Source organism: Brucella grignonensis (assembly GCF_002252505.1).
Lineage (GTDB): Bacteria > Pseudomonadota > Alphaproteobacteria > Rhizobiales > Rhizobiaceae > Brucella > Brucella grignonensis.
Map to the genome: position 1 here is coordinate 113,314 of NZ_NNRL01000161.1, position 111,674 is coordinate 224,987.

A 111,674-nucleotide genomic window follows, 5' to 3' on the forward strand; every position below is an offset into this window, starting at 1 on the left:
TCAGGGAGTTTTACTGGCAAGTATAAGCCAATCCCAGAATGCACATCCTGCCGTAACTTTTGTAATATGCCTGTCCGGCATGCTAATTTCTATTCTACAAACAGCGATGGCATCTGGAGCAAAATACTGGCAGGAACACTGGGAAGAAAACACTAGGCAATCCGAAGATAATATGCTTTCTGAGCTTTACAAGCAAACAAGAATATATAGAAAGATAAGGCGATCTGGCTTGGATGAAGAAATTCTCTCAAAGATAAAAAACAGAGGGACTATAATAAAATTATTTGGCGGAAAATCCAATCATGACAGAATTAAAAAAGCAGTTGTACAATCGAGGCCATTTGCACCATTCACAAATTGGCTGATACTTAAATGTTTCTCCGCAAGTAGAATTCAGATATATGTTGGAATCGTTCTCTCTTTTTCCTGGTTTATATTGCTATATCAGACATTAAATTTTTCATTTGTGAATATAATTGATATTCAAATCATTGGATTTAAAAAAATCAACTAGTCGAAAAATCGGCTTTATGGGAAATAGTATTCTTTAAGTATCTCACGTTCCATAAGGCCAGTTGGCCTGTGAAAACAGGCCGCCATCGACCCAAATCGTCTGGCCTGAAACAAACCGCGCAGCATCGGACGCCAGAAACAGCACCGGACCGGAAAGATCTTCCACGGTTCCGACCCGCCGCAATGGCGTAATCCGACCCCATGTTTCTGCATAATCCGGCTGTTCCTGTGCGGTACGTTCATTGTAAATCGCGCCGGGGGCCACGCAATTCACCCGGATGCCGTGCGGCCCAAGCTCCACTGCAGACACCTTGGTGAACTGCTCAATACCGCCCTTGGAGGCGGTGTAGGAAACAAGCTTCGGGAATGCGAGCTTATTGCAACCTGAGCCGATATTGATGATCGAACCACCCTTGCCGACATCGACCATCCGCTTAGCGGCAGCCTTCGTGTTGAGAAAACAGCCTTTCATATTGGTACGGATCACATCGTCCCAGCCCTCTTCGGAAAGCTCCAGCAAAGGCGCCCATGTCTGGATGCCTGCATTGTTGACCAGCACATCGGGTGCATCACCATACCAGCTGCAGACCTCATCGAAGAACTCTTCGACCTCGGCTCCGGAACCGACATCGCATTCAATGCCCAGTGCCTGACCACCCGCAGCTTCCACTTCCTCCATGAGTGTATTTGCGGCTTCGTCATCGCCTCTGAAACTGAAAGCGACCGCATATCCGGCTTCCGCAAATGCCGAAACCAGATGTCGGCCAATACCGGTGCTTCCGCCTGTGACAATCGCAAACCCACTCATAAATTCCCTCCCCAATATGTCGAATTGAATTTAATCGAGTTTGGGCAATGGTAAAGCTGTGAAAATGGAAATATCAGTTTTCCCGAAAGAGGAGGCCAGCATGAACCCCGATATTCAAGTCGCCAACGGCGCCTGCCACTGCAGAACGGTACGCTTTCGCGTCAAACTTTCCGATGGCCTTAACACGGCGCGGCGCTGCACCTGCTCTTATTGCCGGATGCGCGGAGCAGTCGCTGTTTCCGCCGATCTTGATGGGCTCGAAGTGCTTGAAGGGAAAGACGCGCTGACGCTCTACACATTCAATACTGGTGCAGCGAAGCACTATTTCTGCTCGAAATGCGGGATCTACACCTTCCATCAGCGCCGCTCCAATCCACGCCAGTTTGGCGTGAATGCCGCCTGCCTTGAAGATATTTCCCCCTTTGACTTCAAGGTTATTCCCGTCAATGACGGCGTGAACCACCCCTCCGACAATCCGAACTACAAAGGTTCGGGCATTGCGGGCTATCTGCGTTTTGAGCCCGTTGTGGAAGAGGATTAATTCCTCGCCCGCCGCTTATGTTCGTTCTTCTCCCATGAAAACAGAACCGGCGGCAGTGGATCGCGCCCGCGAATAATATCCGCACCCTTTTCGCCGATCATGATGGTCGGCGCATTGGTGTTACACGATGGAACGCGCGGCATAATCGAGCTGTCGCAAACCCGCAAGCCTTCGAGCCCCCGCACTTTCAGATCAAGATCGACAACGGCCCTCGCATCGGTTCCCATCTTGCAAGTGCCGACCGGATGATGATCGGTCTTGGCATTGGCACAGGCATAATCGAACAGATCGTCGTCACTGACGACCTTCGGTCCCGGCAGACGTTCCGCCATGACATAGGGTTTTAAGGCATTCTGCTGCATGATTTCGCGCGCGATCTTCAAACCCTCAAGAGACATTTTGCGATCATGCGGATCGCTCCAGTAATTGGGGTCGATCAGCGGTGCCGCAGCCGGGTCGCTGGATGCCAGCCGCACGGTTCCGCGCGAGCGCGGATGCAGATAGGCGGAGTTGAGCGTCACGCCTGCATTTTTGAGCTTCTCGACACCTGCCTCGATGCCCGAACCAAGCCCCAGATGGAACTGAATATCCGGCGAACGCGCATCCGGGTCAGCATACCAGAAACCGCCGGTTTCAAAGAGGCTCGATGCCACCGGACCGGAGCGCAGCAGAATATATTGCAGCCCCGCGCCCAGTGTCCGGTGCAGCTTTGCCACGCCATCATAGGTGTGATCGCCCGTGCATTCGGCAATGACAAAGAGATCAAGATGATCCTGCAAGTTCTCGCCCACACCCGGCAGATCATGTTTCACATTGACGCCGAGTTTTTTGAGATGATCGGCGGGGCCGATGCCCGATTGCAGCAGGAGTTTCGGCGAGCCGATGGCGCCGGAAGAGACAATCACCTCGCGGTTTGCGCGCAAGACCTCACCGCTCATCAGCGTTACCCCGGTTACGCGGGTCTTTTCCAGCTCGATGTTGCGTACCGGCGCATTCATGCGCACGCTCAGATTCTTGCGAGCCCTGATCGGCGCGAGATAAGCGAGCGATGCCGACGAGCGGCCGCGATTGCGCTGGGTGAGCTGATAAAAGCCAACGCCCGCCTGTTCGCGACCGTTGAAATCCGGATTGTATGGAATGCCGAGTTCTTGACCCGCGCGGATATAGGCGTCGCAGATCGGCAGTGGTGCGGATGGCATCGAAACGCCAAGCGGCCCGCCATAGGAATGAAAATCATCGTTGAAACGCTGGTTGTCTTCGGCGCGTTTGAAATAGGGCAGCACATGGCGATAGTCCCAGCCGGTGCAGCCGTCTTCGCCAGCCCAGAGATCATAATCGGCTGCATTGCCGCGCGTATAAATCTGGGCATTGATCGAGGAGCCGCCGCCAATGACTTTCGCCTGCGTATAGCGCAACACACGGTTTTTGAGATGCTTCTGCGGAACGGTTTCCCACCCCCAGCTCGCCACGCCCTTCGTCATTTTGGCAAAACCGGCAGGCATGTGAAACAGCGGGTTCCAGTCGCTGCCGCCTGCCTCCAGCAGCAGCACTTTTATCGAAGCATCTTCGCTCAGACGATTGGCAAGAACACAACCGGCAGGCCCGCCACCCACGATGATATAATCGTAATCCATCACGCCGTTCCTAAAGCTTTGCTATCGACAGGCCGCCATCGGCATTAATCGCCGAGCCTGTCGCAAAAATGAAATCGCCACCGGCAAGCCCGGCCACAATCGCGCCGACATCACCCGCCTCGCCCCAGCGTTTCATCGGCACCAGACCGGCTTCGATCAGCCCGTCGTAACGCTCAGTGACCTTTGCTGTCATATCGGTGCGGATGATGCCGGGACGCACCTCGAACACCCCGATCCGCGCTTCGGCCAGACGTAGCGCAAGCCCCTGCACGAAGGCAGTCAATCCGGCTTTGCTGATGCAGTAGTCAAGCCGCTCGGGCGAAGTCATCACCGACGAAACCGAACTAATCGTCACGATGCTGCGCGGGAAACGCACTTCGGTTGCGGCCAGCATGGCCTTCACCACGGCCTGGGTAAAAAACACCGTGCCGCGCAGATTTACATCCATGATCGTGTCGAAGTTTTCCGGCTTCAGACCCAGAAAATCCCCGCGCTCGACCGAACCCATGCCCGCATTATTGACCAGACAATCAATGCCGCCAAATTCCTTCAGCACAGCGGAGACGGTTGCCTCATGCATTCCAACGGCAGCCAGATCGCTTTCAAAGAAAACCACCTTTCCGCCAAGTGCGCGCAATTCATCGATAACGGCATCGTCATGCTCACGGTCGGTGATCGCCAGATCAAACCCTTTGGCGGCCAAAGCACGCGCTATGCCAAGCCCGATCCCGCGCCGCCCGCCGGTTACCACTGCAACAGGTCTTTGACGGTTCATGCCAGCACCTCCCGGTTCAAATGATCCGCCACGCGCAAGGCTTGCGCGGCAATGGTCAGCGCCGGATTGACCGCCGCCGATGTCGGCAGGAACGACGCATCGACCACGTAGAGATTGGGATGATCGTAAGCATGGCAATAAGGATCAAGCGGCGCCGTCGCCGGATCGTTGCCGATGCGCACCGTGCCGCATTGATGCGATGGCGTGCGCCGGTCGAAAGCACGCGACAGCACCACCGGAAAACCTGCCTGCCTGAGCGCTGATTTGAGCTTATCAACCAGCATCAGATGCGCCTTCCAGTTGGAACGCACCCAATGCAGAATGATGCGGTCGCCATCCACTGTCACGCGGCTTTCCGGGGATGGCAGGTCTTCGCTCATCGCGTAAAAATCGATCGTATGACGCGCAATGCGGTTCAGCAACCATTCCGGCACGCGGGGCATATTGGCTTTCAGGATTTCGCCCGACACACGGCCAAGCAGTTGCACATTGCCGAGCGGCGGTCCGCCTGCTCCATCCGACAGATAGTAATCATTGAAACCGAAGGTCTTCTGGTGGACGGAATCGTTGCGATAGCGTGGGTCGAAAGCGATCACCGCGCTGGAATTGTGGTTCATGAAATTGCGGCCCACCTGATCGGAACGATTGGCAAGGCCTGAGCGCAGCAAAAGCGCTGCCGACTGCACGGCACCGGCGGATAGAATGACCATCTTAGGGCGCAGAACCAGCGTTTCGCCATTCTTCTCATAATGAACCGCTGTGATGGTTGTGCCATCCGGCCCGGTTTCCAACCGCGTCACCCGCGCTTGAGTTTCAAGCTGCACATTCGGATATTCAAGCGCTTGAGCAAGCGGACAGGATTCAGCATCCATCTTGCCGTCATCGCTGTTGGGAAATGCATCCCATGGCGTCTTTGCCTTGGCCAACCAGCGGTCGATATCAACGCCAAGCGGCAGGGACGCGACATGCAGGCCATTCTTCTTCAGCCGCGCACGTACATCGGCCATGGGCCGCTCGTCACGGATGGCCGGATAGGGATAGGACTTTGAATGTTCCGGTTCGGTCGGATCATCGCCCAGTTCACCCCGCACCTGAAACAGCTGTTCGGCACGGCTATACCACGGCTCGAGCTCGTCATAGGCAAATGGCCATGCCGGAGACACACCTTCCAGATGCGTCATCTCGGCAAAATCCTCGCGGCGATAACGGATCAGCACCGCGCCAAAGAACTTGGAATTGCCGCCAACATTATAATAATTTCCGGGATTAAACGGCGTGCCATCCGTCTCGTACCAGAACTCTTTCGGGCGAAAGAATCCGCGCTGGAAAATAGCGCGCGGGTCGCGGTTTTCTGGTCTGTCCGGCAAGCGTTCCCCTGCCTCGAGAATAAGAATGTCAGCACCTGACGCGGCAAGACCGGCGGCTATGCTCGCGCCGCCGATACCCGATCCGATGATGACGATATCCGGCTGTCCTCCCAAAGCCGCCACTCCCTACTTAGCCTGCGGCATCCACCAGCCCGTACGCGCACCGATATGCATGTTGAGCGTCTTGGTTTCGGTGTAATCCTCCACCGCATGACGGCCCAGCTCGCGGCCCAGACCCGACTGTCGATAACCGCCGAAAGGCAGTTCCGGTGTGCCATCCATGAAAGTATTCATCCAGACCGTGCCAGCCCGCACCTTTCGGCCAACGCTCATGCAGGTGTCGAAATCACGGCTCCACACGCCTGCTGACAAGCCATAATCGACCGCATTGGCAATCGAAATTGCTTCATCAACCGTCTCAAAAGACAGCACCGACAGAACCGGCCCAAACACTTCCTCACGCGCCACGGCCATGTCGGGTTTCACGCCGGCAATGATGGTCGGCCCCATATATTGGCCAAGACCGAGATCCAGCACATCACCACCGTGGGCAATTGCAGCACCCGCCTTTTTGGCCTGATCGACATAGGTGCCAACCTTCGTCAAATGCTGCGGCGTGATGATCGCGCCAACCTGCGTACTCACATCCAGCGGATCACCAACGACCACCTTTTTCGACAAGTCGGCCACGCGCCCGACAATCTCATCGACAATCGAGCGATGCACAATGAGCCGCGAACCGGCATTGCAGCATTCGCCCGCATTGAACCATGCGCCGAACACCGCAGCGTCGATAAAGGCATCCATATCGGCATCCGGGAACAGGATTTGCGGGTTCTTGCCACCAAGCTCCAGCGATACTTTCTTGAGCGTTTGTGCTGCATTGGCCATGGTCAGTTTGCCCACACCTGTGGAACCGGTAAACGAAACCATATCAACATCCGGATGCGTGCTCATATGCTGGCCGACATCAGCGCCCGTTCCGGTGATGATGTTGACGACACCGTCCGGCACGCCTGCCTCAGTCAGAATTTCGCCGAGTAACAATGTCGATCCGGACGTCAGCTCCGAAGGTTTTACGACTGCCGTACAGCCCGCAGCCAATGCAAATGGCAGCTTCTGGCCCACGATCAGGAACGGGAAATTCCACGGCGTAATGATGGAAACAACGCCAATTGCCTCGCGCAGCACGACGCCCAGAGTGCCATCGCCCAGATTATTGTAGCTCTCGCCATGCAGATCGCGAGCAAGTGCTGCCGCATAGCGCCAGATATCGACCGACCCTGCTATCTCGCCACGCACCTGAGAAATTGGTTTGCCGGCTTCAATCGCATCGAGATAGGCGAGCTCTTCCGCCCGCGCTTCAATCAGATCGGCGGCTTTCAGCAGAACCAGCGAACGCTGCGATGCTGTCTTGGAAGACCAGCGCCCGTCGTCGAAAGCCTTGCGCGCGCGCGCTACGGCGCGCTCCACATCAGCCTTGTTGCCTGCCGGATAGCGGCTTACCGTGACGCCATGGCCGGGCGCTACACGCTCAACTATCTCGCCGCTTTGGCTTCCAACCCATTTTCCATCGATCAGCATGGAGAACTCGCGGACTTCAAGCCCGTTCAGCGGCTGCGGTTTTACGACTACGCTCATCACCATTTTCCTTCAAAATTCGCTTCGCGCTTTTCGGTAAACGAGCGCACGCCTTCTTTCAGATCACCAGTCTTGGCGACAAGAATGGAACCCAGCGCCTCGACTGCCGTGCCATTGTCCTCGCCATTAGCGACTGACAGCATCAGTTTGGAAATTTCCAGCGCAGCCGGTCCGCGTTTGGCCACCCGCGCTGCATAATCCTGCGCCGCCTGTAATGCTGCACCCGTCTCCACCACATGATCCACCAGCCCATGCGACAGCGCTTCTTCTGCGGTGAACATTTCACCGCCCAGCACCATACGGCGCACGATCTGCGCGCCGAAACGGCGCACAAGACGCTGTGTGCCGGACCAGCCGGGGATCATGCCGAGCGATGTTTCCGGCAGGCCGATTTTTGCCTGTCGCTCGACAATGCGGATATCGGCGGCACCTGCCAGTTCCAGACCACCACCCAAAGCATGTCCATTCATCGCTGCGATCAGCGGCACACGCAAAGTCGCAAGCCGCTCGAAAACACGATGACCGTAGCGCACCCAGGCATGGCCGAATTCTGCCGGTTCCATGCCCCCCCAAGCCTTGATGTCACCGCCCGCCGAAAAAGCCTTGCCTTCGCCGGTCAGGATCGCAACGCGCACGGTGCACTCCGCTTCCACCTGATCACAGGCCGCAGACAATTCCTGCAGAAGCTCGATATCAAATGCATTGAGCTTTTCGGGCCGCTTGATGGTCATGACCGCGATGTGGTTCTCAATCGAGATGTCTATCCGTTGAGTCATTTATGCCTCCAGCTTTCGCGCAGGCTTTTGCGGCAGTGTCAGACCAATCGGCTCGTCACGGAACAATGCCTCATCCATGATTTTAAGCTGATCCGAAACGATCAGCGGAAACTCAGCCTGATCAAGAATATGCATCTGCAAATCCACACCCGGCGCAATCTCGGTCAGCACAATCCCTTCTGGCGTGAGCTTCAAAACCGCGCGTTCAGTGACATAGGTAATATCCTGCCCCTGCTCGACACTGCGCGGACCGGAGAAGGTAACATGCTCAACCTCACTAACGAGCTTTTTGAGCTTGCCTTCCTTCTCGATCACCAGCCTGTCATCAGCGACGGACAATTTCGCCCCGGCATTGAACATGCCTGAAAAGACGATTTTTTTGGCCCGTGCAGTAATGTCGACAAAGCCGCCAGCGCCAGCAGTCACATGCGGACGGAATGAAAGCTTCGACACATTGACCGAGCCATCGCGTCCGATCTCAAGGAAGGACAGAAGCGAGGCGTCGAAGCCCGCGCCCTGAAAATAAGTGAACTGATAGGGCGACGGCATATAGGCATCAGCATTCGATGCGCAACCAAAGGCAAAGTCGAGAAGCGGCACGCCGCCGACCGCCCCCTGCTCAATCACCCAGGTGACTGCACCATGCAGGCCCTCTTCCAACAGAATGCGCGGCACATTAGCGGAAATGCCGAAGCCGAGATTGACCACGCTTCCTGCCTGCAATTCCTGCGCAACACGCCGCGCAATCGCTTTCTGAATATTGAATTCGGCCAAGCGGAATGTATCAAGCGGACGGAAAATCTCGCCGGAAATTGCCGGATCATAAAGCGTCTGCGTTGTCTGCTTCTGGTCGGGATCAACGACAATATAGTCAACCAAAACACCCGGCACGCGCACATCATGCGGTTTCAGCGTGCCTTCCTTGGCAATGCGCTTCACCTGCGCAATGACAATGCCGCCATTGTTGCGCGCAGCCAGCGCCTGATCAAGACCGCCAAGATAAGCACCCTCATGCTCATAGGTGAGATTGCCGCGTTCATCCGCAGTGGTGGCGCGGATGATAGTGACATGCGGCACGATATTGGGGAAATAGAGCCAGTCTTCGCCCTCAAAACTGACCTGCTTGACGACCGGCTCTTCACTGGCCTTTTCATTCATTGCCGATCCCTGTCGCTTGGGATCAACGAAGGTATCAAGCCCCACTTTGGTCAGCACGCCGGGGCGCTTGGCAGCCGCCTCTCGATGCATGTCGAACAGAATGCCCGACGGGATATTATAGGCCGGAATCTCATTATTGGTGATCATCTGCCAGATCAGCGGAGGCTCGGCACTCGACGGCCCTGACGGATAGGAACCGCCGATGATCTTCTTGAGAAGCCCCTTTTTGGCGATGTAATCGACACCCTTGATGCCACTCATATCGCCCGCAGCAATCGGGTGCAATGTGGTGATATTTTGGGGATGACCGGTTTCATCAAACCGTTCACCAATCGCTTTCAGCATCATATCCGGGCAGCCAAGACCGCTCGATGAAGAGACCGAAACGACAGCGTTGTCGGGAATAAGGGCAGCTGCTTCCACAAAGGAAATATGTTTGCTCATAATTCTCAAAGTCCTGAATGAACGGCGGTAGCCTTACCGGTCTTTGCAGCCTCAAGCACGGCAAGCCCGGTCGCAAGCGACCAGATGCCATCCTCCAATGTTGCCGATGGCTGGCCCTTACCGGCAACAGCATCATGAAAAGCCTGCAAGGCGGTTTCGTAGAGATTTTTCTGATCGAGCGGCAATTCGTGCTCGCCATCCTTGTTACGTAGAATGACGGTCCCGACCGGCTTTTGCGTCATGACATTGCGTGCAATAAGCGAGCCTTCGCTGCCATGTACCTCGAAGCCGGTTTCCGCATATTTGGTGGTGAAAGCATCATGAAACTGGGCAATTGCGCCGGAGGAGAAGCGCAAAACGCCCATCACGCCATCTTCCAGTCCTTCGCCGCTGAGGCCCCCTTGCTGGCTGAAAGCCAAGGCCTCGACTGGGTTTTCACCCAGCACAAAACGCAGCGTGTCGGCATCATGCACGGTGATATCCAGGATCACACCACCGCCCGCGTCAGGGCGTTCAATGCGCCAGCCTTGCAAATGCGGCGGCAGATAAACCGCATGAAAAACCCGCGCGCCCAGCACCTTGCCGATCTTGCCCTTGGCGATTGCATCACGCATGGCGCGATGGCTTGCAGCATTGCGCAGATGATGGTTGGTACCGGCCACAACGCCCGCTTCACGCACGGCTTTCAGCATTTGGTGCGCGTCATCAAGCGTCAGTGCCAGTGGCTTTTCGCAGAGAATATGCTTGCCTGCTTTGGTGGCAGCAATCGCCTGATCACGATGCAATTCATTGGTGGTGGAGATATAGACAGCGTCAATTTCCGGATCGGATAACAGCGCATCAAGGCTTGTCACAGAGCGGGCAATCCCGTTCTCGCGGGCATAAGTTTCGCCACGTGCAGCATTGGTGCTGTAAACGGAAACGACTTCGCCGCCGGTGGCGCGAATAGCTCCGATCACCCATTCTTTTGCAATGGTGCTTGCGCCTATAAGGCCCCACTTTGCCATGCGAATTTCTCCTCATTTTTGAACGGCGCACCACAACTTGCACGCACCGCAAGACGCACCGACAAGCGCTGCGCCTCCGCCTCCACCCGTTCTGAATTGATCTGTTTCAGCAAAAGCTGCGCCGCACGTTCTCCCAAACCTTGCGGATCGACAGCCACAGTTGTCAGTGCCGGAACAGCGGTCTTTGCTTCGATCACATCGTCAAAACCAACCACTCCGAAATCCCGGCCCGGCTCCAGATTTGCAGCGCGCAAACCATCGCAGACCCCAAAAGCCACAGCATCATTGAAACACACCGCTGCCGTTGGCTTCATGCCTTGCCGCAGCATGCGCTCAACTGCTTCAACACCGCCAGCACGCGAAGGCGCAGAGGTGAAGACCAGCGCATCATCAAACACGATGTCCGCCTGCTCAAGCCCCGCACGATAGCCCGCAACTCTCTCAGCAAAAACAGCGGTATCCGCATAGCCGCCCATGAAAGCGATTACGCGATGCCCTAGCGACACCAGATGCTCAATCGCCTTTGCCACGCCGCCGCGGTTATCCGAAACGATGGAAGAAACGCCCGATCCCGGCACATCACGCACCATCTGCACAACCGGCAGGCCACTTTTTGCCAGCGGTTTCAGATCATTAGCCTCGGTTCCACGCGCTGGCGAAACGATCAGCCCGGCAATGCCATGTTCACGCATCGAGGCAATCACCTCACGCTGACGGTCAATACTTTCCGCCGTGTTGGCTAGAAACTGCACATAACCTGCCGATTGCATGACGCGATCAACACCAACGGCAAGCTCGGCAAAGAAGCTGTTGGTCAGATCATTGACCACAAGGCCGATGATCTTTGATTTCGCCTGACGGAGATTGGCAGCCGAGCGATTATAAACATAACCGAGTTTCTCGATTGCCTCCTGCACCTTGGCCCGGGTTTCGGCATGAACAAGCGGACTGTCACGGAGCACAAGCGAGACGGTCGATTTCGACACGCCTGCTTCGCGTGCAATATCGATGACCGTAATGCTGCTCTTGTTCATGCCAATCTCCTGTTCGCGTCATTTAATTGGAACGTTCCAAATTTGTCAATAATTTTGAACAACATCAGAACAATCTCAAAACCACGCGAAAGTGCGGGCCGAAATTCATATTTCCGAGCGCCATTTTTCAAAATTTATATACATAAAGCGTCCATTTTCCATATTTCATAAGAATATTCTATTTTTATAGAGCATCGCCTTGTTCTGCCTCAGCTTGATAATTGGAACGATCTAAATTATGAATCCGTCGTGGAGTTGGAGGACTGACATGAGTGCATCATCGGAAAACGTGCTGACCCTGCCAATCGCAGACGGTAGCGTAAAATCCTACCGCTTGATTGGCGTACCGACACCGCGTCCGGCAAATCCGCCGCAGTTCAATCGCATTGCCTATGCGGCAGCGCATGTGGTTTCCGATCCGCTGAAAGATGCCCGTCCATGGAACGATCCGGCAATCGACTGGGATGCGACCATGGCTTTCCGGCATCATCTGTGGAGCCTCGGCTTCAAGATCGCGGAAGCGATGGATACGTCGCAGCGCGGTATGGGACTGAACTGGACAGGTGCGCAGGAACTGATCCGCCGTTCGCTGGCAGACAGCAAGACCGTAGCGGGCGCTGATCTCGCGAGCGGTGCAGGCACTGACCACCTTGATCCCGCCGATGCGAAAAGCCTTGATGACGTGATCAAAGCCTATGAAACACAGGCCGGCTTCATCGAAAAACACGGCGGGCGTTTCATCCTGATGGCAAGCCGTGCCCTGGCGCGCATCGCCAAGTCCCCCGACGATTACGCCAAGGTCTATGGCCGAATTCTCGGTCAAGCCCGCGACAAGGTCGTGCTGCACTGGCTGGGCGATATGTTCGATCCGCAGCTGAAAGGCTATTGGGGTTCGGAAAATTTCGACAATGCGCTTGATACGGTGATCGGCATCATTAGAGCCCATCGCGACAAGGTGGAAGGCATCAAAATCTCACTGCTGGAGGAGCGCTACGAAATCGCACTGCGCGACCGCCTGCCGGAAGGCGTGCTCTGTTTCACGGGCGATGATTTCAACTATGCGCCGCTGATCGAAGGCGACGGAAACAAACACAGTCATGCACTACTCGGCATTTTCGATGCGGTCGCCCCGCAGGCCTCAAGTGCGCTGACTGCACTCGCCGCAGGCGACAATGCCCGCTTCCGCGCCATCATCGAGCCGACCGTGCCGCTATCGCGGAAAATCTTTGAGGCACCGACACAATATTACAAGGCTGGCGTCGTGTTCCTGGCCTGGCTGAACGGTCACCAGAACCATTTCACCATGCCAGCCGGAATGCAGTCGGCGCGTGGCATTTCGCATTACGCCGACATATTCCGCCTCGCCGATCAGGCCAATGTGCTCGACCAGCCAGACCTCGCCATCAGCCGCATGAAACAGCTTCTGGCGATTTATGGCGTGGAATGAAAACAGGCGACGGTCTGTTTCTGCGCATGTCTCCCGAAACCGGTTTCCACTTTCGGGAGACATCCTTGCACCGCCCGTCTTCAACGCTGTTCAGCGCCAGCCAAGCGCTGGCGCAACATGCTTGAGGATCGACTCGATTACATGCGCGTTGTAGTCGACACCAAGCTGGTTCGGCACCGTGAGAAGCAGCGTATCGGCTTCAGCAATCGCCTCATCCTTTTCGAGTTGCTTGATGAGCTTATCCGGTTCAGCCGCATAGGAGCGGCCAAAGACGGCTCTCAAATCCTCTTCAATGTAGCCGATCGAATCCTGCTCGTTGCTACCGCCACCAAAATATGCGCGATCACGATCATCGACCAATGCGAAGATGCTGCGGCTCACCGAAACACGTGGCGTGCGGGTGTGGCCCGCTTCCTTCCAGGCTTCACGATAGGCGCGGATCTGCTTGGCCTGCTGGATATGCAAAGGCTCGCCTGACTCGTCCTTCTTCAGGGTCGAGCTTTGCAAATTCATGCCAAGCTTTGCAGCCCAGATGGCTGTCGCATCCGAGGCAGCACCCCACCAGATACGATCCCGAAGACCTTCCGAATGCGGCTCGATGCGCAGCAGACCGGGAGGGTTCGGAAACATTGGACGCGGATTTGGCTGCGCAAAACCTTCACCTTTAAGCATTTCGAAGAATACTTCACCATGCTTGCGGCCCAGATCGGCATCGGTCATGCCCTCTTCCGGCGCATAGCCGAAATAACGCCAGCCATCGATCACCTGTTCCGGCGAGCCACGGCTGATACCGAGCTGCAAACGGCCTTTGGAGATCAGGTCTGCTGCACTGGCGTCTTCGACCATATAGAACGGGTTTTCATAACGCATGTCGATGACGGCTGTGCCGATCTCGATCTTGCTCGTCTTGGCGCCGATGGCTGCGAGCAGCGGAAATGGCGAGGCGAGCTGGCGCGCAAAATGGTGCACGCGGAAATAAGCGCCGTCGGCCCCCAGCTCCTCGGCGGCAACGGCCAGATCAATGGACTGCAGAAGCGTATCGCTTGCCGAACGGGTTCCCGACTGCGGCGATGGCGACCAATGGCCGAACGAAAGAAAGCCGATTTTCTTCATGATGGAATCCTTGAGCGCAACTTGAGTGCAAGATATTGTTTCTCAATGAATATGGCGTGCCGGACTGTTATTGAAAGTGCATTGAACACTGTGTTCATGAATTGAAACTCTTGTTCAGTTGGCTCATCCCACCTGCGGCGCGCTAAACGCGAAGATCAGGATCAACGCAACAATGATAATACTCGTCATCAATGTCGCGATGACGAGGCCAAGCGCTGCGAGTGGTCCGATGGGTGAATTGTCCCGGAAATAAATATACTCGACGACAATCAGCCACACTGCCGCGCAAAATAGGATCAAGCCGGTGGTTCCCGACCCAACATAGGGATTGAGTGCCACAGCGCTCGTGAAGGCCAGGGTCGACGGTCCGCCAATATAACATTGCTGGTCAAAGGGAACATGAAGACTGTCCCGTGTTACCTTTTCCCCTCTCGACAGGGCGAGAAACAACGCGCCGATCAACGGCACAATGCAATAAATGATCATGCTGAAAGCCATGTTGCTGGCCCAGGAACCGAATATAACGCTTCCAAAACGGCTTTCGGACATAACCTTGATTTCATCCGCCGTGTCGGGCGCAATCACCGAACCCACCAGAATGGAAACAAAGAGAAACAGTGCCGGGCGCATGGCGTCGGAAAATGCCGTATCCAGCTTCTCATTGTCGGCCTGCAAGCGGACATAACGAAGCGTCTGCCGGGGACTCGCAATCATCCGAAACATCGTCAACGGAAAAAACAGGATCCACATCATCACGTCATAGACGCCCTGTTCAATGAGCTTGGGTATGTTGAAGAGATCCATGTTCAGCCCCCTCTATCGACGTTAGAGCATTTCCAGCAAAAGTGCGAAGCGGTTTTGCGTCGGATAATGCGAAAAAACAAAGAGATAGAGCATTTCCAATGTTTCAAGAAAAACGGGAAATGCTCTAGAACCGCATGAATCCGGCAATGACATTCCGAACCGGTTCCTGCTGTCTTTTGTTTCCCACCCACAATTAAGATTTAATCACCCGAAAAGTTCCATCTGGCGCTTATCATGATGAAACCCATGGAAGGCTCCCCGATAAGGCCAATCTGATCGGTTCCAGAACTGACAGCTCCTACAGCTTGACACGACGTTCGCGTGCGCATTGATTTCGGTCAGCAACTTGATTAAGCAATCAGGTAACGCACCAAAACAGGGGAGATTTTCATGCGTTCTATGCTTCTGGCCTTGCTGGCCGCAACGGCTATCGCCACTTCGGCCCAAGCCAAGGATGTAACGGTTGCCGTTACAGCTATCGTTGAACATCCCGCACTTGATGCTGCGCGCGACGGCGTGAAGGATGCACTGGCTGAAGCTGGCTTCAAGGAAGGCGAAAATCTCAAATTCGTCTATCAGTCCGCTCAGGGTAATCCGGCAACCGCCGCCCAGATTGCACGCCAGTTCGTTGGCGAAGCTCCTGACGTGATCGTTCCGATCTCCACGCCGTCGGCACAGGCTGTCGTTTCGGCAACCCGCGATATTCCGATCGTGTTCACCGCCGTTTCCGACCCGCTCGGCGCGCAGCTCGTCAAGGACATGACAAAGCCGGGCGGCAACGTGACCGGTCTTTCCGACATGTCGCCAGTGGCAGAGCACATCAAGCTCATCAAGGAAGTGATGCCGAACATCAAGAAGCTCGGCTATCTCTACAATTCCGGCGAAACCAATTCCGTGTCGCTTCTGACTGCGCTGAAGGAAGCCGCTTCCGCCGAAGGCATCGAAATCGTTGAATCGGCTGCCACCAAGTCGGCTGAAGTTCAGGGTGCAGCGCGCGCCCTCGTCGGCCGTGCGGACGCTATGTATGTGCCGACCGACAACACCATCGTTTCAGCGCTTGAAAGCGCCGTCGGTGTTGCTGAAGAAAGCAAACTGCCACTCTTCACCGCCGATACGGATTCCGTCAAGCGCGGTGCGCTCGCCGCTCTCGGCTTCAACTATTACGACGTTGGCAAGCAGACCGGCGCTGTCGTTGTGAAAATCCTCAACGGTGAAAAGCCGGGCGATATCGCTGTCGACATTGCCAAGGGCACCGACCTCGTCATCAATCTTGCTGCTGCAAAGAAGATGGGCGTCGAATTCCCGCAGGCTGTTATCGACCGCGCAACCAGCAAGGTCGAATGATCGGTCTCCAGATATAATTGCAAAGGGCGGGATGATCTCCCGCCCTTTTCTTTGAAATCTCTTTCCAACAGTTGAGCCTTTAAAATGCCTGCCATTCGTATCCTTCCTGCTGATGACAACACCAATGGCTGGAGCAGGATATTACCAGTTCGCACGCCAAATGCGGCGCTCAAAGGCGATATCAAGGCCGACTGGATCGTGCTGGGTGCCGGATATGCAGGTGTTGCCGCCGCAAGAAGGCTGGCCGAGAACCGCCCGAACGACCGGATTGCATTGATCGATGCGCAAGAAGTCGGAAAAGGGACATCGGGACGCGCTGCAGGCTTCGCCATTGATCTGCCGCACAATGTCAGCTCGTCGATGGAGGAGCTGGCCAAGTCGCACAGCTACCGTGCGCTGGCGCGCGCCGCCATCGACCATCTCAAACAGCAGATTGACCGGCATGGCATTGACTGTGACTGGCGGCAGGACGGAAAGTTTCACGCAGCCGTTTCCGATCAGGGGATGCGCGAGGTTCTCGAACCAACCGTCAAAGAGCTGGAGCGCCTTAAAGAACCCTTCGACTGGCTTGAAGGCGATGCTCTCACCAAGCGGCTCGGGACAAGCCATTTCAAAGCAGCGATTTTCACCTATGGCACCGCGCTTTTAAACCCGGCAGCTCTGGTGTGTGGCCTTGCCGACAGCCTGCCCGCAAATGTCACGCTTTATGAAAACTCTGCCGTGACCAAAATCGACTATGGCGACCGCATTCTCATCACCACGCCAAAAGGCAGCATTCAGGCACCTGCCATGATCCTGACGGTCAACGGCTTCGGTGAGCAGTTCGGCTTTTTCAGGCGAAAGCTTTTGAATTTCGCAGCCCATGCGAGCTTAAGCCGACAACTTACCAATGACGAATACAAGGCCATCGGCGAAGTCGCTCCTTGGGGGCTCACACCTGCCAATTCCTTTGCCGGTATCACCATGCGTTTGACATCGGATCGGCGCATACTGGTCCGGCAGAACGTGCATTTCTGCCCGTCGCTGCGCCAGTCGAATGTGCGGCGTGAAACAATCAAGCGTGAGCATAAACGGCTGTTCGACGAGCGTTTCCCGATGCTGTCAAACGTCGTTATGGAACACACATGGACGGGCTTCATCTGCCTGTCGCGCAATGGCGCTCCGGGTTTCGGCCAGATCGCCAAGAATGTTTACACCTCACTTTGCCAGAACGGCGTCGGCATCACCAAAGGCACGATAGGCGGCATTCTTGCAGCTGACATGGCCTGCGATATCGATAATCCGCTGATCGACGACATGCTGAAGCTTGGCAGCCCGACCGAACTGCCACCACGACCATTCCTCGACATTGGCGTCCGCGCACGATTTGCCTGGGAGTTGTGGCGCGCGCGCAATGAGGTGTGATGTAAAACTGCGAGCTGAATGTTGTAGCGGGCCCACAGAATGCGGCTTTTCGGCACTTTTTCAGCGATAATGCTTGCTTATTGGAGCTTTTGGGTTGTATCGGGAAAAAGACAGAGCCAGAACAATCGCAAGCAATAAAATTGCGCATGAAAAACCGGGGAATGGTTCCAAAGGCAAATGTGTTTGGAACAAACTCAAATCAAAACCGGTCGTGATTGAAACAGGTCTTTCGGACATGTAAGGGCAAATGCCTGAATATGCGAAAGCCAGTGAACCTATGTGCCTCGAATGGTGCGTTTTCATTTTCAATGACGGCAAAGAACAAGGAATCTCAATGTGAGTCAGATCGCCTTCTGGGGTGCGGTCGAATTGGGCCTCGTCTTCTCTTTCGTCGCCATCGGCGTCTATCTGGCTTTCCGCGTGCTCGATTTCCCCGATCTGACCGTGGATGGCTCATTCCCGCTTGGTGCAGCCGTAACCGGCGTTCTGATCCTTGCTGGCTGGAATCCATGGCTTTCCGCCGGTGTTGCAATGATTGCAGGCTCGATTGCCGGTCTGGTGACAGCGACGCTCAACGTGCGCTTCAAGATCCTCAACCTGCTGGCTTCCATTTTGACGATGATTGCGCTGTTCTCGGTCAATCTGCGCGTCATGGGTCGTCCAAATATCGCACTGATTAATCAGGATACGATGCTGTCTCCGTTCTTCGGTCACGGCATTCCTGAATATTATGTGCGTCCAGCCTTCCTGTTTGTGCTGGTTGCCATCACGGTATTCCTGGTCTGGCGCTTCCTTGAAAGCGACATGGGCCTTGCTATGCGGGCAACTGGCGCCAATCCGAAAATGGCCCGCGCACAGGGTGTACGCACTGATCGCCAGATTTACCTTGGTATGGCGCTCTCCAATGCGCTCGTGGCGCTTGGCGGCTCGCTTTTTGCCCAGACAAACGGCTTTGCAGACGTGACCTCCGGCGTTGGTACAATCGTTGTCGGCCTTGCCGCTGTGATCATCGGTGAAACATTGCTGCGCTCGCGTCTCATCCTCGTCATTCTCATTGGCTGTGTTGCCGGTTCGATTATCTACCGTATTGCCATCCAGCTCGCGCTTTCCAACGGCGATATCGTCGGGCTTCAGGCTTCCGATCTCAATATCGCAACAGCGCTTCTCGTCACCTTCGCACTGATCTTGCCGCGCCTGCGCCGTGGAGGAGCATCGTCATGATCGAAGTTTCCAATCTCGAAGTCATTTTCGGTCGTGGAACACCGCTTGAAAAGCAGGTGCTCAACAAGATCAATCTGACGATGGAGCAAGGCTCTTTTGTCACCGTGATCGGCTCCAACGGCGCTGGCAAATCGACAATGCTTGGCGTGCTTGCAGGCGATGTCATTCCGACCTCGGGCAAGGTCGTGATCAGCGGACAGGACGTGACCCGCAAATCCACTGCCGAGCGGGCCGGTCTTGTGGCACGCGTGTTTCAGGACCCGCTTGCGGGCAGCTGCGGCACGCTGACGATTGAAGAAAATCTGGCACTGGCTGCATCGCGTGGAACACGCCGTGGCCTGACCCATGCGCTCAATTCCAAGCGCCGCGAATGGTTCCGCGAACGCGTGGCAAGCCTCAATCTCGGCCTCGAAAACCGTATGCAGGATCGCATGGAGCTTCTCTCCGGCGGTCAGCGTCAGGCGCTCTCGCTGATCATGGCCACTCTCGCCGGTTCCGAAGTTCTGCTGCTTGATGAACATACCGCAGCCCTTGATCCGGGCATGGCTGAATTCGTCATGGAACTGACCCGCACATTGGTTGCCGAAAACAAGCTGACAGCACTGATGGTCACGCATTCCATGCGTCAGGCGCTCGACTATGGCGACCGCACCATCATGCTGCATGGTGGCAAGATCCTGCTCGACGTGACAGGCGACAAACGCAAGACGCTCGGCGTTGAAGACCTCATCGAAATGTTCCGCAAAGTGCGCGGACAAACACTCGATGACGATGCTTTGCTGATCGAATAAAACTTGCAAACAGCTTTGTTTCACAGCCGCTGCTCAGTTTGACCGGCGGCTGTTTCGTTTGAAAACGAATTGCGCTACTTAATCCTAATGGCGCAAAAGAAAGCACACGAAGTCGATCAGTTTATTGGAAAGCCGAGCAGCTCGTTTCCGGTTGTGCTGCTCTACGGCCCTGATAAGGGGCTGGTGAGCGAACGTGCACGTCGATACGCGCAGGCGACCAAGCTGCCGCTCGACGATCCCTTTGCCGTCATCCGCATGGAAGCCGATGAAATCGATGCCGATCCTGCAAAGCTCGCGGATGAGGCACGCACTATTTCAATGTTCGGTGGTGAGCGGCTGATCTGGATCAAGAATGCAGCCGGACAAAAGAAGCTTGCCGAAGCCGTGAAACTTTTGGCCACAGAGCCGCCGCGTGAAACATATATTCTGGTGGAAGCAGGCGACCTCAAGAAAGGTGCAGGCCTGCGCAGCGCTGTAGAGAACGGTTCTGCCGGCATGGCGTTGCCCTGCTATTCAGACGATGCGCGCGGCATAGACGGTGTGATTGACGACGTTCTGGCTGAATGGAAAATGCAAATCACCATGGATGGGCGCCAGCTGTTGCGGGCGAGCCTTGGCGGTGATCGTCTGGCCACGCGTGGCGAGCTGGAAAAGCTCTGCCTATATGCGCGCGGCAAGGAACGCATTGACATAGATGATGTGCGTGAAGCGGTCGGCGATGTGGCAGGTCTTTCAACGGATGAAGTTATCGATGCTGTGCTGACCGCCGACCTGCCGCGGTTTGAAATGTCTTTTGACCGGGTTGTGAAATCCGGCACGGCACCATTTCTCCTGCTTAATACTGCAATGAGGCAGTTCCAGCAAATACAGACCCTCCGCCATATCGCGGACACCGAGCGCAAAAGTGCTTCCGTTGTTGTCGCATCCGCGCGTCCACCGATCTTTTTCAATCGCAAAAAGCTGATCGAAAATGCTGTCAGCCGCTGGACTGCAGAAAGCCTCGTGCGCGTGATGGAACGCCTGCAACGCGCGGTGTTGGAAAGCCGCCAGAACGCGGCACTCTCCGTGCCGATCATCCGCCAGTGCCTGCTCGCCATTTCTGTTGAAGCAGCGAAGCTGTCACGTCGATAGGCAGATCTAACCAAGTTTAAGCTGCGGGCTTTCCTGATATTTGCGCCACAGTGAAATGAGCCAGCCACCGAAATAGCCCGCCGACGCACCCGATACGGCAGCCGTAGCCAGCACCAATGTTGGTTGCTCCTGCGGATAGAACGCATTGAGCACTGCCAGCACATATTGCGCACAGAAGAAGATCAGATTGCGGATCAGCGGCAAAATCGTTCCGGCGCTTTCGATACGCTTGTTCTCGTGATCGACCGCGATGATACGCGGCCCCGTGAAATATCCGGCAGGTGCCAGCACAAGCAGCCCCACAAACCATGCGATCAGAAAAGAACCGAACTGGTCCGAACCACGATCAAAATTCAGGAAGCCTGCAGCGATGAAGATCACCGGCACAAACAGCATTCTCCAAACTGTCACCGTTTGTGTTTCACGCCCCTTGATCCCAGCGATGATGAGATAAGCGAGCAGCCCCCAAACATAGACGGGTGTGTGAATGATAATTTGCGTCAGCATTTCCATAGATGCGGCATCTCCCCAGCCCGGCGATCCAAAAGCAATGTTTCAATAGTATAGGACTTATCGAAAGTCCGGTAGAAACCGCGTTTGGTGTTAAACAGCTGCTATAATTTAACAATCGATCAATAGCGCGTGACCATCCTCACCCAACCTTGAGCGGGTTGGCGCACCGAGCAATACTTCCTATGGTTCAATTTCAGAACTGAAATGACAACCACAACTTTGTCGTTAATCCAGTTTTCCATAAGTCATTGGAATAAAAGAATAATCGACTGCATTCCTCCAATTCTCTTGCTCATGCTTGACGCTTTTCTTGGTTGGCCGATCGGCGGCAATTACGGCGTCTTCTGGGGAAGCGCGGCTGGCGTTATCATCGGCGCCATCCTGATGATAATTATTGTCTTTTCGCTCATCAAAGCGCGTGGTCGATAAAACGAAAAAGCCGTGAAACAAATGTTCCACGGCCTCAAAGTCTGATTTCTAAACAGATGTCGTCAGCTCTGCAGGCGACGGCAGATTTCGTCGAGCTGCTCAAGAGAGCTGTAACGAACTTTAACCTCACCGCCACGCTCCCGGTGATTGATCTCCACCTTCATGCCGGTGACGTCGGAAAGCAGCTTTTCCAGCGCCTTTGTATCGGCATCTTTCTCAATCGGCGCGCTCTTGCCCGGCTTTGGTTCAGCCCCATTACGCGCTTGTGACAGCGCTTCGACCTGACGAACAGACAGACCTTCCTTAACCACGCGCTCCGCCAGAGCTGTCGGATCTTCCATGGTGATCAGGCTACGCGCATGACCAGCAGACAGCGCGCCATCGGAGATAAAATCCTGCACGCGCTGCGGTAGTTTCAAAAGACGCAGCGTGTTGGCAACATGGCTTCGGCTCTTGCCGATCACCTGTGCAAGATCGTTCTGCGTATAATCGTGATTATCGATAAGCTGTTGATATCCCATTGCTTCTTCGACCGCATTCAGGTCGGCACGCTGTACGTTTTCAACGATTGCGATCTCAAGTGCAATGCGATCATCGACATCGCGAATGATAACCGGGATCGTATCGATGCCCGCACGCTGCGATGCGCGCCAACGACGTTCACCGGCGATCAGCTCAAAACGATCCGGTTCGCCCGGCGCCGGACGAACCACGATTGGCTGAACGACACCATGTTCCTTGATCGACTGCGCCAGATCTTCGAGTTCGACTTCCGAGAACATGCGACGCGGGTTGCGTGGATTGCGCGTGACGAACTCAATTGGAACGTTACGCTCGCTGCTGATCGGCACCTTGCGTTCTTCCGCCGGGCGGTCGATTTCACCAATCAGTGCGGCCAAGCCGCGGCCAAGGCGCTTTTTTGAAGGATCGTCGTTCATCGTCGGCAGTTCCTGCAATTGTTACGTAGTCGAATCGATCAAGTGTTCCATTTGGGACACTCACTAATTATGCGGCTTTAAGCTGTCGTTCCCGCTGGATAACCTCCGATGCGAGCTGCAAATAAGCCTGACTGCCAGCACATTTCAAATCATAGAGAATAGCTGGCTTGCCATGGGATGGTGCTTCCGACACCCGCACATTGCGTGGGATAACGGTGCGATAGACCTTCTCGCCCATGAAGGCGCGAACATCATCGACAACCTGCGAAGCGAGATTGTTACGGCTGTCGAACATTGTCAGGACAATTCCCTGAATTGTCAGCTCTGAATTAATGCTCGAGCGTACCTGATCAACGGTCTGCAGAAGCTGGCTCAGACCTTCCAGTGCAAAAAATTCACACTGCAGAGGAACCATAACTGAATCCGCTGCAGCCATTGCATTCAGCGTCAACAAATTCAATGACGGCGGGCAATCAACCAGAATGTAAGAGAATTTATCAGCAACGGCGGAATCAAAGCGCAATGCATCGCGCAAGCGGCGTGTACGATCAGGTGCCTGTGCTATTTCCATCTCGATACCGAGAAGATCGAGCGTCGAAGGAACGATATAGAGGTTTGGAACATCGCTCTGCATGGCCGCATCATTTGCAGAGGCCGCCTGCGTCAGCACGTCATAAGACGAAAGCGGACGGTTAAGGCGATCAATTCCGAGGCCAGTACTGGCATTGCCCTGCGGGTCGAGGTCAACGATCAACACAGTTTCGCCAATAGCTGCAAGTGCTGTCGCAAGGTTAATGGCTGTCGTTGTCTTACCAACGCCACCCTTCTGATTTGCAATGGTTATGATCCTGGATCTTTTGCTCATTACCGTCGCCCTGCTGCTTTCTGTCATATCGATTCCGGAATAACTGGGCCGGATTAACCGGAGATGCGTCGCAAATTGCTGATCTCAAGTATCACCGAGCTATTATCGATAGCACTTTCATGTTGTACCAGATCGAAACTCCAGCCGACACGGCTTTCATCGATTTCTCTCTGGTAATCCCGACCTTTTTGAAAAAGTGCCTTTGAACCACTGGTCAGCCAAGGCTCAGCAAGCTTGAAAAGATCGTTCAACGAGGCCAGTGCACGGGCTGTTACGATATCCGGCACATCGATTTTATCCCACATAGCTTCAATACGGGCGGAATTTATGCGTGCAGGCACAGCCAAATGCCCCGCCGCGGTACGTAAGAATGCAGCTTTTTTACCCGCACTTTCGACCAGATCAATCGAAGCACCGGGAATTTCCTTGAGAAAGCAGGCCGTTACGATACCGGGGAAACCACCACCGGAACCGAGATCGAGCCATTGCTTTGCTTCTGATGCGAGCGGAAATAACTGTGCGCTGTCCAGAATATGGCGATTCCAGAGATCAGCAAGTGTCGAGGGAGATGCCAGATTGATGGCTGATGACCACTTGCGGAACAGCTCTTCAAAGGCAATCAGCCGGTCCGTTGTTTCACGTGAAACATCAGGAACAATCGATTTCAAGCTCGAATAACGTTTATCCACAATCATGCCACGCCCTTCTCGGCGTCTATTAGTTCAGCGGCTGCGCGTTCACGCGCGCCATGCTTCTTGATATGCGTGATAAGGAGTGCCAAGGCAGCCGGGGTAATACCTTCAACGCGTTGAGCTTCGGCAATCGTCTCCGGCTGACGCTGCTTGAGCTTGACTTTAAGCTCATTGGAAAGACCGGAGATCGCATCAAAATCCAATGTTGCCGGAATGAAAAGCCGCTCCTCGCGTTCCATCACAGCGATATCGCTTTGCTGGCGATCCATGTAAACTGAGTATTGTGCTTCGATTTCGAGCGCTTCTCGCGTGACTGAATCAATAGAGTTTAGGTCTGGCCAGATCGTCTGAAGCTTCTGCAGATCGATGTCCGGATAAGACAGCAGATCATAGGCCGAGCGACGCACACCATCCTGATTAAGATGAAGATCATAACGGCTGGCTTGATTTGGCGTGATGGTCAGTTCTTTTGTCATGTCACGCGCTGCAGACAATGCATCCTGCCGTGCCGCAAACTTTTCGCGGCGCTTGGAGCTGAGAATGCCTAGTTGGCCAGCAAGCGGTGTCAGTCGCTGATCTGCATTATCAGCACGCAACGACAGACGGAACTCCGCCCGTGATGTAAACATGCGATAAGGTTCGCTCACGCCGCGAGATGTCAGATCATCGACCATGACGCCTATATAAGCTTCGGTGCGTTGTATGATAATTGGATCGCTGCCCGCTGCCCGCTTGGCGGCATTGATGCCGGCGAGAAGTCCTTGCGCTCCGGCTTCTTCATAGCCGGTGGTGCCATTGATCTGTCCTGCAAGGAAAAGCCCGGCGACCCGGCGTGTTTCCAGGCTGCGCCTCAACTCACGCGGATCAATGAAATCATATTCGATGGCATATCCCGGCTGAAGCATAATCGCCTTCTCCAGACCCGGAATAGTCGCGAGGTAGGCGAGTTGGACTTCTTCAGGCAGCGACGTCGAGATTCCATTTGGATAAACCGTATGATCATCCAGTCCTTCCGGCTCCAGAAAGATCTGATGTCCATCCCGGTCGCCAAACTTTACGATCTTGTCTTCCACTGATGGACAATAGCGAGGCCCAATTCCCTCGATTGAACCCGAATACATCGCTGATCGATGAAGATTGGCGCGGATGATCGCATGCGTTTCCGGTGTCGTGCGGGTAATACCGCAATCAATCTGCGGTGTCGTGATCTTGTCCGTCATCAGCGAAAACGGAACCGGATCCTCGTCTGCAGACTGCATATCAAGGCTCTGCCAGTCGATTGTCCGTCCATCGAGACGCGGCGGCGTCCCTGTCTTAAGCCGACCAACTGCAAAGCCAAGACCACGCAAAGTATCAGAAAGGCCCAGCGCAGGCTTTTCGCCCATGCGTCCAGCCGGGATCTTCTTCTCGCCAATATGGATAAGGCCGTTCAGAAAAGTACCAGTTGTCAATACAACTGCGGCACAAGCGAGCTCACGTCCATCGCCAAGGACAACGCCGGAAATGCTTCCATCTGTGATGCGAATGTCAGAAGCGCCGCCCTCAACAACCGTGAGGTTCTCTTGCTCAGAAATGAGTTCCTGCATCGCCAGCCGATAAAGCTTACGATCAGCCTGCGTGCGTGGACCGCGTACCGCTGGGCCTTTACGACGATTGAGCAAACGAAACTGAATACCGGCCTTGTCAGCAACGCGGCCCATAAGGCCATCAAGCGCATCAATCTCGCGAACAAGATGTCCCTTCCCCAAACCACCAATGGCTGGGTTACAGGACATCACACCAATTGTATCAAAGCGATGCGTGACGAGAGCTGTGCGAGCGCCAGCGCGAGCCGAAGCTGCCGCCGCCTCGCAGCCCGCATGTCCACCACCAATAACAATGACATCAAAAGCTGTCATTTCGGTAGAACTCTTGGTGTTCATCCTGATGCATCCGAATCCAGTTTAGAAAGCAGTCTCTTTGACATGTTTATGCCCTCGGCGGAAGGGGTACCCGACCAGACTGCGATCAACTCTTTGATAAATTTGATACGGAACGCGACTCACGGATGTGAACGGGAGTCAATAAGCCGGAGCAGATTCCACAGATGTTTCACGTGAAACATCTGTGGAGTCATCAACGTGACTCTCCCTGTTTCACGTGAATCACTCACTTTCCAATGCAGAATTGGGAGAAAATAACATCCAATATCTCTTCGACATCGACGTCACCGGTAATCCGGCCAAGATATTGAGAGGCGCGACGCATATTCTCCGCGCGCAGTTCCAGCGGAAGATCGTCCCGTTCGGCGGCCGTGTCAATTTCGGAAATCGTCGATTGCAGCAGATTGATATGTCTTTGACGTGTCGGGACAGCATCATTGATCAGTCCGATGCGTTCCTCGGCAAATGCCTGCAAGGCTTCCAACAGATGGTTGAGACCATCCGCAGTCCTTGTTGAAATGAGATACTGCCAGGCCGCTCTGTCACCTGTACCAAGGTCAGCTTTGGTCCCGATGGTCCAGATATCTGCACCACCATTATCCAAAGAAACAGCAATTGGATTTTGCATATCTTCAAGCAGCAAAACCAGATCCGCTTCAGCAGCGCGTTCCCGCGCACGGTCAATGCCGATCTTCTCAACCTTGCTTGTAGTCTCTCGCAATCCAGCAGTATCCGTCACATAAACTGGAATACCGCCAAGATTCAGTTTCACTTCCAGAAGATCGCGTGTTGTCCCCGCCTCCTCTGAAATAATCGCAATCTCGCGACCCGCAAGGAAATTGAGCAAGCTCGACTTTCCGGCATTCGGCGCACCAGCAATAACCACATGTAGACCATCACGCAGCATCGCTGCCCGTTTACCGCTTTCTATATGACGCGCAATCTCACCCTGCAGGCCTTTGAGCTGTTCCCAAACCTGCCCCGAAACGGAACCGGGAACGTCACTCTCATCCGCAAAGTCCAGCTCGGCTTCAATCAAAGCCCGGGCACGGACCAGCCTTTGGCGCCATTCCGTATAAAGTTGACGTTGCGCACCGGACGCAACCTGCAATGCCAGACGGCGCTGTCCTTCCGTTTCCGCAGCAATGAGATCAGCCAAACCTTCGGCGATGGTCAAATCCATCTTGCCATTGGTGAAAGCCCGACGCGTAAACTCTCCAGCTTCTGCAATTCGACAATTCGGGAAACTACCGAGCTCCTCGAGCAGCTTTTCAACAACAGCGATACCGCCATGAAGATGGAATTCCGCGCAGTCCTCGCCGGTAAAACTGTTCGGACCGGGAAAGAAAAGCGCCAACCCACGATCGATCGCATCTCCATTCCGTGTACGGAACGTCTTGTAAGCAGCATAACGCGGCTCGATCATCTTTCCAATAATCGTTTCGATTACGAATCGAACTTGCGGACCTGATATTCGAACGACTGCAACGCCCGACGGAAGGCGCCCGCTCGACAAGGCAAAAATGGTGTCCTGAAGATGCTCGCGCTCGCTCATTTGATTTCCCGTTCTATATAGATAAGTACGTGATATTCATTCGTGTCAGGAAAGAAAAGGCTTATGACTGATATCAGCAGCAACCGGCTTAGCCGCGAGCCTAGTGCTTATCTTCGTCAGCATGCCAATAATCCGGTTCATTGGCAGCCTTGGGGCAAAGATGCATTGAATGCTGCACGCGAATTGAACCGTCCTATTCTGTTATCCGTTGGCTACGCTGCCTGCCATTGGTGTCACGTCATGGCGCATGAGTCTTTCGAAGACCCAGAAGTTGCTGGCGTTATGAATAGGCTATTCGTCAATGTGAAGGTGGATCGCGAGGAACGGCCTGATATCGATCAGATTTATATGGCTGCGTTAAGTGCCATGGGCCAGCAAGGCGGGTGGCCGCTCACCATGTTCCTGCGTCCTGACGGTAAACCGTTCTGGGGTGGAACCTACTTCCCTCCCAAAGCGCGTCATAACCTGCCCGGCTTCGTTGATGTGCTCAAAGCGGTTAATAATCTCTGGCAGGGAAATCAAGAAAAAATTAACCATAATGCCGAGGCTGTGTTCAGCCATCTGGAGGCACAACTGGCTGCACAAAGTGAAGCGCGCGCCAATGAAGTGACGCGATTTAACGAAGTTGCAGACCGTATCCATGCGATGTTCGATCCGGTGCGCGGTGGCATTGATAATGCGCCGAAGTTCCCCAACGCACCCTTCTTGGATGCCTTATGGCTGTCCTGGCTCTATAATCGCGAAGTTTCACATCGCGATATGTTCCTGCTGTCACTGAAAACGATGCTGCAAGGTGGAATCTATGACCATTTGGGTGGCGGCCTTTGTCGCTATAGTGTCGATGCTGACTGGCTCGTTCCGCATTTTGAGAAGATGCTTTATGACAATGCTCAAGCTATTCGCCATGCGACCTATGCCTATGCGGAAACGCAGGATGATTTGTTCCGTATCCGAATCGAAGAGATAATCGAGTGGCTGGTTCGGGAAATGCGGTTGTCCGACGGTAGCTTTGCATCCAGTCTGGATGCTGATAGCGAGGGTGAGGAGGGCAAGTTTTATATCTTCACCGATAGCGAGATTGATGCCGTCCTCGGTGATCAGGCTGAAAACTTCAAATCCTGGTATGGCGTGAAGCCCGCAGGCAATTTCGAAGGCAGCAACATTCTCAATCGCCTTCATGCTGTCGGCGAACCGGCAATGCTCCCGACTGATATCGAAGCTTCGAAACAGAAGCTGTTGGCTTATCGCAACCAACGCGTCCGCCCCGGACGTGATGAAAAGGCACTGACAGACTGGAACGCACTGGCAATTCGCGCACTGGCTGAAGCGGGGCGCAGTTTTCAAAGGCAGGACTGGATTGAATATGCCGTCACCGCTTATCGTTCGATAGGGTCATCTTTTCAGGATGGTCGCATGGCGCATTGCCGAATGGATGACGTGTTATTCTACCCTGCACTCTCCACCGATTACGCAGCGATGATCAATGCTGCCCTGTCCCTCTTTGAGGCGACAGGAGATCGAACATTCATCGTTGATGCTGTGGCACTTAAAGATGCACTTGATGCAAACAATCGCGATGCATCAGGCAATTATCGGCTCTCGGCTCTCGATGCCGAAGACGTCATTCTGCATAGCTATGGTGACTATGATGAAGCGATCCCAAGCGCGACAAGCCAGATCATCGAAGCATTCACACGACTGTTTCTCGTGACCGGTGATCTACATCTTTATAATCAGAATGAGCGTCTGGTGGAACAAGCCATGGGCCGCGCTCTTGTCCAGCAATATGGTCAGATTGGTATCTTGAACGCTGCCCGCTTTGCAGCCGAACCACTGTCTCTGGTGATTGCTGATGAAAGTGTCGACGGCGAACTCAGCTTATTGGCTCAACGAATTCCCGATCCGCGGCGGGTCGATAAGTTCGTTCCGCTTGAAGCCGGCAAAGCGATTGAACTTCCAACAGGGGGCACCGCACATGCAGATAAACCGTCAGCCTGGCTCTGCAAGGGGCAAGTCTGCCTCGCACCTGTCGAAACCCCGGCTGCACTCGAAATTCTCCTCAGAGGCCATTCTTGAGATATTATTGATTAAACAAAAACGCCGCGCTGATTTCTCAACGCGGCGTTTTTCATAGTCATGCAGTAGAGGAATTACGTGTTCATCGAGTCGAAGAACTCGCCATTGCTCTTTGTCTGCTTGAGCTTGTCGATGAGGAATTCGATCGCGTCCGTTGTTCCCATCGGTGCAAGGATACGGCGCAGAACGAAAATCTTCTGAAGATCGGCGCGTGGGACGAGCAGGTCTTCCTTACGCGTACCGGACTTGAGAATATCCATGGCCGGGAAGATGCGCTTGTCGGCAACCTTGCGGTCGAGAACGATTTCCGAGTTACCTGTGCCTTTGAATTCTTCAAAGATCACTTCGTCCATGCGCGAACCGGTATCGATCAGCGCGGTGGCGATGATGGTGAGCGAGCCACCCTCTTCAATGTTACGGGCGGCACCGAAGAAGCGCTTCGGACGCTGGAGTGCGTTTGCATCGACACCACCGGTCAGAACCTTACCTGATGACGGCACAACAGTGTTGTAAGCGCGTCCGAGACGCGTGATGGAGTCGAGAAGGATCACAACGTCACGGCCATGTTCGACAAGGCGCTTGGCCTTTTCGATAACCATTTCGGCGACCTGAACGTGGCGCGATGCCGGTTCATCGAAGGTCGAAGAAACAACTTCACCCTTCACCGAACGCTGCATGTCGGTCACTTCTTCCGGACGTTCGTCAATCAGAAGAACGATCAGATAGCATTCAGGATGGTTCGCAGTGATCGAATGCGCAATGTTCTGCAAGAGAACAGTCTTACCGGTACGCGGCGGAGCGACGATCAGACCGCGCTGGCCCTTACCGAGCGGCGCTACCAGATCGATAACGCGGGACGAAAGATCCTTCGAAGTCGGAACTTCAAGTTCCATCTTGAAGCGCTCATTCGGATAGAGCGGTGTCAGGTTATCGAAGTGAACCTTGTGACGGATCTTTTCCGGGTCTTCAAAATTGATCGTGTTGACCTTGAGAAGTGCGAAATAACGTTCGCCTTCCTTGGGACCACGGATCGGGCCTTCTACCGTATCGCCGGTCTTCAGCGAGAAGCGGCGAAGCTGGGAAGGAGAAATATAAATATCGTCAGGACCCGGCAGATAATTGGCGTCGGCAGAGCGCAGGAAGCCAAATCCGTCCTGCAGCACTTCAACAACGCCCTCGCCGATAATTTCGACGTCCTGAGCAGCGAGGCTCTTGAGGATCGCGAACATCAGTTCCTGCTTGCGCATGGCGCTCGCATTTTCGACCTCAAGCGTTTCGGCAAATGCCAGCAGCTCGACCGGGGTCTTATTTTTAAGTTCTTGTAGTTTCATTTCCTGCATGTGTGAGGAACTCTTTTGAAATTTAAGGAGAAAATGCAGTTGTTCGGAAAGGTGGTCACTTTGGTAATGTGACCGGCATCGAAGGCCTGCTGTCATGGTGGGAAGAGGACTCATTCATACTGGTTTGCAGCATGAAGAGCAAGTGTCACATAAGGTGTGTCGGTCTTTTGTTCAATAGGTAAAAGTTAATGCAACTCTCAAAAAAGGGAAAGCGGCTTTGTCAAAAATACCGGGAGGCAAATAAAAAGCCCGGATTAATACCGGGCTTTCTGGATGAAAATTGGAAATCAGAAAGGTTTCACGATCACGAGAATAACGATGAAGATCATCAGGATCGTCGGTACTTCATTGATGATTCGCCAATGTTTGGCCGATTTGGTGTTGCGATCTTCAGCAAAGAGCCGCGTCGCCTTTGACAGATAACCGTGCAGACCAGACATCAACACGACAAGCAAAAGCTTTGCATGCAACCAGCCACCCTTAAAGCCAAAAATCTCCCACGCCATCCATAGGCCGGCGATCCAGGTCACAACCATAGCGGGATTGATGATGAAACGAAGCAACCGCTTTTCCATCACCTTGAAGGTTTCAGAGGTTTCGGAACCGGGTGTTGCGGCACAATGATAGACGAAAAGACGCGGCAGATAGAGCATGCCCGCCATCCAGGCGATCACGGCGATGACGTGGATCGATTTGATCCAAAGATAAGCATCAGCTGGATTCACGTGAAACAATCCCCATAAACCGAATACCACTACCGCAAGACCAACGATGGTACGGATCAGAGCGGCCTTGCCGCTGTTTGCCTTATCGGAAGCACTCATCATCAGACTCCACGAACCCGATCAATCATGCGCTGCACATTTTCAATCGGTGCCTGTGGTGTGATCCCGTGGCCCAGATTGAAGATCAGCGGTCCCTGCCCAAGATTTTTCAGGATTGCATCGACCCCTTCATCCAGAGCTTCGCCACCAGCGACAACGCGCAGCGGATCGAGATTACCCTGAATAGCGCCTTCCTTCTGCAATTCCTGCGCAAAAGAAACCGGCACAGACCAATCGAGGCCAAGAACATCGACGCCGGTCTTTTCGCGGTAGCCCGCATAGAGCATCCCGGCTCCTTTCGGGAAGCCGATGATGCGCGCATCGGGATAAACCGCCCTCACCTTCTGAACAATCCGGGCAACCGGACGAACACAGAAACGCTCAAAGCAATCTTCATCAAGAACGCCAGACCAGGAATCGAAAATCTGCACGGCATCAGCGCCTGCATCAAGCTGTTCGATGAGATATTCGGCTGAAACATCCGCCAGATCATTCAAAAGCTTCTCAAACGCTTCCGGGAAGCGATAAGCGAACAAACGAGCAGGAGCCTGATCAGGCGTGCCGTGACCCGCGATCATATAGGTCGCAACGGTCCAGGGAGCGCCACAGAAGCCCAGCAGCGTTGTTTCGTCGGGGAGTTGCTCGCGGAGCAGCCGAACCGTCTCATAAACCGGCTCCAGCCTTTTGGCGACACCTTCAGTCTCAAGCCAGAATATTTCATCTGCATCAATCGGTGTCATCAATGGTCCCTTGCCTTCTTCAAAGCGAAGGTCTCGTCCAAGGGCGTGAGGGACAACCAAAATATCTGAAAACAGAATGGCGGCATCAAAGCCATAACGGCGGATTGGCTGAAGCGTCACTTCGACTGCCAGATCGGGTGAATAGCAGAGGTCGAGGAAGCTTCCGGCTTTTTTGCGCACTTCCCGATATTCGGGAAGATATCGTCCGGCCTGACGCATCATCCAGATTGGAGGTGGAAAGACTGTCTCACCGTCTATCACTTTCAGGACCTTGCGCTTCATTACATTCCACCCTGTCTGATCTGTTTTCTTGGGTCTGTGTGAAAGTTTTCCCGTCCGGCTCTCATAAAGAAAGGATGATTCAGGAATCTTTTGATTCTTAGAGTCTGTTGGAATCGGGGATTAAGGTTTGTCCGTCTTTTCCCCACAGTTCCGCTCTGGCCATCTCAGCCTGTGCGATAATTCACCGATCACCGGGATAAAAGCAATGAAAACTAAAATCTTTCATTGAATATAAGGGGTTACCAATTGACGCAGTTTCGGTCTCTTTGTGGACAAGCTGGGCATATTGCTATGATTTCCAAATGTTACGAGTCTTGTCCACAATGGCTTTCCAAAGCTTCTCACATGTTGGCTGGCTGTGGATGACTTGCCAAGTTTCCCACCGCCTGCCATGGCTTGTGGATGAAGCCCGCGTTTTACGCACACTCGTCAACAGGGACGGGAGAAAACTGTGACCAGACCGCTTTCTTACTTTCATCTTCATCTGATTTCTGATGCGACGGGAGAGACTCTCCTGGCGGCAGGCCGCGCTGCGGCCGCTCAATATGCCAATGCGCGGGCAATCGAGCACATCTATCCACTCATCCGCACCGAGAAGCAGTTGGGAAAAGTGCTTGAGAATATCGACGCTGAGCCCGGCATCGTTCTTTATACAATCGTCGATCAAAAGCTTGCTGCAATCATCGATGAATCCTGCGCGGAAATGGGGGTGCCGAGCGTTTCGGTGCTGGAGCCGGTGCTCAACACGTTTCAGTCTTATCTGGGCGCGCCTGCGCATCGCCGCGCCAGCGCCCAGCATGTGCTCAATGCCGATTATTTCCGTCGGATCGATGCGCTTAATTTCACCATGGAGCATGACGACGGACAATTGCCGCTCGATATAGAAGAAGCGGACGTCATTCTTGTGGGAATTTCCCGCACATCGAAGACGCCAACCAGCATCTATATGGCGAACCGCGGTATCAAGGCGACGAATATACCGATCGTATTGGGCATTCCGGTGCCAGAGGTTCTTTTTACGGCAAAGCGACCCTTGATTGTCGGTCTTGTGGCGACCGCAGAGCGTATTTCGCAGATCAGGCAGAACCGCCCGCTTGGCAATGCGCCGTCGCTTGATACAGGACTTTATACAGACCGCGTTTCAATTTCAGAAGAACTGGCTTATGCCCGCAACCTGTGCAACCGGCATGGCTGGCCGCTGATCGATGTGTCGCGCCGGTCGATCGAGGAAACCGCAGCTGCCATCATGGCCTTGCTGCGCGATGGCAAGAAGGAAGATCAGTCATGACCACGAAACTTATTCTCGCCTCCAAGAGCCCGTTCCGTTCGGCAATTTTGAAAAATGCCGGCATTGCGTTTTCGACCGAAAGCGCGGATATCGACGAACGTGCGGTCGAGGCCCCCCTTTATAAAAGCGGTGCGACGCCGCAAGAGGTGGCGCAGGTTCTGGCCGAAGCGAAGGCCTTATCTGTCAGTGAGAACCATCCCGATGCCGTGGTGATTGGTTGCGATCAGACGCTTTCGCTGGGCGACCAGATTTTCCACAAGCCTGTGGATATGGATGCAGCGCGCCGTCAGCTTTTACAGTTTTCGGGCAAGACGCATCAGCTCAACAGCGCTGTGGTGCTGGTCAAAAATGGCGAAACATTGTGGCGGCATGTTTCGGTCGCCCGCATGACCATGCGCGATCTCGATCCGGGTTTTGTCGGACGTTATCTTGGTCGCGTTGGCGATATTGCTCTTTCAAGTGTCGGCGCTTATCAGGTCGAAGGTCCAGGCATCCAGCTTTTCGAGGAAATCGAAGGCGATTATTTCACCATCGTCGGATTGCCCCTGTTGCCGTTGCTCCATGAATTGAGGAAGGAAAATCTGATCGATGGCTAAAAAGGCATTTGTCACAGGCTTTCCAATAAAGCATTCGCGCTCGCCACTCATTCACGGTTTCTGGCTCAAGGAACTGGGTCTCGAAGGCTCCTATGAAGCCATCGAAGTCGCGCCCGAAAATTTTGTAGAATTTGCCACCTCGCTTGAGCAAAGCGGTTTTGTCGGCGGTAATGTCACGATCCCGCATAAGGAAGTGGCTTTTGCGACTGTGGGAAGCCGCGATGAAGCGGCCGAGGCCATTGGCGCGGTCAATACGCTCTGGCTCGAAAACGGCAAGCTTTGCGGTGGCAATACCGATGCCTATGGTTTTGCTGCCAATCTGGATGCGCTGGCACCGGATTGGGACAATGCGGATACGGCTCTGGTTCTGGGCGCAGGCGGTGCCGGACGTGCCATTGTCCACGCTTTGCAGAAGCGGGGTTTCTTGCGCATTTCCATCGTCAACCGCACGTTGAGCCGCGCGGAAGAACTGGCAAGTCATTTCGGCAAAGGTGTTTCGGCGCATGGATGGGACGCAGCGCAGCGTCTTGTCAAAGAGGCGGGTCTGATCGTTAACACCACTTCACTTGGCATGAGCGGGCATGGTGAGGCAGAAGAATTTCCGCTTGATTTGAGCGAGGCGCAAAAATCAGCCGTTGCGACCGATATTGTCTATATTCCCTTGAAGACCCCATTTCTGGCCAAAGCGGAAGCGGCGGGTCTCAAAACCGTTGATGGGCTTGGCATGTTGCTGCATCAGGCGGTTCCCGGTTTTGAACGCTGGTTTGGCAAAAGACCGCAAGTGACAGAAGCTCTGCGTAGTTATATTTTGGATGATATGAAAAAGGCTGGCGCTTTATGATCATCCTCGGACTGACCGGCTCTATAGGCATGGGAAAAACCACTGCGGCAAACATGTTTGCTGAGTGCAGTGTGCCGGTCTATAGCGCCGATGATGCGGTGCATCAGCTTTATTCTGGCCGGGCAGCCCCGTTGATCGAAGCTGCCTTCCCCGGAACAGTTGTGGATGGCACGGTGGACCGGACAAAACTTTCAGCAGCCGTGCTTGGTAAACCAGAAGCGCTCAAAAAGCTTGAGTCCATCATTCATCCACTGGTGCATGAGGAAGAGAAAGCCTTTCTGGCGAGTGCGCGCGCGAATGGTGCCGAAATTGCGCTTCTCGATATTCCGCTGTTGTTTGAAACAGGCGGTGAGAAGCGCGTGGACAAGGTGGCTGTTGTCTCAGCCCCCGCCGACATTCAGCGTGAACGCGTTCTGTCCCGCCCCGGCATGAGCGAAGAAAAGTTTGAAACCATTCTTACCCGGCAGATGCCGGACGCAGAAAAACGTGCGCGTGCAGATTTTATCATCGATTCTTCGGGAGATTTTGAAGAAACGCGGTTGCAGATCAAAGCCATTGTCGCGGAATTGCGTGGAAAGCCTTCCAATCAATCCTGATTGCCAGTCCAACCATGCTATAAAGCACTAGAGCGCCGTGCGCCCTATTGGGCGCACAAAAGTCGCTCTAACACTTTAAAAGTGAAGCATCATTTGAAAGGTTTTTCCATGCGTGAGATCGTTTTCGATACGGAAACCACTGGCCTTGAACGGCTCGAGGATCGCGTCATCGAAATCGGCGGTGTGGAAATGATCAATCGCTTTCCCACAGGCCGTACCTTTCACAAATTCATCAATCCGCAGGGTCGCAAGGTTCATCCTGATGCCCTCGCGGTTCACGGCATTACGGACGAGCAATTGCTCACTGAACCGAGCTTTGCTGACATTGTCGATGAATTCATGGCATTTTTCGATGGCGCAAAGCTTGTTGCTCATAATGCGATGTTCGATCTCGGCTTCATCAACGCGGAATTGGGCCGTTTGGGAAAACCGGAAATAGCCGTTGATCGCATCGTCGACACACTGGCTTTGGCACGCCGCAGAAATCCGATGGGTCCGAATTCGCTTGATGCGCTTTGCAAGCGTTATGGCATTGATAATTCACACCGTACATTGCACGGCGCATTGCTCGATTCCGAAATTCTCGCCGAAGTCTATATCGAACTGATTGGCGGCAAGCAGACCGCACTCGGCTTAAGCTCATCAGGAAATTCAGATGGCGATGGTCGTTCGGATAACAATAGCGGTATTGCGCTTCGTCAACGCCCTACGCCATTGGCGCCACGCATCAGCGCTGAAGAACGCGCTGCGCACGATGCTCTTGTGGCAAAAATGGGCGACAAGGCGATCTGGAAAAAATACGTCAACTGATCTCTAGAGCATTTCCCGTTTTTCTTGAATCATTGGAAATGCCTTATCTCTTTGCTTTTTCGCATTATCCGACGCAAAACCGCTTCGCACTTTTGCTGGAAATGCTCTAATAAAAAAACCCCGCAAAAGCGGGGTTTTCTTTTGATAGTCGCCTGAGATCAGCTCTTTACAGCGTTTCTGGCTTCTTCTTCGGCCATACGGCTCTGGAACATCTGCGCAAAGTCGATCGGGTCGATCATCAGTGGTGGGTAGCCACCATTGCGTGTTGCATCAGCGATGATCTGACGAGCAAACGGGAACAGCAGACGTGGGCATTCGATGAACAGCAGCGGAAGCATGTGCTCCTGCGCGATGCCCTGAATGCGGAAAACGCCGCCATAAACCAGCTCGGTGTTGAACAGAACGTCCTTGCCGTCCACAGCCTTGGCTTCGAGCGTGAGAACAACGTCGAAATCTGTTTCGGACAGCGGATTGGCGTTTACGTTCACATTGATGTTGATCGAAGGAGCCTTTTCGCGTGGGCGCAGCGACAGAGGCGCGCCTGGGCTTTCAAAGGAAAGATCCTTGATGTACTGGGCCAGAATATTGAGGGACGGCTGGGCGGTTGCGCCATTGCCGTTCTTTACTTCGCCCGCAGCGGCCTTATCGCTCATTGTCGGTATGCCTTCTCTTTAATGATTTATCTTGTTGCCCAAAAAGCAGTGATGCTTGGCTAGCATGTGTGCGTAGATGAGGCAAGAAACCGTTTTTAGTTAGTATTTGTGCGATCAGCGATCCTTGCGGTCCGGATTCCACGGTGAGTTTTCATCAGGCTTTGCTGTATAATCTTCCGGTTCCAGATCGATCACATTGTTTTCCTTAGGCCTGTATGGGTTTTCTTTAGGCTCATACGGACGATAGGCTTCCGAATAGCGTGTCGAGGCGGTTGCCACGACCAGTCGGTTGCGCACAAACCGGTTCCAGACAAGATCACGAATAAACGGAACGAAAAGCAGAAGTCCGATGGCGCTTGTGACAAAGCCGGGCACGATCAGCATGATGGCGGCGACGACAATCATCGCTCCATGCATCATCTCGCGATCCGGCACGCGCCCTGCGGCACTTTCGGTACGGATACGCTGCAACAGTCCGAAGCCCTGTACGCGCAGCAGGAAAAAACCGAGCATGGCGCTGAGGATAATGAGACCAAGCGTTGCAAACACACCGATTTCGCTGCCGACGATCACAAAACTTGCAATCTCGATGAATGGCATTGCCAAAATGGCAAGGGGTGCAAGGGAAGAGGACACGTCTGTTACGACCTTATGTTGATTTGCGTTTGTAATGGAGCAAACTTCATTCGCTTGTTCTATTCATGTCATACATGCAAAAATGCTTCTCATTCTTACGAAATTGAAACTCTCTATCATACAATATCAGATAGGTATGCGTGATCGGGATTTGAATGATCAGTGAAGCCGATCTATATGTATATGTAACGAAATTGACGACGTGAGACGGGATTCGTATTCCCTATCCGTCCATTGGTGGCAGGCGGTATGGAATTTTTTGATTTTGGCACGATATTCTTCTTCATCGCAGCGGTGGTCATCTTTCTTCAGCTGAGGAATGTTCTTGGCCGCCGCACGGGAAATGAAAAACCGCCATTTGATCCCTACACTTCCGCCCGCAACACCGATGCACAGACTGCCAGCGGCGAAACAGACAATGTCGTTTCCCTGCCGCAGCGCTCCGGCGAAAAGGATTTCACCGCAATCGACAAGGTCGCGCCCGCCGGTACACCGGTTAATGACGGGCTCCGCGCCATTCAGGCAGCTGACCCTTCTTTTGATCCGGTAAGTTTCGTTGATGGCGTGAAGATCGCTTATGAAATGATCGTCATGTCTTTTGCCGATGGCGACCGCAAGGTTCTGAAAAACCTGCTGTCAAAGGACGTCTATGAGGGCTTCGTTTCAGCCATCGATGAACGCGAGGCACGCGGTGAAAGCACACGCTCGACCTTTGTCGGTATTGATAAGGCGGAAATCGCCAATGCCGAAATGAAGGGCTCGGAAGCGCATGTGACGCTCAATATCGTCAGTCAGATGATTTCTGCTACCTTCGATAAGGACGGCAATGCGGTCGAAGGCGATCAGGAAAACGTCGTCGAAATCCGCGATCTCTGGACCTTTGCGCGCGATACGCGTTCGCGCGATCCGAACTGGAAGCTTGTCGCGACCGAAGCGGAAGACTAAGAGAGTTTCTTAACAGGGCCGCGAAATTGGCGGCCCTTTCAATATCGCATTGTTACGGGTCCGGCTGTGAACCAATTGGCGAAATTTTTTCACCCGCTGGGCTATTCCGATTGCCCGGGCTGGGATCAGGACGATCAGGCACTGGCCTTTTCGGCCTTTCGTCGTTCAGCCGATTATGCACAAAGCAATCGCTATAATAGCGGCAGTCTCGGTATCACCTTTGAGATGCTTGAACCGGCTTTCGCTGCCGCCCGCTCTCTCGAAAATCCCGATACGGCTCAGGCGCGGGCTTTTTTCGAAGCGCATTTTATCCCATGCCGCATCGATGCTGAAGGCTTTGTGACGGCTTTTTATGAGCCGGAGATTGAGGCGTCACGAACGCCGGATTCGCATTTCACCGTGCCTTTTCTGAAAAAGCCCGATGATCTTGTGAAGATTACCGATGAAAACCGTCCTGCGGGGCTTGATCCCTCCTTCGCTTTTGCGCGTAAAACGCTGCAAGGCATTGTGGAATATGATGATCGCCGTACAATCGAACAGGGCAGTCTGAAAGACCATGGGCTCGAACTTGCCTATGTTGCCGATCGGGTCGATGCGTTTTTTGCCCATGTGCAGGGGGCTGCGCGGTTAAAACTCACTGATGGCAGTTTTATGCGGATCACTTATGCCGCCAAAACCGGCCATCCTTTTACAGGCATTGGGCGCATTCTGGTGGCGGAAGGCGAGATTTCGGCTGATGAAATCTCCATGCAAACGATCCGCCAATGGTTGAGAGATCACCCGGAAAAGGCCGATGACCTCATCTGGCAGAACCGTTCCTATATTTTCTTCCGAGAAGCACCGGTTGATGATCTGAATGTTGGGCAGATCGCAGCCGCCAAGGTTCCGCTGACGGCCGGGCGTTCCATTGCGGTCGATAGATTTTTACACACATTCGGAACGCCGTTTTATGTTAATGCGCCGACCGTGACAGAATTCGATCATGCACCCTTCGCGCGCCTCATGATTGCGCAGGATACCGGTACGGCGATTGTCGGCCCTGCCCGCGGTGATCTCTTTGCAGGATCGGGAGATGCAGCCGGTCAGATTGCTGGCGGGATCAAGAGCAAAGCCGATTTTTATGCGCTCGTCCCGCGCGCTCTGGTCGGAAACTGATCCATGACCGATAAGAGCCAAAAATCTGCGAAAGACTATCTTCGGCCAGAAGACCGTATTCTCTGGGAAACGGTGGCCAAAACGGCAAAGCCTCTGGCTGGCAAAAAGCCGAAAGAAGAAGAATTTCCGGATTTCAAAGCGGTGATGGCGCAGGAGGCTGATAAAAAACCTTCGCAAAAAGCGCCCTCGCCTTCCAGCGAGCCAGCGACGCCAAAAAAGAAGCTTACTTCTCTCAAGGAAATGCCGATCCATAGCTTTGATCGGCCAACGCACCGCAAGATTTCCAAGGGACGCGTGGATATCGAAGCGCGTATCGATCTGCATGGGCTTACGCAGAACGATGCCTATGAGCTGCTTTATGGCTTTTTGCTGAGCGCACATGCACGTGGGCTCAAGCATGTGATGGTGATTACCGGTAAAGGTCGCTCATTTGGCAGCGAAGGCGTGCTCAAACAGGCCGTGCCGCACTGGTTCTCGACGCCCTTGTTCCGGCTTCTGGTGAGCGCTTATGAAGATGCGGCCCATCATCATGGCGGTCATGGCGCACTTTACGTGCGCCTGCGCAAGCAAACGCAGAATGGAGGTCTGGTCCGATGACCCCCTTTGGCAAACGCCTGCGTGAGTTGCGTGAAGAGCGCAACGTGACGCAAAAGGAGATGGCCGCAGCCCTGCGTGTTTCGCCTGCCTATCTCTCAGCGCTTGAGCATGGGCGACGCGGCCAGCCGACCTGGGATCTGCTGCAACGCATCATCACTTATTTCAATATTATCTGGGATGAGGCCGAAGATCTGCAAAATCTGGCGGCGGTTTCGCATCCCCGCGTGGTGATCGACACGTCCGGTCTTTCCCCACAAGCAACAGAACTAGCCAATCTGCTTGCCTGCAACATCCGCATCATTGATCGCGAGACGATCAAGCATCTGACGGAAGAAATCGAGGCGGCACGCAAGCGCCGCCGGGGCTTTAAGCCCCTGCAACGTTAAGAGCAACATTAAGAGAAATTATACCCGCGCACTTTATACCCCACCGCCAGCGAAAGTTGCTGGGGAATGGGGGTTCTCTTGATGATTGTGGTGAAGACTGTTGCTCGTTTATCGCGGGGCGCACGGCTCCAATGACGCATCCAGGACAATCCAGACACATCTATGGCCTCGATATTCTCCGTATCATTTCAGCCCTGGCGGTTGTGTCCTACCACTTTGCATTTCGGGGTGAAGCTGCAGGGGAATTGCCTGCGCTCGAAATTTCTGACTTCGTGAAGAGTATTGCCCGTTACGGCTATCTCGGCGTCAGCCTGTTCTTCATTATCAGCGGCTTCGTGATTGCATACTCCGCTGAAGGGCAGAAACCGCTCGATTTTTTAGTGTCGAGATTTGCGCGAATATACCCAACCTTCGTGATTATCATGAGCACGACAGCTGTGGTTGTACTCCTCTCGTCCAATCCGCTATTTCAGGTCAGCGCCAAGCAATATGTGGCCAATCTGTTCATCTTTTCCAAATTGTTGGGCGAACCGCTTGTTGATGGAGCATATTGGTCGATCGTGCTTGAAGTCATTTTCTATGGCTGGATTTTTATCATTATTGCACTCGGCCAATTCCGAAACCTGCTCAGGATCGTTCCATTCTGGCTGGCGCTCTCATTTTTGAATGAGTTTTATATCGGCTCGGAGCATTTACAGAATCTGTTGATCACCGAACATAGTGGCTTCTTTGCAATGGGGATTGTGCTCAACCGGTTGAGCCGACAATTTTCTTTTTATGCGATTGCACTTTTCGGAGTGGCCACTGCCTATTCGATATACACGTCACTTGCTGCGATAGCATGGGGTGAACAGGCTTATTCCGTCACATTTTCGCCGGTGGTGATTACAATAATTATTCTGCTATCGATCATTGCATTCCTTGTGTTGACGAGAATGAACATCAGTGAACGCTACTGGCGTGCCTTGAGCATTTCTGGAGGCGCCACTTACGCGCTTTATCTTATTCATCAGAATGTTGGCTATATCGCAATAACTGGTCTTCTGGGCACAATGCCACCGTTCAGCGCCATTACCCTGACAGTAATCGGGCTGATCGTGTTTTCCATTCTCTATCATATGGTGATCGAACGGCAGCTTAATCCGAAAATAAAGAAGCGGTTGCTTGGTCTGATAAACAGGCCGAGCAGACCCGCTTCGGGGATTGCGACTTAACGATGTTTGCCTGAAGCCTCTCGCTCTAAAATAGCGCTTTCAACTCATCGAGCTTGGTGTTGACCAGCCAGCCATAATAATTTTCCTGCGGCATCAAAGACTCCTGCCCTGATGCCTTGCGCTGGGCATTTTCATTGGCAAGCGCACGGGCGCGGGCTTCTGCACCGCCAGTATTATAAAGGGTTGCGGTCAGGCCGGGATTTTTCGAAATGTCGAAATCGGCAATCTGGCGATAGGCTGTGATCGATTGCTTCAGCGTTGCCGCGATATATGGCAGTGTGAGATCAGGGTCCATGATGGTCTTGTAAACCACATTTCCGTTCTCGGCGTTGAGCTTCGGCAGGCCGGATACACGATTGACCATGTCAGACATCTGCAGTGCGGTCAGCGGATTGATCTGACCAAGGCCGAATGTCTGCCCTGCATAGAAGGGCTGGAAGAAGACGGCGCTGAAACGATTGTTCGGATAGGTCTTGCCACTCACGGATTTTCCACGGAACTGCTTGTTCCAGATCGTCTCACGGCAACCCCACAGCGAATAGCTGTCTTTGAACTTGAGGCACTCGGAGAACTCCGGGCGCTTCACGAACTGGCCAATGCTTTCACCATCATAGCCAAAACTCACGCCCTGGTTCACATAGGACATAGCCTTGACGTAATAGGTCTGGAGCCTGTCATAAACGTCGACATTATAGGTGTGTTCGCCAACGATGGCGCCGACGATATGGATCGGATCAATGCCATAGGCTGAAGCGGTCGATTTGATCTTCGAGCGCAGTGAAGCGTCTTTTTTCAGAAGATTATAAATCTTGCGATACTTGGCTTCGTAAGTCGTGCTCAGTTCTTTTGTGCGCTTGGCTGAAGCGCCAGGAATGGGCGGCTGTTCGTCACTGCGATTTCCCGGCGGCACGCTAATGGCTGCAAAGGCGCTCTGGCAGGAGAAAGCGATGGCAAGGCAGATGCCTGCAATACGGTTCAGTCGACTGGTCATTGCGCGGAAACGGCCCCAATATGGTAAACGATCTGTAAAAGTTGCCGCAAAATAAAAAACCCCCTCGATGAAGTCGAGGGGATTTTTGTCTTTCGGGATTATGGGACCGAAGCGTTGCTTTCTGGTCACTCTATCTCTTTGTTTTTGCGCATGTCGTTATCGGATCGAAGCGGGATCAGAAATCAGTCCAGTGGACTGATTTCCCCGCGAAGGCGGTTTCCACTTTTCCGCGACATGCTGTTATTTAGAGAATGAAACGCGACAGGTCCGTATTCTTGGCGAGATCGCCAATGGTTTTGCGGACATAATCGCCATCCACCTTGAATGCAGAGCCGGATTTATCGGGCGCATTATAGGAAATGTCGTCCAGAACCCGTTCCATCACCGTCTGCAAGCGACGCGCACCGATATTCTCGACCGTTGAATTGAGATCGACAGCGATATCGGCCAAAGCATCAATCGCGTCATCGGTGATATCGAGCTTCACTTCTTCCGTCGCCATCAGCGCAATATATTGCTTGATCAGGCTGACTTCGGTTTCGGTCAGAATCCGGCGGAAATCTTCACGCGTCAGAGCGTTCAATTCCACACGGATCGGCAAGCGGCCCTGAAGCTCCGGCAGAAGGTCGGAGGGCTTGGAAACGTGGAAAGCACCTGATGCGATGAACAGGATATGATCGGTTTTCACCGGCCCATATTTGGTCGCAACGGTCGTGCCTTCAACGAGCGGCAGCAGATCGCGCTGCACGCCTTCGCGTGATACGCCTGCTCCCATCCCGCCTTCGCGCGAAGCGATCTTGTCGATTTCGTCCAGGAAGACGATACCGTCATTTTCGGTCGAACGCAGAGCTTCCTGAATGAGCTGATCCTGATCGAGAAGCTTGTCGGATTCGTCATTGATCAGGATCGCATAGGATTCCTTGACCGTGGTCTTGCGCGTCTTGGTGCGCCCGCCCATGGCCTTGCCGAAAATATCGCCGATATTGATCATGCCGATATTGGCACCGGGCATGCCGGGGATTTCGAAATTCTGACCGGCTCCCGTATCGGCAACCTCGATCTCGATTTCCTTGTCGTCCAGCTCGCCTTCACGCAGCTTCTTGCGGAAGCTTTCGCGAGTGGCGGGGCTTGCGGTCTTGCCGACAAGGCCGTCAAGCACGCGTTCCTCGGCATTGATATGTGCCTTGGCCTTCACCTCGTCGCGCTTCTTTTCACGCACGAGACCGATGGCCGCTTCCACCAGATCACGGATAATCTGTTCGACGTCGCGGCCAACATAGCCCACTTCGGTAAACTTGGTGGCCTCGACCTTGATGAAAGGCGCGCCTGCAAGCTTGGCCAGACGACGGGAGATTTCCGTCTTGCCAACGCCGGTTGGTCCGATCATCAAAATGTTTTTTGGCATGACCTCTTCACGCATCTGGCCTTCCAGCTGCTGGCGACGCCAGCGATTGCGCAGAGCGATGGCCACGGCGCGCTTGGCGTCGTTCTGGCCGATGATGAAGCGGTCAAGCTCGGAGACGATTTCACGGGGAGAAAAATTACTCATGATTATAACCCGGTTTGCCACTGCTTGATGAACTCGAACGGATGCAGCAGCATGATCACGTTGAGCGTAAGGTTGTCGCGGATGATAATCAGCGCAAGAACTTCGAAGAACAGCGCTAAAGCGACGGTGATTTTCGTTGGCAGTTTTGCAGCAAGCAAAAAGCCGATCAGGGCGGCAATGGTATCGGCAATCGAATTCACGATGCTGTCGCCGAAATAGTCCACTGAGGACGTATTGGCGCGATAGCGCTCGATGATGAAATTCGAGTTTTCGACCAGTTCCCAGACGGCTTCAACGCCGACTGCCATGGCAAGTCTCAAGCCCAGCGGAGCCTTTGGCGCGATGACTGTCAGAAGCCAGTAGAACAGAAATCCATGAATGATGTGCGAGAGCGTATACCAGTCGGATATATGCTGCGAGTTTTCGGTCATCAGCGAACCGGACCATAATTTTATGGTGCCGCATTCACACATGGGAATCCGCCCGTCGATATAAAGCCAGGAGGCTTGTATAGCGAGAATGGCAAGGACGATCAGAGCACCTAAGCCCCAACGTTGTGTTTTGGATGTTGAGGCTTGCGCTATTGAGCTCATTCGGCGTCGAGACTTTCAACAAGAATACTGTGATTGGTGTAGATGCAGATATCGGCTGCAATCTCCATCGCCTTGCGGGCAATTTCCTCGGCATCCTTATCGGTATCGATCAGCGCGCGGGCTGCGGCCAGCGCGTAATTGCCGCCTGACCCGATGGCCATGACGCCATGTTCGGGTTCAAGCACGTCGCCTGTTCCGGTCAGCGCCAGCGTAACCTTGCTGTCGGCAACGAGCATCATGGCTTCCAGCTTGCGCAAGTAACGGTCGGTACGCCAGTCCTTGGCGAGCTCGACGGAGGCGCGCATCAGCTGGTCCGGATATTGTTCAAGCTTGGCTTCAAGGCGCTCGAGCAGCGTGAAGGCGTCAGCCGTGGCACCGGCAAAACCGGCAATGACATTGCCTTTGCCGATGCGGCGCACTTTGCGCGCATTGCCCTTCATGACGGTGTTGCCGAGCGAGACCTGCCCGTCACCTGCGATAACGACCTTGTTACCCTTGCGAACGGTAACGATGGTCGTGCCGTAAATTGTCGTGGGATTATGTTCGATCATGGATCACTCCTTTGGCGACCCATACATTTCCATCTGGCAAACGCATAGGCCCCTTATTTGGGTCGAAGCTCGCTTCGCTGGCTCAAGAGCTAACTGAATCGGGTTTCGTTGTGAATATTTAAGAACCGTCTGGAAAAATGCAAACATACACTCATCAGATTATTGGGAGCAGTTCTAAAAGCATTGGCAAAAGCGGCCAGCTGTTCTAGAACGCGAAAAGAATTCAATAGAGGAAATGCAATGACGGCTGAAAGCGCCCGCAAAGCAAGCATCGAACGTTCAACGAAAGAAACGAGCATTGCCGTTTCGGTCGATCTGGACGGCAATGGCAAGTTCGACATTACAACAGGTGTCGGCTTCTTCGATCATATGCTGGAGCAGCTTTCCCGACATTCGCTCATCGACATGCGTGTGATGGCCAAGGGTGATCTGCATATTGATGATCACCATACGGTGGAAGATACCGGCATCGCGCTGGGTCAGGCTGTTGCAAAAGCACTTGGCGAACGTCGCGGCATTGTGCGTTATGCGTCGATGGACCTCGCTATGGACGACACGCTGACGGGTGCGGCGATTGATGTTTCGGGGCGTGCATTTCTGGTTTGGAACGTGAATTTCACGACGGCCAAGATCGGCACCTTCGACACCGAGCTGGTGCGCGAGTTCTTCCAGGCTTTTGCGATGAATGCAGGCATTACGCTGCATATCAACAATCACTATGGTGCCAACAATCACCATATTGCAGAGTCGATCTTCAAGGCCGTGGCCCGGGTTCTGCGCACAGCGCTCGAAACCGACCCGCGCCAGAAGGATGCAATTCCATCGACCAAGGGGTCGCTGAAGGGATAAGTCTTTCCCGAAAGGACGTGTCATGGCGCAATTCGTCGTTCTTGAACCAGCCGGAACTCAGAGTTCCGAAAAAGCGGTTTTCGTGCGCGACGGATTCTACACATTGGCGCTGATCCTGCCGGTAGTCTGGCTGTTGTCGCAGCGGCTGTGGTTTGAAGCGATTGCCGCTCTTGGCGTGACGATCCTGCTGGGTGTGGCTGGAGCCGCATTGGACATTTCCAATGCTGTGCCGCTGATCACGTTGCTGTTTTCGCTGTTTGTGGCGCTGGAAGGCGCCAACTGGAAGATCGCGAAACTCAAACGTCAGAGCTATGTCGAAAAAGCCACTATCGATGCTTCCGATCTGGAAGAAGCGGAGATCCGCTATTTCTACAGCTTTGGAGAAGTGACAGCTCCTGTTGAGGCGCCAGCACCCGAATGGGCGCAACAGGCCCCTCGTCCCACTTATTCCTCATTTGGCTCGACGATCGGATTTGTCGGTCATCGCGGAGAAAACTGAAAATGCGTGTTGCAATTATCGACTATGGTTCCGGCAATCTTCGCTCGGCCACCAAGGCCTTTGAGCGCGCCGCCCATGAGAGCGGTGTGAAAGCGGAAATCGAACTGACGGCGGATGCCGATCGCGTGGCGAGCGCCGATCGAATTGTGCTGCCGGGCGTTGGCGCTTATGCCGATTGCCGCCGCGGCCTCCATGCCGTGCCCGGCATGGTTGAAGCGCTGGAAGATGTGGTTCTGAAAAAGGCGCATCCATTTCTTGGCATCTGCGTGGGCATGCAGCTCATGTCGGAACGCGGCCTTGAAAAGCAAGTGACCGAAGGCCTTGGCTGGATCGCAGGCGATGTGCGTGAAATGACGCCATCCGACCCGACGCTCAAGATTCCGCAGATTGGCTGGAACAGGATTCACGTGAAACATTCGCATCCGGTGTTTGACGGAATCGCTACCGGCGAGAACGGCTTGCATGCCTATTTCGTGCATTCCTATATGTTCGACGCGAAGAACAAAGCGGACGTGCTGGCCGTCACTGAATATGGTGGCGATGTCGCCGCAACGGTTGGTCGCGACAATATGATCGGCACGCAGTTCCATCCTGAAAAGAGCCAGCTGCTTGGCCTTTCGCTCATTGCCAATTTCCTGAAATGGAAGCCTTGAAACTATGATCCTTTTTCCCGCCATCGATTTGAAAGACGGTCAATGCGTGCGCCTCAAGCTTGGCGACATGGATCAGGCGACCGTTTACAATGAAGACCCCGCAGCACAGGCCAAAGCTTTTGAGGATCAGGGCTTTGAATGGCTGCATGTGGTTGATCTCAATGGTGCCTTTGCTGGCGAAAGCGTCAATGGCCAGGCTGTTGAAGCCATTTTGAAAGCGACCAAAAATCCGGTTCAGCTTGGCGGCGGTATCCGCACGCTTGCCCATATCGAAAACTGGCTTTCCAAAGGTCTGCGCCGCGTGATTCTCGGCACTGTTGCCGTGCGCGATCCGGCGCTGGTGATTGAAGCCTGCAAGGAATTTCCGGGACAGGTTGCAGTCGGCATTGATGCCAAGGGTGGCTATGTCGCCGTTGAAGGCTGGGCCGAAGCGTCCGAACTTGGCGTGGTGGAACTCGCGAAAAAGTTTGAAGGTGCGGGCGTTGCCGCCATCATCTATACGGATATCGACCGTGACGGCGTGCTGGCTGGCATCAACTGGGATTCGACGCTTGGCCTCGCAGACAGCGTTTCCATTCCGGTGATCGCATCGGGCGGCCTCGCCTCGATGGATGACATCAAACGTCTTGCCGCACCCGATGCCCGCAAGCTTGAAGGCGCGATTTCCGGTCGCGCGCTTTATGATGGTCGCATCGATCCGGCAGAAGCATTGGCTCTCTTGAGGACTTCGGCATGACCTTGAAAGCACGCGTAATTCCCTGCCTCGATGTGAAAGACGGCCGCGTCGTCAAGGGCGTTAATTTTGTCGATTTGATTGATGCCGGTGATCCGGTGGAAGCGGCTCGCGCCTATGATGCGGCAGGCGCAGACGAACTGTGCTTCCTCGACATCACGGCATCTTCGGACAATCGCGAGACAATTTTTGATGTGGTGGCCCGGACGGCAGAACAGTGTTTCATGCCGCTGACTGTCGGCGGTGGCGTGCGTCAGGTTTCTGATATTCGCAAGCTGTTGCTTGCTGGGGCCGACAAGGTTTCGATCAATACGGCTGCGGTGAAGAACCCGGAATTTGTTGCCGAAGCCGCCGACAAGTTTGGCGATCAGTGCATCGTTGTTGCCATTGACGCCAAGAAGGTTTCAGGTGCAGACGAGAGCGACCGCTGGGAAATCTTCACCCATGGCGGTCGCCAGACGACCGGCATCGATGCGGTGGAATTTGCGCAGAAGGTGGTGAGCCTTGGCGCAGGAGAAATCCTGCTGACTTCGATGGATCGTGATGGCACCAAGGCCGGTTATGATGTGGCCCTGACGCGTGCTGTGGCTGACAGCGTGCGCGTTCCGGTGATCGCATCGGGCGGCGTTGGCAATCTCGATCACATGGTTGATGGCATCCGCGAAGGTCATGCGACGGCAGTTCTCGCAGCGTCGATCTTCCACTTCGGCACCTATACGATTGGCGAAGCCAAGCGCTATATGGCCGAGGCTGGCATTCCGATGCGGCTCGATCCGGTCCGTTAAAGAGCAAGATTTAAGGAAATCCGATGATTGAGTTCACACTTTCCGACCTTGAACGCATTGTTGCGGAACGTGCAACTTCGACGGATGGATCGTCTTATACGGCTAGTCTCTTTGCCAAGGGCCAGACACGCGCTGCCAAAAAGCTTGGTGAAGAAGCCGTGGAAACGGTGATTGCCGCAGTCAGCGGCGACCGCGCTGAAGTTGTCACGGAAAGCGCTGACCTGCTTTATCATCTGCTGGTGGTTCTCAAGATTGCTGACGTGCCGCTTGATGAAGTTCTTGCAGAATTGCAACGCCGCACGGCGCAGACTGGCCTTGAGGAAAAGGCCGGTCGTCCGAAAGCATAAATGCAAAGTGATTTGAAAGCTGTTAGTGCAGAATTGGCGTTGAGGGAGAGCAGCGACAATATGTGGGAAAAAGTGGACCAGCTAACGCCGTCGCGTTACTCGCCTTACCGTTTCTTTTCGGCGGAAGAGTGGGCAGGCTTTCGCGCCGACACGCCCCTCACCCTCACCTATGAAGAAGTAAAACGGCTGCGCTCGCTGGGCGATCCGATTGATCTGGATGAAGTGCGGCGCATTTATCTGTCGCTGTCGCGTTTGCTCTATGCGCATGTGGAGGCAAGTCAGCTTCTGTTCCGCCAGCGCCAGCAATTTCTCAATATGGAAGAACGTTTCAAGACGCCTTTCATTATTGGTGTTGCAGGTTCGGTGGCGGTTGGAAAATCCACGACCGCGCGTATTCTGAAAGAACTCCTCGCCCGCTGGCCTTCAAGCCCGAAGGTCGATCTGGTGACGACGGACGGCTTCCTCTATCCCAATGCGGTTCTACGCGATCAGAATATGATGGAGCGAAAGGGCTTTCCGGAAAGCTATGATGTGGGCGCGGTTCTGCGTTTCTTGTCGGCGATCAAGGCAGGCATGAGCCATGTGCGTGCGCCGCTCTATTCGCATCTGAGCTATGACGTGCTGCCTGGCGAATATCAGATTGTCGACAAGCCTGACATTCTGATCTTTGAGGGCATCAATGTGCTTCAAGTGCGTGACCTGCCGGAAGACGGCAAGATGGTGCCTTTCGTGTCCGACTTCTTCGACTTCTCGATCTATATCGATGCAGAGCCGGAGCTGATCCACAAATGGTATATCGACCGCTTCATGCGGCTGCGGGAGACGGCCTTCGTCAATCCCGAATCCTTCTTCCATCGCTATTCGCAGCTTTCGGAAGATGCTGCCCGTTCCATTGGCGAAGGCCTTTGGAACAATATCAACATGAAGAACCTGCGTGAGAACATTCTTCCCACCCGCCCCCGCGCCGATATTATCCTGCGCAAAGGCAGCGATCACCTGATCGAAGAAGTGGCATTGAGGAAGATATGAAATGAAAAAGACCGGTTTAAAACCGGCCTTCTCTTTGTGTCGTTAGCCTTACAGCGGCGGAATGCGCAGCACCTGACCCGGATAGATTTTGTCCGGATGGGTCAGCATCGGCTTGTTGGCTTCAAAAATAATGTCGTTTTTTGCACCCTTGCCTTTGCCATACTGGGCTTCGGCGATTTTCCAAAGGTTGTCGCCCTTCTTGACCGTATAGAAGACTGGCTCAGCACCTGTGCCTGCACCATCGACTTTCAGTTCCGAGGCTTCCACCTTGGAAACACCAAGCGAGTTGCCGACCGCGATAATCGCTTTTTCAAAAGCCGACTGATCCTTCACATTGCCGGTCAGAACAGCCTTGTCGCCCTGAACGCTAACCTGCACGCCATCGGTGCCGAGATTATGCGAGTCGAGTTCTTTCTTGAGGTCATCGGCTTTGGGCTCATTTTCACCGAAACCAAGTTTGGTTCCGACCGACTTCACAAAATCGAAAATTCCCATGGGGCAAGTCTCCCTGTTGTTGCTAACTTATTGATGCATGCAATCAAATATCAGAACCAGAGATGAGCCAGTACTTCTTGTGGCCAATCAATGGGGTACAAACTACAGCCCCTTTCAAATTGGTCAAGGCAGGAATTTCCGGAAATTGCTCAATAAGTTCTGGCACTTAATTAGAAAAGCCGTCGGAAAAGCCCTGTCCTACCGACCAAGATTGGTGCGGGCGAGTTCAACGATTTCATCGCCACGACCGCTGATGATGGCTTTGAGCATATAGAGGCTGAAACCCTTGGCTTGCTCCGCCTTGATCTTTGGCGGCATCACAAGCTCCTGCTTGGCCGTCACCACATCAACCAGAACCGGACCGTCATGAGCAAAAGCCTGCTTTAATGCCTCCGGCAGATCAGCGGATTCCTCTACGCGAAAACCTTTGATGCCGATGGCTTGCGCCATTGCTGCAAAATTCGGATTGTCGAGATCGGTCCCGGAGGTCAGATAGCCGCCGGCCTTCATTTCCATGGCGACGAAACCCAGTGAACCATTGTTATAGACAATGATCTTGGCTGGCAGATTAAGCTGCTTGAGCGACAAGAAATCGCCCATCATCATGGTGAAGCCACCGTCACCTGAAAGTGAGACGACCTGTCGATCAGGCGCTGTAGCCTTTGCACCAAGTGCCTGAAGCATCGCATTGGCCATTGAGCCATGATTGAACGACCCAAGCAGGCGGCGCTTGCCATTCATGGTGAGATAGCGTGCAGCCCAGACGGTCGGTGTGCCGACATCAGCGGTGAAGATCGCATTGTCATCGGCAATCTCGTCGATAAGACGTGTGAGATATTGCGGATGGATCGGCTGGCCGGGTTTTGACGGTTGCGCCAGATCGTCCAGCGCTTCACGCGCTTTGGTGTAATGGGTCTTGGCGGCATCGAGAAATTTCGTATTGCGGCCCGATTTAAGCTTCGGCAGCAGGGCTGTGATCGTTTCAGACACGTCACCCGCCACGCCAAAAGTCAGCGGTGCGCGGCGACCAAGCTGCGAAGGATCATTATCGATCTGAACGATTTTGGCCTTGTCGGGATAGAAATTGCGATAAGGGAAACTGGTGCCGAGCATCAGCAGTGTGTCGCAGTTGAGCATGGCGTGATAGCCGGACGAAAAGCCGATCAGGCCGGTCATGCCGACATCGAAGGGGTTGTCCCATTCGACATGTTCCTTGCCGCGCAGCGCATGAACAACTGGTGCTTCAAGCCGTTCAGCCAGTGAGATCACCGCATCATGCGCACCGGCACAGCCACTGCCTGCCAGAATGGTAATTTTCTCTGAGCCATTGAGAATCTCTGCGAGTTTTGCAACATCCTGATCGGCAGGGATCACACGTGGAAGCGAGACCGGCGTCCAGCTTTGCCTGGAACCTTCAGGCGCTTGTTTGAGGGCGACATCACCCGGAATGACGATCACGGCCACGCCGCGCTTACCGATGGCCGCGCACATGGCGCGGTTCAGCACTTCGGGCATTTGTGCAGGGTTGGAAACCAGCTCAACAAAATGGCTGCATTCGCGGAACAGTTCCTGCGGATGGGTTTCCTGAAAATAGTCGAGGCCGATTTCGGATGAAGGAATATGGGCTGCAATCGCCAGCACAGGTTCGCGGTTGCGGTGACAATCAAAAAGCCCGTTGATGAGGTGCAGATTGCCGGGACCGCAGCTTCCTGCACACACGGCCAGTTCGCCGGTGATAGCTGCTTCTGCACCCGCGGCAAAGGCCGCGGTTTCCTCGTGACGGACATGCATCCAGTCAATTTTGCCAAGTCGTCTGAGGCTGTCATTCAGTCCGTTGAGGCTGTCGCCCGTAACACCCCAGATACGCCTAACACCCGCTTCGGCCAAGGTTTGAGCCAGAAGATCCGCAACAGTCATGCCCATGATTTCCACCTTTCACAATCCTGATGGATAACCTAGGGCGCGGGGCAGATGTGGGAAGTCGTCAAACGGCATCATTTGATGCCGTTTGAAACAGAGTGTTTATTGTGTGCAATCGCGGATAAAGCGCGCGAGATAAGCGTCAAATTCTGCGGGTGCTTCGCGGAATGGCGCATGACCTGCATTGTCGATAACGTGGGTTTTACCTTCCCACAGATTGCCGAATTTCACTTTCGACACGAAATCGAGTTCAACAAAAGGCTCGTCACGGCCATTGACGACCGCGATAGGGAGTTGTGCTTCCGCTACGATGTCGCGCTGGTTACCGCCGGTGCCAGAGCCAAATTTTTCAAACATGATGCGGCGCGCGCGTCCATCTGTGCGTGCAACAATATCGAGAAGCGATGCCTCGAATGGTTCGCCGCAGGTGCTGCGAGCGTAGGATTCCACATCGTGTTCCGAGAAGACTTCCTGTCCGGCGAGTGCCATATCAGGACCGCTCTTGAAGCCCTGTCCTACTTCTTCGCGCGCGACAGGCGGCGTCCCAGTGATCATCAGCCCACGCATTTCAGGATAACGGGCAATCATCTCGATACCAATATGGCCACCGAGCGACCAGCCAAAAACCACCGCATCGGCAATCCCGAGCTTTTGCATGACTTCGGTCATTGCATTCGCATAGCCTTCCATCGAATAGCTGCGGTCGGGGTCGATGGCATCGGATGATTTGCCGTGGCCCGGAAGATCAGGTGCAATGACGCGCCACTTCTTGCCGATCTCTCCTTCGAGCTGCGGCGCAAAAATGGCACCCGAACTTGAATTGCCATGGATCATCAGCAGCGGAGCGCCCTCGCCCTCGCTTTCCCGCACAGCAATGCGGCCATGGCTGGTTTCAAGCTCGTGATAATTGATTGTCATGTCGTCTGTTCCCAAAATGCGGATAGTCTAGGTTCTGAGCCTAATCGTAAGAAACCTTACCGCGACCTTTCTTGATGTCCGAGCGTCCGGACTTGGCCTTGAGGCGGCGTTCAATCGAGCCTTTTGTCGGCTTGGTTTTCCTGCGTGGTGGCGGCGGCGGAACTGCTGCTTCTCTGATCAAAGCAATCATCCGCTCACGTGCATCTTCGCGGTTGCGTTCCTGTGTGCGGAAGCGATTGGCCTCGATCAGAATGTCCCCATCCTTGGTACCCTTCTGACCGGCAAGCTTGAAAAGACGGGAAAGCACATCTTCCGGCAGGCCGGAGCGCGCCGCATGAAAGCGCAGCTGCACGGCGGTGGAAACCTTGTTGACGTTCTGACCACCGGGACCGGATGAGCGAATAAAGCTCTCCTCCAGATCATCCTCGTGGATGGTCAGGCGGTTGGTGATGCGGATGATGTTGCGGCTTTCTTCCATGATGCGAAGTGATACACCGCTTTCTAACGCATGTCTCCCAAAAGTGGGAACCGGTTTTGGGATAAAGACATGCGTAAAAACAAATGGATAGAGCGAGCGCGGTGGATACGATCAAGCGTGACACGCTCTATCCATTAGACAAAAGAAAAACCCGACCTTTCGGCCGGGCTTCTCCTCCTCCTCAGGATGGTGAAAGCATGTCTCCAAAAAGTGGGAACCGGTCTTTGGGAGACATGCGCAGAAAAAGCTATTCTGCAGCGATCTGGGTTGCCGGTGCGGCATCCTTCACATCGTGATCGACGTGGCTTTCGAATTTCTCGAAATTGTTCACGAACATATCGACAAGCTTTTTGGCCTGTGCGTCGTAAGCAGCCTTGTCGGCCCAGGTCGAACGCGGATCGAGAATGGATGCGTCCACGCCCGGCACTTCAACCGGAACAGCAAAGCCGAAATTCGGATCGGTGCGGAATTCCGCATTGTTGAGTGAGCCGTCAAGCGCTGCGGACAAAAGCGCACGGGTCGCCTTGATCGGCATACGCTTGCCGGTGCCATAAGCGCCGCCGGTCCAACCGGTGTTGACCAGCCAGCAATCGACCTTGTGTTCGGCGATCAGCTTGCGCAAAAGATTGCCGTATTCGGACGGATGACGCGGCATGAACGGTGCGCCGAAGCAGGTCGAGAAGGTTGCTTCCGGTTCGGTCACGCCCTTTTCAGTACCGGCGACCTTGGCGGTGTAGCCTGACAGGAAGTGATACATGGCCTGCGCAGGTGTCAGCTTGGCAATTGGAGGCATCACACCGAAAGCATCGGCGGTGAGCATGATGATGTTCTTTGGCTGACCGCCCTTGCCCGATGCAGATGCGTTCGGAATGAAATCGAGCGGATAGGCGCAGCGGGTGTTTTCCGTGAGCGAACCATCGTCGAAATCCGGCTGGCGGTTTGCATCCAGCACGACATTTTCCAGAACAGTGCCGAAGCGCTGTGTGGTGGCGAAGATTTCAGGTTCGGCTTCTGCCGAAAGACGAATGGTCTTGGCATAGCAGCCACCTTCGAAATTGAAGATGCCATGTTCGCCCCAGCCATGCTCATCGTCACCGATCAGCGTGCGGCTCGGATCGGCTGAAAGCGTGGTCTTGCCGGTGCCGGACAAGCCGAAGAAGACGGCGGTATCGCCGTTCGGGCCTTCATTGGCCGAGCAATGCATCGGCATGACGCCCTTGGCAGGCAGAAGATAATTGAGTGCGGTGAAGACCGACTTCTTCATTTCGCCAGCATAGGATGTGCCACCAATCAGCACGATCTTGCGGGTCAGGTCAACCGCGATCACCGTTTCGGTGCGCACACCATAGCGTGCTGGATCAGCCTTGAAGGAAGGCAGATCGATAATGGTCATTTCAGGCACGTAAGATGCAAGCGCTGCTTCTTCCGGACGGATCAGCAGGTTGCGGATGAACAGCGAATGCCATGCATATTCGGTGACGACACGCGCATTGATCTTGTTGTCTTTGTCAGCGCCGCCGATGAGATCCTGTACAAAAAGCTCCTTGCCCTTCGCATGTTCGATGAAATCGGCATAGAGAAGCTCGAAAGCCTCCGGCGTCATGGGCTTGTTGTTGTCCCACCAGACCTGATCTTCGGTGTTTGAATCGCGAACGACGAATTTGTCTTTTGGCGAGCGGCCCGTGTGCTGACCGGTGCGCGCAACAAGCGCACCCTGTGCGGAAAGCTCTGCTTCGCCACGGCGAATTGTCTCTTCATAAAGCCGGGCCGGTCCAAAATTATAAAAGACTGCGGACAGTTCCTTCAATCCTGAAGTGGCAATGGAAGCGGCAGTATTGTGAATGCCGATCTCTTTCATGGTCTCTCCGCCATCTGGTTCGAAAATTTGTTGTCCCGGTCTCTTTTAATCCGGGATGGCAGTCAGAAACAGATTAATTAAATCAAATCAAATATTTAATCGATTTAAAAAAATTGAAACTTTTTTAAATCGTTTAATCTTTATGTTATTGCGTGTAACGCCGGCCTGGAACAATTCTCGATTGTATGAACTCCGGAAACAGATTCGGCAGGCTGCTTTGATGGGAAGTTAAGTGGCTGCCACATTTTGTACCTAATTTGTACTGCACAAGCGGCACGACTATAATAAGATCGACGCGCTTACCGGCGTTTGGTGATTTGCACCGCTGCTGTAACGGGGCGGCTAATAAAGGAGAAGGTCCGCATGAAGGAAGCTTCGGCAACGCAGACAATTGCGCTGGTCGACGATGACCGTAACATTCTGACCTCCGTTTCCATTGCTCTGGAGTCGGAAGGCTATCGTGTGGAGACCTATACCGATGGGGCTTCCGCATTGGATGGCCTGATGGCGCGCCCACCGAACCTTGCGATCTTCGACATCAAGATGCCGCGTATGGATGGTATGGAACTGTTGCGCCGTCTGCGTCAGAAATCCGACCTTCCGGTCATCTTTCTGACTTCCAAGGACGACGAGATCGATGAATTGTTCGGGCTCAAGATGGGTGCCGACGATTTCATCACCAAGCCGTTCTCTCAGCGTCTTCTGGTCGAGCGTGTAAAGGCTGTCCTGCGCCGCGTTGCGGCACGCGATGGCACTGCAAAGCCGACCGGTCAGCAGGCCAAGTCGCTGGAACGCGGTCAGCTGGTTATGGATCAGGAACGCCATACCTGCACCTGGAAAGGCGAGCCGGTAACGCTCACTGTCACCGAATTCCTCATCCTTCATTCGCTGGCACAACGCCCTGGCGTGGTGAAAAGCCGTGACGCGCTGATGGATGCGGCTTATGATGAGCAGGTCTATGTGGATGATCGAACCATCGACAGCCACATCAAGCGTCTGCGCAAGAAGTTCAAGTCGGTTGATGACGACTTCGAGATGATCGAAACGCTTTATGGCGTCGGTTATCGCTTCCGCGAAGCGTGAGTTAACGCTTATCGCGGAAAAGTGGAAACCGGTTTTCCGAAAACGATAAGCGTAAAAAAAGCCTATCGCGGAAAAGTGGGAACCGGTTCTCCGACAATGATAGGCGTAAGAATAAAGAATGATGGCGTGTCGCATGAATATGCTATGACATGACCCGTTTCAGATCGCCGGGCTTACCAAGGCCCGGTGATGCTCAATAAGAAGGCTAGATCGAAGCGACATGGTCGCCGAAACCCGGAAAGACAGTGCCGTTACCATGAGGGAGCGTAGGGCGCGGCGACAACGCTCGCTTTTCCTGCGTCGTCTTTTTGCGCCTTTCAGCCGGTTTCTCGGTCAGTTTCTGTTCTCCAGTCTGACACGCCGCATACTGTTTCTCAATCTTGCAGCCCTTGCCGTTCTGGTTTCCGGTATCCTCTATATGAATCAGTTCCGCGAAGGGCTGATTGATGCCAAGATCGAAAGCCTGCTCACACAGGGCAAGATCATCGCTGCCGCGATTTCCTCTTCCGCCACGGTCGACACCAACTCGCTGATGATCGATCCGGAAAAACTTCTGGAACTGCAGGCAGGGCAAAGCATCACGCCATCGCCTGATTCGCCCGATAACTGGGAATTTCCGATCAATCCGGAAAAAGTATCGCCGCTCTTGCGTCAGTTGATTTCACCAACCAGCACGCGCGCCCGCATTTACGATCATTATGCAAATCTGCTGCTCGATTCCCGCTCGCTTTATGCGCCGGCATTCGCTTCTGGTGGACCGGTATTCCGCTATGATCTGCCAGCAATCGAAGAAGATACGCCAAGTGTCTGGGAGCGTTTCTCAGGCTGGTTCTCCCGTCTGTTCTATGGCGGCGGTCTGCCGCTTTATCAGGAGCAGCCGGGCGGCAATGGTCTGGCCTATCAGGAAATCGTTCGCGCACTGACCGGTTCGCCGCAAACGGCACAGCGTCGTAACCAGCAAGGGGAGCTGGTGGTGTCGGTCGCCGTGCCAATCCAGCAATCGCGTGCTATTCTGGGTGTCCTCCTGCTTTCGACCGAAGGTGACGACATCGACAAGATCGTGCAGGGCGAGCGCATGGCTGTTTTCCGCGTGTTCGGTGTTGTTGCGGCTGTCATGGTGATCTTGTCGCTGTTTCTGGCGTCCACCATTGCGAGCCCGCTGAGAAAGCTTGCCGCAGCAGCAGACCGCGTGCGTCTTGGTGTAAAAAGTCGCGAGGAAATCCCGGATTTCTCTGAACGTCAGGACGAAGTTGGCCATTTGTCGACCTCTATCCGTGCGATGACCGATGCGCTTTATACCCGGATCGAGGCGATTGAGAGTTTCGCGGCGGATGTGAGCCACGAGCTGAAAAACCCCCTCACCTCGTTGCGAAGCGCGGTTGAAACCCTGCCGCTTGCCAGGAATGATGATTCGCGCAAACGCTTGCTCGACGTCATCCAACATGATGTCCGCCGCCTTGACCGCCTGATTACCGATATTTCGGATGCTTCGCGACTGGATGCGGAACTGGCACGCGAACATTCTGATCGCGTTGATATGAAGACGCTGTTGAACGGTCTGGTGGCTGCCGCGCGCGAAGTGCGCCGAAACAAGGTTGGCACCGAGATCGTGTTCAATACCGGCAAATTGCCGTCAGGCAAAAAAGGCTTCTTTGTTGCCGGACATGATTTGCGTCTTGGACAGGTCATCAGCAATCTTATCGAAAATGCACGCTCCTTCGTCCCCGATGATACAGGGCGCATTGTTGTCACGCTGAGTGGCGAAGGCAGCCGTTTGCGGGTGCTTGTCGAAGATAATGGTCCCGGCATTCCGATCGAAAATATCGAGCGCATCTTCGAGCGCTTCTATACAGATCGCCCGGCTTCTGAGGCTTTTGGCCAGAACTCCGGCCTTGGTCTTTCGATCAGCCGTCAGATTATCGAGGCGCATGGTGGAACACTGACTGCTGAAAATATCATCGATCCAGCCAAAGCTGATCATATGAAAGGCGCGCGCTTCATCATCGATCTTCCGGCCAGTGCGTGATCCCGAGATGACACCCGAAGAGGAAAAAAGCGGCCTTCATGCAACGACTGTACAGTTGCAGGGTCGTGGTGTGATGCTGATGGGTAAATCCGGCGCGGGTAAAACCGAACTGGCCCTCACCCTTGTCGAACGTGCGATTATTCGCAACGAGCAGGCTTGTCTTGTCGCGGACGACCGCACTTTATTGCATGTGGAAAGCGGCAAGCTGATCGCAAGTGTTCCGCAAACGCTGGCTGGCGGCGTTGAAATTCGTGGCGCGGGCCTTTTCACTGTTGCTTATGTGGAACAGACGCCACTCGATCTTGTGGTCAAATTGGTCGGTCGTGACGCGGCCGAACGTTATCCGAGTGATGAAAAGTGGCAGTTCGAAGGTGTCGAAGTTCCACGCCTGCTGCTCCCTGCCCTTTCATCGAATGGCGATTCCAACGCGCTTTCGCGGGCTATAGAGGCCACTTTGTTTTCTAAACCCTGGCCCTGAGACTGGTGCCAGTGTTTTTTGCAAGCCGTATTCCAAAAGCGTGCTTAACGCTGCGGCATTTTGCTTTTTTCAAGGCAATGCTTAAATTTTTCACTTGCTATCAAGATTTGCCCTGCCAAGATGCACAACTTGTCGGCTAAGGTCCGGCAGGGTTTTAGTGCCATCTGCGCCTTTGGCGGGTTAAAGCGGCGGGCACGCGACAGGAGCTTTTAAAGTATGATCGGACTCGTGCTTGTTACGCACGGAAGGCTGGCCGAGGAGTTTCTCCATGCTGTTGAGCATGTAGTTGGCCCGCAAGACAATTTCGAGACCGTATGTATCGGTGCGGAAGATGACATGGAACAGCGTCGTCGGGATATCGTCGATGCTGTCGAACGCGCCGATAATGGCAGAGGTGTCATCGTTCTGACGGATATGTTTGGTGGTACACCGTCCAATCTGGCGATTTCGGTAATGGAGGAAGGCAAGATCGAGGTCATTGCAGGTGTCAACCTGCCGATGCTGATCAAGCTTTCGAGCGTTCGCATAGCTGGCGACATCAAGACGGCTTTGCGCGAGGCGCAGGATGCGGGGCGCAAATATATTAACGTCGCAAGCCAGGTTCTCACAGGAAAGTAATCATGCATCCCACCGTGGCCGTTACAGGCGAATACGATGCCGATAGCGCTCTTTCCCGGTCTTTCGAGATCGTCAACAAACGCGGGCTTCATGCCCGCGCTTCGGCCAAGTTCGTGCAGCTTGTGGACAGTTATGATGCCCATGTGCGCGTTAGCAAGGACGGTATGACGGTGGGCGGCACATCCATCATGGGCCTCATGATGCTGGCAGCGTCCCCCGGTTGCTGTATTGATGTCCGCGCATCCGGCGAACAGGCTGACGCCGTGCTCGATGCGCTTCAGACACTTATTGCCGATAAGTTCGGTGAGGAATGCTGAGTCTCGGGGCATTCCGCTGCTTCTCAATCAATTGATATAGACACATAAAGATTTCTTTATGTTGCGTTGTGCTGTGCGTGCTGATCTGCTAATCAGAACGCCAGCCGAAGCCCTTTTGTCATTATTTTATTCGGGGCTTCAAAATCAATTTGATTGGAGCAGATGATGACCGCAAGTCAGGATTTTGTCGTCAAGGATATGAGCCTCGCTGACTGGGGCCGTAAGGAACTCGATATTGCTGAAACTGAAATGCCGGGCCTGATGGCCGCGCGCGAAGAGTTCGGCAAATCACAGCCACTTAAGGGCGCACGCATTTCCGGCTCGCTGCATATGACAATCCAGACAGCTGTCTTGATCGAGACCCTGAAGGCTCTGGGTGCCGATGTGCGTTGGGCATCGTGCAATATTTTCTCGACGCAGGATCATGCTGCCGCAGCAATTGCTGCCACCGGCACACCGGTTTTCGCCATCAAGGGCGAAACGCTTGAAGAATACTGGACCTATACCGACAAGATCTTCCAGTGGGCGGATGGTCAGCCATCCAACATGATCCTCGATGATGGTGGCGATGCCACCATGTATATCCTGATCGGCGCGCGCGCTGAGGCTGGCGAAGACGTTCTGTCGAAGCCTGAAAGCGAAGAAGAAGAAGTTCTGTTTGCGCAGATCAAGAAGCGCATGGCTGAAACACCAGGTTTCTTCACGCGTCAGCGCGATGCGATCAAGGGTGTTACGGAAGAAACTACTACGGGCGTCAACCGTCTTTATCAGCTGCAGAAGAAGGGTCTCCTGCCCTTCCCGGCAATCAACGTCAATGACAGCGTGACAAAGTCGAAGTTCGACAACAAGTATGGCTGCAAGGAATCGCTGGTTGACGGCATCCGTCGCGGCACTGACGTCATGATGGCTGGCAAGGTTGCTGTCGTTTGCGGTTATGGCGATGTTGGCAAAGGCTCGGCAGCATCGCTCGCTGGTGCCGGTGCCCGCGTCAAGGTCACGGAAGTTGATCCAATCTGCGCGCTTCAGGCTGCAATGGACGGCTTTGAAGTCGTTACGCTCGATGATGCCGCTTCGACCGCCGATATCGTGATCTCGACGACCGGCAATAAGGACGTCATCACGCTTGATCATATGCGCAAGCTGAAAGATATGGCCATCGTTGGCAATATCGGTCACTTCGACAATGAAATTCAGGTTGCAGGACTGCGTAACCTGAAATGGACCAATGTGAAGCCTCAGGTCGATCTGGTCGAATTCCCGGATGGCAAGCGCATCATCCTTCTGTCGGAAGGCCGTCTGCTCAATCTCGGCAATGCAACGGGCCATCCAAGCTTCGTTATGTCGGCTTCCTTCACCAATCAGGTGCTGGGTCAGATCGAACTCTTTACGCGCACTGACGCCTACAAGAATGAAGTCTATGTCCTGCCAAAGCACCTCGACGAGAAGGTTGCGCGTCTGCATCTCGACAAGCTCGGCGCCAAGCTGACTGTGCTTTCTGAGGAACAGGCCGCATATATCGGCGTAACGCCACAGGGACCATATAAGTCGGAACACTACAGGTATTAATTAGCCGTTAACCATACTGCTACATCTTGTAGGCCGGGCAGCATCAGGTTGCCCGGTCTTTATTTTTACACGTAACACGCTTCACGTGGATTCGCGGTGAGGGTATTGTGAAGACGAATCAATGTGTTTTGACGGGTGTTTGCGTTGTGCGTTTTTTGCCGGTTCTGGCGAAAGGCGGGTGGCCTATTCATCCTCGAAACATGTCCGGCTTTCAGCATTGTGGCGATGCGCGAAGGTCAGAATAAAGAGTTTTGAAATACGGGAGCGCCCTTTTGGGGGAGGCTTCCGGGCGGCGGAGACAAGGGAAATATGCCAGAGGTCGGCTCAACGGGGAGCTTGCGGAGCAAATCCGCATTCAGCGCAGGCAGGCACCTGAAAGCTTCGCTTTCGCTTGGCTTCAGCCCTCTCAAACGGGTCATCCTCAAGGCAACGGTTTCCTTTGCCGCACTTGTTGCGGCGGCTCCGGCAGCATTTGCACAAGATGCTGAAAATTCCACGCGCATAGATCTGCCATTTGGTGGCAGTGTCGGTGCATTTGAAGTTATCCAGTTTTCGATTTTTCTGGGCGCCATGGGTGCGGCCCTTTTGTCGGCTGGCTGGCTGATCCGCGACCGTTCCAAGATTGCGCATGAAAACAATGAATTGCGTTCGCGCCTGTCCGATATGGGATTGGCTGCACAACGCAATGACGCATTGCTTAACCTCAAAGATCAGCGGATCGTGGTTTGGGATGCACATGGCGCACGCGCCGATGTCGTCGGACAATTGCCGTTTGATTGCGGTGCGCCGCAGGACCGTTCGCATTTTCTGGCCTTTGGTCGTTGGCTTCGTCCGCAATCGGTAACTGAGCTGGAACGTGCGGTTTCGGCTTTGCGCGAACAGGCCCATGCTTTTGATCTGACGGTTGAAACTGTCAACGGCACGCTTCTGGACGTCTATGGTCGCACGTCGGGCAGTTTTGCCGTGGTGCGCTTTCTGAGCCTTCAGGGCGTGCAGGCGGAGCGTGCGGCACTCCAGTCGCAGAACCGCGAACTCTCCGAAAAACTTGCACTATTGCGTCATCTGCTTGACCGGATTGAACAGCCGGTCTGGGTGCGTGGTTCCGATGGGCGTATCGAATGGGTCAATGGTGCCTATGCGCGCGCGGTGGATGCTGCAGATGGCACGCAGGCAAGCTCGGAAGGCCGGGAACTGTTTGGCGCGCAGGCCCGTCAGCGTCTGGAGCGCGACCGCTTTGCCGAGCCGGATATGCGTGAGCAAATGCCTGCTGTGGTGCGCGGCGATCGCCGTGTTTACGACGTGACCGATGTGAGTGCCGAGGCAGGCTCTGCCGGCCTTGGTTTTGATCTGAGTGAAGTGGAACAGGTGCGTGAGGAACTGAACCGCACTCTGAAGAGCCACGCCGAGACGCTTGATCAGCTTTCGACCGCAGTGGCTATTTTCGATCCGGATATGAAGCTGCAATTCTTCAATCAGGCTTTCGTTTCGCTGTGGTCGCTTGATACGGCCTGGCTTGAAACACATCCGAGCAACACGCTGCTCTTTGATCGGCTTCGTTCCGAAGGAAAGCTGCCTGAGCAGCCGGAATGGCGCAAGTGGAAGGATTCTCTGCTTTCCGCCTACCGCGCGGTCGAGCCGGAAGAACATATGTGGCACTTGCCGGATACGCGCATCATGCGTGTCGTCGCCAATCCGCATCCGCAAGGTGGCGTGACATGGTTCTTCGAGAACATGACCGAAAAGTTCGAGCTTGAAGGCCGCTACAATACGCTGATCAAGGTTCAGGGTGAAACGCTCGATCATCTGGCGGAAGCGGTTGCGGTGTTTGGCTCCGATGGCCGTTTGCGCCTTTCCAATCCATCTTTTGCCGATCTCTGGTCGCTGCCCGCAGCGATTACCGTTGAAGGCACGCATATCTCGACCATTTCCAAGCTCTGCGGCCAGCGCGGCGGGGATGGTATCTGGGACGATTTCGTTTCCTCTGTCACTGGCTTCCTTGACGAGCGCAACGGGCGCATGGGGCAGGTGGAGCTTGATGACGGCGTCATCCTTTCTTTTGCCGTGGTGCCGCTGCCGAAAGGTCAGACCATGCTCACCTTCATCGATGTCACCGATACGGTGCGCGTGGAGCGGGCATTGAAGGAAAAGAACGAAGCGCTTTCGCTCGCCGATCAGATCAAGAACGACTTCGTGCAGCATGTTTCCTATGAGCTGCGCTCGCCGCTGACCAATATCATCGGCTTTACCGAACTGCTGCAAACACCTGCCTTTGGCTCACTTAATGAGCGTCAGCTTGAATACCTCGATCATATTGGCACCTCCTCGGCGGTGCTTCTGACCATCGTCAACGACATTCTTGATCTTGCGACGGTCGACGCCGGTATCATGCAACTCGATATTGATGATGTATCGGTGACCAACGAGATTTCCGCTGCTGCAAAGCGCGTCAGCGAGCGTCTGCACGAACATGATATCGGCCTCGATATCGATATTGCCGACGATGTAGAGACTTTTAGGGCTGATGCCAACCGCGTGCGGCAGGTCCTGTTTAATCTCCTGTCCAATGCATCCAATTATGCGCCGGAAGGTTCGACCGTAACGCTTCAAGTGGCACGCGATGGCACGGATATCGTCTTTGCCGTGCATGATGATGGCCCGGGCATGCCGGGCGATGTGCTGGATACGGTTTTCAAGCGTTTTCAGGCCTATCAGAATGGTGGACGCAAGCGGGGCGTGGGCCTGGGACTTTCCATCGTCAAAAGCTTTGTCGAGCTGCATGGTGGCCGCGTAGAGATCGAAACAGGTGCGGACATTGGAACGACGGTTATTTGTCGCTTCCCATCGGAGGCGCGCAGCTTCCGTGTTGCCGCCGAATAAGGTAAATGGGGCTTTATGAGCACCCCAAGCAATAGCCCGATAACCCGTCTCGAACTGTTTCTGCCCGATGAGGCTGCGACCAAACGCTTTGGCGAAGATTTCACTTTAGCGCTGATTAAAGGCGATCTCGTCACCTTGTCTGGCGATCTTGGCGCAGGCAAATCCTCGCTTGCCCGTGCGATCATCCGTGCGATGGCCGACGATGAGGGGTTTGAGGTGCCAAGTCCGACTTTCACGCTGGTGCAGAGCTATGAGGCTTTGCGCATCCCCGTGGCGCACGCTGATCTTTATCGGATTTCGCATGGTGAAGAGCTGGACGAACTGGGGCTTGTCGAATTTCTCGAAGATGGTGTGGTGCTGTGCGAATGGCCGGAGCAGGCGGAAGGTTTTCTGCCGGAGCCAAGCTTCGCCGTCACATTAACCCATGAGGGGGCAGGGCGGCGTATTGCCATTAGCGGGTCAAATGCTGCGATTGCGCGCCTTCAACGTACGCTCGACATCCGGGCTTTCCTTGAAAACAACGACCGGGCAGCTGCCACACGCCGCTGTTTGCAGGGCGATGCTTCACCGCGCAAATATGAGATCATCACAAGCGCACATGGTGTCGAAGTTCTGATGAATGCACCGGCGATGCCCTATGATCCACCGCTGCGCAACGGAAAATCCTATCGCCAGCTCGCGCATATAGCCGAAAATATCCAGGCTTTCGTGGCTATTGACGGCCTGCTTGCAGCCCATGGTTTGCGGGTGCCAGAAATGCGCGCAATGGATATTGATGCGGGGCTTCTGATCCTTGAGGATCTGGGAACAGAAGGCATCCGCGCACCCTCCGGCGAACCTGTCGCCGAACGCTATGAGGCAGCGGGACGGTTTCTGGCGCATCTTCACGGTGTTCAGTGGCCAGATCAGGCGCCGGTTCCGGGCCATCTCGATCATATCATTGCAGGATTCGACCGCGATGCGATGATCATGGAAGTGAGCCTCGTGGGACAATGGTATGCGCCACGCATCATGGGCCGCAAGCTCACCGAAGCCGAAATTGCAGCCTATGAGACGGCATGGGATGAGGTTCTGACCGAAATCGCCGATTGCGAAAAAAGCCTGCTGCTGCGTGATTATCATTCGCCAAACCTGTTCTGGTTTGAGGATGCAAAAGGTGTCGACAAAATCGGCACAATCGACTTTCAGGACGCGATGATCGGCCCTGCTGCCTATGATGTCGCGTCGCTGGCACTCGATGCTCGCGTGACGATTACGCCGGAGCTCGAAAAGGCAGTGGTGGGTGCCTATTGCGATGAACGCCGCAAGCTTGGCCATGTGTTTGACGAAGCGGCTTTTCGCATGGCCTATGCCGCCATGGGTGCGCAGCGCAACGCCAAGCTGCTGGGTCTGTTCGTGCGGCTTGATGAGCGTGATGGCAAGCCGCATTATCTCGCGCATCTGCCACGCATTCACGACTATCTCGGTCGCGTCTTAAAGCATCCGGTCATGGCGCCGGTAGCCCGCTGGTTTGACGATCTCGCTTTGCTGGAGAAACAATGACACTTCCTGATACAGCGATCATGCTTGCAGCAGGTCTTGGCAAGCGTATGCGCCCGATCACCGAAACCATGCCCAAGCCTTTGGTGCCTGTTGCCGGTAAGTCGCTCATTGATTGGGGGCTCGATGCGCTGGTGAACGCCGGTGTTGAGAATACAATCGTCAATGTCCATTACTTAGCCGACCAACTAATCGACTATCTTGGCAGTCGCTCAAAGCCGAAAATCACGATCTCCGACGAGCGTGATCTGCTGCTCGATTCTGCAGGTGGTATCGTCAACGTGCTGCCACAGGTTGGGGGTAAGCCGTTCTACGTACTCAATGCCGATACATTTTGGGTTGGTGATGAGGCGCAGCCGAATATTTCGGCGCTGGCGCATGTCTGGGACGATGCCCGCATGGATATTCTTCTCATGACGGCGAGGCTCGATCAGGCAACAGGTTTTGAAGGCAAGGGCGATTTCGTCGCGGATGAAGAGGGCCGCTTGCGCCGTTTGCGTGATGCCGCAGGCGACCCGGTCATCTATGCCGGTGCAGCAGTTATTCATCCGCGTATTTTTGCCAAAGCTGAGCCGGGTGTTTCATCGCTCAACCGCTATTTTGATGAAGCCATTGCAGCCGGGCGTCTTTATGGTATGCCCATGACCGGGCATTGGCTTACGGTGGGAACACCGGAAGCAATCGGCGAGGCGGAGGCTGTGCTTTCCGCAATTGCGTAAGGAGAGCATGGCGGAATGACCATTACGAGGCCGAAGCTTTTTTCCATTCCATCCGGCACAGCTTTTCTACCAGCCTTTGCCAAGGCACTTCTGGAAGGCCGCCTGATTGAAGACTTTCCGGGAAATGCCTCTGATCCGCTGGCATTAGCGAACGCGACGATCTATGTGCCGACGCGCCGTGCAGCGCGTGCGCTTCGTTCCATTCTGGTCGATATGAATCCGGCTAAATCTGCAATCCTTCCGACCATTCGCCCGCTGGGCGATGTGGACGAGGACGCAGCTTTTTTCAATGCGGCCACAAGCGGCGTATTCGATCTTAATCCGCCAATTGGCAAGGCTGAACGGCTGTTGCTGCTGGCGCGGCTCATTCGTCCATGGCGTGAATCGCTGCCTGCGCATGTGCGGGCGTTGTTTGGCGTTGATGATGTTTCGGTTCCCGCAACAACCTCTGACGCAATTTGGCTTGCGCGTGATCTGGCTGGCCTGATGGATCAGGTCGAAACCGACAATGCCAAATGGAGTGAGCTTGCCAGCATTGCGCCCGATGATCTTGCGGACTGGTGGCAGGTCACGCTTGGCTTTCTCGATATTGTCACGAAACTCTGGCCGGAAATTCTTGAAGAGCGCAAGCTGTCCAATCCGGCAGCGCATCGCAATGAATTGATCTGGGGCGAGGTGCGGCGACTGCGCGATCATCCGCCGCAAGGGCCTGTGATTGCGGCTGGTTCCACAGGCTCCATTCCCGCGACTGCCGAGCTTGTTTCAGTCATCGCCCGATTACCACAAGGTGCTGTTGTTCTGCCGGGACTGGACCGTGATCTTGATGAAGGCGCTTGGAACCTGCTGGGGGCTTCGGACGATAATCCATCCACCTTCGGCCATCCGCAATATGGTCTCCACAAGCTGTTGCAGGCTATTGGGGTATTGCGCGGAGATGTCGAGCATATCGAAGATATGCCGGTTAACAAACGCGTGCTGGAGCGTGTGGTCAGCGAAGCATTGCGCCCGGCAGAAACCACGGATGCATGGAGCCTGCTGAACCGCGATGCGGATATGCAGCCCCAAAGATTGCTGCAATCGGCTCAAAAGATCGATCTGATTGAAACCGCTAATGAGCGTGAGGAAGCGCTGGCAGTGGCCCTGGCGCTTCGCGATGCGATCAGCGATGAAAACAAGACCGCCGCATTGGTTACTGCCGATAGAAATCTCGCGCGCCGCGTGGTGGGCGAACTCGCCCGCTTTGGCATCGACGCCGATGATTCCGGCGGTCGCCATTTGCGCGATATCGAAACCGCGACGCTGATGCGTCTCATGGTCGAAACCGTGTTCAACCCCGGCGATCCGGTGGCTTTGTTAGCGTTGGTCAAGCACCCGATGCTAAGGCTTGGCGGCAAGCGCATAGAACGGCGACTGGCTGCGGAAACGCTTGAACTGGTGGCGTTCCGTGGCGGTACGGGCAGGGCATCGATTATCGATCTTCCTGCTTTTTTCGACCGCCGCATGGAAGAAAGCGCCAGCCAGTCATGGCAACCGGCATGGCACGCGACTGTTACGCCTGACATGATTGAAGCGGCGCGCGCGCTTTGCGTGAGCCTGTCGGAAGCTATTGCGCCGCTTGCACCTTTCGCCACCATTAACCGGCGAACGGATATTGGCGAGATTACACGCGCAACTGTGGAAGCGCTGGAAAATCTGGCACGCGATGAAAGCGAAAGCGTCACGCGCTATTATTCCGGCGAGCATGGCGAGAAGCTGGCTTCATTTCTGCGTCAGCTTGTGGCGAGCGAAGCGGGACTGGATTTTGAGGCTATTGAATGGCCCGCAATACTTGAAGCTCTGATGTCGGGCGAAACCGTAAAGCCGCATCCGGGTGGCCATCCGCGCGTCTTCATCTGGGGTGCGCTGGAAGCGCGTTTGCAGACCATGGATACGTTGGTGATCGGTGGTCTCAACGAAGGCACATGGCCCGCCAAGACGCGCAACGACCCGTTCATGTCGCGCCCTATGAAGGCGATGATCGCGCTTGATCCACCTGAGCGCCGTACCGGCCTTGCAGCACACGATTTCCAGATGGCGCTTGGTATGGATCATGTCGTGCTGTCGCGTTCGCAGCGCTCTGATAATGCGCCGACGATTCCGTCGCGCTGGTTGCAGCGGCTTGAAACGGTGCTTGGTGCTGACGTGACAAAGGATATGCGAGCACGTGGTGCACGTTTCATCCATTGGGCGCGTGAAATCGATCAGGCGCCTGATGTGCCTTTTGTCAAACGCCCAGAACCAGCACCGCCTGTAAGCGCAAGGCCCAAGCATTTTTCGGTGACGGAAATCGAAACCCTGCGCCGCGATCCCTACGCGATTTTTGCCAAAAAGATTCTGAAACTGCGTCCGCTGGAACCGCTGATCCGCGATCCGGCAGCAGCAGAACGTGGGACACTTTTTCACGACATTCTCGGGCATTTCACCGAAGAGGGCATCGATCCGCTGGCTCCCGATGCAGCCGCGCAGCTTGAAGAATTTGGGCGGCATTTCTTTGGTGAAATGGACCTGCCCATTGAGATCGAAGCAGTGTGGTGGCCGCGTTTTACCGCACTTATTCCGCAATTCCTCGAATGGGAGCGCGAACGCGCCTATAATGTTCAGACCCGCTTTGCCGAAATTTCGTCGGATAAACGCGAGGTTGAAAGTCTTGGCATCACTTTGTCGGGCCGTGCCGACCGTATAGATCTGATGCGTGACGGAACAGCGGAAGTGATCGACTATAAGACCGGTTCCACGCCATCGCCACGACAGGCGCACGTCCTCTTGTCGCCACAGCTGGCGCTGGAAGCAGCTCTTCTCGTGCGCGGGGCGTTCCGCGAACTGGGTTCTGTTCGAGCGTCTGATCTGACCTATGTGCGATTGCGGGCGGGCGGCGAGGTGAAGCCCGAATCGATTTTAAAAATTGGCAGGCCGCCTTCGGAAAAAACTGCACCCGCCCTTGGTGAAGAGGCATGGCAGCGACTGGCGCAGTTGCTCGCCGAGTATCAGAATCCGGCTAAGGGTTATCTGTCCCGCGCGTTACCGTTCAAGGAAACAGAACTTTCGGGTGATTATGATCATCTGGCGCGTGTGCTGGAATGGTCCGCCGGTGGCGACTCTGGCGGGGAGAGCGGCGAATGAAAAAGCAACGTGTTATTCCACAGGAAACAATCGACGCGCAGGCCAGTGCTGCTAATCCGCTGGCCTCCGTCTGGGTGTCGGCCAATGCCGGTTCGGGTAAGACTCACGTTCTGACTGAGCGCGTTATCCGGCTGCTGCTCGAAGGCACGGACCCGTCTAAAATCCTCTGCCTCACCTATACCAAAGCGGCGGCGGCCGTCATGCAGAACCGTGTCTTTGCGCGACTGTCCGAATGGGCAATGTTGCCGGATGAGGATTTGGCTGACAGGCTTATCAAGCTCGAAGGCAAGCGTCCGGGGGCGACACGGCTTGCCGTTGCGCGCAGGCTTTTTGCGCGCGCGCTTGAAACGCCGGGCGGGCTGAAAATCCAGACCATCCACGCATTTTGTGAAGCCATCCTGCATCAGTTCCCGCTTGAGGCGAATATTGCAGGCCACTTCGAGATGATGGATGATCTCATGCAGGTCGCCCTTGTTGGCGAAGCGCGCCGCACCCTGCTTGAGACCGCACATGGCGGCGGCGATCCGGAACTGGCGAACGCTTTTGCCGATGTCATGCAGGCAGCGGGCGAGATGGGTTTGCAGACACTGCTTGATGAAGCCGTGGGCCGCCGCAATGGCTTGCAGCACTATATTGCGGCGCTTGGTAATACGTATGAGCGCAGTGAGACCTTGCACCGGCATTTCCGCTTTCGGCCAGATACGCGCGAATCCGATTTGCTGGATGATATGTGGCCGGTGCCGGAATTTTCCGACGATGCACTCGATCTCATTTTGTCGATCCAGAAGGGTGCGGCACGTGCGCATGATTTTGCGTTGCAGCTCAAGCAATATGACAAGGTCAAAAGCAGCTTCGACAAGGAAGCCGTTCTGCGCGCTTCCTTTCTGAAAGCGACAGGCGAGGCAAAATCCGGTTCCTATGTCGGTTCGGCTGCGGTCAAAAAGCTGCTGCCGGATTTCGAGGAAGATTTTAATGCCGCAGCAATGCGTGTTGAACTCGGTCTCGACAAGATCAAGGAGCTGCGGCTTATCCGGCTAAATCTGGCCGGGCTCACTCTCATTGATAATCTCCTGCAGCGCTATCATGATTTGAAGCGCAAGCGCGGTCTACTCGACTTTGAAGATCTGATCACCCGCACAGTGGCGCTTCTGGCGCGTGATGGGGCAGGGCAATGGGTGCAGTATAAGCTTGATCGCGGCATTGATCATATTCTCGTCGATGAAGCACAGGATACCAGTCCCGATCAGTGGCAGGTGATCCGCATGTTGTCGGAGGAGTTTTTCTCGGGCCTCGGTCAGCGTAATGTGCAGCGCACGCTGTTCGCGGTGGGGGATGAAAAGCAGTCGATCTACTCGTTTCAGGGGGCCGTGCCGGAAGACTTTGCTATTCAAGGTAAAGCCATCAGTGCCAAGGCTCGTGATGCAGACCTTACTTTTAAAGAAGTTCGCCTCAACTTCTCGTTCCGCTCGGCCCCTGACGTGTTGCAGGCCGTGGACGAGGTTTTTGCACGTCCTGAGGCCAATCGCGGCTTGTCAGGTGCTACTGTTCACTCCGCCATCCGCGACAATGAGCCGGGCGAGGTGGAAATCTGGGATATGCTGACGCCGGAAGTGGTCGAGGAGCCGGATGACTGGCGCGTGCCGGTCGACCACTTGCAGGCACCTGCCATAAAACTTGCCGAACAGATTGCAGAAACCATTCGCTATTGGCTTGATCGGGGCGAAACAATTCCGGGTCAGAATCGCAAACTCGCGCCGAAAGACATTATGGTGTTGGTGCGCAAGCGCGACCAGTTCATGCCAGCGCTTTCGCGCGCTCTCAAAAACCTCTCCGTGCCGGTGGCCGGTGCCGACCGTCTCAAGCTCACAAGCCATATCGCCATTCAGGATTTGATGGCGCTGGGGCGTTTCGTGTTGCAGCCGTCAGATGATTTGTCATTGGCGTCGCTTCTCAAAAGCCCGCTGTTTGGCTGGGATGATGACAGGCTGTTTGCGCTGGCAAATCCGCGTAAATCGGGCGAAACGCTGTTTGAGCGGCTTTATCATGCGTCGCTGGAAGAGCCTGCGCTGATCCCGGTTCACAAGACGCTGAGCCGCTGGCGCAATATGGCCGACACCATGCCGATCTTCGAGTTCTATGCGCGAATCTTAAGTGCAGATGGTGCGAGGCGTAAGCTTCTGGCGCGGCTTGGGCCGGAAGCAGGCGATATTATCGACGAATTTCAGAACTACGCGCTTTCCGCCGAACGCGCTGGCCTGCCGGGCATGCAGGCATTTCTGGAAACGCTCGATGCAGCATCACCGCAAATCAAGCGCGAACTGGATCAGGGCCGCAACGAAGTGCGTATCATGACGGTTCATGCCGCCAAGGGGCTTGAAGGCGCTGTGGTGTTTCTGGTTGATCCGGGTAATGCCGTCTGGAGCGGAACGCGCGCGCCAAAGCTGATCCCGTTTGATCTCAGCAATGACGGGCCACAGTTGAAGGGCTATTTGTGGCAACCCAATGCGGGCTATCAGACAGGCTTTCTTGCGTCACAGATCGAAGGTCTGAAGGCCCGTGCGGAAGAAGAATATCGTCGCCTGCTTTATGTGGGTATGACACGCGCAGAAGACCGGCTGATTGTCTGTGGCTATCGCGGTTCGCGTGAAAGCGGTGAGACATGGCACAGACTGGTCGAAGACGCGCTGACAACCAAGGCCGAAACCTTTGTGCATCCGGTATCGGGCGTTGCAGCCCGACGCTATCGCAACATACCACGCGGGCTGACAGAGATTGCAGAGCTGGAAGTGGAAAAGGCGACCGAGTTTCCACCGCTGCCGCTGGACTATCTGAAGCCCATAAAGCCGGAACCGGGTCTGCCGCGTCCCCTTGCCCCATCGGGTGCATCGGCACTGATTGAAGCAGATGAGGAGTCACCGCTCGACACACAGTCGCCCGTTCTGGGGCAGAGCGGCGAGACGTCCGCCTTCGCTCTTCGCCGCGGCACGGCGATCCACATGTTGTTGCAATATCTGCCGGAAGTGGGCACCGGCGAGCGCGAAAAGCTTGCACAGGATTATCTCGCACGCATTGCTGCCGATTGGCCGGAAGCTGAACGCGCGAAAGCCTGGGCGAGTGTGGCAACCATTCTGGCTGATCCGAAATTTGCGCCGGTCTTTGCCAAAGGATCGCGCGGTGAAGTGGCTGTCATGGGTACGATCAATCTCGGTGGAAAAGATCATGCCGTGTCAGGGCAGATCGACCGCATCAGTGTCGATGAAAGCCGCGTACTGATTGTGGATTACAAGACCAATCGCCCGCCGCCAAAGACCGTTGAAGCGGTGCCTTTCGCCTATCGCGCGCAGTTGGCGCTTTATCGGGAATTGCTTGCGCCTCTTTATCCGGGTCGCATCATTGACACAGCTTTGCTCTTTACCGAAGGGCCATATCTGTTGCCTTTGCCGGAAGCTTCAATGGATGAGGCATTGAAAGCGCTTGGTGACTCTCAAGGAAAGGTGAGCAACCAGAGCTTGACGAAAGCGGACTGACACGCCACATGATATGGTCAAAGGAGCGATTTCTTGATGAGTCTTTCGCTCTCAAACAGATATGAGGATAGCCCTATGGCAACCGTAAAGGTCGATAACAGCAATTTTCAGTCGGACGTTCTTCAGTCGAGCGAGCCAGTCGTCGTGGATTTCTGGGCTGAATGGTGCGGTCCTTGCAAGATGATCGCTCCGGCTCTGGACGAGATCGCCGCTGAAATGGCTGGTCAGGTCAAGATCGCCAAGGTCAATATCGACGAAAATCCGGAACTCGCAGCACAGTTCGGCGTGCGTTCGATCCCAACGCTGCTGATGTTCAAGGATGGCGAACTCGCCGCCAACATGGTTGGCGCTGCTCCAAAGAGCCGCCTTGCTGACTGGATCAAGGCATCTGCTGCTTAATCAGCTGAATTTATAAGATAAGAAAAACCCGGCCTTTGCGCCGGGTTTTTTGTTGCGATTAAGCTGCCTCAACAGTGCAAGCATTCAAGAAAGCTTCAATGAACTGAGAAAATCCTGTTACAAACGAGGCCTATTCCCCGTGCAGTCTCAAAGCTGGCCGTCGTTCATCCGGCGGTCGCCATCGTTCGGGGTAAAGCATGCTTATTAATCGTCGTCACGCATTGGGTTTGATGGGAGCTGCTGCCGGCACTTTCGTCTTGCCGGGTATCGTTCGCGCCAACCAGCGCCGCTCGATCACGATCGCGGTGCAGAAGATCACCAACAACAACACGCTCGACATCTGGAACGAGCAGTCGAATGTTGGCGAGCGTGTCTTCTTCCCGAATTTGTGGGAAGGTCTCATCCTGCGTGACTGGATGGGCAATCAAGGCCCTGTTCCGGGTCTTGCGACCGAATGGAAGCGTCTTGATGACAAGACCATTGAACTCAAGCTGCGTCAGGGCGTCAAGTTCCACAATGGCGATGAGCTGACCGCAGAAGATGTGGTTTTCTCGTTCTCCGATGAGCGTCTTTTTGCAGGTACGGAGCCATCAGGCGGCAAGACGCTCTACGAAGCAAACTTCAAGCCGCAGACCGAAAAAGAACTGCCAGCTGCAATTCCAGGCATTTCGCGCCGCCTGTGGCCAGCCCTTCGCGGTGTCGAAGCTGTCGACAAATACACCGTGCGTTTCCACAATGCTACGCCAGATGTGACGCTTGAAGGTCGCCTCTACGCCTTCGGGTCGCAGATCGCCAACAAACGCGCATGGAGCGAAGCAAAGTCCTATACCGATTGGGCTCGTAAGCCAGTCACAACCGGCCCTTACAAGGTTGCCGACTATAAGCCAGACGTAGAACTCGTTCTTGAGGCCCACGACGAATATTGGGGTGGTCGTCCGCCATTGCAGCAGATCCGCTTCGTCGAAGTGCCGGAAGTTGCAAGCCGCGTAAACGGCCTGATTTCTGGTCAGTATGACTTCGCCTGCGATCTTCCACCAGATCAGATCGGCAATGTTGCGAACAATCCGGGTCTCGAAGTCCAGAGCTCGACCATCTGGAATCACCGCACGACGATTTTCAACACACAGAATGAAGTCCTGCGCGATCCGCTCGTTCGCCGCGCGATGACTCATTCGATTGACCGTCAGGCAATCGTGGATTCGCTCTGGGCCGGTCAGACTGTTGTGCCTGCTGGTCTGCAGTTTGAAAGCTTCCGCACCTCCGATATGTTCATCGAAGGCTGGGAACCACCACAGTTCGACCCGGAACTGGCCCGCGATCTGCTCAAGCAGGCCAATTATAAGGGCGATGCGATCCCTTACCGTCTGCTCAACAACTACTATACCAACCAGACCCCGACTGCTCAGGTTCTCGTTGAAATGTGGAAGCAGGTTGGTCTGAATGTCGAGATCGAGATGAAGGAAAACTGGGCGCAGATCCATGATCCGGCAGGCACCAAGGGTGTTCGCGACTGGTCGGCATCCAACAACATCAACGATCCGATCACACCGATGGTGGTGCAGTTTGGCCCGAATGGCGAAGTCCAGCAGAAGAAGGACTGGTCGAACGACGAGGTCAACAAGCTGTCGGTCATCATGGAAACCTCGACAGATCGCGGAGAGCGCAAGAAGGCGATCAAGCGTATGCTTGAAATCTGCGAGCGCGAAGATCCGGTTTATAGTGTGCTGCATCAGAATGCCGTGTTCACCGGCATGAAGAAGGAACTGAAGTGGAAAGCCGCTCCAGCCTTCGCCATGGATTTCCGTTCAAACAACTGGAACGTATGACCCTGATCTATGGCTGGCGCGATTATGCGTCAGCCATTTTTCTCTTCATGAAATGCATCTGAAAATCGCCAGTAACCGCGATTGACCGAGCGAAAGGAGAAGACGGTGGCATTCGTCTCCATTCGGGATTTAAAGGTTTCTTTCAGCGGTGTGCAGGTTCTGCATGGCATCAATCTCGACATCGACCGGGGTGAAACTCTGGGTCTGGTTGGGGAATCGGGTTGCGGCAAATCCGTAACCTGGCTTGCAGCTCTTGGGCTTTTGCCGGGAAAAACATCGGTTTCCGGTTCAGTGGTTGTTGATGGTCAACAGCTGATTGGTGCTCCCCGCCATGCGCAGGAAAGCGTTCGTGGCGGTCGCGTTGCAATGATTTTTCAAGATCCAAGCTCGTCGCTTAATCCGGTCAAGAAAGTTGGCCCGCAGATTGTGGAATCATTGTCTCTTCATCGTGGATTGAAGGGCAGTGCAGCGTGGCTTGAAGCAGTCAAACTTATGGAGCGGGTTGGCATTCCAGATGCTGCGCGACGGTTTGATCTTTTCCCGCATGAATTTTCAGGTGGCCAGTGTCAGCGGATCATGATTGCCATTGCGCTGGCTGGAGAGCCGGATGTGCTGATTGCCGATGAGCCGACCACGGCACTCGATGTCACCATTCAGGCGCAGATTCTCGATCTTCTGAACCAGATCAGGCAGGAAACCGGCATGGCGATCGTATTCATCAGCCATGATCTGGGGGCAGTCAGCCAGATATGCGAGCGGGTGTGCGTCATGTATGCCGGACGTATCGTGGAAACTGCGCAAACGGCGGAATTGTTTGAGACGCCGAAGCATCCTTATACACTGGGTCTGTTTGATGCCATTCCGCGGCTCGATGGTGGTCGCGAAAGGCTGCGCGCTATTCCGGGTACGGTTCCCGATCCCCGACACCTGCCGCAAGGCTGTGCCTTCGCGCCGCGCTGTTCGCAGGCAACGGAACAATGTGAAAAACATATTCCTGAGCTTCGGCAGTTGAGCGCGCAGAAAGTTGCCTGTTTCAATGCGGTTGATGTGATGGAAGACGCATTTATCAAGGCAGGAAACGCCTATCGCACTATCGGTGCGGAAGGAGCGGCTGCATGAGTTTCCTTCTTGAAGCCCGCAATCTCGTTCGCACCTATCAGGGCGGGGGCATTTTCAGAAAGACTGATCCGGTCAAGGCAGTCGATGGCGTGAGTTTACGCATTCAGCCGGGCGAGACTCTTGGCATTGTGGGTGAATCCGGTTGCGGCAAGTCCACGCTCGGTCGTATGTTGCTGGGCATTGATGATGCGACCGAAGGCGAAGTGCTCCTCGACGGCAAGCCGTTGCCAAAGCGCAATACGCTCGAATGGCGCAAGCTTCGCGCTCAGATGCAGCTGGTGTTTCAGGACCCGCTCGCAGCCCTTGACCGCCGCCTGACCATTGCTGCGCAAATCGGCGAACCTTTGCAGATACATGGTATCGCTAGAGGAACAGAGCTTAAAGACCGTGTCGATGAGCTGATGATTTCAGTCGGCCTTCGTCGCGATCAGGGAGATCGCTATCCGCATGAATTATCTGGCGGTCAGCGCCAGCGTGTCATCATTGCCCGCGCGCTTGCGACAAGCCCGCGCCTGCTGGTCTGCGACGAGCCGGTTTCGGCACTCGATGTTTCCATTCAGGCGCAGGTCGTCAATCTGCTGCGTGATCTGCAGGAACGGCATGGCGTTGCCATGGTTTTCATCAGCCATGATCTCAAGGTCGTGCGCAATATCTGCGACCGAGTGGCGGTCATGTATCTCGGCAAGATTGTCGAAGAAGCAAGCTCCGGTGTCATTTTTGAAACACCACAGCATCCCTATACAAAAGCGCTTGTTTCCTCCGTGCCTGTTCCGGGAAAGCGGCTTGAGCACCGCATGATCCTCAAGGGTGAGCCGCCAAATCCGGCCAATAGACCGGATGGTTGCGTTTTCCATCCGCGTTGTCCGATTGCTGGGTTCCAGTGTCCGACCGCAATGCCAGAACTTGAAATTTCCGGTTACGGCCGACGAACCGCTTGTCATTTTGTCGAGCCGGTCAAAACTGCGGCGTGAGGCTCGAATGTTTTCTTATGTAGCATCCCGCTTTTTCCGCGCACTGGTCACCGTGTTTCTGGTCATGACCTTCGCTTTCGTCGTTCTGCGCATGTCGGGCGATCCCGCACAGATTATGCTTGGTCCTGATGCGCCGCAGGAATCCATTGATGCGTTTCGCAAGGCGTGGGGGCTGGATGACCCGCTGTGGCTCCAATATCTCTCTTATCTCAAGGGGATTTTGAGCTTCGATTTCGGTGTCTCCATGCGAGACAAGGCATCGGCCATCGATCTGGTGTTGCAGCGTATTCCTGCGACACTTCAAATCACGATTCCGGCGCTGATCATCAAGCTGTGCCTTGGCATTCCGGCAGGCGTCTATGCGGCCTTGCACCGGCAGGGTTTTGCGGATCGTGGCGTGATCACACTGTCTATTCTTGGCTTCACAGTGCCGTCTTTCGTGCTTGGTCTGGTGCTGGTTCTGATCTTTTCGATCCAGCTTGGCGTTCTGCCATCCGGTGGCAGCGATACGTGGATACACGGCATCCTGCCGACGCTGACGATTGCCATCGGCGGTACGGCAATTCTGGCGCGTTTCTCGCGTTCGGCAATGATCGAAGTGCTTGGCCGTCCCTATATCCGCACGGCATCGGCCAAGGGCGTGAGCTGGCATGATGTCGTGTGGAAACACGCGCTGCCCAATGCTTCTGTGCCGATTGTCACCATTGTCGGCTTCATGGTCGGATCGTTGATTGCGGGTGCGGTTGTCGTTGAGACCATCTTTTCATGGCCGGGCGTCGGACGCCTGCTTGTTGTTTCGGTTGCCAATCGCGATCTCGCCGTCGTGCAGTGCCTTCTTCTGATGATTGCAAGCTGCATGGTCGTCTCCAACCTCATTGTTGATGTTCTCTACGGCGTTCTTGATCCACGCCTGAGATCAAAGGCTGCGCATTAGAGCATGTCGCGGAAAAGTGGGAACCGGTTTTCCGATAACGACATGCGTAAACATAAAAACTTAAAGCGCATCGCACGGATGCGTTCCGCTTTAAAGGGCAGATGATGACCAATGCCGCCATCCATAGCACGACCGCAATTCGCGCACCGGGGCTTATAAGGCGTCTGCGTAAGTCTGTGCCCGCAAGTGTCGCATTTGCGATTTTCTGGCTTGGATTGATGCTTTTCGTGGTGTTCTTCGCTGATCTGCTGCGGCCATATCCAATCACCAAAATGGACCTGATGGCGCGTCTGGTTCCGCTTGGTACGCCCGAACATTGGCTGGGTACGGATGAACTTGGTCGTGATGTTTATTCACGTCTCATCCAGTCGATCCGTGTTTCGCTGATCATCGCATTTGGTGCGACGATCCTCTCGGCTTTCTTCGGGACACTGCTCGGTTTTCTGGCTGCACGTTTCCGTGGCTGGGTGGAACAGGTAGTGCTGATGCTGGCAGACTTTCAGGCGGCACTTCCGTTCATGGTGCTGGCTTTGGCTGTGCTGGCTTTCTTCGGCAACTCGCTGACGCTGCTCATCTGTCTGATGGGTTTCTATGGCTGGGAACGTTATGCACGCATTGCGCGCGGGCTTGCCATTTCTGCCGGTGCGCAGGGCTATGCCAGTGCGGTCGTGCAGCTGGGCGCTACGCCGTTCCGGGTCTATTTTCGTCACATTCTGCCGAATGTCGCTTCAACGCTGATCGTGTCGATGACGCTGACTTTCCCGGAAATAATCCTGATGGAATCCGGGCTTTCATTTCTTGGTCTGGGCGTACAGCCCCCGGCCACCTCTCTGGGCAACATGGTCGGCTTTGCGCGCGAATATCTCACGCAGGCACCTTGGATCATGCTGGCACCGGCGCTGGTGATCGTACTGACAACCCTTTCAATTTCACTTCTTGGGGACTGGCTGCGCGACAAGCTGGACCCAACCGTTCAATAGGAATATCGCGATGATAAAGATCATGGCGCATCGTGGTGCGCGCAATCTGTGGGCTGAAAACTCGCTGACGGGTTTCAGAAACGTGCTGAAGCTGGACGTCGATAGTGTTGAGTTCGACCTGCATCTGACAGGTGCCGGACAGATTTTGGTTATCCACGACAGCACGCTGGAGCGTACGACAGACGCTCAAGGTTATGTCCGTGATCTCGATGACGATGCACGTCGCGCCATTCGTCTCAAAGACGAGCAGGGCAATGCGACCGGGGATAGCATTCCGACTTTCGAGGAAGCGCTGGACGTGTTTGCGACGAGGCCGGAACTCAAGCTCTATGTCGAGCTGAAGTCAGGCCCGGATGGCACACCTTATGAAGGGCTGGTCGAGCAGGCCGTCGAAATCATCAGGGCACGCGGCATTGAAAAGCGGGTCGTTCTGCATTCCTTCGACCGCAGCGTTGTTGAGCGCTGCGCCGAAGTTGCCCCGGAAATCGAACGACTGATGTCGCTCAACACCGAGTGGGTTGAGCGCAATGGTGGGCTGGAGCATTTCTTTGCGAGCGTCGAACCACTGGTTCAATATGTCGGCGTTCACCACGCCCTGTTCGAGGCTGAATTTGAGCGCATTACGTCGCTGTTTCCAAACGAACGTCTCGGTGTATGGACGCTGAACGAGCGCGACCTGATTGACCGCTGGATGCAACGCGATGTCGCTTACATCACGTCGGATAGTCCAGATCTGGTGATCGCGTCTCGCCTCGCTCTCGCAAAACAGCCCGCCTGACAAATCTCAGCTCTCAAACCTTACTCGGTCAACTTCAGGAAGAACATCATGTCTGATCTGCCGCAGCTTGGCGCAGCCGTGCCATTGTCATATCTCGAAAACCATCTCGACTTTATCCTTTCGGAAAATCGCGATCTGGAAATTCAGGATTTCTTTGATGTCAGTCTGTTGAAGGGTGATTGGAAACTGCCAGCAAACCGGATCAAGGCGCTGCTGGATGGCTATAAGGGACGTCTCGGCATTCATGGCCCTTTCTGGGGGCTCAATATGTCGAACCCGGATGAAGACATTCGTAATATCGTGCGTGAGCGTTATCTCAAGGGTCTGGAAGTCTGCGAGTATATCGGTGCAACGCAGATGGTCGTGCACAGCCCTTATAATTTCTGGTTCAACAACAATCGCGACAATTCGCCGGAAAGTGCACAGGATATCGTCGACTACGCCCACGACACCCTCGCGTTGGTCGTCAAACGCGCAGAAGAAATCGGCTGTACGCTGGTGATCGAAAACATTGAAGATATCGACCCCGATGCCCGTCGCATTCTGGCCGATAGCTTCCAGTCAAAGTCGGTCGCGGTATCGGTTGACACCGGCCACGCGCATTTTGCCTATGGCTCCATGGGTGCACATCCGGTGGATTATTTCATCAGCCGCGCAGGCAATCGTCTTGAGCATGTGCATCTTCAGGATGCAGACGGCCACGCCGACCGGCATTGGGCAATCGGCGAAGGCACGATCTGCTGGCATGCAGTCTTTGCCGCTTTGTCGAAGCTTGAGAGCAATCCGCGCCTGATACTCGAACTGCGCAACAAGAATAAAATCCAGCAGTCGGTACAGTATCTCACATCAGCTGGTCTGGCGCGCTAACAGCAACGTTTCTGTCTCCTATGGCTGTCATGAATGGCAAATGGTTTGCCGCTCATGGCAGCCGTTTTTTTATGATTGTTCCAGGCGGCGCGGTTTTCAACTTCACCGCTGATAGTTCTGGAATAAACAAAGCATAGCAAATTCAAGTCATTATCGCTTTCCAGATTCTTTCAAAGGGACACAAAAACCCTTATCTGATGTCTGATACATCAGATGTTGACATATCAAGTCATGTGTTCCAAGATTGTCTGGTAATTTCGGATGACAGTCAGGTGCGCCCTTGCGTGATAACGTTTCCCCATTTTCACCGATCAAGGTGAAGAGCCTCAGAGATCATGTGCATGACGATCTTCGGGAGGCGATTATTTCGGGGCGTCTGAAATCCGGCGACAGATTGAACGAGCGGCAATTGGCGGCAGATCTCGGCATCAGCACCAGCCCTTTGAAAGAAGCGCTGCGCCAGCTGGAAGGCGAGGGGCTGGTCCGCACGGAAGCGCGACGCGGGACATTCGTTTCGTTCAATGCGCGGCAGGCGGAAGAGATGACGCTGGCGCGTGCTGCACTTGAAAGCATTATCGCACGACAGGCTGCAAAGCATGGCGGAGAAGAAGCTTTCGCATTTCTTCGTGCGGTTATTGAGGAAATGCGGGCGGCCGTGGAATCCGGTGACGTGGATGCGCTGATCGAGCTCAATGAGAAGTTTCATGATGCCATTCATGAGGCGTCGGGATGCGAATATTTGCGGCGGCTGCAAAATGCGCAGCGCATGTATGACCACGCCGCTCGTGTGACGGTGTTGTCGCGCGAAGATGTGCGCAGGCAATCGTTTGCCGAGCATGAAGCAATCATGCAGGCGATTACTGTAAGAAACGGCGATTTGGCCGAACGATTGATGCGGGAGCACATCGTGAAAGCGGGGGATACACATATCGAACTGGTCTTCTGACCAGTACCTGGGAGGGTATTATGAATTTAGCGGAATACCGCGGGGTGCTGAGAGGCATCTCGGGCGTGCATGCGACTGCCTATAATACAGATGGTGAAATCGATGCTGCTCTGACAGCGAAAATTGTCGAGCGGATCGCCCGGGCAGGTGTGCATAATATCGTCACCGGCGGCAATACGGGCGAGTTCTACAGCATGACTGTGGATGAGGTAATCCGCTTGCAGGCTATCGCGGTGAAAGCGGCAAATGGCAAGGCTACAGTGACTGCCGCCGCTGGTCGTTCTGTGCGTGACGCGATCAAGGTTTCAAAAGCAGCGCAAGCCGAAGGTGCTGATGGCGTGATGATCCATCACCCGCTTGATCCTTTTGCAGCGCCTCATGCGCAGGTTGATTACTTCATTGAAATTGCCGAAGCGATTGATCTGCCGATCGTTGCTTATATCCGCTCCGATCTGATCCCGCTTGACGAGATGGTGCGTCTGGCGACGCATCCGAAGGTCGCAGGCGTCAAGTTTGCTTCACAAAATACCATGTTGTTCTTTGAATGCTGCCGCGCAACCAAGGGGACTGACGCGACCTGGATTTGTGGTCTGGCGGAAAGCTGGGCGCTGCCTTTCTACGCGCTTGGTGGCCGTGGCTTTACGTCTGGTCTCGTCAATGTCGCACCGGAACGCTCGCTGGCGGTCTGGAATGCGCTGGAAGCTGGCGATTACGCCCGCGCCCGCGAGGTTGTTGAAAGCATCGCCGATTTTGAAACCATGCGAACCAAATATCGCAATGGTGCAAACGTCACAGTGGTCAAGGAAGCGCTTCAGATTCAGGGACTGGCCGTTGGTGACGTTCGTTTGCCGGGCCTGCCAAAGCTCGAAGCGGCTGATCGCAAGGCGCTCCAGAAAATCGTTTCGGGCTGGAAGACTGATAGCATTGTCTGACAAATGAAACCCGGCCGCCCTGACAGGGAGAAGAGGGGCGCACCGGAAAACCAAAAAGTGGAGGAGAACATGAATAAGGGAATTTCACGCCGCACATTCATGACCGGGGCCGGACTTGCAACCGGCATGGGTATCATGCTGCCGAAAGGCGTATGGGCGCAATCGGCAAAACTGCCATCATCGCCCGTCGCATTGAACGTCATTGATGCGGCTGGCAATCTTGCGCTGACACAGCCGATTTTCGACAATTTCGCTTCAGAACAGAAAGCGCTTGTATCGCGCTTTACCTTCAACAAGGCACCGGCACCGGAACTTCCCGGCAAGATCAAGGCGCAGCAACGTGCCAACCGGATCGATATCGATATGGTCATCGTTGGCCCGGATGCGCTTTCTGCAGGTCTCGCTGACGATATCTGGACCGATATAATTGCGCTTCCAGACAATGGTCTGCCAAAACTGCAGGACGTCTATCTCGAGCCCGCCTGGCGTATGCAGGAAATGTCAAAGGGCAAGGGGGTCGTCGTTTCTTATTACCCATCAGGCCCGCTGCTCGAATATCATCCTGAGAAGGTCAAGACGCCGCCAAAGACCGCCGAAGAGCTTCTGGCCTGGACCAAGGAAAATCCCAACAAGTTCATCTATGCCCGTCCGGCAAATTCCGGTCCGGGGCGTACATTCCTGATGGGGCTGCCTTACCTGCTTGGTGACAGTGATCCGAAAGATCCGATCAAGGGCTGGGACAAGACCTGGGCTTATCTCAAGGAGCTGCACAAGAATATCGAATATTATCCGGCGGGAACCGGTGCTCTGATGAAAGAGCTCGGCGAAGGCACGCGTGACATGACAGTCACGACCACGGGTTGGGATATCAATCCGCGTGCGCTTGGTGTCGTTCCGAAGGAAATGGCAGTCAGCAAGCTTGAAGGCTTCCATTGGGTCTGCGACGCGCATTATTTCGCCATTCCAAAGGGTGTTTCGGAAGAAAAGATCGCGGTTCTGATGGAATTCATCAAATTCGCGCTCAAGCCGGACCAGCAGGCCTATTCCTATGATGCTGGTTACTTCTATCCGGGACCAGCGGTGAAGGACGTCACCATCGAGATGGCACCCAAGGAAAGTCAGGATGTGATCGCCGAATTCGGTCGTCCTGAATATGCCGACTGGATCGCAAACAATCCAATTGAGTTGCCGCTTGAGCCTGAAGCTCTGGTTGCTGCCTTCCGTCGCTGGGATGAAGACGTCGCAGCCAGCTGAGTCTTCTCGACAGCGTCAATGGCGGATCTCATTGGTTCGCCATTAGCCGCCTAAGATCACCACTCCATTTACGGTGCTTGCGTCAATGTCCTTTCAAGAACTTCGGCTCGACCGAATGAGCCGCTCATTTGGAACTTTTAACGCGCTGCGGGAGATTAACCTCACGATCGGCAAAGGTGAGTTCATCGCTCTTCTCGGTCCGTCTGGCTGCGGAAAGTCCACGGCTCTCAATTGTATCGCAGGCCTTCTGGGCACGACTGGCGGGGGCATCTATATTGATGACAAACGCGTGGATCAGTTGAAGCCCGAGGATCGCGGCTTTGGCATGGTGTTCCAGAATTACGCCCTGTTTCCCCATATGAATGTCCTGCAAAATGTCGGCTTTGGCCTGAAAATGCGCGGACTTGCCAAAAGCGAGATCGAGAAACGGTCGCGCGCAGCGCTTGCACTGGTGCGTTTGCAGGGACAGGAAGAGAAACTTCCTGGCCAATTGTCAGGCGGACAGCAACAGCGTGTTGCCATTGCGCGTGCTATCGTCATCGAACCGCCACTGGTGCTGATGGATGAACCGCTTTCAAATCTCGATGCAAAATTGCGACTGGAAATGCGCGCTGAAATCCGGCGCATTCATAACCAGCTTGGTTCGACAACAATCTATGTGACCCATGATCAGGATGAGGCCTTGTCGCTGGCAGACCGCATCGTGGTGTTGCGCGACGGTGAAATCCGGCAGGTGGGAACACCGCACGAGCTTTACGAGCAACCGCGTTATCTGGATGTTGCGGCCTTCATGGGCTTCCGCAATGCACTCCACGGCGAAGTGCTGCGCGTTGAAGATGGTCAGGCCACAATCGCCGTTGCTGGTAATGAGTTGACCGGTCGGGCGATGGATCAGCTTGCACCCGGCAGCAATGCTGTTCTGATGGCACGTGGCGACGATGTGGTGTCAGGCGAAAAGGGGCATAACTCGATAGAGGCGACCGTGGAGACGATTGAATATCGCGGGCGCGAATATGTTGGTATTGCCCGCACCGAAACCGGCATGGAAATGGTCTTTCACGGCCCGCAGGAAGTTGGGCCCGGGGCAAAAATCACGCTGGGTATCGATGCGAGCCACGCGCTGGTCTTTGCGGGCGAGGCTTAAACCATGGCGGAGAAACGCTTTTCCGATGCCACGCTCAAACCCGGTTTGCGTCAGCGGCTTGCCAATCGTGGTTTTGACGGTGTTACGCTGCTGATCCTGCCCGCACTGCTCTTTGTGATCGGTGTTTTCATCTATCCGTTTTTGTACGGTCTGGTGTTGTCGTTTAATCCGCTGGATGGCGGTGGAGCGCTGGCCAATTACCGCAAGTTCTTCTCCGATCCTTATCTTTACAAGACCATTGGTGCGACGCTGTGGCTGGCAATTCCGGTCACGCTGATCAGCATATTGCTTGCCGTTCCAATCGCCATGCGCGTTCGGCTGATGCGCAAGCAGCGCCTTCTGACGACAATCCTTGTGCTGCCCGTGACTTTGGGGACAGTGCTGATTGCCGAAGGGCTTTTGAACTATCTGGGGCCGCAGGGCTGGTTCAGCCGCAGCCTGATCGCTATCGGCTTTATCGATAATCCGCTCAAGCTCACCAACAATTACTGGGGCGTGTTCGCCTCGCTGGTGATCACGGTTTTCCCGTTCACGTTCCTGCTGACGCTGTCCTACATAACCGGCATTGACCCCGCACTTGAGCGGGCCGCTGCAACGCATGGGGCAAACAGCTGGCAGCGCTTCCGTCATGTCATGTTACCGCTTCTGGTGCCGGGCCTTGTTGTCGCGTCATGTCTCACCTTCGTGCAGGCTTTCGCCGTGTTTCCGTCCGCTGTGCTGTTGGGTGCACCGTCGGGACCCACGCGCGTGATTTCCATTGCTGCTGCGCAAGCGGCTTTCGAGCAATATGATGACTCCATGGCGTCTTCCATCGCCATGATCATGGCGGCGGTGCAGCTGCTTGTCGTTGGTGCGCTGCTTGGGCTGCGTTCATTCTTCTATCGCGGTTCGACCGCTGGCGGGAAAGGATAGACCATGATCCGCGATACATCTGTCCTTTCAAAACTCTGGATCACCGTCGTTTGGCTTGTGACGGGCTTCTTCGTCCTCAATGTGCTGGCGGTTATCACCGCTGTGGTTGTTTCAAGCTTCGGTACGCGCTGGCTTGGCACATGGTTCCCTGACGGCTTCACGACGCGCTGGTATGCCGCCGCATGGGCCGAGTTCCAGCTCGATCAGGTGCTGCTGGTCACATTTCAGGTGGTCTTTGCAGTTGTCATTCTGTCCGGCTTTCTGGGCGTGACAGCGGCTTATGCAATGGCGCGGCGTGATTTCCCCGGCAAGAAGTTTGTACTGCTGATCTTCCTGCTGCCGCTGCTTGTGCCGCCGATCACCTTCGGTATCCCATTGGCAACGGTGCTTTACAAGTTTGGAGTCGGTGGGACTTTCTGGGGTGTGGTTCTCGCCAATCTGGTGCCGACAGTCCCCTTCGTCATTCTGGTGATGGTGCCGTTCATCGAACAGATCGATCCCAAGGTGGAAGCCGCAGCGCGGGTCTTTGGCGCAGGCACGTTCAAACTGTTTCTGCATGTGCTTTTGCCGATGCTGACACCGGGTATTCTGGCGGCCCTGCTTCTGGTTTTGGTGCGCACAGTTGCCATGTTCGAACTGACCTTCCTGACGGCCGGGCCAACATCGCAGACATTGGTCGTGGCGCTTTATTATTCGGTCTTTGCGGCAGGTGTGCGTTCGGTTCAATCCATCGACGCAATGGCCGTGATCTACATGGTTACATCACTGGTCTGGCTGTTGCTGGCGTTGCGCTTCGTCAATCCGACGCAGATCGTGGCGCGCAATCGTCAACCTTCTGCCCATTGATGCGGCCAACATTTTTTGGAGTGCATGATGAAAATTACGGCCATCGAAACGGTGCAGCTTCCGCACCTCAACAACATCCTGTGGGTCCGTGTCCATACCGATGAAGGGATTGTTGGGCTGGGCGAGACTTTCCGCGGAGCAAATGCGGTCGCAGCCTATATTCACAGCGATATAGCACCGCAACTGGTGGGCCAGAACCCCTTGGAGATCGATCGCATCTCCAAGATTTTGCTCGAACCCTATGTGGGGTTTCGTTCATCGGGCGTGGAAATTCGTGCAGCCTCCGCAATTGATATCGCGCTGTGGGATATTTTTGGAAAACTGACCAATCAGCCGATCCATCAGTTGCTGGGCGGCCTCTCGCGTCCATCGATCCGCACCTATAATACCTGCGCGGGCTATACCTATAACAAGAGCGGTGCGCGGCGCTATATTGGTGATCAGGATGATGCGAAAGAAGGTCCGTATGAGGATCAGCTGGCATTTCATCGCGACGCCGGGGCCTTGGCTGAAAGCCTGCTGTCGGAAGGTATTACGGCGATGAAAATCTGGCCCTTCGATCCCTATGCTGTGGCCAGTGGCGGCAACTTCATTCATGCCACCGATCTCGACAAGGCCTTGGTTCCGTTCCGCCAGATCCGTGATGCGGTTGGCGATAAAATGGAAATCATGGTCGAATTTCATTCCATGTGGGATTTGACTTCGGCGCTTGCTATCGCCCGCGAACTGAAAGCCTTTCGGCCATTCTGGTCGGAAGACCCGATCAAGATGATGAATCCGCAATCGCTTGCGGTCTACGCACAGCAGTCTGGGATTCCAGTCTGCGCCAGTGAAACCATGGCAAAACGTGCGCAGTTTCTCGAAGTGCTGCGCACAGACGCCACTGATTATGTGATGCTTGATATTTCATGGTGCGGCGGGCTTTCGGAAGCCAAGAAAATCGCCACCATGGCCGAAGCCTTCCAGCGCCCCATTGCACCGCATGACTGCACCGGGCCTGTGGTTTTCGCGGCCTCCATTCATCTGTCTTTGAATGCGCCCAACGCAATTTTCCAGGAATCTGTGCGGGCTTATTATACTTCTTGGTATCGTGATCTGGTGACGGTGATGCCGAGGATCGAGAAGGGTGTGATCTATCCGTTTGAAGGTGCGGGACTGGGGCTTGAATTGTCGGACTTCGTGCTCGACCATCCCGATGTCGTCCGTCGCAGCACGAAAGCCGCATGATGGGATCGTTTCGCTGCATAGCCGATTTACGCGGGCAACTCATGGAGAGCCCTGTTTGGGATGATCGCCGTGGGACGCTTTTTGCCTGCGATATCAATGGACGCAAGGTCTATGAAATCGATCTGGAGAAAGGACCATTGCGCGAATGGACTTTTGAAGCAGAGGTTCCGTGCCTCGGGCTTGCGGAAAGCGGCAAGCTTGTCATTTCGCTTGCACGTCAGATCATCCTGTTTGACCCGGAAACTGACGAGCGCCAGACGATCTGGGATGGTTATGATGAGCCTGAAACATCGCGTCTTAATGACGGCAAAGTGGGCCCTGATGGCGCGTTCTGGGTCGGTAGCATGGATGCGCGACCGCAACGCGAACCCATCTCGAAACTCTATCGTGTGACAGCTGACGGCAAAGCCGAAATCAGGGCAGAAGGTTTTGAGATTTCCAATGGTCTGGCCTGGACCGCAGACGGGACGACCATGTTCCACACCGATTCTCGCGGGCCATGGATCGACCGTTATAACTTTGATGTCGCAACCGGGCTGATAAGCAATCGCAAGCGCATTTGCGAGCTTGATGAAGAAAGCGGACGTCCCGATGGCGGGGCCTGTGATACAGAAGGCGCTTATTGGAGCGCTGGTGTTTCGGCTGGCGTGTTAAACCGCTTTGATCGTGACGGCACATTGCTGGACCGTGTTCCAACCCCTGTCCCCGCGCCGACAATGCCTTGCTTCTGTGGGCCTGATCTCACGCTTATTGCGATTACCTCGCATCGCTTGGGAAATCCGGATGTACCGCAATCGGGCGGCGTGCATCTGGCAAAGGCATTGGTTGCGGGCGCGAAAGTCGCCAGAATGAAGGGAGTTTGATCTGATGAAAAAGCTTCTCCTGACCGGCGCGTCTGGCAATCTAGGCCGTATGCTGGCACCAAGACTGGCGCAAGCGGGCTATCGGCTTCGGCTTTCAGACATTGCGCCGTTCCCCGATGAATTGCCTGAGGGTGCTGAGTTCATTCGGGCTGATCTCACTGACGCGGTAGCGATTGCTGATCTGGTGCGTGGAACGGACACGATCCTGCACTTTGGCGGTATCAGTGTTGAGCAACCTTATGATCTGGTTGCGAAAGCCAATCTGATTGGTGTGACACATATTTTCGAGGCAGCAAGGGCGGAAAAGCAGCGGGTCATTTTTGCAAGTTCGAACCATACGATTGGTTTCTACACTCGTGACGAGACGCTGAGCGCGGATGAGCCGTTTCGGCCCGATGGCTATTACGGGCTTTCCAAAGCCTATGGTGAGCTGCTTGGGCGCATGATGTTCGACAAGCACGCTGTCGAAAGCGTGCATCTTCGTATTGGCTCTTGTGTACCGGAACCGACGGAAGCCAGACATCTGGCAACATGGTTATCGCATGATGATCTGGTTCGGCTTTTGATTGCGGCAATTGAAGCACCAGAAACCGATGTTGCTGTCGTTTGGGGTGTTTCCGCCAATGCTTCGCGCTGGTGGGAAAAGGACGATGCCGCCCGCATCGGATATGTGCCGCAGGACGATGCTTCGCGCTTTGGCGATCTGTTGGAAGCCGGCGATCCGGTGTCTCGGCGGTTTCAGGGCGGCACATTCACGGCCCATGATTATTCGCGTGAGGATTGAGCAGCGGTGCTTGAACTTGACGCTCACGATTACCGGCTAAGTATCGATCCTCAGCACGGAGCGACACAGAACGGTGCCGGGCAGTTTTCGGGAAGGCAATGAAATGACCAGAAAAGCATATGAAGATCTGCGTTCGGCACGCTGGATGTTGCCCGATGATCAGCGCTCATCAGGGCATCGTTCCCGAACCATGCAGATGGGCTACGATCCGGCAGACTGGGAAGGCAAGCCGATCATTGCTATCATCAACACATGGTCCGATGCCCAGCCTTGCCATGCGCATTTCAAAGATCGTGTCGAATGGGTGAAGCGCGGCATCCTGCAGGCTGGTGGCTTTCCGCTTGAACTCCCGGCGCTTTCGCTGTCTGAAAGCTATGTCAAACCCACGACCATGCTTTACCGCAACATGCTTGCCATGGAGACGGAAGAGCTTTTACGCTCGCATCCTGTCGACGGCGCTGTGCTGATGGGCGGTTGCGACAAGACCACGCCGGCGCTCATCATGGGAGCCACAAGTGCTGGCTATCCGTTTGTCTTTTTGCCTGCCGGTCCGATGCTGCGTGGCAACTACGCGGGCAAAACGCTCGGATCAGGCACAGATATGTTCAAGTTCTGGGATGAACGACGGGCAGGCACCATCGGTAAAGAAGAATGGCAGGGGATAGAGGGCGGCATTGCGCGCAGTTATGGCCATTGCATGACCATGGGCACGGCCTCCACCATGACGGTGATCGCCGAGGCGATGGGGCTGACATTGCCCGGGGCATCCTCCATTCCCGCTCCTGATGCCAATCACCAGCGTATGTCGACCCAATGTGGTCGCCGCATCGTCGAGATGGTCTGGGAAGACCTGACACCCGATCAGATCATCACGCCCGCAGCAGTGAAGAATTCCGTTGTTGTGGCGATGGCAACCGGCTGCTCCACCAATGCGATCATTCACCTGATTGCCATGGCGCGCCGCGCCGGTGTGCCGCTGGAGCTTGATGATCTGGATCGGATCGGGCGCACAACGCCAGTCATCGCCAATATCCGGCCATCGGGCTCGACCTATCTGATGGAGGATTTCTATTATGCAGGCGGTATCCGTGCGCTGATGAAACAGCTCGGTGACAAGCTTGATCCATCAGCAATCACCATCACCGGAAAACCACTGACGGAAGGGCTGGAAAAAGCGCAGGTCTTCAATGACGACGTTATCCGGCCCCTGTCCAACCCCGTCTATCATGAAGGCTCGCTTGCCGTTCTGAAAGGCAATCTCTGTCCGGATGGCGCTGTCATCAAACCCGCGGCCTGCGATCCGAAATTTCATCGCCATACGGGTCCGGCTTTGGTGGCAGATAGTTATCCTGAACTTAAAAAGATCATCGACGACCCCGATTATCCTTTGACGTCCGAGACCGTGCTTGTGTTGCGTAATGCAGGCCCGCAGGGCGGTCCGGGTATGCCTGAATGGGGTATGATCCCGATGCCGAAGGCGCTGCTGAAACTTGGCCTCAGAGATATGGTGCGGATTTCAGACGCGCGCATGTCGGGGACGAGTTTTGGTGCCTGTGTTCTCCATGTTGCACCGGAATCCTTTGTCGGCGGGCCGCTGGCTTTGCTCAAAACCGGCGATATGGTCGAACTCGATATTCCAGCGCGCAGCCTCAATATGCTCGTTTCCGAAGATGAACTGGCCGCTCGTCGCGCTGCATGGCAGGCACCTGAGCCAAAATATGAACGCGGCTATGGCTTCGTCTTTTCCAAACATGTCGAGCAAGCCGACAAAGGCTGCGATTTCGATTTCCTGAAAACTGATTTTGGTCGTCCGGTTGACGAACCAGTCATTTATTAAGAGGCACCGAGATGTCAGATTATATCCTCCCCGAAGAAACCCGTGCGAAACTGAAACAGGTTTCAACCGCATCCGTTGCCACAGCCCTATACAAGCGCGGCTTGCGCAACCAGTTCATTCAGGGCTCGTTTCAGGTGGCACGCAAGCCGGAAAACATGGTGGGGCAGGCTTTCACGCTGCGCTATATCCCGGCGCGCGAAGATCGCAATCCCATTACAGTGTTTCGCAATCCCGATCACAAACAGCGCGTGGCGATTGAAACCTGCCCACCCGGCTGGGTGCTGGTTATGGATGCGCGCAAGGATGCGCGGGCGGCGACAGCCGGTTCCATTCTTGTGACGCGACTGGCCTTACGCGGTGCGGCAGGCATTGTTTCTGACGGCGGCTTCCGTGATGTCACGGGCATTGGTGAACTCGACATGCCCGCTTATTGCGCGAAGGCATCGGCGCCGACCAACCTCACCTTGCATGAAGCAGTTGATATCAATGTACCAATTTCTTGTGGTGATGCAGCCGTGTTTCCCGGCGATGTGCTTGTGGGCGATGCCGATGGTGTGATGGTGATCCCGGCACATCTTTGCGAGGAAATCGCCGATGAGTGCGTTGGAATGGAAGTTTTTGAGAATTTTGTTCTCGAAGAAATCAAAAATGGCGCGGCAATTATCGGGCTCTACCCTTGCACGAAGGATGAGTGGGCAAAGAAGTTTGAGGGTTGGAAAAGCGAGAATAATCGCTAATTCTCGAATGCATCAAAAAAACACCGCTTTATAGAGGCGGTGTACCATTGTCGCGCAAAACTTCACCGGCAAGATACAGCGAACCGCCAATGAGAATACGTGGCGGCGCTTCATCATGTGCCCAGCTGTCGCGCAGGATTTTCAACGCATTGGCAACCGAATGAACGGGTTCCGCCGAAAGTCCGGCCTTTTGTGCGCTGATTGCCAGTTCATTGTTGGGGATTCCGGCATCGCTTGAAGGGATCGGCACGGTAAAGACGTGGCGTGCCATGCCTGCAAAGGCTTCAAAATAGCCGACAGGGTCCTTGGTGTTGATCATGCCGGTAATCAGGAACAGAGGCCGTGTGGAACGTTCCTCAAGGTCGCCGAGGGCTTCTGCGATTACTGCACCTGCACCTGGATTATGCCCGCCATCGAGCCAGATTTCCGATGCCGCCGGTGCGAGATCAATCAATGTCCCATGGGTGAGGCGTTGCATGCGTGCGGGCCAATCCACCACCATCAGCGCCTTCTCGGCAGCCTTGTCGGTAATGGTGAAACCGGCCATCTGCACGGCTTCGATTGCTGCAGCCGCATTGGCGATCTGGTGACGACCCGGCAGGCGCGGCAATGGCAGATCGATCAGCCCGTCCTCGTTCTGGAAGACCATGCGACCATGTTCCTCAAAAGCGAGGAAATCCTGCCCGTAGATCGACAAAGGACAATCCAGTCGGTCAGCCGTTGAAATCAGAACTTCGCGTGCTGCATCAAAAAGCTGGAACCCGACGACCACGGGGCAGTCTTTCTTGATAATGCCAGCCTTTTCGGCGGCAATCAACTCAACCCGGTCGCCGAGAAACGCCTGATGGTCGATGGAAATCGGCATGATCAGCGATACAGCTGGCTCAGGTATGACATTGGTCGCATCAAAACGACCGCCGAGGCCGACTTCCATGATCACGACATCGGCTGGATGTTCTGAAAACAAGACAAAAGCAACGGCGGTGAGGATCTCGAAAACCGTGATGTATTGACCACCATTGGCGGCTTCCACGCGCTCGATGGCTTCTGCCAGCACGTCATCGGAAACGAATTTTCCGCCGGTCTTTGAAGCCAGACGATAGCGCTCATGCCAGTTGACCAGATGCGGCGAGGTATGGACGTGCACACCAAAGCCGCTCGCTTCCAGAAGCGCGCGGCAAAAGGCTGTTGCCGATCCCTTGCCGTTTGTTCCGGCAATATGGATGACAGGCGGCAGGTTAAGGTGCGGATTACCGAGCTTTTCCAGCAGACCGCGAATGCGGTCTAATGAAAGATCAAACCCTTTGGGATGCAATTGCATCAGCCGTTCGATGACGGCATCCGCTTTTCCTGTCACGATTACGCCGCCTTGTTGTCAGCTTCTGGCTTTTTTGGTGCAGGCGCCTTTACGGGTGCATCGTTGTTGGCAGGCTGTCTGGTCATGATTTTGAGCAGGCTTGCAATGGTCGATTTCAGCTCAAGGCGCGAACAAACCATGTCGACCATGCCATGTTCCATCAGATATTCAGCGCTCTGGAAGCCTTCTGGCAGCTTTTCGCGAATGGTCTGTTCGATCACGCGTGGACCAGCAAAGCCGATCAATGCGCCCGGTTCTGCAATGTGAATATCGCCAAGCATAGCGTAGGAAGCGGTAACACCACCCGTGGTCGGGTTGGTGAGAACAACGATATAAGGCAGACCTGCTTCTTTGAGCATTTCCACAGCAACAGTGGTGCGCGGAAGCTGCATGAGCGACAGAATGCCTTCCTGCATACGCGCACCGCCCGATGCTGCGAACAGAACCAGTGGACGCTTCAGCTCAATAGCCTTCATGAAGGCCTGAATGATCGCTTCACCGGCACCCATGCCGAGCGAACCGCCCATGAAACCGAAATCCTGTACGGTTGCGACAATCGGCAGACCTTCAATCGTGCCAAGACCATTGATGATCGCGTCTTCCATGCCGGTGCGCGAACGATAATCCTTGAGACGGTCGATATATTTCTTCTCATCACGGAATTTCAGCGGGTCGACCGGAACCTTTGGGCTTTCCAGCGTCGTGTATTCGCCATTGTCGAAGAAGAAACGCAGACGGTCCTTGCCCTTGATGCGCATGTGATGGCCTGAACCGGGGATCACAAACTGATTGCTCTCAAGGTCCTTATGGAACACCATTTCACCGGTCGATGGATCCTTGATCCAAAGATTTTCCGGCATCTCGCGACGTCCGAGCATCGAATTGATCTTTGGACGAACGTAGTTGGTGATCCAGTTCATGACGTTTGGTTCCGTTTCTTGTTCTTCAAAAAACTCGTTATTTTATGCATGTCGTTATCGGAAAACCGGTTTCCACTTTTCCGCGACATGCTCTCTTGCTGCCTAAATGGACGATTTATTGGGCAGCTTCAAGGCGTGTTGCACGAACACTTGCTGCCAATGCACTGACAAGTTTAGTAACAGCAGCGACAGGATCGCCGCTAACCTTGCCATTTTCGTCCAGCTCGCCAGCCACGGCATTGACGATTGCAGTGCCGACAACAACGCCGTCAGCGGCTTCTGCAATGGCAGCGGCCTGTTCCGGTGTTTTCACGCCAAAGCCGACGCAGATCGGTAGATCGGTGCTTTTCTTGATGTGACGCACGGCGTCGGCTACACGCGCCGTATCGGCAATTGCCGAGCCGGTGATGCCGTTCATCGAGACGTAATAGACGAAGCCCGACGAATTGTGCAGCACCTTGGGCAGGCGCTTGTCATCGGTGGTTGGCGTCGTCAGGCGAATGAAGTTGAGGCCTGCTTGCGTTGCCGGAATACAGAGTTCCTTGTCCATTTCAGACGGCAGGTCAACAATGATGAAGCCATCAATGCCGGACGTCTTTGCATCAGCAAGGAAGCGTTCAACGCCATAAATATAGATCGGATTGTAATAGCCCATCAGGACGATTGGCGTCGTGTTGTCATCCTTGCGGAAGTCGGCAGCGAGCTGCAACGTCTTCTTGAGCGTCTGACCAGCTTCCAATGCACGAAGGCCAGCGGCCTGAATGGCCGGGCCATCGGCCATTGGATCGGAGAACGGCATGCCAAGTTCGATCACGTCGGAGCCAGCCTTGGGCAGCGCCTTCATCACGTTGAGTGATGTTGCGTAATCCGGATCGCCGCCCATGAAATAGGTAACCAGCGCCGGACGTCCTTCGGACTTGAGTTGAGAAAATTTGGTGTCGATGCGTGTGGTCATACCGTGCCCCGTGGCAAAATGCGCGCAAGATAATCAGCGGTTGGTTGGCCGGACATAACCGTTTCCATCCATGCACGCCGTTCAAAGTCGATAATTCCCAGTTCCCAGACACAGGCCATAAGCAAAGGCTGTGCAGGCTCGAATTCAACTTCCTCGTTGAGTTCGGATTGCCAGAGAATCTGGGTTGCGATGCCGCCTTCCAGCCACCAGTGCAGCAGCAGCCAAAGGCTTTCCTCTCCCTGATGCAGAATGGCAAAGCCCACGCCAAGATGTGGCGTATGCTCAAGCTTGTCTGCAACGGCTGCAATCTGCCTGCGAGCGATGCCACATGCTGCTTCTGCAAGTGGATTGGAAGGATCGGCTTCAATGATGTTGAGCTTGATCGTCGCCGTGCCGCACTCTGTCAGCCCGTCGAACCATGCGGCACGTGGTCTGTAAGAGTTGGTGTCGGCGACGATGTTGCTCATCCGGTCCTCACATGTCCATGCCGAGCAACTGCCCGACGGTGTGGACGTCCTTGTCGCCACGACCCGACAGGTTGACGATCATCACCTGATCCTTGCCCATGGACGGCGCCATTTTTACAGCTTGTGCTATGGCGTGCGCGGATTCAAGTGCTGGAATAATACCTTCAACGCGGGTGCAAAGCTGGAAAGCTTCAAGCGCTTCGTCATCGAGGATCGGCACATAGTCAACGCGGCCTGAATCCTTGAGCCATGAGTGCTCAGGACCGACGCCTGGATAATCAAGGCCTGCGGAAACCGAATGGCCTTCAAGAATCTGTCCGTCTTCGTTCTGTAGCAGATAGGTGCGGTTGCCATGCAGGACGCCGGGGCTGCCTGCACTCATCGATGCGCAATGCTCAACGCCATCAAGGCCACGACCGCCTGCTTCAACGCCGACAATCTTGACGGACGAATCGTCAAGGAAAGGGTGGAACAGGCCGATTGCGTTCGATCCACCACCAACGGCAGCAATGATCACGTCCGGCAGACGGCCTTCCTGCTCCAGAATCTGCTTACGCGCTTCGGTGCCGATGACCGACTGGAAGTCGCGCACGAGTTCTGGATAAGGATGCGGACCAGCGGCGGTGCCGATCAGATAATAAGTGTCTTCAACATTGGTAACCCAATCGCGCAATGCTTCGTTCATGGCGTCTTTGAGCGTGCCGTTGCCAGCCGTGACCGGCTTTACTTCCGCGCCCAGCAGCTTCATGCGGAAGACGTTTGGCTTCTGACGTTCGACGTCAGTGGCACCCATATAGACCACGCAAGGCAGGCCGAAACGGGCTGCAACGGTTGCCGATGCAACACCGTGCTGACCAGCGCCGGTTTCAGCGATGATGCGCGTTTTGCCCATGCGCTTGGCAAGCAGAATCTGGCCAAGGCAATTGTTGATCTTGTGGCTGCCGGTATGGTTTAGGTCTTCGCGCTTGAAGTAAATCTTCGCGCCACCCAGATGTTTTGTCAGGCCTTCAGCATAATAAAGTTTTGAGGGGCGACCGGCATAATAGGTCGAGAGATTGGAAAGCTCGGCCTGAAATTCAGGATCGTTCTTTGCCGTTTCATAGGCTTCCTGCAATTCAAGGATCAACGGCATCAGCGTTTCGGCGACGAAGCGTCCGCCAAAAATGCCGAACATGCCTTCTTCATCCGGGCCTGTCTTATAGGAATTGGGTTCAACCGGCTTATTCAACGCTTGCCACTCCGTCATGTTCAGGCGCGCTTTGCAGATGGTCTTTCATCCGCAGTCGCAACGGCCTGGAAAAATTCCTCAATGAGACGCACATCCTTTTCGCCGGGTGCACGCTCTACTCCGGACGATACATCGATACCCGGCGCGCGTGTCTTTTGCAGCGCCTCGGCAATGTTGCCCGCGTTCAGTCCACCGGAAAGCATGTAATCGACACTTTCGTCAAGCGCGTCGAGCAATGCCCAGTCAAAGGATACACCATTGCCACCCGGAAGGTCTGCGCCTTTCGGTGGTTTGGCATCAAAAAGAAAACGATCAGCAATGCCCTTGTAGGGCACGATCGCATCAAGATCGTGAGCTTCCCGCACTGCAAATGCCTTGATAACCGGCAGGCCGTAACGCTTCTTCACGTCGGCAACGCGTTCTGGCGTTTCATGGCCGTGCAGCTGCAGCATATCTGGCTTGAGCTCACGCACAATCTCATCGAGCGTGGCATCGTCTGCATCCACCGTAACCGCGACAACTTTAGCGCGGTTTTGGGCTGCATCGCGCAATTGGCCAGCAGCGGCAGGGGTGAGATGGCGTGGGCTTTTTGGAAAGAAGATAAAGCCAATATGGGTCGCCCCGCCATCAAGAGCAGCGTCGACTGCTTCAGGCGTTTTAAGACCGCATATTTTTATATCAAAAGCCATGGCGTTTCCGTCGCACATATTGCTGTGCTACTCAAGCTAATCCGGGGATTTTTAGCTTAATCGCCCTCATAGCCCTCAGCGATCAAATAATCATACGCTTCCATGACCTCAAGGGGAACTGCTTGCGCGATCTGGAAGCCTTGTGCCGGATATTCGAGGATACGTCGGATATCGCCGGTCATTTCGCGCACAAGCATCTCGAAATCATGGCCCGGTGTGGGCTGATCTTCGAAAGCTGTTGGCGGTGCTGTAACGAATGCCTTGGCTTCCGGCCATTGCCGGTCAACTGTGGCGCGAACCCGGCGCTGGGTTTGCGGCTTGGTTACGAAAATCGGGCTGATTGCACCCGGCACCATTTTTTCACGCGAAAACAGGATGTTTTCACCAATATTGGTTGCCTTTGGCTCAATGATGATCGCGTCTTCCGGTACGCCCTCGGCAATCGCAATTTCCGCAAAGGCTTCCGCTTCGGAGCTCTTGTAAAGCCCTTTGGTCCAATTGCCGCTGTGGCCCGTAAACATGAGCCAGGTGGCGAGGCCTTGCATGTAGAGCTTCGCTGCGTGTGTTGCGACGCGCGTATCGTAACTACCCAGTCCGATGATGATATCGGCGGTCTGAAGTTCATCATAGATGCAATGGTAATCCCATAGCATCCGTGCAGCAGTTTGAATGTCTGATGTCATGTAAAGTCGATAGCCTGTAATGCGCTGCCATTGCGCTTTAGCCATGCTTTGCAGCGCTCTGTATCGGGGCAAAGCTCATGGCAGAGTTTCCAGAATTTCGGCCCATGGTTCATCTCGATCAGGTGCGCCACTTCATGAGCGACCAGATAGTTGATGACGGGCGAAGGCGCCATGCCGATGCGCCATGAGAAAGAAAGTACGCCATCGGAGGTGCATGACCCCCAGCGGCTTTTGGTATCCTTGAACCGGACCGCCTTGGCTTTGCGGCCCACGGTTGCTGTGTGACGAGCAACCAGTTGTTCGATGTCGCGCTTGACTTCGCGCTTGAGGTAATCGGCAACGCGCCGCGCCAGATGCGTGGGGTCGCCATGAACGAGCAGAATATTGCCTTCCAGCAAATCCACCGTGCCGCGTCCCGGCTGGTGTGTGATGAGATGCGGAACGCCACGGATGGGAATTTTCACGCCTGCGCGGATGCCTGCCTGATCGGGCAGTTTTGCAATGCGGCTTTCGATCCAGCCCTCATGGCGGATCAGAAAACTCTGAACTTCACGGTCCGGCAAACCGGGGGGGATGGTGACACGCAGACCTTTGCCGCCAGTTTCAATGCGCAGGATCAGACGTTTGGCGCGCGGGTTTTCAAGCACGCGCAAAGGCAATTCACGTCCCGCGACTGCATGAATGCGTTCGCTTCTGACTGTCGCCGACTGTTTAGCCTTCGATGAACGAAATAAGGAGAAACCCATCACTTAAGAATAAGCGATTCGCGAAAAAAGCCAGAAATTTTTCTGATTTTAAGCAAGACGACGCGGACAAAGCCCGCGTCGTCGTCGTATTTCAGTGGTCAAATATCCGTGACATCGTTGCTGTCGTTCTTTTTGCGCGTCGCTGGCGTCCGTTTGCCGGAAGCTTTGCGTTCAGCCATGAAGCGGTCGAACTCTTCCTTGTCGCGTGCGCGACGCAGTTCCTGCGCATAGGCTTCGAATTCGGCGCGGGCTTCTTCCAGCTTGCGGCGTTCTTCCGCCAGGCGGTCGAGTTCTTCGCGACGCCAGTCGTCAAAAGCTGCATTGCCGGTCGTGCCGCCAAAGCCGAAGCTTTCGCTCTTGCCGCAGTTGCGGAAGGAACCGAACATCGAGTCGGTCTTTTCATTCACGCTGCGTTTGAAATCACCGAGACGGTCGCCCCAGATGATATAGGCGAGCATGGCGAGACCAAGCGGCCAGAAAAAGATGAAGCCGAGCACCATCAGCGCGATTGTCGCTGGCGTCCATGCGGGGCGGATCAATGCGGAATTGGTCATGGTATACTCCGTAAAATCTGGGCCGATTGTTGATCTCTCGGCTTGATTTTGAGGTGGTAAACCAATTGCGGCATTTCAAGAATATCCCTGGCCTAATCCCGCCATGCGGGAGCTAACCAATGTGATTATCTCGGAAATTTTTTGCGTAAATGTTCAAGCATTGCCACGCTCAAGCCTGCCAGAAGCGCCCAGAAGGCGGAACCAATGCCAAAAAAGGCAATGCCGGAGGCAGTGACTGCAAAAGTGACGATAGCGGCAAGCCGCTCTTCTTCGACTTTAAGTGCCAGCGCCATGGCATTGATGAATGGTCCGCTCAGTGCAAGGCCAGCAACCAGCGCAATCAGCGTGGCGGGCAGGACAGCAAAGATCGCCACCAGCGAAGCACCGAACAGCGCGAACACCAGATAATATGCAGAATAGACAGGACCGGTCATCCAACGCTTTTTAGGGTCTGGATGGGCATCGGGATTGGTGCAAAGCGCTGCCGAGATTGCCGCGAGATTGCTGGTTGCGGCACCAAAGGGAGCGGTCAGAAGAGAGAAAAATCCAGTTACCCGCAAAGCTGCGCTGGTCGGCGGCTCATAGCCCGATGCACGCAACACGGCAAAGCCCGGCAGGTTCTGCGAGGCCATGGTCACGATATAAAGCGGCAAAGCCAGTCCAATCATCGCGCCGATGTGAAATTCCGGCCAGATCAGCATGAGTGTCGAGATTTCGGGTGCAGGCAGTTCGGGTGCACGGCCGGACATCAGCGCATAGGCCATACCAAGCACGAGTACGGCAATGACCGCCAGCGACGGATTAAACAACCGTACAACGAAGAACAAAGCCACCAGAGGCAGCACGAAAGTGGGATCAAGCGAAACGGATTTCGCGGCTGCAATCACGAAACTAAGAAGCACACCAGCCAGCATGCCTGATGCGACCGATGCCGGAATACGTGAAACCAGTGTGGAAAGCGGACGGATCAGCCCGGTCAGGATCAGCGCCAGCGCCGTTACGATGAATGCGCCGGCGGCTTCCGGCATGGTGAAGCCGACACTTGCACCGATCAGTGCCAGCCCCGGTGTGGACCATGCTGCGATGATCGGCATTTTGTAACGCACACTCAGCCAGGCAGATGAGCCCGCAATGGCCAGACAAACGGCTGTCACCCAGCTTGCCGTTTCAGCTTGCGTTGCGCCCAGCACGCTGGCCGCTGCCACGATAAGCGCAAGCGTGCTGCCAAAACCGACAATTGCTGCAACCGCTGACGACGCAAAAACCGATAAGCGCATGATTATGCTCCTGTCGATATGCGTTCGGCGAGGCCAGAAACTGTGCGGATCAAAAGTTCGAGGTCCTGTGGGCGCGAAAGACGGTGGTCGCCATCGCGCACAAGTGTCAGTGTCACATCATCGACCGGTAGATGCTCAACGAGCTTTAATGCATGTTGATAAGGCACAGCCTCATCCTGCATGCCTTGCAGAATATGAACCGGGCAGCCCGTCTCGATGATTCCCTTCAAAACAAGATTCTGGCGACCATCTTCGATCAGCGCGCGGGTATAGATATAAGGGTTGGGCGAGTATTCCGAAGGTTCTTCGAAATAGCCTTTTTCGATGAGATCACGCTTTTGTGCTTCAGTCAGCGATGGTTCGACGAGTTCGGCTGTAAAATCGGGAGCAGGCGCGATCAGAACAATCCCGGCTGGTGATTTGCCAGCCTTTTTGAGCTCCTGTGCCATGCGCAACGCAATCCACCCGCCCATGGATGATCCGACGAGAATCTGCGGACCTTTCGCGTATTTCGCATAAACTGCGAGGCTTTCGTCGAGCCAGCGCGAAATCGTGCCCTGATTGAAGTCGCCACCCGACTCGCCATGGCCTGAATAATCAAGGCGAAGTGCCGAATGTCCGGTCTGTTCTGCCCATTCGTCGAGAATGACAGCCTTGGTGCCAAGCATGTCGGAGCGATAGCCTCCGAGCCAGACAATACCGGGTGCAACCTGTCCGGCACGTTGGCGGACTGCAATCTTTGCACCATCGACATCAATATAGTCTGGTTCAGCCGTGCTCATGGTTCGTCTCCTGATTTGGCAGGCAATTTTTCAAGTGTTTTTCATTTGCCATTTATGAAAGCCAGAGAAAACCTCACTCCCTTGAAATATTGAGGAATGTGACCGATATGTCGCGTAACACGCCCGAAATACTTCTTTATTCGTCGGGGGTGATTTTCCCTGTCAAAGATGCTATTGACTTTACCGCTCGCTTGACCACATTTCCGCGTTAAACAGGGGTTTGATGGGGAAGGGCCGTCGCGGGCCACGAAATTAAGCCGCCTATGACGTTAATAATCAGGAGATAACGACCATTCGCCGACCGTTCAGAGCGACGCCGGTCCAGAAAGACGGACCGCGCTCCAACCGTGATATCCGGGTTCCCCGGGTCCAGCTTATTGATGCCGAAGGCCATAACCACGGCAGTATCCCGACGCAGGACGCCATTGCGATGGCAGAAGAAGCGGGCCTTGATCTCGTTGAGATCGTGCCAAACGCTGAACCGCCTGTCTGCAAGATCGTGGATCTCGGCAAGCTGAAGTATCAGAATCAGAAAAAAGCCTCCGAAGCACGCAAGAAGCAGAAAACGGTCGAAATCAAGGAAATCAAGATGCGACCGAACATCGACACTCATGACTATGAAGTGAAGATGAAGGCTGCACAGCGTTTCTTCGAAGAAGGCGACAAGGTCAAGGTTACACTTCGTTTCCGTGGCCGTGAAATGGCCCACCAGGAGCTTGGTATGAAGCTTCTGTTGCGCGTGAAGGAAGATACCGTTGAAATCGCAAAGGTGGAATCCGAGCCAAAGCTCGAGGGCCGCCAGATGATGATGGTACTGGCTCCGCGCTGACAATAAATCGTTGCCTTTGAAAAGCCGCCTTCGGGCGGTTTTTCTTTTTCTAGTGGTCTGAATTCCGACATTTACATTCCAGAGTTACAAACCTGAATTACACGTGTTGAGCAAATGTCGGAATCGCAAAGACCGTTAGCCGCTTTATGAGTCTGGTGGATTTTCGGGTTTGACGTTTGAAACAGTATTTCAGTCAGCGGGGATTCAAACGTCAAATTCAATCCGCTAAATCAATCCACTTTCAGAGATCAAGATGAAAACACTGGGCGAACTGGGCAAATATCAGCAACGACGTCGTCTTGCGATTGCCATTGTCATCGGGCTGCTTGTGTTTGCGCTGTTGTTTGTGCGCTCACAATCGACGGGTCATATGCATGAATATATCGAAGCTTTTGGAATAAGCCTCATTGTTGCAGCCATTATGGGGCGCATGTGGTGTACGCTTTATATTGGCGGTCGGAAAAGTACAGAAATCGTGCAGACCGGCCCCTATTCGATGACGCGCAATCCGCTTTATGTATTCAGCAGCATCGGCGCAATCGGTATTGGCGCGCAGACAGGCAGTGTCATTGTCGCTCTGGCCTTTGGGGTGCTGTGTTATCTGGCTTTTGCCACTGTCATCCGCACGGAAGAGAAATTTCTCAAAGCCAATTTCGGAAAGCCCTACGAGGATTATTGCGCACGCGTGCCGCGGTTCTTTCCGCGCTTTTCGCTGTTCCGCGATGATGATGAACTCAGGATCAAGCCGAACCGGCTTTATCAGACATGTACAGATGGTCTGGTGTTTTTTGTGGCCTATCCGTTCTGCGAGGTTATCGAATATCTGCAAAACATCGATGTCCTGCCGGTTTTGCTGCGACTTTATTAAATTTGAGGCGCGATTCAGCCTGATTGAAGCAGATTCAGGCATTGCGTTTTTCAGGCTTTAAGCCTATAAGCCGCCTTCGAACCGCCCGGCAGGGCATGCCGTGGCGGTTTCGTATGCTTTTCGGACTTGGTCTGTCCGGGAGTAAAACAGGGTTTCGGTCTTTTGCAGATACGGACGCCACTTAAGGCAAGAGGCGTGGAGTGCTGCAAGCGCGACGGGAACTAAACAAAGGAGTAGCAAAATGCCCAAGATGAAGACCAAATCGGCTGCTAAGAAGCGGTTCAAAATTACTGGCACTGGCAAAGTTGTAGCTGCGGCTGCAGGCAAGCGCCATGGCATGATCAAGCGCTCGAACAAGTTCATTCGCGATGCACGCGGCACCATGGTGCTCTCGGAAGCAGATGCGAAGATCGTAAAACAGTTCCTGCCTAACGGCCTCTAAGCCGTCTATCCTCTAAGGAGATCATAACATGGCACGTGTAAAACGCGGCGTTACCGCCCACGCCAAGCACAAAAAAGTTCTCGACCAGGCTTCCGGTTTCCGTGGCCGTCGTAAAAACACAATCCGCACCGCTAAGGCTGCTGTTGATCGTTCGAAGCAGTATGCTTACCGCGATCGCAAGAATCGCAAGCGTACGTTCCGCGCTCTCTGGATTCAGCGTATCAATGCTGCTGTTCGTGAACAGGGCCTGACCTATGGCCGTTTCATCGACGGTCTTGCTAAGGCAGGCATCGAAGTTGACCGCAAGGTTCTTTCCGATATCGCAATCCATCAGCCGGAAGCATTCGGCGCGCTGGTTGCAGCGGCAAAGAAGGCTCTCGAGTATCTCAAGAACACCGAGACGCCAAACGCTTTTGAAGGCGCTGTTCGCTAAGCCAGCCGCCTTCCCGAAGCGATATTGTTAATTTTGGGAACCCGCGCTGGCTTGGCTGGCGCGGGTTTTTCTTTTGTATCTGGTGCCACTGGCACGAGCGGAAAGCCAAACAAGAGGCGTGGAGTGCTGCAAGCACGACAGGGACGTAAATAGATGAGCGATCTTGAACAACTCGAACAAACTATTCTTGGCGAAATCGCCGCTGCCAGCGACGAGCAAGCGATTGAAGCGGTGCGCGTGGCAGCACTTGGCAAAAAAGGCTCTATCTCTGAGAAGCTGAAGACGCTGGGTTCCATGTCTCCTGAAGAGCGTCAGGCGCAAGGGCCGGCCATCAACGGGCTGAAGAACCGGGTTACCGAAGCGCTGACCGAGCGCAAGACGGAACTGCGTAAGCAAGCGATTGCCGCTCGCCTTGAGCGTGAAAAGGTTGACGTGACGCTGCCGGTGCGTGAAAGCGCTGCATCGCGCGGCCGCATTCACCCGATTTCGCAGGTCATCGATGAGATCACGGCGATTTTTGCGGATATGGGTTTCTCGATTGCCGAAGGTCCGGACGTCGAAACCGATTATTACAATTTCACGGCGCTGAACTTTCCTGAAGGCCATCCGGCGCGCGAAATGCACGACACCTTCTTCTTCAATGCAGACGAGAAGGGCGAGCGCAAGCTGCTGCGCACGCATACCTCACCGGTGCAGGTGCACACGATGGAGAAGTTCGCGGCTATCCGTGACAAGGAAGGCCGCGACGAGCCGATCCGTATCGTCATTCCGGGCAAGACCTACCGCATGGACTCTGACGCCACCCATTCGCCGATGTTCCATCAGGTCGAAGGCCTGGTTGTCGACAAGTCGGCCAATGTCGCCAACATGAAGTGGGTTCTGGAAGAGTTCTGTAAATCCTTCTTTGAAGTGCCTTCGGTCAAGATGCGTATGCGTCCGAGCTTCTTCCCGTTCACCGAGCCATCGGTCGAGGTTGATATTCAGTGCGACCGTTCCGGTCCGCATGTGAAGTTTGGTGAAGGCAATGACTGGCTCGAAATTCTGGGCTGCGGCATGGTACATCCGAACGTGCTTCGCGCTTCCGGCTATGATCCCGACGTCTATCAGGGCTTTGCATGGGGCATGGGTATCGACCGCATCGCCATGCTGAAATACGGCATGCCTGATCTGCGCGCCTTCTTCGACGCCGACGTGCGCTGGATCAATCATTACGGTTTCCGTCCACTCGACATTCCGACGCTGTTCGGTGGTCTGAGCGCGTAAAGATCGGATAAGGAATAAAGAGATGAAATTCACGCTTTCCTGGCTCAAGGATCACCTTGAAACCGATGCGACGCTTGCTGAGATCGTCGAAAAGCTCACTGATATTGGTCTGGAAGTGGATGGGGTCGACGACCGTGCCGCTTTCAAGGCGTTTAAGGTCGCCAAGGTTCTGACTGCTGTTCCGCATCCGGATGCTGACAAGCTGCGCGTTCTCTCGGTTGATACGGGCGAAGGCCAGCCGGTTCAGGTGGTTTGCGGCGCGCCAAACGCCCGTGCCGGTCTTGTCGGTGTTCTGGGCCGTCCGGGCGATTATGTGCCGGGCCTTGATGTCACGCTGTCGGTCGGCAAGATTCGCGGTGTCGAAAGCTTCGGCATGATGTGTTCCGAGCGCGAGCTGGAGCTTTCTGACGAACATAATGGCATTATTGATCTGCCCGACGATGTTCCGGTCGGCACAAGTTTTGCGGCCTATATGGGCCTGGATGATCCAATTATCGAAATCGGTCTGACGCCAAACCGCGCAGATTGCACCGGTATTCGTGGCATCGCACGCGATCTCGCTGCAGCTGGTCTTGGCACGCTCAAGAACACTTTGCCGGAAGCGGCGAAGGGTGAAGGCGAAACGCCGGTTAAGGTCATTCTCGATCAGGATGCGGAAAACCCGTTCTGCACCGGCTTCGCACTGCGCATGGTCAAGGGTGTGAAGAACGGTCCAAGCCCGAAATGGATGCAGCAGCGTCTGAAGGCTATCGGCTTGCGTCCGATCAATACGCTGGTCGACATCACCAATTACGTGACGTTTGATCAGGGCCGTCCGCTGCACGTCTTCGATGCAGCCAAGGTCAAGGGTAATCTCACGGTGCGATTGGCAAAGGATGGCGAAACCATTCTCGGCCTCGACCAGCGCGAATATAAGTTCAAGCCGGGCATGTATGTGATCGCCGATGAAAACGGCCCCGAATCGATTGCTGGTATCATGGGCGGCGAGCATTCGGGCTGCGACGAAAACACGGTCGATGTGCTGATTGAATCGGCTCTTTGGGACCCGCGCATGATTGCACGCACGGGCCGTGAACTCGGTATCGTCACCGATGCACGCTATCGCTTTGAGCGCGGCGTCGATCCGGAAATGATGATCCCGGGTGTGGAAATTGCGACCAAGCTGGTGCTGGAACTTTGCGGCGGTCAGCCGACAATTCTCGACGTGGTCGGATATAGCAAGCCTGAGCCGCGCGTGATCGATTTCCCGGTTACGGAAGTCAAGCGCCTGACGGGCATCGAGGTGGCCTATGATGCTTCGCTTGATATTCTGAAGCGACTTGGCTTCGGCGTTGAAGGCGACGGCAAGGTCATCAAAGCCACCGTTCCGTCATGGCGTGGCGATGTGGAAGGCAAGGCCGACCTCGTTGAAGAAGTCATGCGTATTCATGGTATCAACCAGATCGCGCCACAGCCATTGCCAAATCATGGTGCGGTCAATGGCCGTATTCTCACGACGCTGCAGATCCGCACGCGTCTGGCACGCCGCACGCTTGCTTCGCGTGGTATGATGGAAGCTGTGACCTACTCCTTCATTTCCGAAGCACAGGCCAAGGCTTTTGGCGGTGGCAAGCCGGAACTCAAGCTGGCGAACCCGATTGCGGCAGACATGTCGGACATGCGTCCGTCGCTTCTGCCGGGACTTCTTGCCGCCGCACAACGCAACGCGGATCGTGGTTTTGGCGATACGGCTTTGTTCGAGGTTTCCGGCATCTATGAAGGCGACAAGCCTGAACAGCAGCGTCGTGTGGCGGGCGGTATTCGTCGCGGCACCGCTGGCGTTGAAGGTTCGGGCCGTTTCTGGTCTGGCAATGCAGCAACCGTCGGCGTCTTCGATGCCAAGGCTGATGCATTGGCAGCACTTGAAGCTGCTGGCGCTCCGGTTGACCGCATTCAGATCGAAGCCGGTGGCCCGGAATGGTTCCATCCGGGCCGCTCCGGCACGCTCAAGCTCGGACCGAAGGTGGTTTTGGGCACTTTCGGCGAATTCCATCCGGATACGCTGGAAGCACTTGATGTGTCGGGTGCGCTCTGCGGCTTTGAAGTCTATATTGATGCGATCCCTGAGCCGAAGGCAAAGGCGACGCGCACCAAGCCTGCTCTGAACCTTTCACAGTTCCAGAGCCTCAAGCGCGATTTCGCGTTTGTGGTGGATGCAAGCGTTGAAGCTGGTAATGTCGTGAAGGCGGTTTCGTCGGCAGACAAGAAGCTGATCGCCGGTGTGCAGGTCTTTGACGTGTTCACAGGCACTTCGCTTGGTGAAGGCAAGAAGTCGATTGCGGTTGAAGTGCTGTTGCAACCACAGGACCGCACGCTGACTGATGAAGATCTCGAAACCTTGTCGAAGCAGGTGATTGCAAGTGTCACCAAGCAAACTGGCGGTGTCCTTCGCGGATAAGAACAAATAAAAAGCCCGGCTTCGAGCCGGGCTTTTTAGAGCGCATCCCGAAAAGTGTGAAACGGTTTTCGGACAAAGATGCGCGTTAAAACAAATATTTAGAGCGCCGATCTGATCCAATCAGATCGAAACGCGCTCTAGCCTCTGACGCAGATTGTACTGGAAGGTGATTAATCCTTCGAAAAAACGGTCGCGCTTTGCGATGTCGAGACCATCATGTTGTAGTCATTCACGATCCACTGAAGATCGGAAGCAGCACCGCCTTTGCGTGCGTCCCCTTTTGTCTTCTCCAGCTTTTCCTGGAAGTCGCGTAGCTTGCCCAACAGGCTTGCCGGACGGGATTCAAAGACGTGGAATGAGTTTGGATGTTCAGTCGCATAGTCGTCCATTTCGCGGACGGCGGCTGCATAGGAATCCATGGCTTTGCCGAAAGCATCCATATCGACAACCGGCTTTTCGTTTTCCGGCAACAGTTCAACAAGAGCATTGGCGCGGATCATGACATTGCGCACATGCCAGCTGGCTTTCTTGCCTTCAGTCTTTTCAAGTGCATCAAGCTCGGCCAGATCGACCTTGCTCTTTTCTTCGCTCAGCAATGCATCGACGCGCTTGCGCTCCTTGGTGAATTCCGGCGCATATTCAGCGATCTGCTTGTGGAACTCCTTGGCGCCCGCATATTTGTCGGACTTATAGTCCTTGCGGTCGTAATATTTGCTGGCCTTCTCGATCACCGGCGCAAGCTTCTGATAGATCGCAATGTAGCTCACCATTGCCTCATCCAGCGCAGGCAGCTTGGGCTCTGCGCTGGTGGCGGCTTCCGCTGCTTCGATCTCACTGCGCACATCATAGAGCGAGTAAAGACCATAGACGTTGCGTTCCTTGCCGGTTGGGCCCTTCTTCATGTCGACCCAGCTGTCGTAACGATCGAGCGATTCCGAGGCGCGAATGGTGCGGTTAAGAAGCGAAACATAGGCGTTCATCTTGTCAATCGCAGCATTCGGATCGGCCTCTTCGGCAGATTGCGCAAAGGCTGTTACTGGCAATATGACCGCCAGAAGCGTGAACAGGATCGCACGAGGCGAGAAGCGTTTCATGTGGTTTTCCCTCATTCAATGACAGCGTCGGCGATGATAATTATGCCAAGTACTCTCGTTTTGGTTCCCGTTTGCATGGCGGGCAAAGAGCATGCGCGTGTCAGAATGACAAGTCTTATTAGGTTTTTCTACTTTATGGGGATGCCTCAGCGCGTTCGCGTCCGTTGACAGATATATGAAAGAAAGGCGGGAACCATCCCCGCCTTTCTTTGCAAAAATCTGAGTTCTTAGAGCGCGTTTCGATCTGATTGGATCAGATCGGCGCTCTAAATATTTGTTTTAAAGCCCGGT

General features: G+C 54.6%; 106 protein-coding genes (1 of these 106 running past the window's edge). 62 read left to right on the top strand and 44 right to left on the bottom strand.

All coding sequences use genetic code 11. The features are described from left to right. Positions 1-514 carry the 3' portion of a RipA family octameric membrane protein gene (locus CEV33_RS12925; RefSeq protein ID WP_094540853.1) on the top strand. The gene continues 179 nt to the left of window position 1, outside the view, so 514 of the gene's 693 nt are visible here — the last part of the coding sequence; the start codon falls outside the window, past its left edge; the stop codon is at positions 512-514. Positions 515-556: 42 nt separating this feature from the next. On the opposite strand, the gene CEV33_RS12930 is transcribed toward CEV33_RS12925, so the two are convergent. Then, positions 557-1,321 carry an SDR family NAD(P)-dependent oxidoreductase gene (locus tag CEV33_RS12930; protein WP_094540854.1) on the bottom strand — a complete coding sequence of 255 codons (765 nt, stop codon included), beginning with the start codon at positions 1,319-1,321 and terminating at the stop codon, positions 557-559. 100 nt (positions 1,322-1,421) lie between these two features. Between CEV33_RS12930 and CEV33_RS12935 the strand changes: the two genes are divergently transcribed. Continuing rightward, positions 1,422-1,862: a GFA family protein gene (locus tag CEV33_RS12935; RefSeq protein ID WP_094540855.1), complete on the top strand. Its 441-nt coding sequence runs from the start codon at positions 1,422-1,424 to the stop codon at positions 1,860-1,862. Here the strand turns inward: CEV33_RS12935 and CEV33_RS12940 are convergent. From CEV33_RS12940 to CEV33_RS12975, 8 genes are read right to left on the bottom strand one after another with little or no spacing between them, the layout of a single operon-like run. Further along, complete coding sequence (locus CEV33_RS12940) at positions 1,859-3,496, bottom strand: GMC family oxidoreductase (RefSeq protein ID WP_094540856.1); 1,638 nt, start codon at positions 3,494-3,496, stop codon at positions 1,859-1,861. The two genes, CEV33_RS12935 and CEV33_RS12940, sit on opposite strands and share 4 nt — an antisense overlap. Before the next feature lie 10 nt (positions 3,497-3,506). Further along, a complete protein-coding gene (locus tag CEV33_RS12945) occupies positions 3,507-4,271 on the bottom strand; it encodes a 3-ketoacyl-ACP reductase (protein ID WP_094540857.1) in 765 nt (254 codons plus the stop codon). Continuing rightward, complete coding sequence (locus CEV33_RS12950; protein WP_094540858.1) at positions 4,268-5,752, bottom strand: GMC oxidoreductase; 1,485 nt, start codon at positions 5,750-5,752, stop codon at positions 4,268-4,270. The genes CEV33_RS12945 and CEV33_RS12950 overlap by 4 nt, the downstream gene beginning before the upstream one ends. A gap of 12 nt (positions 5,753-5,764) precedes the next feature. Then, positions 5,765-7,285 (bottom strand): aldehyde dehydrogenase family protein, encoded by a 1,521-nt coding sequence (locus CEV33_RS12955; RefSeq protein WP_094540859.1) that lies wholly within the window; start codon positions 7,283-7,285, stop codon positions 5,765-5,767. Further along, positions 7,279-8,055 (bottom strand): enoyl-CoA hydratase/isomerase family protein, encoded by a 777-nt coding sequence (locus CEV33_RS12960; RefSeq protein WP_094540860.1) that lies wholly within the window; start codon positions 8,053-8,055, stop codon positions 7,279-7,281. The genes CEV33_RS12955 and CEV33_RS12960 overlap by 7 nt, the downstream gene beginning before the upstream one ends. Beyond that, complete coding sequence (locus CEV33_RS12965; protein ID WP_094540861.1) at positions 8,056-9,657, bottom strand: acyl CoA:acetate/3-ketoacid CoA transferase; 1,602 nt, start codon at positions 9,655-9,657, stop codon at positions 8,056-8,058. A 5-nt stretch (positions 9,658-9,662) separates the two neighbouring features. Further along, a complete protein-coding gene (locus tag CEV33_RS12970) occupies positions 9,663-10,664 on the bottom strand; it encodes a Gfo/Idh/MocA family protein (protein ID WP_094540862.1) in 1,002 nt (333 codons plus the stop codon). Continuing rightward, positions 10,643-11,698, bottom strand: coding sequence for a LacI family DNA-binding transcriptional regulator (locus CEV33_RS12975; protein WP_094540863.1), 1,056 nt, complete (start codon positions 11,696-11,698; stop codon positions 10,643-10,645). The genes CEV33_RS12970 and CEV33_RS12975 overlap by 22 nt, the downstream gene beginning before the upstream one ends. A 268-nt stretch (positions 11,699-11,966) precedes the next feature. Between CEV33_RS12975 and CEV33_RS12980 the strand changes: the two genes are divergently transcribed. After that, positions 11,967-13,145 (top strand): dihydrodipicolinate synthase family protein, encoded by a 1,179-nt coding sequence (locus CEV33_RS12980; protein ID WP_094540864.1) that lies wholly within the window; start codon positions 11,967-11,969, stop codon positions 13,143-13,145. A gap of 90 nt (positions 13,146-13,235) precedes the next feature. Here CEV33_RS12980 and CEV33_RS12985 read toward each other — a convergent pair whose 3' ends face one another. Then, entirely contained in the window at positions 13,236-14,258 is a 1,023-nt protein-coding gene (locus tag CEV33_RS12985) for an LLM class flavin-dependent oxidoreductase (protein ID WP_094540865.1), read from the bottom strand. 123 nt (positions 14,259-14,381) lie between these two features. Beyond that, complete coding sequence (locus CEV33_RS12990) at positions 14,382-15,062, bottom strand: hypothetical protein (RefSeq protein WP_094540866.1); 681 nt, start codon at positions 15,060-15,062, stop codon at positions 14,382-14,384. Positions 15,063-15,452: 390 nt separating this feature from the next. On the opposite strand from CEV33_RS12990, the gene CEV33_RS12995 reads away from it, so the two are divergent. From CEV33_RS12995 to holA, 5 genes are all read left to right on the top strand, one after another. Beyond that, on the top strand, positions 15,453-16,406 hold the full coding sequence (locus CEV33_RS12995; protein ID WP_094540867.1) for an ABC transporter substrate-binding protein: 954 nt from the start codon (positions 15,453-15,455) through the stop codon (positions 16,404-16,406). 84 nt (positions 16,407-16,490) lie between these two features. Next, positions 16,491-17,810 (top strand): NAD(P)/FAD-dependent oxidoreductase, encoded by a 1,320-nt coding sequence (locus CEV33_RS13000; RefSeq protein ID WP_094540868.1) that lies wholly within the window; start codon positions 16,491-16,493, stop codon positions 17,808-17,810. A gap of 336 nt (positions 17,811-18,146) precedes the next feature. Next, entirely contained in the window at positions 18,147-19,031 is an 885-nt protein-coding gene (locus tag CEV33_RS13005) for an ABC transporter permease (RefSeq protein ID WP_094540869.1), read from the top strand. Then, positions 19,028-19,822, top strand: a complete 795-nt coding sequence (locus tag CEV33_RS13010) for an ABC transporter ATP-binding protein (protein ID WP_094540870.1) — start codon at positions 19,028-19,030, stop codon at positions 19,820-19,822. Before CEV33_RS13005 ends, CEV33_RS13010 begins: the two co-directional genes overlap by 4 nt. Positions 19,823-19,909: 87 nt before the next feature. Next, the gene (gene holA / locus CEV33_RS13015) at positions 19,910-20,953 is read left to right on the top strand and encodes a DNA polymerase III subunit delta (RefSeq protein WP_094540871.1); all 1,044 of its coding nucleotides are present in this window, start codon (positions 19,910-19,912) and stop codon (positions 20,951-20,953) included. Between the two features lie 6 nt (positions 20,954-20,959). Here holA and CEV33_RS13020 read toward each other — a convergent pair whose 3' ends face one another. The 7 genes from CEV33_RS13020 to mnmE all read right to left on the bottom strand — a co-directional run bounded on the left by CEV33_RS13020 (position 20,960) and on the right by mnmE (position 27,867). Beyond that, positions 20,960-21,466 carry a hypothetical protein gene (locus CEV33_RS13020; protein ID WP_094540872.1) on the bottom strand — a complete coding sequence of 169 codons (507 nt, stop codon included), beginning with the start codon at positions 21,464-21,466 and terminating at the stop codon, positions 20,960-20,962. 225 nt (positions 21,467-21,691) lie between these two features. Continuing rightward, the gene (locus CEV33_RS23755) at positions 21,692-21,925 is read right to left on the bottom strand and encodes a hypothetical protein (protein ID WP_141211589.1); all 234 of its coding nucleotides are present in this window, start codon (positions 21,923-21,925) and stop codon (positions 21,692-21,694) included. A gap of 32 nt (positions 21,926-21,957) precedes the next feature. Continuing rightward, entirely contained in the window at positions 21,958-22,833 is an 876-nt protein-coding gene (locus CEV33_RS13025; protein WP_094540873.1) for a ParB/RepB/Spo0J family partition protein, read from the bottom strand. 67 nt (positions 22,834-22,900) lie between these two features. Then, positions 22,901-23,698, bottom strand: coding sequence for a ParA family protein (locus CEV33_RS13030; RefSeq protein WP_094540874.1), 798 nt, complete (start codon positions 23,696-23,698; stop codon positions 22,901-22,903). A gap of 53 nt (positions 23,699-23,751) precedes the next feature. Further along, positions 23,752-24,393, bottom strand: coding sequence for a 16S rRNA (guanine(527)-N(7))-methyltransferase RsmG (gene rsmG, locus CEV33_RS13035; protein ID WP_094540875.1), 642 nt, complete (start codon positions 24,391-24,393; stop codon positions 23,752-23,754). Further along, complete coding sequence (gene mnmG / locus CEV33_RS13040) at positions 24,390-26,312, bottom strand: tRNA uridine-5-carboxymethylaminomethyl(34) synthesis enzyme MnmG (RefSeq protein ID WP_094540876.1); 1,923 nt, start codon at positions 26,310-26,312, stop codon at positions 24,390-24,392. The genes rsmG and mnmG overlap by 4 nt, the downstream gene beginning before the upstream one ends. 226 nt (positions 26,313-26,538) lie before the next feature. Next, positions 26,539-27,867: a tRNA uridine-5-carboxymethylaminomethyl(34) synthesis GTPase MnmE gene (gene mnmE / locus CEV33_RS13045; RefSeq protein WP_094540877.1), complete on the bottom strand. Its 1,329-nt coding sequence runs from the start codon at positions 27,865-27,867 to the stop codon at positions 26,539-26,541. Between the two features lie 63 nt (positions 27,868-27,930). Here mnmE and CEV33_RS13050 point away from each other — a divergent pair, with 63 nt between their 5' ends. Then, positions 27,931-29,943: a thioredoxin domain-containing protein gene (locus tag CEV33_RS13050; RefSeq protein WP_094540878.1), complete on the top strand. Its 2,013-nt coding sequence runs from the start codon at positions 27,931-27,933 to the stop codon at positions 29,941-29,943. A 74-nt stretch (positions 29,944-30,017) separates the two neighbouring features. Here CEV33_RS13050 and rho read toward each other — a convergent pair whose 3' ends face one another. From rho to hemE, 3 genes are all read right to left on the bottom strand, one after another. Then, complete coding sequence (gene rho / locus CEV33_RS13055) at positions 30,018-31,283, bottom strand: transcription termination factor Rho (protein WP_024898458.1); 1,266 nt, start codon at positions 31,281-31,283, stop codon at positions 30,018-30,020. 287 nt (positions 31,284-31,570) lie between these two features. Then, positions 31,571-32,107, bottom strand: a complete 537-nt coding sequence (gene hemJ, locus CEV33_RS13060; RefSeq protein WP_094540879.1) for a protoporphyrinogen oxidase HemJ — start codon at positions 32,105-32,107, stop codon at positions 31,571-31,573. A 2-nt stretch (positions 32,108-32,109) separates the two neighbouring features. Continuing rightward, on the bottom strand, positions 32,110-33,129 hold the full coding sequence (gene hemE, locus CEV33_RS13065) for a uroporphyrinogen decarboxylase (RefSeq protein WP_094540880.1): 1,020 nt from the start codon (positions 33,127-33,129) through the stop codon (positions 32,110-32,112). Between the two features lie 451 nt (positions 33,130-33,580). On the opposite strand from hemE, the gene CEV33_RS13070 reads away from it, so the two are divergent. The 5 genes from CEV33_RS13070 (at position 33,581) to dnaQ (ending at position 37,260) form a co-directional block, all read left to right on the top strand. After that, positions 33,581-34,417, top strand: a complete 837-nt coding sequence (locus CEV33_RS13070; RefSeq protein WP_094540881.1) for a pyruvate, water dikinase regulatory protein — start codon at positions 33,581-33,583, stop codon at positions 34,415-34,417. After that, positions 34,414-35,013, top strand: a complete 600-nt coding sequence (locus tag CEV33_RS13075; protein WP_024898454.1) for a Maf-like protein — start codon at positions 34,414-34,416, stop codon at positions 35,011-35,013. The genes CEV33_RS13070 and CEV33_RS13075 overlap by 4 nt, the downstream gene beginning before the upstream one ends. Continuing rightward, positions 35,006-35,854, top strand: coding sequence for a shikimate dehydrogenase (locus tag CEV33_RS13080; protein ID WP_094540882.1), 849 nt, complete (start codon positions 35,006-35,008; stop codon positions 35,852-35,854). The genes CEV33_RS13075 and CEV33_RS13080 overlap by 8 nt, the downstream gene beginning before the upstream one ends. Next, a complete protein-coding gene (gene coaE, locus CEV33_RS13085) occupies positions 35,851-36,450 on the top strand; it encodes a dephospho-CoA kinase (protein WP_094540883.1) in 600 nt (199 codons plus the stop codon). The genes CEV33_RS13080 and coaE overlap by 4 nt, the downstream gene beginning before the upstream one ends. A 108-nt stretch (positions 36,451-36,558) precedes the next feature. Continuing rightward, complete coding sequence (gene dnaQ, locus CEV33_RS13090) at positions 36,559-37,260, top strand: DNA polymerase III subunit epsilon (protein ID WP_094540884.1); 702 nt, start codon at positions 36,559-36,561, stop codon at positions 37,258-37,260. A gap of 158 nt (positions 37,261-37,418) precedes the next feature. On the opposite strand, the gene secB is transcribed toward dnaQ, so the two are convergent. Both secB and CEV33_RS13100 read right to left on the bottom strand, forming a co-directional pair. Continuing rightward, positions 37,419-37,913 (bottom strand): protein-export chaperone SecB, encoded by a 495-nt coding sequence (secB, locus tag CEV33_RS13095; RefSeq protein WP_094540885.1) that lies wholly within the window; start codon positions 37,911-37,913, stop codon positions 37,419-37,421. A 114-nt stretch (positions 37,914-38,027) separates the two neighbouring features. Further along, positions 38,028-38,549, bottom strand: a complete 522-nt coding sequence (locus CEV33_RS13100) for an FxsA family protein (protein ID WP_094540886.1) — start codon at positions 38,547-38,549, stop codon at positions 38,028-38,030. Positions 38,550-38,798: 249 nt separating this feature from the next. On the opposite strand from CEV33_RS13100, the gene CEV33_RS13105 reads away from it, so the two are divergent. The 5 genes from CEV33_RS13105 to CEV33_RS13125 all read left to right on the top strand — a co-directional run bounded on the left by CEV33_RS13105 (position 38,799) and on the right by CEV33_RS13125 (position 42,846). Next, complete coding sequence (locus tag CEV33_RS13105; RefSeq protein WP_094540887.1) at positions 38,799-39,494, top strand: Tim44/TimA family putative adaptor protein; 696 nt, start codon at positions 38,799-38,801, stop codon at positions 39,492-39,494. A gap of 66 nt (positions 39,495-39,560) precedes the next feature. Then, positions 39,561-40,649 (top strand): murein transglycosylase A, encoded by a 1,089-nt coding sequence (mltA, locus tag CEV33_RS13110; RefSeq protein ID WP_094540888.1) that lies wholly within the window; start codon positions 39,561-39,563, stop codon positions 40,647-40,649. Between the two features lie 3 nt (positions 40,650-40,652). After that, the gene (locus CEV33_RS13115) at positions 40,653-41,246 is read left to right on the top strand and encodes a Smr/MutS family protein (RefSeq protein WP_094540889.1); all 594 of its coding nucleotides are present in this window, start codon (positions 40,653-40,655) and stop codon (positions 41,244-41,246) included. After that, positions 41,243-41,632: a helix-turn-helix domain-containing protein gene (locus tag CEV33_RS13120; RefSeq protein ID WP_094540890.1), complete on the top strand. Its 390-nt coding sequence runs from the start codon at positions 41,243-41,245 to the stop codon at positions 41,630-41,632. Before CEV33_RS13115 ends, CEV33_RS13120 begins: the two co-directional genes overlap by 4 nt. A gap of 131 nt (positions 41,633-41,763) precedes the next feature. Then, a complete protein-coding gene (locus tag CEV33_RS13125) occupies positions 41,764-42,846 on the top strand; it encodes an acyltransferase family protein (RefSeq protein WP_094540891.1) in 1,083 nt (360 codons plus the stop codon). Between the two features lie 25 nt (positions 42,847-42,871). Here the strand turns inward: CEV33_RS13125 and CEV33_RS13130 are convergent, their stop codons facing one another. From CEV33_RS13130 to hslV, 4 genes are all read right to left on the bottom strand, one after another. Further along, complete coding sequence (locus tag CEV33_RS13130; RefSeq protein ID WP_094540955.1) at positions 42,872-43,837, bottom strand: DUF1402 family protein; 966 nt, start codon at positions 43,835-43,837, stop codon at positions 42,872-42,874. A gap of 244 nt (positions 43,838-44,081) precedes the next feature. Continuing rightward, the gene (hslU, locus tag CEV33_RS13135) at positions 44,082-45,386 is read right to left on the bottom strand and encodes an ATP-dependent protease ATPase subunit HslU (RefSeq protein WP_094540892.1); all 1,305 of its coding nucleotides are present in this window, start codon (positions 45,384-45,386) and stop codon (positions 44,082-44,084) included. A gap of 2 nt (positions 45,387-45,388) precedes the next feature. Next, on the bottom strand, positions 45,389-45,979 hold the full coding sequence (locus CEV33_RS13140) for a DUF2585 domain-containing protein (protein ID WP_094540893.1): 591 nt from the start codon (positions 45,977-45,979) through the stop codon (positions 45,389-45,391). Beyond that, positions 45,976-46,530 carry an ATP-dependent protease subunit HslV gene (hslV, locus tag CEV33_RS13145; RefSeq protein WP_007872451.1) on the bottom strand — a complete coding sequence of 185 codons (555 nt, stop codon included), beginning with the start codon at positions 46,528-46,530 and terminating at the stop codon, positions 45,976-45,978. The genes CEV33_RS13140 and hslV overlap by 4 nt, the downstream gene beginning before the upstream one ends. A gap of 240 nt (positions 46,531-46,770) precedes the next feature. Between hslV and hisB the strand changes: the two genes are divergently transcribed. The 7 genes from hisB to coaA are packed head-to-tail and all read left to right on the top strand — an operon-like array spanning position 46,771 to position 51,425. Beyond that, a complete protein-coding gene (gene hisB / locus CEV33_RS13150; protein WP_094540894.1) occupies positions 46,771-47,379 on the top strand; it encodes an imidazoleglycerol-phosphate dehydratase HisB in 609 nt (202 codons plus the stop codon). 22 nt (positions 47,380-47,401) lie between these two features. Further along, positions 47,402-47,878, top strand: coding sequence for a DUF2628 domain-containing protein (locus tag CEV33_RS13155; RefSeq protein ID WP_094540895.1), 477 nt, complete (start codon positions 47,402-47,404; stop codon positions 47,876-47,878). A gap of 2 nt (positions 47,879-47,880) precedes the next feature. Further along, positions 47,881-48,531 (top strand): imidazole glycerol phosphate synthase subunit HisH, encoded by a 651-nt coding sequence (gene hisH, locus CEV33_RS13160; protein ID WP_094540896.1) that lies wholly within the window; start codon positions 47,881-47,883, stop codon positions 48,529-48,531. Between the two features lie 4 nt (positions 48,532-48,535). Next, a complete protein-coding gene (gene hisA, locus CEV33_RS13165; RefSeq protein ID WP_094540897.1) occupies positions 48,536-49,267 on the top strand; it encodes a 1-(5-phosphoribosyl)-5-[(5-phosphoribosylamino)methylideneamino]imidazole-4-carboxamide isomerase in 732 nt (243 codons plus the stop codon). Further along, complete coding sequence (gene hisF, locus CEV33_RS13170; protein WP_094540898.1) at positions 49,264-50,049, top strand: imidazole glycerol phosphate synthase subunit HisF; 786 nt, start codon at positions 49,264-49,266, stop codon at positions 50,047-50,049. The genes hisA and hisF overlap by 4 nt, the downstream gene beginning before the upstream one ends. A 23-nt stretch (positions 50,050-50,072) precedes the next feature. Then, positions 50,073-50,396, top strand: coding sequence for a phosphoribosyl-ATP diphosphatase (locus CEV33_RS13175; RefSeq protein ID WP_094540899.1), 324 nt, complete (start codon positions 50,073-50,075; stop codon positions 50,394-50,396). A gap of 60 nt (positions 50,397-50,456) precedes the next feature. Further along, on the top strand, positions 50,457-51,425 hold the full coding sequence (gene coaA, locus CEV33_RS13180) for a type I pantothenate kinase (protein WP_094540900.1): 969 nt from the start codon (positions 50,457-50,459) through the stop codon (positions 51,423-51,425). A gap of 48 nt (positions 51,426-51,473) precedes the next feature. On the opposite strand, the gene lysM is transcribed toward coaA, so the two are convergent. From lysM to CEV33_RS13205, 5 genes are all read right to left on the bottom strand, one after another. Continuing rightward, positions 51,474-51,920 (bottom strand): peptidoglycan-binding protein LysM, encoded by a 447-nt coding sequence (lysM, locus tag CEV33_RS13185; RefSeq protein ID WP_094540901.1) that lies wholly within the window; start codon positions 51,918-51,920, stop codon positions 51,474-51,476. A 198-nt stretch (positions 51,921-52,118) separates the two neighbouring features. Beyond that, positions 52,119-53,843, bottom strand: coding sequence for a ubiquinone-dependent pyruvate dehydrogenase (gene poxB / locus CEV33_RS13190; protein ID WP_208620195.1), 1,725 nt, complete (start codon positions 53,841-53,843; stop codon positions 52,119-52,121). A 99-nt stretch (positions 53,844-53,942) separates the two neighbouring features. Continuing rightward, complete coding sequence (locus CEV33_RS13195; RefSeq protein WP_094540902.1) at positions 53,943-54,758, bottom strand: alpha/beta fold hydrolase; 816 nt, start codon at positions 54,756-54,758, stop codon at positions 53,943-53,945. 40 nt (positions 54,759-54,798) lie between these two features. Beyond that, the gene (gene arfB / locus CEV33_RS13200) at positions 54,799-55,236 is read right to left on the bottom strand and encodes an alternative ribosome rescue aminoacyl-tRNA hydrolase ArfB (RefSeq protein ID WP_094540903.1); all 438 of its coding nucleotides are present in this window, start codon (positions 55,234-55,236) and stop codon (positions 54,799-54,801) included. Between the two features lie 247 nt (positions 55,237-55,483). After that, on the bottom strand, positions 55,484-57,094 hold the full coding sequence (locus CEV33_RS13205; protein WP_094540904.1) for a phosphoenolpyruvate carboxykinase: 1,611 nt from the start codon (positions 57,092-57,094) through the stop codon (positions 55,484-55,486). 363 nt (positions 57,095-57,457) lie between these two features. On the opposite strand from CEV33_RS13205, the gene CEV33_RS13210 reads away from it, so the two are divergent. The 30 genes from CEV33_RS13210 (at position 57,458) to CEV33_RS13355 (ending at position 94,359) form a co-directional block, all read left to right on the top strand. Continuing rightward, complete coding sequence (locus CEV33_RS13210; RefSeq protein ID WP_024898427.1) at positions 57,458-58,177, top strand: response regulator transcription factor; 720 nt, start codon at positions 57,458-57,460, stop codon at positions 58,175-58,177. A 220-nt stretch (positions 58,178-58,397) separates the two neighbouring features. Further along, the gene (locus CEV33_RS13215; RefSeq protein ID WP_094540905.1) at positions 58,398-60,203 is read left to right on the top strand and encodes a stimulus-sensing domain-containing protein; all 1,806 of its coding nucleotides are present in this window, start codon (positions 58,398-58,400) and stop codon (positions 60,201-60,203) included. Between the two features lie 7 nt (positions 60,204-60,210). Continuing rightward, the gene (locus CEV33_RS13220) at positions 60,211-60,681 is read left to right on the top strand and encodes an HPr kinase/phosphorylase (RefSeq protein WP_094540957.1); all 471 of its coding nucleotides are present in this window, start codon (positions 60,211-60,213) and stop codon (positions 60,679-60,681) included. 216 nt (positions 60,682-60,897) lie between these two features. Continuing rightward, on the top strand, positions 60,898-61,299 hold the full coding sequence (locus CEV33_RS13225) for a PTS sugar transporter subunit IIA (RefSeq protein WP_094540906.1): 402 nt from the start codon (positions 60,898-60,900) through the stop codon (positions 61,297-61,299). 2 nt (positions 61,300-61,301) lie between these two features. Continuing rightward, complete coding sequence (locus tag CEV33_RS13230; RefSeq protein ID WP_094540907.1) at positions 61,302-61,616, top strand: HPr family phosphocarrier protein; 315 nt, start codon at positions 61,302-61,304, stop codon at positions 61,614-61,616. A 165-nt stretch (positions 61,617-61,781) separates the two neighbouring features. Then, positions 61,782-63,182 carry an adenosylhomocysteinase gene (ahcY, locus tag CEV33_RS13235; protein WP_094540908.1) on the top strand — a complete coding sequence of 467 codons (1,401 nt, stop codon included), beginning with the start codon at positions 61,782-61,784 and terminating at the stop codon, positions 63,180-63,182. 309 nt (positions 63,183-63,491) lie between these two features. Then, positions 63,492-66,059, top strand: a complete 2,568-nt coding sequence (locus CEV33_RS13240) for a sensor histidine kinase (RefSeq protein ID WP_094540909.1) — start codon at positions 63,492-63,494, stop codon at positions 66,057-66,059. A gap of 15 nt (positions 66,060-66,074) precedes the next feature. After that, a complete protein-coding gene (gene tsaE / locus CEV33_RS13245; protein WP_094540910.1) occupies positions 66,075-67,601 on the top strand; it encodes a tRNA (adenosine(37)-N6)-threonylcarbamoyltransferase complex ATPase subunit type 1 TsaE in 1,527 nt (508 codons plus the stop codon). Further along, positions 67,598-68,317 carry a nucleotidyltransferase family protein gene (locus tag CEV33_RS13250; RefSeq protein ID WP_094540911.1) on the top strand — a complete coding sequence of 240 codons (720 nt, stop codon included), beginning with the start codon at positions 67,598-67,600 and terminating at the stop codon, positions 68,315-68,317. Before tsaE ends, CEV33_RS13250 begins: the two co-directional genes overlap by 4 nt. A 15-nt stretch (positions 68,318-68,332) precedes the next feature. After that, the gene (gene addB, locus CEV33_RS13255; RefSeq protein ID WP_094540912.1) at positions 68,333-71,476 is read left to right on the top strand and encodes a double-strand break repair protein AddB; all 3,144 of its coding nucleotides are present in this window, start codon (positions 68,333-68,335) and stop codon (positions 71,474-71,476) included. Beyond that, positions 71,473-75,003, top strand: coding sequence for a double-strand break repair helicase AddA (gene addA, locus CEV33_RS13260; RefSeq protein ID WP_094540913.1), 3,531 nt, complete (start codon positions 71,473-71,475; stop codon positions 75,001-75,003). The genes addB and addA overlap by 4 nt, the downstream gene beginning before the upstream one ends. Before the next feature lie 75 nt (positions 75,004-75,078). Next, positions 75,079-75,402, top strand: coding sequence for a thioredoxin (gene trxA / locus CEV33_RS13265; protein ID WP_007872546.1), 324 nt, complete (start codon positions 75,079-75,081; stop codon positions 75,400-75,402). A gap of 197 nt (positions 75,403-75,599) precedes the next feature. Next, positions 75,600-77,228, top strand: coding sequence for an ABC transporter substrate-binding protein (locus CEV33_RS13270; protein ID WP_094540914.1), 1,629 nt, complete (start codon positions 75,600-75,602; stop codon positions 77,226-77,228). Between the two features lie 105 nt (positions 77,229-77,333). Further along, entirely contained in the window at positions 77,334-78,347 is a 1,014-nt protein-coding gene (locus CEV33_RS13275; RefSeq protein ID WP_235818421.1) for an ABC transporter ATP-binding protein, read from the top strand. Continuing rightward, the gene (locus tag CEV33_RS13280; protein WP_094540915.1) at positions 78,344-79,318 is read left to right on the top strand and encodes an ABC transporter ATP-binding protein; all 975 of its coding nucleotides are present in this window, start codon (positions 78,344-78,346) and stop codon (positions 79,316-79,318) included. Before CEV33_RS13275 ends, CEV33_RS13280 begins: the two co-directional genes overlap by 4 nt. Positions 79,319-79,325: 7 nt before the next feature. Further along, a complete protein-coding gene (locus CEV33_RS13285) occupies positions 79,326-80,252 on the top strand; it encodes an ABC transporter permease (RefSeq protein WP_094540916.1) in 927 nt (308 codons plus the stop codon). A 104-nt stretch (positions 80,253-80,356) separates the two neighbouring features. Then, positions 80,357-81,232: an ABC transporter permease gene (locus CEV33_RS13290; protein ID WP_094540917.1), complete on the top strand. Its 876-nt coding sequence runs from the start codon at positions 80,357-80,359 to the stop codon at positions 81,230-81,232. Positions 81,233-81,242: 10 nt separating this feature from the next. Beyond that, the gene (locus CEV33_RS13295; RefSeq protein WP_094540918.1) at positions 81,243-82,010 is read left to right on the top strand and encodes a glycerophosphodiester phosphodiesterase family protein; all 768 of its coding nucleotides are present in this window, start codon (positions 81,243-81,245) and stop codon (positions 82,008-82,010) included. A 48-nt stretch (positions 82,011-82,058) separates the two neighbouring features. Next, positions 82,059-82,877, top strand: coding sequence for a sugar phosphate isomerase/epimerase family protein (locus tag CEV33_RS13300; RefSeq protein WP_094540919.1), 819 nt, complete (start codon positions 82,059-82,061; stop codon positions 82,875-82,877). A gap of 337 nt (positions 82,878-83,214) precedes the next feature. Beyond that, the gene (locus CEV33_RS13305) at positions 83,215-83,823 is read left to right on the top strand and encodes a GntR family transcriptional regulator (RefSeq protein WP_094540958.1); all 609 of its coding nucleotides are present in this window, start codon (positions 83,215-83,217) and stop codon (positions 83,821-83,823) included. 20 nt (positions 83,824-83,843) lie between these two features. After that, positions 83,844-84,755 carry a dihydrodipicolinate synthase family protein gene (locus tag CEV33_RS13310; RefSeq protein ID WP_094540920.1) on the top strand — a complete coding sequence of 304 codons (912 nt, stop codon included), beginning with the start codon at positions 83,844-83,846 and terminating at the stop codon, positions 84,753-84,755. A 99-nt stretch (positions 84,756-84,854) separates the two neighbouring features. Then, complete coding sequence (locus CEV33_RS13315; protein ID WP_235818423.1) at positions 84,855-86,009, top strand: extracellular solute-binding protein; 1,155 nt, start codon at positions 84,855-84,857, stop codon at positions 86,007-86,009. Between the two features lie 85 nt (positions 86,010-86,094). Then, positions 86,095-87,153 (top strand): ABC transporter ATP-binding protein, encoded by a 1,059-nt coding sequence (locus CEV33_RS13320; protein ID WP_094540922.1) that lies wholly within the window; start codon positions 86,095-86,097, stop codon positions 87,151-87,153. A gap of 3 nt (positions 87,154-87,156) precedes the next feature. Continuing rightward, the gene (locus CEV33_RS13325; RefSeq protein ID WP_094540923.1) at positions 87,157-88,065 is read left to right on the top strand and encodes an ABC transporter permease; all 909 of its coding nucleotides are present in this window, start codon (positions 87,157-87,159) and stop codon (positions 88,063-88,065) included. Between the two features lie 3 nt (positions 88,066-88,068). Beyond that, a complete protein-coding gene (locus tag CEV33_RS13330) occupies positions 88,069-88,911 on the top strand; it encodes an ABC transporter permease (RefSeq protein ID WP_094540924.1) in 843 nt (280 codons plus the stop codon). A gap of 27 nt (positions 88,912-88,938) precedes the next feature. Next, positions 88,939-90,138, top strand: coding sequence for a mandelate racemase/muconate lactonizing enzyme family protein (locus CEV33_RS13335; RefSeq protein ID WP_094540925.1), 1,200 nt, complete (start codon positions 88,939-88,941; stop codon positions 90,136-90,138). After that, positions 90,135-91,001 (top strand): SMP-30/gluconolactonase/LRE family protein, encoded by an 867-nt coding sequence (locus tag CEV33_RS13340; RefSeq protein ID WP_094540926.1) that lies wholly within the window; start codon positions 90,135-90,137, stop codon positions 90,999-91,001. The genes CEV33_RS13335 and CEV33_RS13340 overlap by 4 nt, the downstream gene beginning before the upstream one ends. Before the next feature lie 4 nt (positions 91,002-91,005). Next, positions 91,006-91,785 carry an NAD-dependent epimerase/dehydratase family protein gene (locus CEV33_RS13345; protein ID WP_094540927.1) on the top strand — a complete coding sequence of 260 codons (780 nt, stop codon included), beginning with the start codon at positions 91,006-91,008 and terminating at the stop codon, positions 91,783-91,785. A gap of 103 nt (positions 91,786-91,888) precedes the next feature. Next, positions 91,889-93,622, top strand: a complete 1,734-nt coding sequence (gene araD / locus CEV33_RS13350; protein ID WP_094540928.1) for an L-arabinonate dehydratase — start codon at positions 91,889-91,891, stop codon at positions 93,620-93,622. Between the two features lie 11 nt (positions 93,623-93,633). Then, entirely contained in the window at positions 93,634-94,359 is a 726-nt protein-coding gene (locus tag CEV33_RS13355) for a ribonuclease activity regulator RraA (protein WP_094540929.1), read from the top strand. A gap of 28 nt (positions 94,360-94,387) precedes the next feature. Here CEV33_RS13355 and CEV33_RS13360 read toward each other — a convergent pair whose 3' ends face one another. From CEV33_RS13360 to CEV33_RS13410, 11 genes are all read right to left on the bottom strand, one after another. Then, complete coding sequence (locus tag CEV33_RS13360) at positions 94,388-95,680, bottom strand: bifunctional folylpolyglutamate synthase/dihydrofolate synthase (protein WP_208620198.1); 1,293 nt, start codon at positions 95,678-95,680, stop codon at positions 94,388-94,390. A gap of 38 nt (positions 95,681-95,718) precedes the next feature. Beyond that, on the bottom strand, positions 95,719-96,636 hold the full coding sequence (gene accD, locus CEV33_RS13365; protein WP_094540931.1) for an acetyl-CoA carboxylase, carboxyltransferase subunit beta: 918 nt from the start codon (positions 96,634-96,636) through the stop codon (positions 95,719-95,721). A 115-nt stretch (positions 96,637-96,751) separates the two neighbouring features. Then, positions 96,752-97,591, bottom strand: coding sequence for a tryptophan synthase subunit alpha (trpA, locus tag CEV33_RS13370; RefSeq protein ID WP_094540932.1), 840 nt, complete (start codon positions 97,589-97,591; stop codon positions 96,752-96,754). Beyond that, positions 97,588-98,058: a hypothetical protein gene (locus CEV33_RS13375; RefSeq protein ID WP_094540933.1), complete on the bottom strand. Its 471-nt coding sequence runs from the start codon at positions 98,056-98,058 to the stop codon at positions 97,588-97,590. Before CEV33_RS13375 ends, trpA begins: the two co-directional genes overlap by 4 nt. Positions 98,059-98,065: 7 nt before the next feature. Further along, positions 98,066-99,286 (bottom strand): tryptophan synthase subunit beta, encoded by a 1,221-nt coding sequence (trpB, locus tag CEV33_RS13380; RefSeq protein ID WP_094540959.1) that lies wholly within the window; start codon positions 99,284-99,286, stop codon positions 98,066-98,068. Between the two features lie 20 nt (positions 99,287-99,306). Continuing rightward, the gene (locus tag CEV33_RS13385) at positions 99,307-99,975 is read right to left on the bottom strand and encodes a phosphoribosylanthranilate isomerase (protein ID WP_094540934.1); all 669 of its coding nucleotides are present in this window, start codon (positions 99,973-99,975) and stop codon (positions 99,307-99,309) included. A 56-nt stretch (positions 99,976-100,031) separates the two neighbouring features. Then, complete coding sequence (locus tag CEV33_RS13390; protein WP_094540935.1) at positions 100,032-100,658, bottom strand: YdcF family protein; 627 nt, start codon at positions 100,656-100,658, stop codon at positions 100,032-100,034. Then, positions 100,655-101,404, bottom strand: coding sequence for a M48 family metallopeptidase (locus CEV33_RS13395; protein WP_094540936.1), 750 nt, complete (start codon positions 101,402-101,404; stop codon positions 100,655-100,657). The genes CEV33_RS13390 and CEV33_RS13395 overlap by 4 nt, the downstream gene beginning before the upstream one ends. A 98-nt stretch (positions 101,405-101,502) precedes the next feature. Beyond that, complete coding sequence (locus tag CEV33_RS13400) at positions 101,503-101,958, bottom strand: DUF2852 domain-containing protein (protein ID WP_094540937.1); 456 nt, start codon at positions 101,956-101,958, stop codon at positions 101,503-101,505. A 125-nt stretch (positions 101,959-102,083) separates the two neighbouring features. Further along, the gene (locus tag CEV33_RS13405) at positions 102,084-103,235 is read right to left on the bottom strand and encodes a benzoate/H(+) symporter BenE family transporter (protein ID WP_094540938.1); all 1,152 of its coding nucleotides are present in this window, start codon (positions 103,233-103,235) and stop codon (positions 102,084-102,086) included. A gap of 2 nt (positions 103,236-103,237) precedes the next feature. Next, positions 103,238-104,017 carry an alpha/beta hydrolase gene (locus CEV33_RS13410; protein WP_094540939.1) on the bottom strand — a complete coding sequence of 260 codons (780 nt, stop codon included), beginning with the start codon at positions 104,015-104,017 and terminating at the stop codon, positions 103,238-103,240. Between the two features lie 292 nt (positions 104,018-104,309). On the opposite strand from CEV33_RS13410, the gene infC reads away from it, so the two are divergent. From infC to pheT, 6 genes are all read left to right on the top strand, one after another. Continuing rightward, the gene (gene infC / locus CEV33_RS13415) at positions 104,310-104,846 is read left to right on the top strand and encodes a translation initiation factor IF-3 (RefSeq protein WP_079212499.1); all 537 of its coding nucleotides are present in this window, start codon (positions 104,310-104,312) and stop codon (positions 104,844-104,846) included. A 253-nt stretch (positions 104,847-105,099) separates the two neighbouring features. Then, complete coding sequence (locus tag CEV33_RS13420) at positions 105,100-105,714, top strand: methyltransferase family protein (RefSeq protein ID WP_094540940.1); 615 nt, start codon at positions 105,100-105,102, stop codon at positions 105,712-105,714. A gap of 241 nt (positions 105,715-105,955) precedes the next feature. Next, on the top strand, positions 105,956-106,156 hold the full coding sequence (gene rpmI / locus CEV33_RS13425) for a 50S ribosomal protein L35 (RefSeq protein ID WP_024898386.1): 201 nt from the start codon (positions 105,956-105,958) through the stop codon (positions 106,154-106,156). A gap of 28 nt (positions 106,157-106,184) precedes the next feature. After that, entirely contained in the window at positions 106,185-106,589 is a 405-nt protein-coding gene (gene rplT, locus CEV33_RS13430) for a 50S ribosomal protein L20 (protein WP_094540941.1), read from the top strand. Between the two features lie 153 nt (positions 106,590-106,742). Next, the gene (gene pheS, locus CEV33_RS13435; RefSeq protein ID WP_094540942.1) at positions 106,743-107,852 is read left to right on the top strand and encodes a phenylalanine--tRNA ligase subunit alpha; all 1,110 of its coding nucleotides are present in this window, start codon (positions 106,743-106,745) and stop codon (positions 107,850-107,852) included. Positions 107,853-107,874: 22 nt separating this feature from the next. Further along, positions 107,875-110,289 (top strand): phenylalanine--tRNA ligase subunit beta, encoded by a 2,415-nt coding sequence (pheT, locus tag CEV33_RS13440; RefSeq protein WP_094540943.1) that lies wholly within the window; start codon positions 107,875-107,877, stop codon positions 110,287-110,289. 170 nt (positions 110,290-110,459) lie between these two features. Here pheT and CEV33_RS13445 read toward each other — a convergent pair whose 3' ends face one another. Next, positions 110,460-111,383, bottom strand: a complete 924-nt coding sequence (locus CEV33_RS13445) for a YiiG family protein (protein WP_094540944.1) — start codon at positions 111,381-111,383, stop codon at positions 110,460-110,462. Positions 111,384-111,674 lie beyond the last annotated feature (291 nt).

What these genes read in the sequence shown, in the direction of transcription:
- CEV33_RS12930 (WP_094540854.1), bottom strand. Translation starts at nt 1,321, where the DNA reads ATGAGTGGGTTTGCGATTGTCACAGGCGGAAGCACCGGTATTGGCCGA.
- CEV33_RS12935 (WP_094540855.1), top strand. Translation starts at nt 1,422, where the DNA reads ATGAACCCCGATATTCAAGTCGCCAACGGCGCCTGCCACTGCAGAACG.
- CEV33_RS12940 (WP_094540856.1), bottom strand. Translation starts at nt 3,496, where the DNA reads ATGGATTACGATTATATCATCGTGGGTGGCGGGCCTGCCGGTTGTGTT.
- CEV33_RS12945 (WP_094540857.1), bottom strand. Translation starts at nt 4,271, where the DNA reads ATGAACCGTCAAAGACCTGTTGCAGTGGTAACCGGCGGGCGGCGCGGG.
- CEV33_RS12955 (WP_094540859.1), bottom strand. Translation starts at nt 7,285, where the DNA reads ATGGTGATGAGCGTAGTCGTAAAACCGCAGCCGCTGAACGGGCTTGAA.
- CEV33_RS12960 (WP_094540860.1), bottom strand. Translation starts at nt 8,055, where the DNA reads ATGACTCAACGGATAGACATCTCGATTGAGAACCACATCGCGGTCATG.
- CEV33_RS12965 (WP_094540861.1), bottom strand. Translation starts at nt 9,657, where the DNA reads ATGAGCAAACATATTTCCTTTGTGGAAGCAGCTGCCCTTATTCCCGAC.
- CEV33_RS12970 (WP_094540862.1), bottom strand. Translation starts at nt 10,664, where the DNA reads ATGGCAAAGTGGGGCCTTATAGGCGCAAGCACCATTGCAAAAGAATGG.
- CEV33_RS12975 (WP_094540863.1), bottom strand. Translation starts at nt 11,698, where the DNA reads ATGAACAAGAGCAGCATTACGGTCATCGATATTGCACGCGAAGCAGGC.
- CEV33_RS12980 (WP_094540864.1), top strand. Translation starts at nt 11,967, where the DNA reads ATGAGTGCATCATCGGAAAACGTGCTGACCCTGCCAATCGCAGACGGT.
- CEV33_RS12985 (WP_094540865.1), bottom strand. Translation starts at nt 14,258, where the DNA reads ATGAAGAAAATCGGCTTTCTTTCGTTCGGCCATTGGTCGCCATCGCCG.
- CEV33_RS12990 (WP_094540866.1), bottom strand. Translation starts at nt 15,062, where the DNA reads ATGGATCTCTTCAACATACCCAAGCTCATTGAACAGGGCGTCTATGAC.
- CEV33_RS12995 (WP_094540867.1), top strand. Translation starts at nt 15,453, where the DNA reads ATGCGTTCTATGCTTCTGGCCTTGCTGGCCGCAACGGCTATCGCCACT.
- CEV33_RS13000 (WP_094540868.1), top strand. Translation starts at nt 16,491, where the DNA reads ATGCCTGCCATTCGTATCCTTCCTGCTGATGACAACACCAATGGCTGG.
- CEV33_RS13010 (WP_094540870.1), top strand. Translation starts at nt 19,028, where the DNA reads ATGATCGAAGTTTCCAATCTCGAAGTCATTTTCGGTCGTGGAACACCG.
- holA (WP_094540871.1), top strand. Translation starts at nt 19,910, where the DNA reads ATGGCGCAAAAGAAAGCACACGAAGTCGATCAGTTTATTGGAAAGCCG.
- CEV33_RS13020 (WP_094540872.1), bottom strand. Translation starts at nt 21,466, where the DNA reads ATGGAAATGCTGACGCAAATTATCATTCACACACCCGTCTATGTTTGG.
- CEV33_RS13025 (WP_094540873.1), bottom strand. Translation starts at nt 22,833, where the DNA reads ATGAACGACGATCCTTCAAAAAAGCGCCTTGGCCGCGGCTTGGCCGCA.
- CEV33_RS13030 (WP_094540874.1), bottom strand. Translation starts at nt 23,698, where the DNA reads ATGAGCAAAAGATCCAGGATCATAACCATTGCAAATCAGAAGGGTGGC.
- rsmG (WP_094540875.1), bottom strand. Translation starts at nt 24,393, where the DNA reads ATGATTGTGGATAAACGTTATTCGAGCTTGAAATCGATTGTTCCTGAT.
- mnmG (WP_094540876.1), bottom strand. Translation starts at nt 26,312, where the DNA reads ATGAACACCAAGAGTTCTACCGAAATGACAGCTTTTGATGTCATTGTT.
- mnmE (WP_094540877.1), bottom strand. Translation starts at nt 27,867, where the DNA reads ATGAGCGAGCGCGAGCATCTTCAGGACACCATTTTTGCCTTGTCGAGC.
- CEV33_RS13050 (WP_094540878.1), top strand. Translation starts at nt 27,931, where the DNA reads ATGACTGATATCAGCAGCAACCGGCTTAGCCGCGAGCCTAGTGCTTAT.
- rho (WP_024898458.1), bottom strand. Translation starts at nt 31,283, where the DNA reads ATGCAGGAAATGAAACTACAAGAACTTAAAAATAAGACCCCGGTCGAG.
- hemJ (WP_094540879.1), bottom strand. Translation starts at nt 32,107, where the DNA reads ATGAGTGCTTCCGATAAGGCAAACAGCGGCAAGGCCGCTCTGATCCGT.
- hemE (WP_094540880.1), bottom strand. Translation starts at nt 33,129, where the DNA reads ATGAAGCGCAAGGTCCTGAAAGTGATAGACGGTGAGACAGTCTTTCCA.
- CEV33_RS13075 (WP_024898454.1), top strand. Translation starts at nt 34,414, where the DNA reads ATGACCACGAAACTTATTCTCGCCTCCAAGAGCCCGTTCCGTTCGGCA.
- CEV33_RS13080 (WP_094540882.1), top strand. Translation starts at nt 35,006, where the DNA reads ATGGCTAAAAAGGCATTTGTCACAGGCTTTCCAATAAAGCATTCGCGC.
- coaE (WP_094540883.1), top strand. Translation starts at nt 35,851, where the DNA reads ATGATCATCCTCGGACTGACCGGCTCTATAGGCATGGGAAAAACCACT.
- dnaQ (WP_094540884.1), top strand. Translation starts at nt 36,559, where the DNA reads ATGCGTGAGATCGTTTTCGATACGGAAACCACTGGCCTTGAACGGCTC.
- secB (WP_094540885.1), bottom strand. Translation starts at nt 37,913, where the DNA reads ATGAGCGATAAGGCCGCTGCGGGCGAAGTAAAGAACGGCAATGGCGCA.
- CEV33_RS13105 (WP_094540887.1), top strand. Translation starts at nt 38,799, where the DNA reads ATGGAATTTTTTGATTTTGGCACGATATTCTTCTTCATCGCAGCGGTG.
- CEV33_RS13115 (WP_094540889.1), top strand. Translation starts at nt 40,653, where the DNA reads ATGACCGATAAGAGCCAAAAATCTGCGAAAGACTATCTTCGGCCAGAA.
- CEV33_RS13120 (WP_094540890.1), top strand. Translation starts at nt 41,243, where the DNA reads ATGACCCCCTTTGGCAAACGCCTGCGTGAGTTGCGTGAAGAGCGCAAC.
- CEV33_RS13125 (WP_094540891.1), top strand. Translation starts at nt 41,764, where the DNA reads ATGACGCATCCAGGACAATCCAGACACATCTATGGCCTCGATATTCTC.
- CEV33_RS13130 (WP_094540955.1), bottom strand. Translation starts at nt 43,837, where the DNA reads ATGACCAGTCGACTGAACCGTATTGCAGGCATCTGCCTTGCCATCGCT.
- hslU (WP_094540892.1), bottom strand. Translation starts at nt 45,386, where the DNA reads ATGAGTAATTTTTCTCCCCGTGAAATCGTCTCCGAGCTTGACCGCTTC.
- CEV33_RS13140 (WP_094540893.1), bottom strand. Translation starts at nt 45,979, where the DNA reads ATGAGCTCAATAGCGCAAGCCTCAACATCCAAAACACAACGTTGGGGC.
- hslV (WP_007872451.1), bottom strand. Translation starts at nt 46,530, where the DNA reads ATGATCGAACATAATCCCACGACAATTTACGGCACGACCATCGTTACC.
- hisB (WP_094540894.1), top strand. Translation starts at nt 46,771, where the DNA reads ATGACGGCTGAAAGCGCCCGCAAAGCAAGCATCGAACGTTCAACGAAA.
- CEV33_RS13155 (WP_094540895.1), top strand. Translation starts at nt 47,402, where the DNA reads ATGGCGCAATTCGTCGTTCTTGAACCAGCCGGAACTCAGAGTTCCGAA.
- hisH (WP_094540896.1), top strand. Translation starts at nt 47,881, where the DNA reads ATGCGTGTTGCAATTATCGACTATGGTTCCGGCAATCTTCGCTCGGCC.
- hisA (WP_094540897.1), top strand. Translation starts at nt 48,536, where the DNA reads ATGATCCTTTTTCCCGCCATCGATTTGAAAGACGGTCAATGCGTGCGC.
- hisF (WP_094540898.1), top strand. Translation starts at nt 49,264, where the DNA reads ATGACCTTGAAAGCACGCGTAATTCCCTGCCTCGATGTGAAAGACGGC.
- CEV33_RS13175 (WP_094540899.1), top strand. Translation starts at nt 50,073, where the DNA reads ATGATTGAGTTCACACTTTCCGACCTTGAACGCATTGTTGCGGAACGT.
- coaA (WP_094540900.1), top strand. Translation starts at nt 50,457, where the DNA reads ATGTGGGAAAAAGTGGACCAGCTAACGCCGTCGCGTTACTCGCCTTAC.
- lysM (WP_094540901.1), bottom strand. Translation starts at nt 51,920, where the DNA reads ATGGGAATTTTCGATTTTGTGAAGTCGGTCGGAACCAAACTTGGTTTC.
- poxB (WP_208620195.1), bottom strand. Translation starts at nt 53,843, where the DNA reads ATGGGCATGACTGTTGCGGATCTTCTGGCTCAAACCTTGGCCGAAGCG.
- CEV33_RS13195 (WP_094540902.1), bottom strand. Translation starts at nt 54,758, where the DNA reads ATGACAATCAATTATCACGAGCTTGAAACCAGCCATGGCCGCATTGCT.
- arfB (WP_094540903.1), bottom strand. Translation starts at nt 55,236, where the DNA reads ATGGAAGAAAGCCGCAACATCATCCGCATCACCAACCGCCTGACCATC.
- CEV33_RS13205 (WP_094540904.1), bottom strand. Translation starts at nt 57,094, where the DNA reads ATGAAAGAGATCGGCATTCACAATACTGCCGCTTCCATTGCCACTTCA.
- CEV33_RS13210 (WP_024898427.1), top strand. Translation starts at nt 57,458, where the DNA reads ATGAAGGAAGCTTCGGCAACGCAGACAATTGCGCTGGTCGACGATGAC.
- CEV33_RS13215 (WP_094540905.1), top strand. Translation starts at nt 58,398, where the DNA reads ATGGTCGCCGAAACCCGGAAAGACAGTGCCGTTACCATGAGGGAGCGT.
- CEV33_RS13220 (WP_094540957.1), top strand. Translation starts at nt 60,211, where the DNA reads ATGACACCCGAAGAGGAAAAAAGCGGCCTTCATGCAACGACTGTACAG.
- CEV33_RS13225 (WP_094540906.1), top strand. Translation starts at nt 60,898, where the DNA reads ATGATCGGACTCGTGCTTGTTACGCACGGAAGGCTGGCCGAGGAGTTT.
- CEV33_RS13230 (WP_094540907.1), top strand. Translation starts at nt 61,302, where the DNA reads ATGCATCCCACCGTGGCCGTTACAGGCGAATACGATGCCGATAGCGCT.
- ahcY (WP_094540908.1), top strand. Translation starts at nt 61,782, where the DNA reads ATGACCGCAAGTCAGGATTTTGTCGTCAAGGATATGAGCCTCGCTGAC.
- CEV33_RS13240 (WP_094540909.1), top strand. Translation starts at nt 63,492, where the DNA reads ATGCCAGAGGTCGGCTCAACGGGGAGCTTGCGGAGCAAATCCGCATTC.
- tsaE (WP_094540910.1), top strand. Translation starts at nt 66,075, where the DNA reads ATGAGCACCCCAAGCAATAGCCCGATAACCCGTCTCGAACTGTTTCTG.
- CEV33_RS13250 (WP_094540911.1), top strand. Translation starts at nt 67,598, where the DNA reads ATGACACTTCCTGATACAGCGATCATGCTTGCAGCAGGTCTTGGCAAG.
- addB (WP_094540912.1), top strand. Translation starts at nt 68,333, where the DNA reads ATGACCATTACGAGGCCGAAGCTTTTTTCCATTCCATCCGGCACAGCT.
- addA (WP_094540913.1), top strand. Translation starts at nt 71,473, where the DNA reads ATGAAAAAGCAACGTGTTATTCCACAGGAAACAATCGACGCGCAGGCC.
- trxA (WP_007872546.1), top strand. Translation starts at nt 75,079, where the DNA reads ATGGCAACCGTAAAGGTCGATAACAGCAATTTTCAGTCGGACGTTCTT.
- CEV33_RS13270 (WP_094540914.1), top strand. Translation starts at nt 75,600, where the DNA reads ATGCTTATTAATCGTCGTCACGCATTGGGTTTGATGGGAGCTGCTGCC.
- CEV33_RS13280 (WP_094540915.1), top strand. Translation starts at nt 78,344, where the DNA reads ATGAGTTTCCTTCTTGAAGCCCGCAATCTCGTTCGCACCTATCAGGGC.
- CEV33_RS13285 (WP_094540916.1), top strand. Translation starts at nt 79,326, where the DNA reads ATGTTTTCTTATGTAGCATCCCGCTTTTTCCGCGCACTGGTCACCGTG.
- CEV33_RS13290 (WP_094540917.1), top strand. Translation starts at nt 80,357, where the DNA reads ATGACCAATGCCGCCATCCATAGCACGACCGCAATTCGCGCACCGGGG.
- CEV33_RS13295 (WP_094540918.1), top strand. Translation starts at nt 81,243, where the DNA reads ATGATAAAGATCATGGCGCATCGTGGTGCGCGCAATCTGTGGGCTGAA.
- CEV33_RS13300 (WP_094540919.1), top strand. Translation starts at nt 82,059, where the DNA reads ATGTCTGATCTGCCGCAGCTTGGCGCAGCCGTGCCATTGTCATATCTC.
- CEV33_RS13310 (WP_094540920.1), top strand. Translation starts at nt 83,844, where the DNA reads ATGAATTTAGCGGAATACCGCGGGGTGCTGAGAGGCATCTCGGGCGTG.
- CEV33_RS13315 (WP_235818423.1), top strand. Translation starts at nt 84,855, where the DNA reads ATGACCGGGGCCGGACTTGCAACCGGCATGGGTATCATGCTGCCGAAA.
- CEV33_RS13320 (WP_094540922.1), top strand. Translation starts at nt 86,095, where the DNA reads ATGTCCTTTCAAGAACTTCGGCTCGACCGAATGAGCCGCTCATTTGGA.
- CEV33_RS13325 (WP_094540923.1), top strand. Translation starts at nt 87,157, where the DNA reads ATGGCGGAGAAACGCTTTTCCGATGCCACGCTCAAACCCGGTTTGCGT.
- CEV33_RS13330 (WP_094540924.1), top strand. Translation starts at nt 88,069, where the DNA reads ATGATCCGCGATACATCTGTCCTTTCAAAACTCTGGATCACCGTCGTT.
- CEV33_RS13335 (WP_094540925.1), top strand. Translation starts at nt 88,939, where the DNA reads ATGAAAATTACGGCCATCGAAACGGTGCAGCTTCCGCACCTCAACAAC.
- CEV33_RS13340 (WP_094540926.1), top strand. Translation starts at nt 90,135, where the DNA reads ATGATGGGATCGTTTCGCTGCATAGCCGATTTACGCGGGCAACTCATG.
- CEV33_RS13345 (WP_094540927.1), top strand. Translation starts at nt 91,006, where the DNA reads ATGAAAAAGCTTCTCCTGACCGGCGCGTCTGGCAATCTAGGCCGTATG.
- araD (WP_094540928.1), top strand. Translation starts at nt 91,889, where the DNA reads ATGACCAGAAAAGCATATGAAGATCTGCGTTCGGCACGCTGGATGTTG.
- CEV33_RS13355 (WP_094540929.1), top strand. Translation starts at nt 93,634, where the DNA reads ATGTCAGATTATATCCTCCCCGAAGAAACCCGTGCGAAACTGAAACAG.
- CEV33_RS13360 (WP_208620198.1), bottom strand. Translation starts at nt 95,680, where the DNA reads ATGCAATTGCATCCCAAAGGGTTTGATCTTTCATTAGACCGCATTCGC.
- accD (WP_094540931.1), bottom strand. Translation starts at nt 96,636, where the DNA reads ATGAACTGGATCACCAACTACGTTCGTCCAAAGATCAATTCGATGCTC.
- trpA (WP_094540932.1), bottom strand. Translation starts at nt 97,591, where the DNA reads ATGACCACACGCATCGACACCAAATTTTCTCAACTCAAGTCCGAAGGA.
- CEV33_RS13375 (WP_094540933.1), bottom strand. Translation starts at nt 98,058, where the DNA reads ATGAGCAACATCGTCGCCGACACCAACTCTTACAGACCACGTGCCGCA.
- CEV33_RS13385 (WP_094540934.1), bottom strand. Translation starts at nt 99,975, where the DNA reads ATGGCTTTTGATATAAAAATATGCGGTCTTAAAACGCCTGAAGCAGTC.
- CEV33_RS13390 (WP_094540935.1), bottom strand. Translation starts at nt 100,658, where the DNA reads ATGACATCAGACATTCAAACTGCTGCACGGATGCTATGGGATTACCAT.
- CEV33_RS13395 (WP_094540936.1), bottom strand. Translation starts at nt 101,404, where the DNA reads ATGGGTTTCTCCTTATTTCGTTCATCGAAGGCTAAACAGTCGGCGACA.
- CEV33_RS13400 (WP_094540937.1), bottom strand. Translation starts at nt 101,958, where the DNA reads ATGACCAATTCCGCATTGATCCGCCCCGCATGGACGCCAGCGACAATC.
- CEV33_RS13405 (WP_094540938.1), bottom strand. Translation starts at nt 103,235, where the DNA reads ATGCGCTTATCGGTTTTTGCGTCGTCAGCGGTTGCAGCAATTGTCGGT.
- CEV33_RS13410 (WP_094540939.1), bottom strand. Translation starts at nt 104,017, where the DNA reads ATGAGCACGGCTGAACCAGACTATATTGATGTCGATGGTGCAAAGATT.
- CEV33_RS13420 (WP_094540940.1), top strand. Translation starts at nt 105,100, where the DNA reads ATGAAAACACTGGGCGAACTGGGCAAATATCAGCAACGACGTCGTCTT.
- rpmI (WP_024898386.1), top strand. Translation starts at nt 105,956, where the DNA reads ATGCCCAAGATGAAGACCAAATCGGCTGCTAAGAAGCGGTTCAAAATT.
- rplT (WP_094540941.1), top strand. Translation starts at nt 106,185, where the DNA reads ATGGCACGTGTAAAACGCGGCGTTACCGCCCACGCCAAGCACAAAAAA.
- pheS (WP_094540942.1), top strand. Translation starts at nt 106,743, where the DNA reads ATGAGCGATCTTGAACAACTCGAACAAACTATTCTTGGCGAAATCGCC.
- pheT (WP_094540943.1), top strand. Translation starts at nt 107,875, where the DNA reads ATGAAATTCACGCTTTCCTGGCTCAAGGATCACCTTGAAACCGATGCG.
- CEV33_RS13445 (WP_094540944.1), bottom strand. Translation starts at nt 111,383, where the DNA reads ATGAAACGCTTCTCGCCTCGTGCGATCCTGTTCACGCTTCTGGCGGTC.